Annotated in this window: 98 protein-coding genes and 1 tRNA gene (1 of these 99 running past the window's edge); 60 read left to right on the forward strand and 39 right to left on the reverse strand. The window is 53.0% G+C overall.

Going from position 1 to position 115,343, the window contains the following annotated elements:
* The 10 genes from NTX59_08605 to NTX59_08650 form a co-directional block, all read left to right on the forward strand.
* Positions 1 to 1,683, forward strand: a 1,683-nt coding sequence (locus NTX59_08605) for a caspase family protein (GenBank protein MCX5785738.1), incomplete at its 5' end; no start/stop codon positions are given.
* A 191-nt stretch (positions 1,684 to 1,874) separates the two neighbouring features.
* Positions 1,875 to 2,912, forward strand: a complete 1,038-nt coding sequence (locus tag NTX59_08610; protein MCX5785739.1) for a hypothetical protein — start codon at positions 1,875 to 1,877, stop codon at positions 2,910 to 2,912.
* A complete protein-coding gene (locus NTX59_08615) occupies positions 2,900 to 3,052 on the forward strand; it encodes a hypothetical protein (protein ID MCX5785740.1) in 153 nt (50 codons plus the stop codon). Before NTX59_08610 ends, NTX59_08615 begins: the two co-directional genes overlap by 13 nt.
* Before the next feature lie 242 nt (positions 3,053 to 3,294).
* Positions 3,295 to 3,564, forward strand: coding sequence for a hypothetical protein (locus tag NTX59_08620; protein MCX5785741.1), 270 nt, complete (start codon positions 3,295 to 3,297; stop codon positions 3,562 to 3,564).
* 388 nt (positions 3,565 to 3,952) lie between these two features.
* A complete protein-coding gene (locus tag NTX59_08625; protein ID MCX5785742.1) occupies positions 3,953 to 4,330 on the forward strand; it encodes a hypothetical protein in 378 nt (125 codons plus the stop codon).
* Between the two features lie 967 nt (positions 4,331 to 5,297).
* Entirely contained in the window at positions 5,298 to 6,368 is a 1,071-nt protein-coding gene (locus NTX59_08630; protein ID MCX5785743.1) for a hypothetical protein, read from the forward strand.
* A complete protein-coding gene (locus NTX59_08635) occupies positions 6,355 to 8,391 on the forward strand; it encodes a fused MFS/spermidine synthase (GenBank protein ID MCX5785744.1) in 2,037 nt (678 codons plus the stop codon). Before NTX59_08630 ends, NTX59_08635 begins: the two co-directional genes overlap by 14 nt.
* Positions 8,388 to 9,410, forward strand: a complete 1,023-nt coding sequence (locus NTX59_08640; GenBank protein ID MCX5785745.1) for a peptidoglycan bridge formation glycyltransferase FemA/FemB family protein — start codon at positions 8,388 to 8,390, stop codon at positions 9,408 to 9,410. Before NTX59_08635 ends, NTX59_08640 begins: the two co-directional genes overlap by 4 nt.
* The gene (locus tag NTX59_08645) at positions 9,407 to 10,255 is read left to right on the forward strand and encodes a hypothetical protein (GenBank protein MCX5785746.1); all 849 of its coding nucleotides are present in this window, start codon (positions 9,407 to 9,409) and stop codon (positions 10,253 to 10,255) included. The genes NTX59_08640 and NTX59_08645 overlap by 4 nt, the downstream gene beginning before the upstream one ends.
* Positions 10,256 to 10,267: 12 nt before the next feature.
* The gene (locus NTX59_08650) at positions 10,268 to 12,139 is read left to right on the forward strand and encodes an O-antigen ligase family protein (GenBank protein ID MCX5785747.1); all 1,872 of its coding nucleotides are present in this window, start codon (positions 10,268 to 10,270) and stop codon (positions 12,137 to 12,139) included.
* A 402-nt stretch (positions 12,140 to 12,541) separates the two neighbouring features.
* Here NTX59_08650 and NTX59_08655 read toward each other — a convergent pair whose 3' ends face one another.
* From NTX59_08655 to kdpA, 11 genes are all read right to left on the reverse strand, one after another.
* Positions 12,542 to 13,765 (reverse strand): NAD(P)/FAD-dependent oxidoreductase, encoded by a 1,224-nt coding sequence (locus tag NTX59_08655; protein ID MCX5785748.1) that lies wholly within the window; start codon positions 13,763 to 13,765, stop codon positions 12,542 to 12,544.
* Positions 13,762 to 14,742, reverse strand: coding sequence for a 4Fe-4S dicluster domain-containing protein (locus NTX59_08660; GenBank protein ID MCX5785749.1), 981 nt, complete (start codon positions 14,740 to 14,742; stop codon positions 13,762 to 13,764). The genes NTX59_08655 and NTX59_08660 overlap by 4 nt, the downstream gene beginning before the upstream one ends.
* A 115-nt stretch (positions 14,743 to 14,857) precedes the next feature.
* On the reverse strand, positions 14,858 to 16,411 hold the full coding sequence (locus NTX59_08665) for an FAD-binding oxidoreductase (protein ID MCX5785750.1): 1,554 nt from the start codon (positions 16,409 to 16,411) through the stop codon (positions 14,858 to 14,860).
* 218 nt (positions 16,412 to 16,629) lie between these two features.
* Positions 16,630 to 17,730, reverse strand: a complete 1,101-nt coding sequence (locus tag NTX59_08670; GenBank protein ID MCX5785751.1) for a ComEC/Rec2 family competence protein — start codon at positions 17,728 to 17,730, stop codon at positions 16,630 to 16,632.
* A 187-nt stretch (positions 17,731 to 17,917) separates the two neighbouring features.
* Positions 17,918 to 19,042: a metallophosphoesterase gene (locus NTX59_08675; protein MCX5785752.1), complete on the reverse strand. Its 1,125-nt coding sequence runs from the start codon at positions 19,040 to 19,042 to the stop codon at positions 17,918 to 17,920.
* 73 nt (positions 19,043 to 19,115) lie between these two features.
* Positions 19,116 to 19,772 (reverse strand): flavodoxin family protein, encoded by a 657-nt coding sequence (locus tag NTX59_08680; protein MCX5785753.1) that lies wholly within the window; start codon positions 19,770 to 19,772, stop codon positions 19,116 to 19,118.
* A gap of 133 nt (positions 19,773 to 19,905) precedes the next feature.
* A complete protein-coding gene (locus NTX59_08685) occupies positions 19,906 to 20,592 on the reverse strand; it encodes a response regulator transcription factor (GenBank protein ID MCX5785754.1) in 687 nt (228 codons plus the stop codon).
* Positions 20,589 to 23,264: a sensor histidine kinase KdpD gene (locus NTX59_08690; GenBank protein ID MCX5785755.1), complete on the reverse strand. Its 2,676-nt coding sequence runs from the start codon at positions 23,262 to 23,264 to the stop codon at positions 20,589 to 20,591. Before NTX59_08690 ends, NTX59_08685 begins: the two co-directional genes overlap by 4 nt.
* Entirely contained in the window at positions 23,261 to 23,830 is a 570-nt protein-coding gene (kdpC, locus tag NTX59_08695; GenBank protein ID MCX5785756.1) for a potassium-transporting ATPase subunit KdpC, read from the reverse strand. Before kdpC ends, NTX59_08690 begins: the two co-directional genes overlap by 4 nt.
* 129 nt (positions 23,831 to 23,959) lie before the next feature.
* Positions 23,960 to 26,050, reverse strand: a complete 2,091-nt coding sequence (gene kdpB, locus NTX59_08700; GenBank protein MCX5785757.1) for a potassium-transporting ATPase subunit KdpB — start codon at positions 26,048 to 26,050, stop codon at positions 23,960 to 23,962.
* Between the two features lie 10 nt (positions 26,051 to 26,060).
* Positions 26,061 to 27,758: a potassium-transporting ATPase subunit KdpA gene (kdpA, locus tag NTX59_08705; GenBank protein ID MCX5785758.1), complete on the reverse strand. Its 1,698-nt coding sequence runs from the start codon at positions 27,756 to 27,758 to the stop codon at positions 26,061 to 26,063.
* Between the two features lie 472 nt (positions 27,759 to 28,230).
* Here kdpA and NTX59_08710 point away from each other — a divergent pair, with 472 nt between their 5' ends.
* The 3 genes from NTX59_08710 (at position 28,231) to NTX59_08720 (ending at position 31,812) form a co-directional block, all read left to right on the forward strand.
* Positions 28,231 to 29,271 carry a C1 family peptidase gene (locus NTX59_08710; GenBank protein MCX5785759.1) on the forward strand — a complete coding sequence of 347 codons (1,041 nt, stop codon included), beginning with the start codon at positions 28,231 to 28,233 and terminating at the stop codon, positions 29,269 to 29,271.
* A 150-nt stretch (positions 29,272 to 29,421) separates the two neighbouring features.
* Positions 29,422 to 30,435, forward strand: a complete 1,014-nt coding sequence (locus NTX59_08715) for a C1 family peptidase (GenBank protein MCX5785760.1) — start codon at positions 29,422 to 29,424, stop codon at positions 30,433 to 30,435.
* Between the two features lie 339 nt (positions 30,436 to 30,774).
* Entirely contained in the window at positions 30,775 to 31,812 is a 1,038-nt protein-coding gene (locus NTX59_08720; protein ID MCX5785761.1) for a trypsin-like peptidase domain-containing protein, read from the forward strand.
* A 77-nt stretch (positions 31,813 to 31,889) separates the two neighbouring features.
* On the opposite strand, the gene NTX59_08725 is transcribed toward NTX59_08720, so the two are convergent.
* The gene (locus tag NTX59_08725) at positions 31,890 to 32,510 is read right to left on the reverse strand and encodes a nitroreductase family protein (GenBank protein ID MCX5785762.1); all 621 of its coding nucleotides are present in this window, start codon (positions 32,508 to 32,510) and stop codon (positions 31,890 to 31,892) included.
* A gap of 332 nt (positions 32,511 to 32,842) precedes the next feature.
* Here NTX59_08725 and NTX59_08730 point away from each other — a divergent pair, with 332 nt between their 5' ends.
* From NTX59_08730 to NTX59_08750, 5 genes are all read left to right on the forward strand, one after another.
* Positions 32,843 to 33,523: a hypothetical protein gene (locus NTX59_08730; GenBank protein MCX5785763.1), complete on the forward strand. Its 681-nt coding sequence runs from the start codon at positions 32,843 to 32,845 to the stop codon at positions 33,521 to 33,523.
* Positions 33,524 to 33,535: 12 nt separating this feature from the next.
* The gene (locus NTX59_08735) at positions 33,536 to 33,757 is read left to right on the forward strand and encodes a DUF2007 domain-containing protein (GenBank protein MCX5785764.1); all 222 of its coding nucleotides are present in this window, start codon (positions 33,536 to 33,538) and stop codon (positions 33,755 to 33,757) included.
* A gap of 81 nt (positions 33,758 to 33,838) precedes the next feature.
* Entirely contained in the window at positions 33,839 to 34,654 is an 816-nt protein-coding gene (locus tag NTX59_08740) for a hypothetical protein (protein ID MCX5785765.1), read from the forward strand.
* Positions 34,651 to 35,187, forward strand: a complete 537-nt coding sequence (locus NTX59_08745) for a hypothetical protein (GenBank protein ID MCX5785766.1) — start codon at positions 34,651 to 34,653, stop codon at positions 35,185 to 35,187. The genes NTX59_08740 and NTX59_08745 overlap by 4 nt, the downstream gene beginning before the upstream one ends.
* Positions 35,188 to 35,302: 115 nt before the next feature.
* On the forward strand, positions 35,303 to 35,836 hold the full coding sequence (locus NTX59_08750; protein MCX5785767.1) for a flavin reductase family protein: 534 nt from the start codon (positions 35,303 to 35,305) through the stop codon (positions 35,834 to 35,836).
* A gap of 5 nt (positions 35,837 to 35,841) precedes the next feature.
* Here NTX59_08750 and NTX59_08755 read toward each other — a convergent pair whose 3' ends face one another.
* From NTX59_08755 to NTX59_08775, 5 genes are read right to left on the reverse strand one after another with little or no spacing between them, the layout of a single operon-like run.
* Positions 35,842 to 36,516: an ABC transporter ATP-binding protein gene (locus tag NTX59_08755; GenBank protein ID MCX5785768.1), complete on the reverse strand. Its 675-nt coding sequence runs from the start codon at positions 36,514 to 36,516 to the stop codon at positions 35,842 to 35,844.
* Positions 36,513 to 37,703, reverse strand: a complete 1,191-nt coding sequence (locus tag NTX59_08760; protein MCX5785769.1) for an ABC transporter permease — start codon at positions 37,701 to 37,703, stop codon at positions 36,513 to 36,515. Before NTX59_08760 ends, NTX59_08755 begins: the two co-directional genes overlap by 4 nt.
* Positions 37,700 to 38,332: a hypothetical protein gene (locus NTX59_08765; protein ID MCX5785770.1), complete on the reverse strand. Its 633-nt coding sequence runs from the start codon at positions 38,330 to 38,332 to the stop codon at positions 37,700 to 37,702. Before NTX59_08765 ends, NTX59_08760 begins: the two co-directional genes overlap by 4 nt.
* Before the next feature lie 20 nt (positions 38,333 to 38,352).
* Positions 38,353 to 39,261, reverse strand: a complete 909-nt coding sequence (locus NTX59_08770) for a hypothetical protein (GenBank protein ID MCX5785771.1) — start codon at positions 39,259 to 39,261, stop codon at positions 38,353 to 38,355.
* A 55-nt stretch (positions 39,262 to 39,316) separates the two neighbouring features.
* Positions 39,317 to 39,763: a hypothetical protein gene (locus NTX59_08775; GenBank protein ID MCX5785772.1), complete on the reverse strand. Its 447-nt coding sequence runs from the start codon at positions 39,761 to 39,763 to the stop codon at positions 39,317 to 39,319.
* A 263-nt stretch (positions 39,764 to 40,026) separates the two neighbouring features.
* Between NTX59_08775 and NTX59_08780 the strand changes: the two genes are divergently transcribed.
* The 8 genes from NTX59_08780 to NTX59_08815 all read left to right on the forward strand — a co-directional run bounded on the left by NTX59_08780 (position 40,027) and on the right by NTX59_08815 (position 48,613).
* Complete coding sequence (locus NTX59_08780; protein MCX5785773.1) at positions 40,027 to 40,353, forward strand: PilZ domain-containing protein; 327 nt, start codon at positions 40,027 to 40,029, stop codon at positions 40,351 to 40,353.
* 542 nt (positions 40,354 to 40,895) lie between these two features.
* Positions 40,896 to 41,567, forward strand: a complete 672-nt coding sequence (locus NTX59_08785) for a Crp/Fnr family transcriptional regulator (GenBank protein ID MCX5785774.1) — start codon at positions 40,896 to 40,898, stop codon at positions 41,565 to 41,567.
* A complete protein-coding gene (gene hisS / locus NTX59_08790; GenBank protein ID MCX5785775.1) occupies positions 41,564 to 42,826 on the forward strand; it encodes a histidine--tRNA ligase in 1,263 nt (420 codons plus the stop codon). The genes NTX59_08785 and hisS overlap by 4 nt, the downstream gene beginning before the upstream one ends.
* A 29-nt stretch (positions 42,827 to 42,855) precedes the next feature.
* Positions 42,856 to 44,625, forward strand: coding sequence for an aspartate--tRNA ligase (aspS, locus tag NTX59_08795; GenBank protein ID MCX5785776.1), 1,770 nt, complete (start codon positions 42,856 to 42,858; stop codon positions 44,623 to 44,625).
* Positions 44,626 to 44,727: 102 nt separating this feature from the next.
* On the forward strand, positions 44,728 to 45,603 hold the full coding sequence (gene lipA, locus NTX59_08800; GenBank protein MCX5785777.1) for a lipoyl synthase: 876 nt from the start codon (positions 44,728 to 44,730) through the stop codon (positions 45,601 to 45,603).
* Positions 45,604 to 45,729: 126 nt separating this feature from the next.
* A complete protein-coding gene (locus NTX59_08805; GenBank protein ID MCX5785778.1) occupies positions 45,730 to 46,437 on the forward strand; it encodes a YciC family protein in 708 nt (235 codons plus the stop codon).
* Positions 46,418 to 47,641 carry a TIGR04013 family B12-binding domain/radical SAM domain-containing protein gene (locus tag NTX59_08810; protein MCX5785779.1) on the forward strand — a complete coding sequence of 408 codons (1,224 nt, stop codon included), beginning with the start codon at positions 46,418 to 46,420 and terminating at the stop codon, positions 47,639 to 47,641. Before NTX59_08805 ends, NTX59_08810 begins: the two co-directional genes overlap by 20 nt.
* A gap of 108 nt (positions 47,642 to 47,749) precedes the next feature.
* Positions 47,750 to 48,613: a hypothetical protein gene (locus tag NTX59_08815; protein ID MCX5785780.1), complete on the forward strand. Its 864-nt coding sequence runs from the start codon at positions 47,750 to 47,752 to the stop codon at positions 48,611 to 48,613.
* Between the two features lie 231 nt (positions 48,614 to 48,844).
* On the opposite strand, the gene NTX59_08820 is transcribed toward NTX59_08815, so the two are convergent.
* The 15 genes from NTX59_08820 to NTX59_08890 form a co-directional block, all read right to left on the reverse strand.
* Positions 48,845 to 49,399 (reverse strand): HDIG domain-containing protein, encoded by a 555-nt coding sequence (locus NTX59_08820; GenBank protein ID MCX5785781.1) that lies wholly within the window; start codon positions 49,397 to 49,399, stop codon positions 48,845 to 48,847.
* A 91-nt stretch (positions 49,400 to 49,490) separates the two neighbouring features.
* Positions 49,491 to 50,894, reverse strand: coding sequence for an asparagine--tRNA ligase (gene asnS, locus NTX59_08825; protein ID MCX5785782.1), 1,404 nt, complete (start codon positions 50,892 to 50,894; stop codon positions 49,491 to 49,493).
* 42 nt (positions 50,895 to 50,936) lie between these two features.
* A complete protein-coding gene (locus tag NTX59_08830) occupies positions 50,937 to 51,473 on the reverse strand; it encodes a hypothetical protein (GenBank protein ID MCX5785783.1) in 537 nt (178 codons plus the stop codon).
* A 141-nt stretch (positions 51,474 to 51,614) separates the two neighbouring features.
* Positions 51,615 to 51,690, reverse strand: a tRNA-Ala gene (locus tag NTX59_08835).
* Positions 51,691 to 51,778: 88 nt separating this feature from the next.
* Positions 51,779 to 52,726, reverse strand: a complete 948-nt coding sequence (gene mltG / locus NTX59_08840; protein MCX5785784.1) for an endolytic transglycosylase MltG — start codon at positions 52,724 to 52,726, stop codon at positions 51,779 to 51,781.
* Complete coding sequence (thpR, locus tag NTX59_08845; GenBank protein ID MCX5785785.1) at positions 52,713 to 53,285, reverse strand: RNA 2',3'-cyclic phosphodiesterase; 573 nt, start codon at positions 53,283 to 53,285, stop codon at positions 52,713 to 52,715. The genes mltG and thpR overlap by 14 nt, the downstream gene beginning before the upstream one ends.
* A gap of 5 nt (positions 53,286 to 53,290) precedes the next feature.
* Positions 53,291 to 54,193 carry a FecR family protein gene (locus NTX59_08850; protein MCX5785786.1) on the reverse strand — a complete coding sequence of 301 codons (903 nt, stop codon included), beginning with the start codon at positions 54,191 to 54,193 and terminating at the stop codon, positions 53,291 to 53,293.
* Between the two features lie 81 nt (positions 54,194 to 54,274).
* Positions 54,275 to 55,447 carry a tyrosine--tRNA ligase gene (tyrS, locus tag NTX59_08855; protein MCX5785787.1) on the reverse strand — a complete coding sequence of 391 codons (1,173 nt, stop codon included), beginning with the start codon at positions 55,445 to 55,447 and terminating at the stop codon, positions 54,275 to 54,277.
* 70 nt (positions 55,448 to 55,517) lie between these two features.
* The gene (gene priA, locus NTX59_08860; GenBank protein ID MCX5785788.1) at positions 55,518 to 57,596 is read right to left on the reverse strand and encodes a primosomal protein N'; all 2,079 of its coding nucleotides are present in this window, start codon (positions 57,594 to 57,596) and stop codon (positions 55,518 to 55,520) included.
* Positions 57,597 to 57,682: 86 nt separating this feature from the next.
* A complete protein-coding gene (locus NTX59_08865; GenBank protein ID MCX5785789.1) occupies positions 57,683 to 58,540 on the reverse strand; it encodes a uracil-DNA glycosylase in 858 nt (285 codons plus the stop codon).
* A gap of 133 nt (positions 58,541 to 58,673) precedes the next feature.
* Complete coding sequence (locus NTX59_08870; protein ID MCX5785790.1) at positions 58,674 to 58,991, reverse strand: hypothetical protein; 318 nt, start codon at positions 58,989 to 58,991, stop codon at positions 58,674 to 58,676.
* A 73-nt stretch (positions 58,992 to 59,064) separates the two neighbouring features.
* Positions 59,065 to 59,700 carry a guanylate kinase gene (gene gmk / locus NTX59_08875; protein MCX5785791.1) on the reverse strand — a complete coding sequence of 212 codons (636 nt, stop codon included), beginning with the start codon at positions 59,698 to 59,700 and terminating at the stop codon, positions 59,065 to 59,067.
* Between the two features lie 83 nt (positions 59,701 to 59,783).
* Positions 59,784 to 62,567: a pyruvate, phosphate dikinase gene (ppdK, locus tag NTX59_08880; protein ID MCX5785792.1), complete on the reverse strand. Its 2,784-nt coding sequence runs from the start codon at positions 62,565 to 62,567 to the stop codon at positions 59,784 to 59,786.
* A 109-nt stretch (positions 62,568 to 62,676) separates the two neighbouring features.
* Positions 62,677 to 64,791, reverse strand: a complete 2,115-nt coding sequence (locus tag NTX59_08885; protein ID MCX5785793.1) for a S9 family peptidase — start codon at positions 64,789 to 64,791, stop codon at positions 62,677 to 62,679.
* A gap of 259 nt (positions 64,792 to 65,050) precedes the next feature.
* On the reverse strand, positions 65,051 to 66,469 hold the full coding sequence (locus NTX59_08890) for a hypothetical protein (GenBank protein MCX5785794.1): 1,419 nt from the start codon (positions 66,467 to 66,469) through the stop codon (positions 65,051 to 65,053).
* Positions 66,470 to 66,639: 170 nt separating this feature from the next.
* Between NTX59_08890 and NTX59_08895 the strand changes: the two genes are divergently transcribed.
* The 3 genes from NTX59_08895 (at position 66,640) to NTX59_08905 (ending at position 69,751) form a co-directional block, all read left to right on the forward strand.
* Complete coding sequence (locus tag NTX59_08895) at positions 66,640 to 67,854, forward strand: nicotinamide-nucleotide amidohydrolase family protein (protein MCX5785795.1); 1,215 nt, start codon at positions 66,640 to 66,642, stop codon at positions 67,852 to 67,854.
* A gap of 130 nt (positions 67,855 to 67,984) precedes the next feature.
* Positions 67,985 to 68,554, forward strand: coding sequence for a TlpA family protein disulfide reductase (locus NTX59_08900; GenBank protein ID MCX5785796.1), 570 nt, complete (start codon positions 67,985 to 67,987; stop codon positions 68,552 to 68,554).
* An 84-nt stretch (positions 68,555 to 68,638) separates the two neighbouring features.
* Positions 68,639 to 69,751: a hypothetical protein gene (locus NTX59_08905; GenBank protein ID MCX5785797.1), complete on the forward strand. Its 1,113-nt coding sequence runs from the start codon at positions 68,639 to 68,641 to the stop codon at positions 69,749 to 69,751.
* Positions 69,752 to 69,876: 125 nt separating this feature from the next.
* On the opposite strand, the gene NTX59_08910 is transcribed toward NTX59_08905, so the two are convergent.
* On the reverse strand, positions 69,877 to 71,373 hold the full coding sequence (locus NTX59_08910) for a glutamine synthetase family protein (GenBank protein MCX5785798.1): 1,497 nt from the start codon (positions 71,371 to 71,373) through the stop codon (positions 69,877 to 69,879).
* Between the two features lie 381 nt (positions 71,374 to 71,754).
* On the opposite strand from NTX59_08910, the gene NTX59_08915 reads away from it, so the two are divergent.
* From NTX59_08915 to NTX59_08980, 14 genes are all read left to right on the forward strand, one after another.
* A complete protein-coding gene (locus tag NTX59_08915; GenBank protein ID MCX5785799.1) occupies positions 71,755 to 72,507 on the forward strand; it encodes a DEAD/DEAH box helicase family protein in 753 nt (250 codons plus the stop codon).
* Positions 72,437 to 74,521 (forward strand): Helicase associated domain protein, encoded by a 2,085-nt coding sequence (locus NTX59_08920; protein MCX5785800.1) that lies wholly within the window; start codon positions 72,437 to 72,439, stop codon positions 74,519 to 74,521. Before NTX59_08915 ends, NTX59_08920 begins: the two co-directional genes overlap by 71 nt.
* 12 nt (positions 74,522 to 74,533) lie before the next feature.
* Positions 74,534 to 75,436, forward strand: coding sequence for an FRG domain-containing protein (locus NTX59_08925; GenBank protein ID MCX5785801.1), 903 nt, complete (start codon positions 74,534 to 74,536; stop codon positions 75,434 to 75,436).
* A 717-nt stretch (positions 75,437 to 76,153) separates the two neighbouring features.
* On the forward strand, positions 76,154 to 76,693 hold the full coding sequence (locus NTX59_08930; protein ID MCX5785802.1) for an ORF6N domain-containing protein: 540 nt from the start codon (positions 76,154 to 76,156) through the stop codon (positions 76,691 to 76,693).
* A gap of 122 nt (positions 76,694 to 76,815) precedes the next feature.
* The gene (locus tag NTX59_08935) at positions 76,816 to 79,038 is read left to right on the forward strand and encodes a SulP family inorganic anion transporter (GenBank protein ID MCX5785803.1); all 2,223 of its coding nucleotides are present in this window, start codon (positions 76,816 to 76,818) and stop codon (positions 79,036 to 79,038) included.
* 246 nt (positions 79,039 to 79,284) lie between these two features.
* On the forward strand, positions 79,285 to 79,554 hold the full coding sequence (gene rpsO, locus NTX59_08940) for a 30S ribosomal protein S15 (GenBank protein MCX5785804.1): 270 nt from the start codon (positions 79,285 to 79,287) through the stop codon (positions 79,552 to 79,554).
* Between the two features lie 2 nt (positions 79,555 to 79,556).
* Positions 79,557 to 81,674 (forward strand): polyribonucleotide nucleotidyltransferase, encoded by a 2,118-nt coding sequence (pnp, locus tag NTX59_08945; protein MCX5785805.1) that lies wholly within the window; start codon positions 79,557 to 79,559, stop codon positions 81,672 to 81,674.
* A gap of 235 nt (positions 81,675 to 81,909) precedes the next feature.
* Complete coding sequence (gene accB / locus NTX59_08950; protein ID MCX5785806.1) at positions 81,910 to 82,404, forward strand: acetyl-CoA carboxylase biotin carboxyl carrier protein; 495 nt, start codon at positions 81,910 to 81,912, stop codon at positions 82,402 to 82,404.
* A gap of 196 nt (positions 82,405 to 82,600) precedes the next feature.
* Entirely contained in the window at positions 82,601 to 82,813 is a 213-nt protein-coding gene (locus NTX59_08955; protein ID MCX5785807.1) for a winged helix-turn-helix domain-containing protein, read from the forward strand.
* A gap of 20 nt (positions 82,814 to 82,833) precedes the next feature.
* Complete coding sequence (locus NTX59_08960) at positions 82,834 to 85,143, forward strand: DNA translocase FtsK 4TM domain-containing protein (GenBank protein ID MCX5785808.1); 2,310 nt, start codon at positions 82,834 to 82,836, stop codon at positions 85,141 to 85,143.
* Positions 85,140 to 85,910: an outer membrane lipoprotein carrier protein LolA gene (locus NTX59_08965; protein ID MCX5785809.1), complete on the forward strand. Its 771-nt coding sequence runs from the start codon at positions 85,140 to 85,142 to the stop codon at positions 85,908 to 85,910. The genes NTX59_08960 and NTX59_08965 overlap by 4 nt, the downstream gene beginning before the upstream one ends.
* Before the next feature lie 132 nt (positions 85,911 to 86,042).
* Positions 86,043 to 86,657, forward strand: a complete 615-nt coding sequence (gene pgsA, locus NTX59_08970; GenBank protein ID MCX5785810.1) for a CDP-diacylglycerol--glycerol-3-phosphate 3-phosphatidyltransferase — start codon at positions 86,043 to 86,045, stop codon at positions 86,655 to 86,657.
* Positions 86,658 to 86,763: 106 nt separating this feature from the next.
* Positions 86,764 to 87,249, forward strand: coding sequence for a phosphatidylglycerophosphatase A (locus NTX59_08975; GenBank protein MCX5785811.1), 486 nt, complete (start codon positions 86,764 to 86,766; stop codon positions 87,247 to 87,249).
* Positions 87,246 to 88,280 carry a hypothetical protein gene (locus tag NTX59_08980; GenBank protein MCX5785812.1) on the forward strand — a complete coding sequence of 345 codons (1,035 nt, stop codon included), beginning with the start codon at positions 87,246 to 87,248 and terminating at the stop codon, positions 88,278 to 88,280. The genes NTX59_08975 and NTX59_08980 overlap by 4 nt, the downstream gene beginning before the upstream one ends.
* A gap of 64 nt (positions 88,281 to 88,344) precedes the next feature.
* On the opposite strand, the gene NTX59_08985 is transcribed toward NTX59_08980, so the two are convergent.
* Entirely contained in the window at positions 88,345 to 90,435 is a 2,091-nt protein-coding gene (locus NTX59_08985; GenBank protein ID MCX5785813.1) for a DUF2723 domain-containing protein, read from the reverse strand.
* 552 nt (positions 90,436 to 90,987) lie between these two features.
* Between NTX59_08985 and NTX59_08990 the strand changes: the two genes are divergently transcribed.
* From NTX59_08990 to groL, 7 genes are all read left to right on the forward strand, one after another.
* Entirely contained in the window at positions 90,988 to 91,920 is a 933-nt protein-coding gene (locus NTX59_08990; GenBank protein MCX5785814.1) for a response regulator, read from the forward strand.
* On the forward strand, positions 91,920 to 93,986 hold the full coding sequence (locus tag NTX59_08995) for a serine/threonine-protein kinase (GenBank protein ID MCX5785815.1): 2,067 nt from the start codon (positions 91,920 to 91,922) through the stop codon (positions 93,984 to 93,986). The genes NTX59_08990 and NTX59_08995 overlap by 1 nt, the downstream gene beginning before the upstream one ends.
* A 107-nt stretch (positions 93,987 to 94,093) precedes the next feature.
* The gene (locus tag NTX59_09000) at positions 94,094 to 97,066 is read left to right on the forward strand and encodes a CHASE2 domain-containing protein (protein MCX5785816.1); all 2,973 of its coding nucleotides are present in this window, start codon (positions 94,094 to 94,096) and stop codon (positions 97,064 to 97,066) included.
* A 148-nt stretch (positions 97,067 to 97,214) separates the two neighbouring features.
* Positions 97,215 to 98,024 (forward strand): Stp1/IreP family PP2C-type Ser/Thr phosphatase, encoded by an 810-nt coding sequence (locus tag NTX59_09005; GenBank protein ID MCX5785817.1) that lies wholly within the window; start codon positions 97,215 to 97,217, stop codon positions 98,022 to 98,024.
* On the forward strand, positions 98,017 to 98,733 hold the full coding sequence (locus NTX59_09010; protein MCX5785818.1) for an FHA domain-containing protein: 717 nt from the start codon (positions 98,017 to 98,019) through the stop codon (positions 98,731 to 98,733). The genes NTX59_09005 and NTX59_09010 overlap by 8 nt, the downstream gene beginning before the upstream one ends.
* Before the next feature lie 221 nt (positions 98,734 to 98,954).
* The gene (groES, locus tag NTX59_09015) at positions 98,955 to 99,266 is read left to right on the forward strand and encodes a co-chaperone GroES (protein MCX5785819.1); all 312 of its coding nucleotides are present in this window, start codon (positions 98,955 to 98,957) and stop codon (positions 99,264 to 99,266) included.
* 24 nt (positions 99,267 to 99,290) lie between these two features.
* Positions 99,291 to 100,931, forward strand: coding sequence for a chaperonin GroEL (groL, locus tag NTX59_09020; GenBank protein ID MCX5785820.1), 1,641 nt, complete (start codon positions 99,291 to 99,293; stop codon positions 100,929 to 100,931).
* 727 nt (positions 100,932 to 101,658) lie between these two features.
* Here groL and NTX59_09025 read toward each other — a convergent pair.
* On the reverse strand, positions 101,659 to 102,909 hold the full coding sequence (locus NTX59_09025) for an MFS transporter (GenBank protein MCX5785821.1): 1,251 nt from the start codon (positions 102,907 to 102,909) through the stop codon (positions 101,659 to 101,661).
* A gap of 165 nt (positions 102,910 to 103,074) precedes the next feature.
* Between NTX59_09025 and NTX59_09030 the strand changes: the two genes are divergently transcribed.
* The 10 genes from NTX59_09030 to cysK all read left to right on the forward strand — a co-directional run bounded on the left by NTX59_09030 (position 103,075) and on the right by cysK (position 111,049).
* The gene (locus NTX59_09030) at positions 103,075 to 103,800 is read left to right on the forward strand and encodes a YggS family pyridoxal phosphate-dependent enzyme (GenBank protein MCX5785822.1); all 726 of its coding nucleotides are present in this window, start codon (positions 103,075 to 103,077) and stop codon (positions 103,798 to 103,800) included.
* Positions 103,801 to 103,897: 97 nt separating this feature from the next.
* Positions 103,898 to 104,161, forward strand: a complete 264-nt coding sequence (locus NTX59_09035; GenBank protein MCX5785823.1) for a DUF167 domain-containing protein — start codon at positions 103,898 to 103,900, stop codon at positions 104,159 to 104,161.
* A 102-nt stretch (positions 104,162 to 104,263) separates the two neighbouring features.
* Entirely contained in the window at positions 104,264 to 105,331 is a 1,068-nt protein-coding gene (mtnA, locus tag NTX59_09040; protein MCX5785824.1) for an S-methyl-5-thioribose-1-phosphate isomerase, read from the forward strand.
* 217 nt (positions 105,332 to 105,548) lie between these two features.
* Positions 105,549 to 106,589 carry a hypothetical protein gene (locus NTX59_09045; GenBank protein MCX5785825.1) on the forward strand — a complete coding sequence of 347 codons (1,041 nt, stop codon included), beginning with the start codon at positions 105,549 to 105,551 and terminating at the stop codon, positions 106,587 to 106,589.
* A gap of 93 nt (positions 106,590 to 106,682) precedes the next feature.
* The gene (locus NTX59_09050) at positions 106,683 to 107,312 is read left to right on the forward strand and encodes a MotA/TolQ/ExbB proton channel family protein (protein ID MCX5785826.1); all 630 of its coding nucleotides are present in this window, start codon (positions 106,683 to 106,685) and stop codon (positions 107,310 to 107,312) included.
* A gap of 6 nt (positions 107,313 to 107,318) precedes the next feature.
* The gene (locus tag NTX59_09055; GenBank protein MCX5785827.1) at positions 107,319 to 107,732 is read left to right on the forward strand and encodes a biopolymer transporter ExbD; all 414 of its coding nucleotides are present in this window, start codon (positions 107,319 to 107,321) and stop codon (positions 107,730 to 107,732) included.
* Between the two features lie 114 nt (positions 107,733 to 107,846).
* Positions 107,847 to 108,479, forward strand: coding sequence for a TonB family protein (locus NTX59_09060; protein ID MCX5785828.1), 633 nt, complete (start codon positions 107,847 to 107,849; stop codon positions 108,477 to 108,479).
* A gap of 198 nt (positions 108,480 to 108,677) precedes the next feature.
* The gene (locus NTX59_09065; protein MCX5785829.1) at positions 108,678 to 109,088 is read left to right on the forward strand and encodes a hypothetical protein; all 411 of its coding nucleotides are present in this window, start codon (positions 108,678 to 108,680) and stop codon (positions 109,086 to 109,088) included.
* 5 nt (positions 109,089 to 109,093) lie between these two features.
* Positions 109,094 to 110,044: an NAD-dependent epimerase/dehydratase family protein gene (locus tag NTX59_09070; protein ID MCX5785830.1), complete on the forward strand. Its 951-nt coding sequence runs from the start codon at positions 109,094 to 109,096 to the stop codon at positions 110,042 to 110,044.
* Positions 110,045 to 110,116: 72 nt separating this feature from the next.
* Positions 110,117 to 111,049 (forward strand): cysteine synthase A, encoded by a 933-nt coding sequence (gene cysK / locus NTX59_09075; GenBank protein MCX5785831.1) that lies wholly within the window; start codon positions 110,117 to 110,119, stop codon positions 111,047 to 111,049.
* 582 nt (positions 111,050 to 111,631) lie between these two features.
* Here the strand turns inward: cysK and NTX59_09080 are convergent.
* From NTX59_09080 to NTX59_09095, 4 genes are all read right to left on the reverse strand, one after another.
* Positions 111,632 to 112,003 carry a hypothetical protein gene (locus NTX59_09080; GenBank protein ID MCX5785832.1) on the reverse strand — a complete coding sequence of 124 codons (372 nt, stop codon included), beginning with the start codon at positions 112,001 to 112,003 and terminating at the stop codon, positions 111,632 to 111,634.
* A gap of 4 nt (positions 112,004 to 112,007) precedes the next feature.
* On the reverse strand, positions 112,008 to 112,667 hold the full coding sequence (locus NTX59_09085; protein MCX5785833.1) for a hypothetical protein: 660 nt from the start codon (positions 112,665 to 112,667) through the stop codon (positions 112,008 to 112,010).
* A gap of 59 nt (positions 112,668 to 112,726) precedes the next feature.
* Entirely contained in the window at positions 112,727 to 113,737 is a 1,011-nt protein-coding gene (locus tag NTX59_09090) for a CBASS cGAMP-activated phospholipase (protein MCX5785834.1), read from the reverse strand.
* 432 nt (positions 113,738 to 114,169) lie between these two features.
* Positions 114,170 to 115,343: the 3' portion of a nucleotidyltransferase gene (locus NTX59_09095; protein MCX5785835.1), read on the reverse strand. Its footprint extends 83 nt past the window's final position; the window shows 1,174 of its 1,257 coding nt (coding positions 84–1,257); its start codon lies off the right edge, out of view — the gene reads right to left on this strand; its stop codon occupies positions 114,170 to 114,172.

A 115,343-nucleotide genomic window follows, 5' to 3' on the forward strand; every position in this document is an offset into this window, starting at 1 on the left:
GTGACCAGCGTCGCTTTCTCTCCGGACGGCCAATACGCGCTGTCGGGAAGTTATGACAAGACCCTCAAGCTCTGGGACATAGCCACGGGCCAACTTGTGCGCACTTTCGAGGGGCATGGGAACAGTGTGACCAGCGTCGCTTTCTCTCCTGACGGCAAATACACGCTGTCGGGAAGCTATGAAAACACTCTAAAGCTCTGGTACGCCGCTCCAAACTACGCTTACGCGGTTGCAAGTGAACTGCGGGCAGACTATCCTGTCCCCGCCCTGCCCGGCAAAATGGAACAAGGCAGGTATGAAAGGAAGAGCTCTTTTGACGCCCGCGTGGAAAAAACGAAGGCTGATTATGAACGCGCCGTTAAGGCTTACAATGCCCGCCTACCGGCAGGCCCGTCAGCCGGCGAATTTGGCCGCGCCTTCGCCGCTTTCTACGGCAAGCCCCGGATAGCCTCAACAAGCTATGCCGCTGATACCGGCATATTTACCTTCAAGGTTTCAGCCAGCGGGGCGCAGGACAAGCGTGAATACGTTTTTGAACTCAAGCAGCCCGTGCCCAACGCCGAAGCCGAGAATTTTGAGCCCGCGCTCAAGTCCGCAAGGCCGGTTGTCTATTTCAGGCTGGCAAACGGGGCCATCTCGCCTTCTGGCGCGAAGGTGGAAGTGAACGGAAAAAAATACGACGCTATGCCCGCCGCCGAAACCGTGCAAGCCGCTCCCGAAGTGGCGGATTTGAGCGGACTTATAGGCACAACCATCAGGCCGGGACAGATTGAAATTTCCGCCATCGCCACCAATACGGACAATCCCAAACTTGCGGCAAAGGCGGCGGAGTTGGCAAAGCTCCGGAAGGAAAATGCGGACAAGGCTACAATAGCCGAGATGGAAGCAGAGATTTCCAAACTAAAAGACGAGGGAGTGCCCACTTATACTTCCGACGTGGACGCGGCCAATTTCAAAAACGCCGAGCGCGGGGAGGATTTTGCGCTGATCGTGGGAGTGGAGTCCTACGAGCAAAAGGATTTGCCAAAGGCCGATTATGCCGAGCGCGACGCCGAGGCTGTGAAGCAATACCTGCTTGCGTTGGGTCTGCCGGAGCGCAACATAAAGCTGCTCAAGGGCTCCGGGGCAACCTATGCCAAGCTAAGGAGCTATCTGGAATCATGGCTGCCTAAAAACGTGAAGGAAGACTCGCGCGTGTTCTTCTATTTTTCCGGCCACGGCGCGCCCGATGCCAAAACAGGCAGCGCGTACCTGTTGCCGTGGGACGGCAATCCCGAATTTCTGGAGACCAGCGCTTATCCGCTGAAGGAAGCTTATGAAAACCTCGGCAAGCTGAAAGCGCGCCAGGTGGTGGTGGCCTTGGACTCTTGTTTTTCAGGCGCAGGCGGGCGCTCAGTAATACAAAAAGGCGCGCGTCCGCTTGTTGTGGTGCGGAATATTAATGCTTTACCACAGAGCCTTACGCTACTTGCCGCCGCCAGCGGCGACGAGATAACCGGCGGACTGGAGGAGCAGGGGCACGGAATATTCACTTATCATCTGTTGAAAGGGATTTATTCCGGTATCGCTGATTCCAGCAAGCTGTGTAAATACTTTAAACCCAAAGTGCAGGACGCCGCCGCCCGCCAAAACCGCACGCAGACGCCTATATGCAAAGGCGCGGATGTGGATTTTCTGCGTTAACGGCTTATAGAACCCGCCCGGCTGGACGAAGACTTCAACCCGGCCAAGGGCCTTCTGAAAGCCAAATGGCGCTGAGCACTGGAGCGGTAGGGACTCATCATCTTCAAACCTTTTCGGTGTTTCCATCGTCTCATTTTGGTTGTTTTGTGTCCGATGAATGATTTGTCTTCAACCATGAAAGGTGAACTGACATGAACTACTGGCAGGTTTCTGCGGGGTCGTATCAACGGGACTACACAGCCGACTTCCTAAAGTACGGCATGGCTTTCGTGGGCGGGACGAAGCAGATCGACACCATGCCGCAGGTGAATCTTGGAGACCGGATGATTCTGAAACGAGGGAAGACCAATATTGTCGCAGCGGGCACGGTCGTGGAACGGAAAGGCAGGGTCAGGGGAAATGCGGAGATATCTGGTGAAGAAGATAAGCGATGGCTGCTGGACTATGATGGTTGGTACCTGCCTGCCTATTGCTATGTGGAATGGCATGTCCCACCGCAGCCGTTGGCAGTAAAGAGGCTGACTCGGTCGACTATCCAGCGCTGCAAGATACTTGGACTCAGACAAGAGGCAGACCAGATCATCGCGACATGGCCAGTCCGATCCCTTGCACCGGAACCAACCAGTGTTGCCGATCTAAGCGACGACGCGATATTGGAATTTCTCGTCAGTAAAGGGCGGTGCCCGTCAACCGTCGAATTGACGGAATCTCTGAAACGGATTCGACTTCTTGCCAAGCACTACTATCATGAACAGGGGTTCAGATGGAACGACGTTAGGGAGCACGAGACCCGTACGTTCCTCATCATTCCGTTCCTCCTCGCTCTCGGGTGGTCTGAAAAGCAGATTAAGATTGAGTTGCCAGTGACGGGCGGGAGGGTGGATATTGCCTGTTTCTCCCGTGTTTATCATCGCTGCAACGATGAGTGCGTCCTAGTCCTGGAAAGCAAAGGCTTCAGCCAAGGATTGGACTATGCTCACGGACAGGGCAAGCACTACGCCACCAAGTTTCCCAAGTGTCAGGTGGTCATCGCGTCCAACGGGTACTGCTACAAGGCGTACTGCCGTAAGCCCGATGGGACGGGTTTTGAGGAGTCGCCGTCGGCCTACCTAAATCTCATCCACCCTACGAAAATGTATCCGTTGGATCCCTCGATCGGTGGCGGGACTCACCTGCTCTCGTATCTTCTCCCCCCGGCTGTAAAGTTGCAGGCAATTTGGCAGATGTAAAGGGATTTGTTATTCAGCAGCGGTCTTACGGCATTAATGCCGGGGAGAAGTATCTCCTGAACAAGCTTAAGACCGCGCTGCCGGACGACAGCCTTATCTGGCACAACATAGACCTGCTGAATCATTATCGGCCGACATAGTGGCGTGCCTGCTGCGTTTTGGCGTTATTATCTTCGAGGTTAAGGGCTGGGAGAAAGGCACACTGGCCCGCATGTGAAGTGGAGTGTTGTTGTGTAGCCTATGGCGCAAAGCCATTTCGTCTGCTAGACTATACCTGTCGTTTGTTGCAAATGTTCTTTGACATTCTAATTCCTTAGTGATTCGGAGGAATCAATAAGGAAGATGAGTTTTGCGGCAATGAGCCGCAAAAAAGGAGGGTGCTATGTATAATAAAGCAGTTCGGGCCATGGCACACTCTAGGAAAGGCGTCGTGCGTAATAAAAATGATGCCCATGGCCCACCAAAGAAGCAAAGAGAGTTAAAGGTTCGTAACCAGAAAAATCGGAAAAAGGCTGCCAATAATACCTACATAAAAAAGCTCATAAAAAAACTTACAAATAAACTTATAAATACACTTGTAAACAAACTAACTAAAACTCTAATTATAAAAATATACTCAATCTTAATCTCATACTTAAACTTAAAGCCATAAAACCTCCACAAATAAAAAACATAAACCTTAAACTCTCGTGTTAAAGTGAAAGAAGTGTAGTTATAGCAGCCCCCGCAAAAAGCGGGGGCTGTTTTTATGAATGAGTAAATAGAACCCGCCCCGGCTGACGATTAAACCAACCATCCCGCCACTCTTAACTAGCCCGGACACCCGCCGGGTATGTTGGGACTTTTCAAAATTTCAGAAAAACACCCCTCTTTTTGGCCGTCTGCGGCACACCGTGCTTGTTACGGCACCTACGCAAGTATTGTATTATAGCGAGAGGGGAATATTTTTGCAAATTTTTTTAGGCGGCCAGAAGCTTTAGGTGTGAGGGGAACTAGCGATAAGTGCTCTTATATTTCCTACAGTCTAAAGGAGAAAATATATGATAAGTTATCAAAAATTAGTATGTGTTACTGCATTAGTAATATTAACTAGTTGCTCTAAATCTTATATAGGAAGGACTTATGTAAGTCAGACTTCACCTGAATATATTAGGTTTATTACTAAAGATACGATTGACTGGAATCATAAGGATGAAAAGTTATATTCATTTAGTGATGATTCATTCTCTATAATAGAATTAAAATATAGTATTGGAAAAATAGAAGGTAATATTAAAGTAAAAAATATAAATAAAACTGAAAAGTTTAGAGAAATTAGAGTTGTTTATACATCTTTAGTGGAGAAGACGATAGGATATATGTATATAAATGATGATAAATTAGTAAGAGATGATGAAATTTATTTATTACAAAAATAAGGAAAAGGTAGCGTCTACTTTTTTGCAACCCGCCGTTTGAATTCAACATATATTAAGAATGTTCGTTTACCACTGGGCGGGCCCCGCACTTTTTCCGAAGAGGGCCAAAGTGCGAGGCGGGTAAATATGGATGTGCCGATATTAAGGGTGGGGGAAATACACCTATTAAAGAAACGCCGGGGAATACGCCAGAGAAACGTAAGACGCGTTGGATTAATGGAGGGGAGGCGGCAGGTTTGTCTGAGGGGGTTTTCCGGAGGCCGACTTGGGGTTGCAGTCAAGGGAGGCCGAGGATAAGGGCCGACGCGCTGGAGAACCCGACCCCCTCAGACAAATCCGCCGATAGGACCCCGACTATGCTAACCTGCGGCGTGTTAACCAAAGCTATAGCCCGGCGTTACCTCGGCAGAGGGGACGTTGCGTCTTTTAGCAACTTATTATTTTTGGCTCGTTTTTAATAACTTCCCCTCTCCGATATAATTTACCTCCCCAGGAGAATTCAAACCGTTCCCCCGCCGTTACTTTAAAGAAATGGGGTCAGCCACCATTTAATATTGGCATAAGACTGGCTGCAACCACTGGGCGGGTGATTGAGATGTATCGTGACAAGGGCGGGGGAAATATACCTATTAAAGAAACGCCGGGGAATACGCCAGAGAAACGTAAGACGCGTTGGATTAATGGAGGGGAGGCGGCGGGTTTGTTTGAGGGGGTTTTCCGGAAGGCGACTTGGTCTTGCAGTCAGGGGAGCCTGAGGATAAGGGCGGCCGCGCTGGCCGACCCGACCCCCTCAGACAAACCCGCCGACAGGCCCCCGCACTTTTTCCAAGAGGCCAAAGTGCGGGACAAGCCCCGACTAGGCTATCCTGCGGTTCTAAACCCAAAGCTATAAGCATAAAACGAAAGCGCGGCGGCGGCGCAGCATTTGCGCTGCGGCGCGGTAATTTCTAGAATAGTTCTTAATACAATGGACAAACTTGACGACCTGCAAGTGGGCGACTGGGTGCGCTGGGGAGGATCCGACTGGGAAGTGACGGACAGGAATGTCTACACTAAATCCAGCGCCTACGATGAAGTGCACTGGAAGCTGGAACCGGACATGGGCCAGGAGCGGTACCTTGTCATGTCCAAAGAGGACAAAGGCTCCTCAGTGGAAGAGATATGTGTTTGCACCAGGGCAACGGGCATAGGCGGAGTGGAATACAGGACGCAGTCCGGCCAGTGGCAGGCCTTCAGGGAAACAGACTCGCTGAAAGAAGCCCCCGCGACGATCCGGTTTAAAAACCTGGAATTCGCCCTGGAGGGAGAAACAAGCGGGGAGGATGAAGACGACGACGGCAACACAGTAGTTACCCTGACCTGGGATTACTACGACACGCCGCGCTCCATCAACTTTGCCATAGAAATATGGAAAGAGGAGGACGCGGATTATTTTGACGCTTACTACGGGAATGTGACCAAACCGTCGGATTTTGAGCTGCTCCCGCACCGGGCTCCGTCGCTGGCTAAAAAAATAAAGGAGGGCGGTCAGGTCATCATCCTCTTCCTTTTTTCCTGCGTTTTTTTTCTGCCGCTGCTGGCGGGTATTCTGACCGCTTTTGACATAGGCGGCGAGTATGTTTTCGTGAGCGCCATACCCGTTTTGTTGATCCTTATAGCCGGGACTCTCACCGTTTCGATCGAACTGCTTGGCGCAGCGCTTATATCCGCCGTTATCGCGGCGGCGCTGCTGATAAAGTTCAGGGGGCTCGGCGCTTCCTACTGGGAATATTCCCTTTACGGCGCCATCGCGGGGCCGGCGCTGGTTTCGCTGCTGGGCAAACTGTTCCCCGGCGCCGGGCGCTGGGACAAGCCCCTGGCCGCGGCTAATGCCACAATGCTTAGCCTGTGGATAATCAGTTTTGCGCACTACATAACATCCGCCCCCCGGCCCCACGATCCGGGGGAACTGATCGTGGCCTGCGCGCTTCCTCTTGCGCCGGCCGCGCTGGTACTGGTACTTTATAGGATCAAAGAGACCGTAAATGGAAGATCATAGGCTTACTACGAGGGCAGTTCCGGGCGGGCTCGCCTTCTATATAGACGAGAACCTGCAATTTGACAGCCGCGACGAGGCCGTCTACCACGAGGCCCTGGCGCTGCCGCCTTTGCTTCTGGCGCGCCGGCGGCTGAAGCGTCCCCTGGACGCGCTAATACTCGGCGGAGGCGACGGCCTGGCGCTCAAGCGCCTGCTTGGAAGCCTCTGCCTGCGCTCCGCCGAACTTGTGGACTACGACAACAGCGTGCTGGCGCTCGCGCGCAAAGAGTTCCGGGAATTGAACGGAAACGCGCTTTACGACCCCAGGGCGCGCGTATACGCGCGGGACGCGCGGGAGCACCTGAAATCTTCACGCGGAATTTTCGACATTGTTTTAGCCGATTTCACTTTCCCCGAAGACCTGGCCGGAGGCTCGCTTTTCACCCGCTCCTTCTTCGCGGATGCGCGCGCAAGGCTGTCGCCAAAAGGCCTGTTCGCCATGAACGCGGTTTCTCCTGAGCGGTTCCCGGCCGCTTTCTGGTCCATATACAAAACCCTTATTGCCGCCAGGCTCTATCCAAGGCCGCTGCGCGTTCCCGTTCCCTCCTTCCGCTCCCATGGCTACGGGGACTGGGGAATGTTCCTGGCGTCCCCGCTCCCGCTCAAGGACGAAGAATTAAAATCACTGCGTTTTGCGCGCAGCAATTCCTGGCTTACCGGGGAAACTTTCCGGACGGCGCTGCGCCTGCGCGCGGCCGGTATTGAGCGCGGCCTGCCGCTGAGCAGAGTAATAAGGAAGCCCGGCGACATGCTGGCCCTGATAACCCTGCAGGAGCCCGACCCGGCCGGGGGACCCGCGCTGGCCGACTTTTCCGACTCCGCGGCCGTAAAAGAACTGCTCCGGGGCCTGCCGGGCGCTGAAAAGCTCTGGTGGCCGCAGCTCGCGGGCGAGTGGGAATGGCGCCTTAAGGAAACATTGAAGCGGCTTGACTGGGAGCTTTTCCTTGAGGAACTGGAGAAAAATGCCGGTTCTCTCTCGGATAAAGCGCTTGCGGAAATACGCGCCCTGCGCGAAAACCTGCCCGATTTTCTTGAAGGCGCCCTGCCGAGCACCGACCGCGCCTGGCAGGTATTCGCCCTGCTGATGACGCTGCTGGTTTTAGTTAATGTGGCCTATCCCGACAACGCCTACGCAAAAGGCTCGTATTACAGCGGCGGGTCCGGCGGCGGCGGCGACCTTGAGATAACTTTTTTTATGCAGCAAACCCGTTCACCGCTGCACAATCCCGTATTCCAGGGGGACGATGTCCTGTATACGCTCACCTCCGCCGGTAAGCTCCGCTCGGTGTCTTTCGTAAAGTACAGGGCCCCCGGGTCGGCCTACGCGATAGGCCGGCTGGTGGAGGACCGCCTGTTCTTCGCTCTCTCGGACGAGTCTTTTGTTTCAAAGAACGGCGACCTTTTTATAGCGCCGGGCCCGCAGAACTTCCTTATGAAAGCGCAGCCCGGCGGCTTCCTGTTGCTGGATAAAACCCAGCCCGAGCCTGTGTTCGAGTTTTACCCCGAGGATAACTCCCTGCAAAACGCGCGCGCAGCGATAGACTTGAACAGTAAGGCGGCGGATAAGGCGCTGGCCGACTATTCCAAATGGCTCGCCTGGGCCTCCCCCGCGGCCGCTGTTTCCAAAGAAATACGCGCGGAGGAGAATGAAACCCGGAATATTTCCGACATACGGGAAGCCCTTGAAAAAGCGCGCGCAAACCTGCAGACGGGCGCGCCGGGCCCCCGGCCGGAAATACCTCCGGACTGGTTCCGCCTTGCGCCCGGGCTTTACCTCGCGGGAAACGGAGCTATAACGCTTCTGCACAGTAACGGGGGAATATATTCATACCCTTTCAAGGACGTTTCTTCTTCCGCGTACACAGCGCTCCCCGAAAACGAATCCCTGGAAGTATTCATTGACGAAATGCTCAAGCTCCGGTGCGCGCAGACCGCGCCCAACGACCCGCGCAAGGCCGTGTTTGAAAAACTTATAAACAGATGAGAATAAAACCGCTTAAAAAAGAGCATTCATCCGCCTGGAACGGGCTCGTGCGCTCTTCGGAGTGTGCCGGTTTCATGCAGAGCTGGGAATGGAGCGAATTTAAAGAAGCGGAAGGGGCGCGGGTAGAACGGCTGGGTATTTTTGACGGCCCCTCGCTCACCGCGGGCGCCATAGTCTACAGGGTTGAAACCTCGCTCGGCGTATCCCCGCTTACAATTCCGCACGGCCCGGTGCTGCCATGGGGCGACAAAACAAAGGCCGCGGCCTGCTTCGCCCTGTTGAAAGAGCGCCTGAGCGCCTTGTCCGAAAGAACCGGCTCTCCCGTAGCCCGGATCGAGCCGTTCATCTGCTCGCAACCGGATTTCCTTCAGGGCCTTGTGCGCGCCCCGCTTGACCTGGTGCCCACGCCGACGCTTATGCTTGAGCTGGGGAAAGGCGACGCTGAACTGCTCGGGGCGATGACACAGAAGGGACGGTACAATGTCCGGCTGGCCCTGCGCAAAGGCGTGGAGGTAATATCCTCCGGCGTGAACGACCTCACCGGCGAATTCCACGAATTATTCGAGCTGACCTGCCACCGGCACGGCTTCGCGGGTGAGCCTGTCGGGTTTTTCAGGCGTCTCATTGACGCGCTGGGACCCGCCGGCATGGCGCGCGTTTACCTGGCCTCCCATATGGGTATAAAGACGGCGGCCGCGGTGGCGGTATTCTTCGGCAACAGGGCGACATATTTGTACGGCGGCACCTCCCCGTTCCTGCGTTCCAGCATGGCAAGCTACGCTATGCACTGGCGCATTATACGCGACGCCCGGGACATGGGCTTTAAGTTCTACGACCTATACGGCATAGCCCCTGGGGACAAGCCGTTCCACCCCTACGCCAGGTTTTCTTCTTTCAAGGCGCGTTTCGGCGGCGCGCAGGTGCGCACTATAGGCGCGCATGACCTTTATTTTTACCCGCAATTGGCCAAAACGCTGGTTTCCCGGATAGGGCTCGCGGTAAAAGGATCCACCATATGACAGAAATGCTGAACCATATTTTAAAATCCCTGGGCTACGGCCTGATGGCCATAGCCTTATGCTACCTGGCAAGACTTATATACAGGCTGAACCCCGCGCGGGGAAAACTGGACTGGCAGCTGCTGTCCTCTAAAAACCCGGCCGCGGCGATAGGCGCCGGCGGTTATTTCCTCGCCGTGATCATCTCGCTGGGCGGCCCCATTTCCTGGGTTTCAGAATCTTTCAGGCAGGGAGCGCTGGAGGTTATAGGTTTCGGGGCGCTGGCACTGGCGCTGCTGAACGCTTCAATGTGGATGGCGGACAGGACTTATCTTAAAAGCCTCCGCCTGGACGCAAGGATCAACAAAGGCTCCACGGGCGCCGGTCTGCTTAGGGCGGCCCATGAGATAGCGCTGGGTTTGGTGATACTCGGCGCGTCGTGGGGCGACGCGGGCGGCATATGGGTGATGGTTTCCTTCTGGGGGCTGGGACAACTGCTGCTTGCCGCCGCCATAAAGCTATATTTCACGCTGGCAAAACTGGATTTGGCGGCCCAGCTTGATAAAAACAATACGGCGGCGGCAATAAGCGCCGCCGGCATCATGATCGGCTTCGGTTTTATCGCCTGGGCGGCGCTCTCGGGCCCGTTCCTGGGCTGGATCCGCAGCACGGCGGAAACCGCCGCTTATTATGCGGCGGGAACGCTTGGATTGCTTATTTTCCGGGCCGCGGCGGACCTTGCCCTGCTCCCGGGCGCAACCTTCAGAGCGGAAGTTATGAAAGAGCCGGGCAACAGAGCGGTGGGCGTAATGGATGCCTCGCTGACCATAGGCATAGCCATACTGATGACTTGGTGCCTTATATAGTGAGAACAGCTTGTGAACTTTACTAAAAATATTTCCAGCGACGGACAGGGACCTGCCGCAGCCCCGGACGCGGCCGTTGACAAGAATCCTGCCGGGGAAAACTTTCCCTGGCGCACCGCGCTGCGTTCCATATTGCTGTTCCTCGCGGCAGTGCTGCCTGTGGCATTCTATCTGAGGACCTACGATTCCGTAACTGTTAAGACAACTATAATGCAGCTTGGGGTACTAGCCGCGGCAGCGGTATGGCTTATCGGAAGCCTGAACGACGGACGCATTGAAATATCTTCTAAAACCGCGCCGCTTATCCTGCCGGCGGCGCTTCTGCTTATATGGAACGGGCTTTCTTTTTTACATTCTCCTTACCGCCTTGCCTCGACGGACGGATTCATCAAGCAGGAGGCGTTCCTGCTTTCCTTCATCCTCACGCTGATCAGTTTCCCGCGGCGGGACGTCCGAAAGGCGGTACTGGTGATGCTGGCGGCCTGGGCGGCCATAGTTGTATACGGGTTCCTGCAATCCACAGGGGTGGACCCTTTCGTCTGGAAAGGCGCGTTCGGCGACCGGCTGTTCGCCACCCTGGCCAATCCCAACCTGTTCTCGGCATACCTGCTGCTCCTGTTCCCGCTGGGCCTGGCGCTGATGTGCGACGGCGGGGTGCCGGCCGGGCTTCGCTCCGCGGCGGGAGCGTTCTCACTGATCGGGGTATTTCTGGCAATAAAAACGGGCTCCTCTTCGGGGAAGACCGCCTCCATCATCGCAGCCGTCATCTTCATTATATCGGCCTGGAGGTCCATAAAAGAAGGACAGCGGGGCCGGACGCTGGTATTCGCCGGAATGTGCGCGATAATATTCCTTATCTCCTTTCCCTTCATGGCGCAGCAGAGCCGGCCTGACCGCGACCACGACTTCCGGCTGCAAACGCGGGAGGGCGCGGTTTCGCTGATAAAGAACCAGCCCTGGATGGGCTCCGGCCCCGGTTCGTTCTGGGTCAGATACCCGGCTTTCCGAAAACAACAGATCTTCTTCATCGAACAGAAACACAACAACGAAACGGACCACCCCGAAAACGAACTGCTGGAGCAGTGCGCGGACACCGGCCTGGTGGGGGCGTTCCTGTGGCTGTGGCTGTTCTGCATTGTGATATTCAGGGGCGGCAGCGCCCTGCTGAATGGCGACCGGGAGGATGACTCCATATACACCGCCGGACTTTTGGCCGCCACGCTCGCAAGCGTGCTGCTGGCGTTAAACGGCATCTCGACGCGTTTTGTAGCGCCGGGCTGGCTGATATACTTCAGCGCGGGACTTCTGGGAGCGGCCTCCTCCGGGAAACAGGGAGAGCCGGATTCCGTCCTGACATTTCCGCTGTCTTTCGGGGGAGTGGAACGAATACTTTTCATCCCGATACTGGCCGGGGCCGTTTACCTGGGCTATGGTTCGATAAAAATATTCCGATCTGACCTCTGCCACAACATCGGCATATTCTACGCGAAAGCGGGCAATTGGGATGAGGCCGCCAAAAATTTCGGGCAGGAATCCCAGGCGGCGCCCACTTATATAATGAGCCGATACTTCCTTGGCAACGCTTTCCAGGACCGTGGCGGCCCCGGGGACTATGAGCGCGCGCTGAAGGAATACCGTAATGTACGGAGCATGGCCCCGGACTATGTACAGGTGCATTTTCAGGAAGCGCGGGCACTGGAGAAATTAAACCGCATCCCCGAAGCGATAGAGCGCATGGAAAGGCAGGTCCGGCTGGACCCGGTCTGGGATACGGCTTGGCTTGAACTGGCCGGGCTTTACGGAAAAGCCGGCAATATAGAAAAAGCGCAGCAGGCCGCTAAACAGGCCGAAGCTGTAAAAGCCATGTGGACAGTCCGACATTAAGTCTCACGCAAAAACTCCGGTTTTTTAAAGAAAATTCCCCCGCGTATGTGGACGTTAGATATTTGCATAAGTCTGGCTGCGACCACTGGGCGGGTGATTAGGATGTATCGTGAAAAGGGTGGGGGGATATCACCTAATAATTTAAGAAGCGCCGGGTTAAGAGCTGGAGGAACGTAACCTAGTGAAGGGGTGGCACCGGGGTTTGTTCGCGGGGGTTTTCCGGAAGGCGACTTGGGCGTGCAGTCAATGGAGCCTGAGGATAAGGGCGGCCGCGCTGGCCGACCCGACCCCCGCGGACAAATTCCGGTGACAGGCCCCCGTGTGCAACTATACAACCCACCCGCCAAAGCCATAAACACGGCGTTACTGTATTGATCGGAGTTGTACGGAACTTGGAAAAGTTTACAGCCAGCGGTCGGGGGGGTAATAGCCGGAGAACTGCCGGCGGACAGCCTGCCAGAAGATCTGCCGCCCCCACTTCAGCGGAGCGTACAAGCGCATAAACGACAAAATATCGCGGATTATGGCGAGCCGGTCCGCGGGTTTGTGCTTTTTCAGCGCCCCGCGGAAATCGGCCTCGTGCGGACGGCCGAAAATTATCTTCAGCGGATTCCACTGGTCCGAACACCGCCTTACCTCCGAAGAAACCATTGACCTGTAAATTTTCTGTATATCCCCGTTGTACCTGAAAGCCTCGACCGCCGCTTCCCCGGCGATAGCGCCCGAATGCAGAGCCACGCTCATACCCTCGGCTATCATATTGAAAAAACCCGCCGCCTGCCCCGTTATTATCACCGAACCCCTGCCGAAAACATAGCGGTTTATAAGCGAAGGCCCGAAATTAGCAGTAACTATCTCGGGATCCTCGCCCGGCCCCAACTTCACATTATGTTTCTTCTCCAGATAATCCAGAACGCGCCGGTGCCGGGAGTCAAAATTATCGCCGCACAAAAAGCCCACTCCCACTATCTGCCTGCCGTCCCGCGCGTGGCTCCAGGTATAATGGCCGAGCTCCGGATGGAACCAGAAATGAAAATAGTCGTCGTCCAGCGGACAGTCAATGACCGCGTGAAATTTCTGCCCGACAATAAACCAGGGTATCTGTTTCGGATAATCCGGATATACGGCTTTTAAGACCGCAAGTCTCGGGCCGTCCGCGCCTATTACATAGCGCGCCTGATAACGCAGGACCTGCGAGTCTTTTTCGGCGGTCACTTCCACCCGCCCGCCTTTATCTTCAAGCCCGGTGAACTCCGTTCCGTCGTGCACTTCAGCTTTGCTTTGCTTTATAGCCCAGGCATCCGCCAGTTTCCTGTGGAGGTGCGGGGTAGGTCCCCCGTCAAAATCCATCACCACGGATTTCAGACATGGAAAATGAAAAGTAACACCCCGGCAGTAAGCGGGCTCGTGCAGTATTTCCTTCGGGAGGGGGCCGAAATTCTCGATCAGGAACCTGTGGCCACGCGGCGACAGAATGCCGCTGCACGCTTTATGGCGGGGAAGTTTTTTGCGCTCAAGGATAATTGTCTCGTAGCCTGAGTCTGTCAGGCGCTTTGCACACGCGGCCGCGGCCGGCCCGGAGCCGACTATTATCGCGTCCGTTCTTATGGTTTCAAGTTCCGTCACTGCAGTTCCGAGACATGAAGAACATTAACACTTGAGAGCTTTTTAAAAATCTCCATATCTTCAATAGATTCAAGCACGACCCGGCCAGCCTTGCGCCTGTCAAGTATCCAGCGGACCTGTTCGGCGCTGTCAATGCGGCTGGAGCCGCGGCGTTTTTGCGGCTCCGTGGCGCCCACTGGTATTGCCGCCCGCTGAAGGCTTGTGCTCATTGTGCAGCCGGTCTGAAGGCGCACGCGGTCGTAAAATTTAACCAGGCGTTTATGATCGGCGTGATAACCGCGGGGTTCTATCACATAAAGATCGTCCGGCGTCAAAGCCTTTAATATTTCAGGCCGGCGCAGCAGCGCTTCGCCAAGTCCGGCAACGGGTATTTTCGGGAACCAAGCCTTGAGATACCTGTGCAAAAAACCTTCGGCGGTTATAAATTCCGCCACGCCCGACATAGAGCTTATAAGGTTTTCAAGCCGTTCCGGCGGCGGCCCGCTCCCCGCGTCCATATCAGCGGCGATATCGGAAATATCATCGTCCTCGGACGGAAAGATATTATCGCGTTCAAGCAGCCGCGTCACGCGCTGGAAAATTTGCCCGTCTTTGCGCGCGGCCATGCCGGGAAAGAATATTTTTTTACCGGCAAATGTTTCCCGCGAAGCTTTATCGGACGCGGCGCGCTCCGGCCGGGGGGAACCGGTTTTTACAGCCAATTGCGCGCGGAGTTCCGTCGTAAGGCCCACTGTATCGAGCCCCGCCGGGCAGACCGTACCGCAGGCCCCGCACAACACGCACGCGTTAAGGGAATCGCGCATATCCTCAAGGGAGCCTCCCGTCTGAAGAGAGCGCATGCGCCCGCAGACCGTAAGCATTACGTCGCGGGTCTGACGCCAGACCGGGCAGGAAAGCAGGCAAACCCCGCAGCCGATGCAGGTGTCATATCGGGACTTAATATCAGAATTAACCGGGGTCATTTCGATCTTATTCATGTTTGTTAATATTCAGGCAGACAGAATTAAGAATCAGGTAATCTTTCTTGTCACTACTGTCCTCATTCTGACTCCTGACTTCTGACTACTGGCTACCTAAGTAGTTACCATCGCTTTAGAAAAGCACATCCGGGTTCAGTATCATGGCCGGATCGGCCGCGCGTTTCAGGGCCAGGTGCTTATCGACCACTTCGTCGCCGAACGCCCGCCGCACATAGCCCTTCATCATGCCGCCGAAACGGTAATAGCTGGTTTTCATATCCACGCCTATGTCGTATATTTCGTTCTTGAAGGACTGAAGATAATCCCGGCTGTACTCTGTGTCGCCAAGTATGGGCTCGAACTCGCACCCGTAGGCGAAGTCAACCGCGTCGGGTGGAACGCAGGAAAGCTCATAGCGCTCCCGCTTGCCGGAAAGTTTTATGCCGACGCAATACAGCGTGTAGTGCGGAAAATATTTTTTACACACCGCGTTCCCTCGCTCAATGGCCTCAACGTATTTTCCCGCGCTGACGGCAAGGTCCGGAATGACCATCTTCCGCCCGCCCCAGAACTTCCATACCGAGTTGCTGAAAACCACCGCCCTGTCCACTATCTTTCCTTTCTCCATGTGATGGCTCGGTTTAAACGCGGGTTCAAGCGCGACTTTGCGGCGCAGAAGGTAAAACGCCTCGCCGAGACGCCAGGGCCGCAGCGCGTAATACCAAGACATGCGCAGCGCAAAACCGAATTCCCCGTGCCCGCGGATGCGGTCCCTCCAGTCTTCAAAAAAGGCGCGCTCGCGTTCGTCGGAGTCAAAAGCCACCAGCAGGTTCACGGCTTTGTCGAGCACCGTAAGTATGCCGCAATAATCGGCCGCGTCGCCGCGCACAAGCATCTGCAGGTCTTCCATGGCCAGCCGCAGCGAACCATAATAAAAATAATGCATTGTTATAGGCGTAAATTTGCGTATGCGGAGCACAGCTTCCGTGATAATACCGAACTGCCCGTAACCAAGAAGTACCCGTTCAAAAAGCTCCTGATTAACGGCTTCGGAACATTCTTTTATTTCGCCGGTGGGCGTAACCACCTGCAGCCAGAGCGCCTGGTCGGCGCTGCAGCCAAGCCGGGGGGAGTTGATGTCTATCCCGCCCACGGAAAGCGTGCCGCCGACCGAAGCCGTCATGTTGAGCGGAGCGGATAAATAATCAAGCCCGTCCCTGCGCAGCGTTTCGGCCAGAGTATGCCAGTAAATTCCGGCCTGGGTCCGTACTGTCAGGTTTGCGGCGTCGATTAAAATAACGCGGTTCATGCCGCGCATGTCCAGCAGGAGGCCTCCGAAAGCCACGGATTCGCCTTCCGTGGTAAGCCCGCCGCCTTTAACCGTAACCGGCACCCGGTGCATCTGCGCCGCTTTAAGTATTTCCGATATCTGCTGCGCGGACTCGGCTATTGCCACACCGTGAGGCATGCCGCAGGCCAAGCCGCCGCTGTCCGTGGCATAGACAAGGCAGGTCGGGCGTTTTTCGCAAATTTCGATATTTTGGGAGCGCAACGAAGCGACAAAAGCGTTCCAGCCCTTGCCGTTCCATCTGGCCGGGTTGGTTTGTGCGCGCGGAATTCCTTTAAGCGAATCCTGCGCCATTGCATCGGGAGAAACATTTTTCAGAACCACGGCGGTGGTATTCAAGAAAACTCCTTTATCCGCTTTCGTAAAGTCTTCCGCAGTTGTTCCCGCGGCTTTTCGCGCGGCAGCTAAAATACTATACCCGAACCCGATTAGCATGTCAATAAAAAAATAAAAATACCAAAAAACAACGCGACACACCGTTGTCGCGTTGGTCTGCTATACTATTTTAAAGAAATCAGCGCCGGAGACGGAAATATAAGGAAAAGCTTATGCGCGAATTAATACTGGCTCCAGGAATAAGCGGCGGCTGCGGGCTGCGCGCTCAGCGGGCCTGTATAGGAGGCATTGCCGCCTATGGTGTATTCCTGCGTGCCGCCCTGGTCGGTGCGGTATATGGCGGCTCCCGCGGCCTGCAGGCGGGACAACGCCGCCTGTGTGGGGTGGCCGTATGAATTGTTCGCGCCCACTTCAATATACGCCGCTTTCGGCTGCACCTTGTTTAAGAAAGCCGCGCTGGATGCTCCCGCGCTGCCGTGGTGCCCCACCTTAATGACATCGGACTGGAGCTGGGCGCCGTATTTTTGCACCAGCTGCGCTTCCACATCGGACTGCATATCGCCGGTGTATAGAAGGGAGGTGTTCTGGTAGGTGACGCGGAGCACAATAGAGCAGTTGTTAAGCACGGTGCCGTTGCTGCTGGACCCGGGTGTGGAGCAGCTGTGCAGCACTTTCACCTGAACTTCGCCGGGGTCCCAGTTGAGGGTATCGCCCTCCGCGGGATAGGAAACGTTCACTCCCATGCTGCTGATTTTGGCGCGCAAAGTTTTTATGGTGGAGGAGCCGGTATTTTCCTCCTGGGTATCGTAAAAATTGCTTACCTGCAAATGGCTGAAAACATAATCAAGCCCGGTATAATGGTCGGAGTGCGGATGGGTCAACAGAACATAATCTATCTTTGTCACATTGTGCTGGCTGAGGAACTGCGCCACAAGCGGGTCGCCGGAGCCCGCGGGATTTGCGGGGCCGCCGTCTATAAGCACGTTCTTGCCGTTGGGCAGCTCTATATATTCTGAATCGCCCTGGCCCACATTGATAAAGTAGGCGTGTAAGGCGCCGGCGGAGGATAGAACAGCCGTCGGGGCCGGCACGGCCGGCATATCGCCCGTGTTTGCAACGGCGGTTTTAAGAGGGATATTACTCAGGCCGGCAAAAGGCTCCCGGCTTTTGAGGGTTTCAATGCTGTCCGCCGCGCAAAGGCGCGCCGTATTCAGGAGGAGAAGCGATGAGAGGATTGTAGCAGTGAGGAAGAACCTGTTGTTGCGTTCAATGTTGCTGACCATGGTAATCCACCTCTTATTCCGTGCCGGAATCTGCGCCATGGTGACTTCCGATTGGGGTCAGAAGGTGGATGCTCCCCGGCCAATTCCGAGGATTACATGTTGCAATGAGAGTATAGGTACAAGGGCTTATACGCGCATGGGCCTAAAGACCTATAGGTCAATAGGCCCAAAGACCTATAACAAAAAAGGCGCGGAAGGGGGCGGAACCGCCAGAACGACAGGTTATTTATTTAGCCGGGTGCAGGATAAATAAAGGAAGCTCTGAAGAAGTGAACAGCCGCAGCGGCGGGCCCCAGGTTCCGGCCCCTGAAGTCACATATATGGTGAAATCTCCCAGCCTGTAGAGGCCGTAAAAATATTTAAAGAGCGGCCTCTCCAACAGCCCGAACTGGAATAGCTGCCCCGCGTGAGTGTGTCCGCTGAGTATCAGGCCGGAGCCGGCTTTCATAACGGGGTCAAATCCCTCCGGCCGGTGCGAAAGAAAAACAACCGGTTTGGCAGTATCCAGCTCTGCGACAAGGGCGGCCAAGGGGCGCGCCGGCAAAGCGCCCCTGCGCGGATAATCCGTCCCCGCCACCTGCAGGCCGGCGGCAGGCTCATATTTTTCAGAGCGCAAAAGCTTCACCCCGCAGCCGGGATAGAAAGTATCGGCGGTTTCAGTGCCGGAAAAAAAATCGTGGTTGCCAAGCACGGCGGCCATTCCATATTTAGAGTGTATGGACCGGATAATGGAACTGACGGCCAGGCTGTCAGCGTTGCCCCGCTCGGTAAGGTCACCGGTGAAAACAACCAGGTCCGGTTCCAGCGCATTTATCCTTGCGGCTATTTTGCGAAAGCGCTCCGTGGTGATAATGCGCCCCAGATGCAGGTCGGATATCTGCACCACCTTAAAACCGTCAAGCCCCGGGGGGAGGTTCCTGAGCGTTATATCCAGCGTGACAACCTTAGGGATCGCGGCCCCCTGCCACAGCGCAAGCAGGATAAGCCCCGCAGCAAGCGTTAGCGAAACAATACCCAGCGTACGCTTGTGCGGCCGCGCGGCCCGGACGATACGCAGGAGCAAATAAAACAGATCGCAGAAAACGAGAACCGTAACCAGTATGGTCATCGCGCCGAGCCAGAAGAAACCGGCCCATATCACCGCGTCGGACAGACTTCCCCTTCCAAGTTTTTCACAATACTCGGCGGCGGGCAGGGCGAGCGCCAGCAGACATAGCCCCGGCTTAAAGACCCGTGACTGTTTAGGGGTAAGGATGAAATAGCGGCCCAGCCATAGGGCAAAATAGAAATGGAACGCCAGGTAGATAGAAATAAGGACAGGACCGAAAAAATGGAAATTGTAGGGTTTCATTGGCTGGAAGGATACAGCTTATAGCTTATGGCTTATGGCTTATGGCTTATGGCGCTTTGGGTTACGGCTTATGTTACAGCCAGCCTTTTTTCCGCCAGTACTGATACTCGCCCGCCCAGTCTTTTTTTCTGGCCTTGATTATCGCGCCGAAATATTTTTTGGCATTCTCAATGGCCTTCTTCTGGCCGGGATAGGCCTTTTTTTTGCGGATGTCCGAGGCCAGGGTTTTGCCCAGCTCAAAAGCTTCTTTCATTTTCTCATTGACCGTCATAGCGCGGGAGGATACTCCTCCGCAATATTGCGCGCCGCAGACATTGGCGTAATGCCCGACATAGTCCACAACCTCCGTGTCCCGGCCGCTGCCCGAAGAAACGGCGCCGGCTATATATTTATCCAGAAGACGCTTGCAGTGGATGAAATGGGAGGAACGGTCAAAAAGGGCTTTCATTGAGGCCGTGACCTGATTTATATAGTTGGGGGAAGCTATAATTATGCCGTCGGCCTTCAGCATTTTTTCCAGAATATTATTCGCGTCGTCCTTTATGGGGCAGCCCATTATCTTTTTATGGCATTTCCCGCATTCCGCGCAAAACTTTATTTTGAGGCCGGACAAATGGATAATTTCGGAAGTCACGTCCGGTCCGGCAGCGCCTTTCAGCACCTCTTTGGCCAGAAGAAAGGTATTGCTGTGTGCCATCCGGGGACTTGAAGAAATTAAAAGCAGTTTCATATTCAGCGCCTCCGTCATTTTGCGGTCCGATCAAACTATTTTCCGCCTTTGAACTTATTCCAATTATAATAAATTGCGCGGCCTCCGGACCGGTAAACGCCAATAGTACCGGTCCGCGGAAATTCACCGCAGTTCAGACCTGGATCCTATAGCCTACGCCGGGATCGGTGATTATAAAGCCGCGGAGTTCCGGACTTTTGTCTTCCAGTTTGCGGCGAAGTTGGCTTATATATATCCGCAGATAATGGGACTGCTCAACGGCGTGCGGGCCCCATATTTCGGACAACAGATGGGATTGCGTTACTATCTTTCCGGCATGGCTGACCAGAGCCTTAAGCAGGTTGAATTCAGTGGCTGTCAGATGGGCTTCTTCTCCGGAGATGAAAACTTTCCGTTTGCCAAAATCAATTTCCAGCGGGCCGTGCCTGAATGTCGTATCTTCCTGCAGGTTGATAGAGTGACGCAGCGCCACGCGTATTCTTGCCAGAAGTTCCGTCAGGCTGAAAGGCTTGAGCAAATAATCATCAGCGCCGGAATCCAGTAAAAGTTCCTTGTCCGAGTCGGCGCTTTTCACTGTCAGTATTATTACCGGCACCCTTGAAAATCCGCGTATTTCCTTCAGCACTGCAAGCCCGTCTTTATCCGGCAGGTTAAGGTCCAAGATCACCACATCCGGGTGATTTTCAGCCGCCGTTTTCACGCCTTCCTGGCCGGTTTTGGCGAGCATTACCTCATAGCCTTTAGCGGTAAGACTGGCGTCCATGAAACGCCGTATTGATTTTTCGTCGTCGACAACAAGAATTTTCGCGCCTGCTTTCATTTGGTTTCCAAATTCGGCTGCGGTTCCACCGGCAATGTTATTGTAAACTCCGCGCCGCCGTCAGGCCGGTTTGACGCGGCTATAGCGCCGTTATGCAGTTCAACGACAGTTTTCGCGATCGCAAGGCCGAGCCCCGTGCCGCCGGCCGGCGTACCCGGCACCCGGAAAAAGCGGTCAAACACCTTTCCCAGATATTCCTGCGGTATGCCCTGTCCGCTGTCCGTCACCCGTATCACTATCGTTTCGCCTTTTTGCAGCGCGCTCAATTCTATGCGGCTTCCGGGCCGGGTATAATTAAGGGCGTTGGACAAAATATTCACTAAAACCTGTTCCATAAGCGCATAATCCGCGTATAAAAAAGGCAGTTTATCTGGGACATGCAGCTCCAGCTTATGCGCGTCCAGCCTTTGGTGAAGTTTGGCGGCGCAGGACTCCGCCAAATCGCGCACATCGAACCATTCTTTTTTAAGGCTGAGCAGCCCCGATGAGAGACGGGACATGTCCAGAATATTAGTTACTTCCCTGTTGAGGCGCTCCGCCGCTTCTGAAAGCTCGCCTAATATCGGTTTCCGCGCCTGCGGGTCGGCCGCTATCTTTTCGTCTTCCAACGCGGAGACAAGCCCTATTATGGCCGTGATCGGTGTTTTTATTTCATGCGATACGCTGTTGAGTATGGTCTGATAAAGTTTTTCAGAGCGTTTCAGCTCTTCAGCGGATTGCGCCTCTTCCCGGTAAACTTCCTGCTCAAAATAGAACGCGATTTGTCCGCACAGGGCCAGCAGCAGGCTTCTGGCTTCTTCAGCAAGCGCTGTATCAGGTTTATTGGGCATGTAAGCCAATACTCCCGTAACTTTGCCGTGCGCTATAAGCGGTATGTATAATGCCTGGGACGAGCTTAAAGTGTCCGTGCTCCAACCCGCTTCTTTGCCGTTGTCCAATACCCACTTCGCTATAGCCCATTCCCGCGCATCCGAAAGCCAGCGCACCGGGGCGGCGGTCGTTATATCATAATCATGTCCGCCTTTTACGAATACCACTTCAAATGAAGCGTCGAAGAAACCGCGCATTTTGTTCATTACGGTCTGCAGGCATTCTTTGCGGTTGGATTGAAAAGCGAATTGCGCCATAATATCCAGCATAGCATCGCTTGATTTTTCCTTCGTCCGCAAAAGCTGCTGGTTGCGCATTATGCGGTGGCTTAGCAAACCTGTTATGGCGGCGACCAACAGGTATGTCAGGCACATCAGCGCGTCTTCCGTCCGCGTAATACCCAAGGTGTATTTTGGCGGGATGAAAAAGAAATTCCAGACCATGGCGCTTAACACGGAAGAGAACAATATCGGGCCGACGGTAAGAAAAGCTCCCGCCGCAAGCACCGCAAGCAGATATAAAAATCCGATCGACTGATAGCTTACGGCCGGAGCGAGCAACGCTCCTATAACGGTTATCGCTCCGATCAGAACAAGCGCGGACTGGTAAGGCCGTTTGCCGGCCACATGCGAAAACGGCAGATAAAATATTCTTTTTGAGCCGGCAGGCAACTGCTCGTCGTGCAGGACATGAATGTCAATATCCGTTTCCGTCAGCAGCCGGCCCAGCAATGAAGGGCTCAGCTTCGAAAAAAGAGTCCGGCGCGGCCTGCCTATAAGTATTTTAGTCACGCCATGCTGCTTACCGACTCTTGCGATGGCGGAAACCAGATCCGCGTCCGTGGTGGTGATAATTGCCGCGCCAAGACCGCGCGCAAATTCTATATTTTCGGAAAGCCTGTTTTTATCCTCCTGCACTAAAGCAACGCCGGTATCCACATGCAGCGCTATCCAGTCCGCCTCCGCCGAGAAAGCCATTTTTCTGGCCGCGCGTATAAGCCTGCGGGAATGCGGGCTGTGGCTGACAGCGACCAGCAGTTTCTCACGCGAGTATTTGGAAGACTGCCCCGCGGCGGATAGTTCCCGCAAATCGTTGCCCACCACATCACCCACGAACCTCAGCGCGATTTCGCGCAGGGCGGTAAGCTTGTCCTGCCGGAAAAAATTGTCAGCGGCCTGCGCCGCTTTTTCGCCCAGATATACTTTGCCCTCGGCAAGCCTTTCCAGCAGCGTTTCGGGGGGGATATCCACCAGCTCTATCTGTTCCGAGCGTTCTATAACGGAATCCGGCACGGTTTCCTGTATCGCAATGCCTGTAGCCAGTTCCACATCATCTTTGCGGCTTTCCACGTGCTGGATATTGAGCGTGGTGTAAACGTTGATGCCGTGGTCCAGAAGCTCGACAATATCCTGCCAGCGTTTTTCATGCCGCGAACCGGGGATATTGGTGTGCGCCAATTCGTCCACCAGGGCGAATTCAGGCTTGCGTTTAAGCAGAGCGTCTATATCCAGCTCGGCGAACTCTTTATCTCTGTAAGAGATCGGTTTTCTTGGAATTACCGGTATGTTTTCCAGCAGTTTTTGCGTTTCCGTCCGCCCGTGGGTCTCTATTATGCCGGCGATCACGTCGGAGCCGTCTTTTATCAGGGCATGCGCGGCTTCCAGCATGGCATAGGTCTTGCCCACGCCGGCCGACATGCCCAGAAATATTTTCAGTTTGCCGCCTTTCTCCCGCTCCTGAACTTTTTTAAGCGACTTCAAAAGTTCATCGGGGTCCGGTCGGATCGCGTCATTGTCTGTCATTTTAAATATTTCTCATCCAGTTCAAGATTGAGCCGCAAAACATTGACTCTCAACTCGCCTAAAAAGCCAACTTGCCTTTGTTCTGTTAGAGCGTCAACCAAGGATATAATATCAATTTCCGGCACGCCGCGTGCTTTCGCCACTCTTGCACACTGTATACGCGCCGCTTCCGAACTTATATGCGGGTCCACCCCGCTGCCTGATGCGAATACCATCTCGGGCGGGACCGGTTTGCCCGCGGCTTCGGGATTGGCTGCCAGGAAGGCTAGGGTATTGTCAGCGGCCTGTTTTTGGAGCGCCAGCGAAACAGGCGAGAGATTGCCGCCGCCGGACGGGAGAGGGTTGTAGCCGATGGCCGAAGGCCGCCCCCAAAAATAGCGGGGAGCCTTAAATTCCTGGCCTATAAGCTCCGAACCGGCGGTTTTACCGCCGCCGCCCACAAAACTGCCGCCGGCTTTTCCGGAGAAGAAAACCCGCGCGAAGCCGGTGACGACAAGGGGATAAGCCAGGCCGGTGATAAAAGTCAGGACCAGAAAAATTTTTACTGCGGGCCAGAATGTTTTCATAAATAGCTCCTGTTGGTACTGCTTAAAGAAGACAGAAGTCAGTAGTCAGAATCCAGAATATGGAAACCCTTTCTCTTTGCCGATGTCTGCATTCTGGCTACTTAATTCTGACTTCTGGCTACTCCTCAATCACACCAACCTTACCGCAGTTATCAGCATGTCTATCAGCTTTATGCCGATGAACGGCGCGACTATGCCTCCCGCGCCGTAAATGAGAATGTTGCGCCGCAGCACCGCGCCCGCGCTTTCCGGGCGGTAAGCCACACCCCTGAGCGCAAGCGGTATCAGCAGCACTATGATGATAGCGTTGAAGATAACAGCGCTCAAGATAGCGCTCTGGGGCGAATGCAGCCCCATTATATTCAGCGCTGAAAGCGCCCCGCCGTGCTTTGCGGTCATATAAAGCGTGGCGAACAATGCCGGGATGATGGCGAAGTACTTGGCCACGTCGTTGGCGATGCTGAAGGTGGTCCGGGCTCCCCGGGTCATCAGCAGCTGCTTGCCTATTTCCACTATTTCTATGAGTTTGGTGGGATTACTCTCCAAATCAACCATGTTGCCGGCTTCACGCGCTGCCTGCGTGCCGGTGTTCATGGTCACTCCCACGTCAGCCTGGGCGAGCGCAGGCGCGTCATTCGTGCCGTCGCCGGTCATGGCCACAAGATGGCCCATCTCCTGCTCCCGCCGTATCCTTGCCAGCTTGGATTCAGGCGTGGCCTGTGAGATAAAATCGTCCACCCCGGCCTCAGCGGCTATGGCGGCGGCGGTGAGCGGATTGTCGCCGGTTATCATCACCGTCCGTATGCCCATTTTGCGCAGTTCCGCGAAGCGCTCTTTTATGCCGCCTTTGACCATGTCTTTGAGATGTATAAGGCCGATAATTTTGCCGTTCTCGGCCACGCCCAGCGGAGTGCCGCCGCTTCTGGATATCTCTTTATGGGCGGCTTCCAGTCCCGCCGGAAATTCCAATCCCGCCTCGTCCGCCTGTTCTCTGATGGCGTCCACGGCGCCTTTTCTTATGGAGCGGACCACTTTTCCGTCGGGGCCTTTCATGTCTATGCCGCTCATCTGGGTGGCCGCCGAAAAAGGCACGAACGACGCTTCCGCCGGATGCAGCTCGCGGGCGCGCAGTTCAAAGCGTTTCTTGGCCAGCACAACTATGGACCTGCCCTCAGGAGTTTCGTCGGACAGCGAGGCCAGTTGGGAGGCCTCGGCCAGAATTTCTTCGGATATCCCCGGCGCCGGAATAAAAGCCGTGGCCATACGGTTGCCCAAAGTGATAGTGCCGGTCTTGTCCAAAAGCAGCACGCCTATGTCTCCCGCGGCTTCCACCGCGCGGCCGCTTTTGGCTATAACGTTGCGCCTTATAAGGCGGTCCATGCCCGCTATACCTATGGCGCTCAGAAGCCCGCCTATCGTGGTGGGTATCAGGCAGACCAGAAGCGACACAAGCACGGGGACCGTTATCAGTTTTCCAAGGTCCTGCCCCGCGGAAACGGCGGTGTAATCCGAGAAGAGCTTCAGCGTTGAGACGGCGAGCAGGAATATCAGCGTAAGTCCCGCAAGGACCATGACCAAAGCGATCTCGTTAGGCGTTTTCTGGCGTTTGGCTCCTTCTATCAGGGCTATCATGCGGTCTATGAAACTTTTGCCCGGTTCCGCGGTAACGCGTATCACCAGCTTGTCGCTGATAACCCGGGTGCCGCCCGTCACCGCGCTCCTGTCACCCCCGCTTTCCCTTATCACCGGCGCCGACTCCCCGGTTATGGCCGATTCGTCCACGCTGGCTATTCCTTTCACCACTTCTCCGTCCGCCGGTATTATGTCCCCGGCCTCGCAGACCACCATGTCGCCTTTAGTCACCTCTGAGGACGGCACTTTTCTTTCTTTGCCGTTCTCAAGCAGCCGCGCCATTACCTCTACCCGCGATTTTCTAAGGCTTTCAGCCTGGGCCTTACCTCGGCTTTCAGCCAGCGCTTCCGCGAAATTGGCGAAAAGCACAGTGAACCAGAGCCAGAGGCTTATCTGGAATTCAAAAAGCGGGAAGGGGCCGGAAGAGAGCGACTGGGCCATGGCCGCCGTGGTAAGAACCGCTCCGGTGAGCGTGACGAACATCACGGGGTTGCGCGCCTGAATGCGGGGGTCCAGTTTTTTAAAAGCTGCCACTGCGCTCTCCAGTATCAGTTTTTTGTCAAATGCGGGTTTTTTATCTGCGGCCATATAACGTCTCCTAGAAATTAAAGATGCCGTTTACCATCAGCATATGTTCAAGAACCGGCCCCAGCACCAGCGCCGGGACGAAAGTGAGCACGCCAACTATTATTATCACGCCGGTCAGCAGAAGCGCGAACAGGAAGCCGCCAGTGGAAAAAGTGCCGGCCGAGGGCGGGGCGGACTTCTTGCCCGCCAGAGAGCCCGCTATGGCAAGCGCCGGAAGCAGGCAGATAAAGCGCCCGGCAAGCATATTGAAGGCGAGAGTCAGATTATAAAAGTGCGTGTTGGCGTTCAAGCCCGCGAAAGCGCTGCCGTTATTGGCGGCCGCGGAGGTGTAGGCGTAAAGCATTTCGCTGAAGCCGTGCGGGCCTTTAGCCGAAAGGGAGGCGAGCCCGGCCGGAAGGACGCAGGCCGCCGCCGTACCTATAAGCATCAGCGCGCCGGGCCCGAGCATCCCTATCATGGCCATCTGCACCTCGCGCTTTTCTATCTTTTTCCCCAGGTATTCGGGCGTTCTGCCCACCATAAGCCCGGCCAGGAAAACCGTCATAAGCACAAAGAAAAGCATGCCGTACATCCCGGAGCCGACCCCGCCGAAAATTATCTCGCCCAGATGCATATTGAACATCGCCATTCCGCCGGCAAGCGGCGAGAGGCTTGAGTGCATGGCGTTGACGGAGCCGTTGGAAGCGACCGTGGTGGCCGTGGCCCAGAGCAAACTGTTAGTCACTCCGAAGCGCGTCTCTTTTCCTTCCATTAGCGGCCTGCCGTTAAACAGACGCACGGACGCATCATGCTCTGAATAGAGCGAAACACCGAGACCGCCTGCCCATATGGCTAACATTACGGCATACAGTACCCAGGCGTGCTTTTTGTCCTTTATCATGATCCCGTAAGTGTAGACCAGCGCGGCCGGGATCAGAAGTATGGCGAATGCCTCCAGAAAGTTGGAAAGGGGTGTGGGATTTTCAAAAGGGTGTGCGCTGTTGGCGTTGAAAAATCCGCCGCCGTTGGTTCCTAGTTGTTTTATGGCTATCTGCGAAGCCGCCGGTCCCATCGGTATCCCCTGTTTCGCACCTTCGAGCGTGGTTACCGTGCGGGTGGCCGAGAAATTCTGGACTACTCCCTGGCTGACAAGGACAAAAGCCAGAACCAGCGAGAGCGGCAAAAGCACATAAATAATGCAGCGGACCAGGTCGGCCCAGAAGTTGCCTATCAAGTCGGTGGTCTTTCTGGAGATCCCGCGCGCGAGAGCGAGGAAGACCCCTATGCCCGCGGCCGCGCTCAAAAAATTCTGGACGGCCAGGCCCAGCATCTGGGTGAAAAAGCTCATAGTCGTTTCGCCGGCGTACCCCTGCCAGTTGGTGTTGGTCATAAAACTGACAGCGGTATTCAGGGCGCTAGTCCATTCCACACTGCCTAAATGGTCGGGATTGAGCGGCAGGTAAGCCTGTAAGACCTGCATGAGGAATACTGCGGCAAGGCTGAGAGCGCTGAAAATGATTACCGCCTTGGAGTATTCCAGCCAGTTCATTTCTTTGGCAGGATCAACGCCGCCCAGCTTACAGATCAGCTTTTCCAGCGGGGACAGGATAGGCGAAAGTATGGTTCTTTCCCCCGCGAATACCCGGGCCATGTAAACCCCGAGCGGCGGAGTAAGTAGTATCAAAAGACCGGTATATACCGCTATCTGTATAATGTCAAACATGTTCATAAAATACCTCTGTCATTTACGTTTCCCTAATTAGTAAAAACACTATGACAAGCACTATTAATGTCCCAATAGATTCCATGATTTTTTCCTTTTTAGAATTTATCGGGATGGAGTATCGCGTAAACAAGATAGACCATCAATAAAAAAGAAACTGTTCCGGCAATAGTAAAATTCATAATTTCAAACCTCGCTATAAAACTTAATTCCTCTACTTATAGTCTACACCGCCTTCGGATTATTTCAAGTAAATAGATACGCCAAATGCGTAAAAAAAGCGTAAATTTCCGCGCATTTATCATTATTAGTCTGCGGAATGCAACCCGTTAGACCGCTAGCGTCCAGATTACATCCTGGATTCAAAGCAGCCCACTCCCCCCTGAGAGTATAGGACTTGAGGCCTATTGTCATATAGGTCTTATGCCCTTTGATAAATATCAAGTTATGCATAAAAATATCTAAATGCGGTTTATATATGAAAATAAATTTTCTTTTAACGGCACTGGCTGTAGTGGCTTTCGGCTCCGGCGCGGGAGCGCAGGATGTTTCTTTTGACTCGCTCTATAATGGCATGGCCATTAAAGCCGCCCCGGTGACCGAACCTGCGGCAGCTCCCGCGGCGACACTTAAGACTTCAACTGCCGTTCCGGTCAAACCCGAAAAGGCAAATCCGGAATTCTCTTATGAAAAGCTTATAACCGCCCCGGTGTGGAAATTTACCCGCCCCGACCCCGCCAGTGTGGATTTAAGAGACGGATTTTCCGCCGCCAAACATCAGGGCAGCCGTAATGTGTGCAATGTGTTCGCGGCGCTCGGCCTCGCTGAATACCTTGTGTGGAAAAACGAAGGCGCTAAGCCGGATTTTTCCGAAGAATTCCTTTATTACAACGCAAAGCTGAATTTTACCGGCAAACCGGAATTGGAGGCTTACAAAAAAGAACCGGGGCTTGCGGGTTATGTGGCGGTTGACGCTTTACGCGGCGGGGTGGTGGCGGAAAACGAATGGCCTTTCAAAGCTTCGCTGCCAGCGCACGATCCTGTCCCGCCCCTGACGGATCCCGACGTCGGCACGCCTCCCAGGGGAATTGAAGGAAAAATACTGGACTACCGGTTTTCGCCGCTGGCCGTGCGCCGAACGGAAATAAAGGAGTTTATAATTAAGGAACAACGGCCGGTGGTAATGAATCTGATGATTTATATGGAAAACATAGATAATGCTTCCGGCCGCATAAGCGACCCTTCCGGCGACCAGCGCGCGAAGTGTTTTGCTTCCGGCGATAATTGCGGCGGACACGTGGTGCTTTTAACCGGTTACGACCAGGACGCAAAAGAATTTATTTTCCGCAATTCGTGGGGCGCTAAATGGGGCGAGGGGGGGTTCGGCAGAATTTCAGAAAAATACCTGATGGAAAACTGCGAGGGCTGCCATTATCTGGATAAACTTGACTCTATGAGCGCCGCCTCGCGTTCCATGGAAGTGAACAGCGCCTACGGCTGGTCGGCGTCGCTGAAATAATTAAGCGGTTATCAGCCCCCCAAATCACGACTTGACATTTATCATGGGCCCTTGGGCCTATATTGGCATGGGCCCTTTGGCCTTGCGTATGATAGGTCTTTGGTCTTATACTCTGTGGGTAGTTGATTTACATCAATACGGAGGATATGAATGAAAAACAACAGGAAAAGTTTCGTTTCCGGGTTCGCGGCCTTTCTGTTGCTGCTGGCCGGCACCGCGCCGTCCTTCAGCCAGGAGAAGCTTTCCGGGAATCTGAAAGAGCAGCTAAACACTATCCAGACTCTCATCGACCAAAAAGGCGGTAAATGGGTAGCCGGGGAAACCTCCCTTTCCAATCTGTCAATGGATGAATGGATGATGCGCGTCGGTCTGAATTTCAAATCGCTCAACGCCCCGCCTCTCCCCGCTTTAGACGAGTCAAAGGTTCCCGCGAGCCTGGATTGGCGGGACAACAACGGCAATTATGTGACCCCTATCCGAAACCAGAAGAAATGCGGTTCTTGCTGGGCGTTCTCTCTTACGGGGGGACTGGAATCCTACGTGCTGGTGACCCAGAATCAACCCGGCAAGAATTTGGACCTTTCCGAACAGATAATGGTCTCCTGCAGCGGCGTGGGGTCATGCAACGGCGGCACTCTGGATGCCGATTATCTGCAAAGCACCGGCCTGCCTCTTGAAACCGTCTATCCCTATACCGCCACCGACGGAACCTGCTCCTCCGCCGCGCCCGGCTGGGAGAGCGCGACCTACAAGATCGGGGCCTGGGGTTCCGTCGCCAAGAAACTCGCCACCGTTAAGGCGGCCCTGGTTAAATACGGGCCTTTGCCTACCGCCTTTATGGTATACGAGGACTTTATGCATTATAAGTCGGGGATATACTCTTATACAACCGGCAAAAAATTAGGCGGGCATGCCGTCCTGCTGGTGGGGTATAACGACGCCGAGCAGTATTTCATCGTGAAAAACAGCTGGGATACCGGCTGGGGGGAAAACGGCTTCTTTAAGATCGCCTATTCCGAGATGAATACTGTCGTTAACTTCGGTTTGAGCACCATCGCCTATCAAACCAAGAGCGCGAAAGACCCCGCCGCCAGCTTCAGCGAAGACACGGCCTGGAAGCGGGCTGCTCCCCTGTTTGCGCCCCTGCTTCAGTGGCAGCAATAAGATAGTCCCGCACCACCTTAAAACGGCGTCCGCCTGCGGCGGACGCCGTTTTTGTTTCAGTTCAAGCAGAGCAAGCTCTGTCACTTAACCCGATGAGGAAAAAACCATATCAAGCGTAAAAATTATTTTTTATTCTCAGTCTCCATCCCTGCCCAAAAATTCAACTTAATTCCAGTTAATGTCAAGTCCACGCTTGCCCGAAAGGCCTATTCCGGCATAGGTCCTTTGACCCAAGTCCATATAGGTCTACTGGCTATTGACTATAATCAAGTTGTACTGTATAACATTATGGAAGTTGGCCGCTTTAAGATCAACGATTGAACACCGGACGGAGGAGTTATGAAAGGCGCGCTGAAAGCAATTTTGGGCTTAACGATTTTAACCTCGGCATTACCGCTTATGTCGTTTGCGGAAGACGGCAGCAGCAAGAGCATTTACGGAGAAGACAACAGGGTCGATTTTTTCTCCGCCTCAGCCGATATGCAGAAACTCTCCGATTCCGTGGTCTCTTTCTGGGACGCGAAAAAAGCGGTACTTGACGCAGCCTCAAAAACTTACACGCTTACAACCGAAAATTACGGCGACAAACTCAACCTCTGTCCCGAAGAAAAATTCCGCGACCAGACCATAGGCGCTTTCTGCTCCGGCTCGCTTGTGGGCGCGGACCTGGTAATTACCGCCGGGCACTGCATAACCGATCAGACCAAATGCAACAACACCAAACTGGTTTTCGGCTATGCCGTTAAAGAGGAGGGCGGACAGGCTCCCGCCAAAATAGCGGAAGGGGAAGTTTACAGTTGCAAGAAAATAGTGAAAAGATTCCAAGGTGCTGAACCCGCGGCCGGTTCCTCCGCCTCCGCCGGCGGACTCGGCCCCGACTACGCTCTTATCCAGCTTGACCGCAAGGTAAAAGGCCACACGCCGCTGACCGTCAACCGCAAACAAAACCTTAAAAAAGGGGACGGCATTTTTGTAATAGGCCACCCGGTAGGCCTGCCGCTCAAGATCAGCGACGGCGCGACTGTGCGCGACGCGGCGCCGGCCGGATATTTCGTAACCGACCTTGACACTTTCGGGGGTAATTCCGGCTCGCCGGTTTTTAACGCTAAGACCAAAGCGGTAGAGGGAATACTGGTGCGGGGGGACGAAGATTTCGTGCAGAGCCCGGCTGGCTGCACCACCATGGCGAAATACGACCAGAACGGCGGACGCGGCGAGGATGTTACTAAGATCTCGGAACTTCAGGCCTCCATTCCCAAACTTGCGTCTGAGAAAAAAGCCGCTGCCGTGGTGCAAGCCAACACCATTAAGGCCGTGGAAATAGGAGATATAGGAGCCCTGCGGGGCCTTGACGCCGAAGACATAAGCTTTAAGTAAAAAAACAGATCGGGCTAAGAGACAGCCCCGCCCCTCTTGAAACCGGGGGCGGGGCGCTTTTTTAGCCGCTTTTTTTCTCAGACAAATTGCACGAAGTCGTCAAGCCTGCGCCTGAACGCCCTGGGCAGAAGTTTCGTCCCGGGCTTCAGGTAGCCCACGCCGATAAGCAACGGCACTATCTTGTCCTCGCCTATGGAGAACGCCTTTTTCACGCCGGCCTCATCAAAGCCGTCCATAGGGTGGGTTTCAAGCCCAAGGCCGCGCGCGGCAAGCATAACGCTCATGGCGAAAAACGCCGTATTCTTCACCGCGAACAGCTTGCGTTTAAGACTTTCCGGCGTTCCATATGCGCCCGTTACCTTTTTATAACCTTCCGCCATCTCAGGCTTTAAATAACCCAGCTCCACAAAACTTTTAATGACCATTTCCTGGTTTCCCTCAACTGCCATGGGGTCGGCTATCACTATAAGCACGGCGGAGGCTTCCTCAACTTTGGGCTGGTTGAAGGCAAGGCCCCTCAGCATTTTTTTCTTTTCGGGGGACCGTACCGCGATAACCCTCCAGGGCTGAAGGTTTACCGAGGACGGCGACAGGTTCGCGAGCTCAAGCAATTCCCTGAGCTTGGCGTCGTCAAGGCCGCGCGCGGGGTCAAAAAAATTTATTGAACGCCTTCCTTTTACCGCTTCTAAAATCTCCATAATATACCTCCCTTTCGCTGGTCTGAAAATTTTAGCATAAAACATAAACTCCGCTTGCTCATCTGCGCCGTATTGACGCAAAACCGGGAAAGATGCCGCGATGCCGAATTATTACAACCAATAACCTCGTCCGGGGCCAACTCCGCCCGCGCAACAAAACCGCCCGACATTTTTTCTTCCGCTGTGTTCAACTTGGGCAAGTCCAAAAGCGGCCTGTGAGTAGGTCCAAAGGCCTTTGAATAATTCCGGGGAAGAACATACAATATCGTATGGGCGGCCATACTTGGCGGCCGCCGTTTGTAAGTATCACAGGACACCGCAACGGATACACCATGAAAAAAACAATTCAGACGTGGCTTGTAAGTTTTTTAATTCTGCTCGTCCCAGCGCTCGCTCCGGCCAAAGACAGCGGCCAAAATACAATCTTTAAATGCAAAATTTCCGAACTTCACCCGACACAGCTCGCCGTCGGCCTGCTGGAGGTAAAAGACAAAAAACACGACCTTAACAAGCTGAGCGGGCATGATCTGAAAAAATTTGAGGAAGAAAACCCCGAACCGACGGTGAAAGGTCCGAACGGCAGGCTTTATATTATCGATCATCACCACCTGGCCCTTGCGCTTTATGACATAGGGGAGAATAACACCTACTGCTCGCTTGAGGCCGACTACTCCAAATTGACCGTGAATGAATTTTGGGCCAGAATGAACCGGCAAAAATGGGTTTACCCTTATGATGAGAACGGCAGCGGGCCCCTTCCGTACTCCGCCCTGCCCTCAACGGTGGCCGCGTTAAAAGACGACCCGTACAGAAGCCTCGCAAGCGCGGTGCGGCACGCGGGCGGCTACAATAAAACCCCGGAACCGTTCGCGGAATTCCGGTGGGCTGATTTTTTCCGCCGCCGGATCGCTAAACATGACTTATCGGATAATTTTGACGATTCCGTAAAGAAAGGCGTTCATCTGGCGCATTCCGAAGAAGCCGTCGGCCTCCCCGGATATCAAAAACAATAAAGGGAAATACCTATGCCGGAAAAAGAATTTGCGGAAGTTTTTGTATCGCAGGATGGCGGAGAAGCGCGCCTGGTGCTTGAGATACTTAAATCCAGCGGACTTGACGCCGTGATGTTCGACTATTATGCAAGCGGCTCAGTGGGGGGGTTCGGACCGGCCATCCCGGCCAGGGTAGTAGTGCCCGCCGACCAGGAAAAAACCGCTCTTGAAGTAATAGCCGCCATGCAGAAATAACCTGCTGCCCTGGAACCGTTTCCCTGAAAATAATAAGCGTCGGCAGGCATTGTCGCACTATCCGTGGAAAAGCTATATAATATGCACATGAAGGTAAAATATGCGGTTTTTACGGCGCTGTTGTGCTGCCTGGCGGCGGGCACGCAAGTAGCCGCCGAACAGCCAACCACCGACGCTGTGGCCGTTTCCACGCAGCCGGCTGTGGAATCCGCCGGCACGGACCGGGACCCGCCCCTGATGGAAAAAGTGCGCGCCCTTAAGGAGCAAATGCGCAAGGAGTTCCGCAAAAAACGCGTTTCCACTCCCGAAGAAGCGCGTCTGTTCAGGACAAAAGCCGTAACCCTCTCCATAGAATACCACAACATGCTGCACAGGAAGTCTAAAATCCCGCTCATCGGCGCCCAGGACTTTGAAATTCACGAGCTCATTTACGCACATCCACGGATCGCCGCCCACATTTTTGCCTGCGAACTGGAAATATATAAGTCCACCGACGCATACGACCACAAGGCACAGGCCGAATCCATCTACGGCGACAGAGTTAAGGCCGAGGCCGACTGGACAGCCGCTATAGAGATGGCCCCGGAAACCGAACTGTTGCGCCATCGGGGATATCTGTATTTCACCCAGTACAAATATGACCAGGCCATAGCGGATTTTACCCGCGCGATAAAAGCCGGGGGAGTCGCTCCCCTCTACCATTCGCGGGCCATGGCTTATTACCGCAAGGACGACTATTCCGGCGCGGCCGACGACCTGGAACAATTTTTTAAGCTGAATACCGACAACGAGTATTCCAAATCCGTGTCCGGCTCCCGCATCTGCTCCGGCCTGCGCAAGCACGGCTTCGCCGTTGAAGGCTGCGCCGCGCCGGAAAACGGGGGGAAAAAGAAATGAGAAAGCTTTTTTTCGCCTGTTCGCTTGCGGTTTCGGCGGCCGCGCCGGCATTAGCCGACCAGGGGTGTATCGAGGTATCAACTACGACAGTGACTACTACGGTCTGCACCCAGTTCGATTGCATACAGCAGATGAACGGATCCTGTATGATGTGGTCCTGCAACAAAACGCAGACCAGCCGATATCTGGACACTAATTCCAGCGGTTGTTCCAGAATAGCCAACTGCGGCAGAAAAGCGGTCTTTACAGCGGGCGTGCCGGCCGAACCCGACACCGATTCCACCGAAGTTTGCGACTGGTATCCCTGCGTACAGGCCGACCCAGTTACCCAGGCCTGCCTGAGCTATATGTGCGTTTCAAAACGTATTTTTGAGACCGTCCACACCACCTATCCCGACGCGCGCTGCATTCCCGTCTCCGTGCGCGGGCTTCTGCCTCCCTCCTCAGAGAAAAAGCCGGATCCGTGGCGGCAGACAAAGATACAGCCTGTGCCGGTAATTGACGAGAATAACGCCTCGCCGCACCTTCGATAGTCAAGGAAACCCTAACACTATTTTTTCAATTAAAGAAACTGTATTTTTATTCAAAAACACGTTGGAAATGCGGAGCGGCGCTAACCGCAGGATTCTGCTTATGGAGGCCGAAACAATGAAAAGATCATTCCCGTTATCCAAAGTTTACAGCCTGTTGGAATCAGGGCCTGTTGTTATGGTCACTACCGCGGCCAAAGGGCGCAATAATATAATGACCATGTCCTGGCATACCATGATAGATTTTAATCCGCCGCTGGTGGGCTGTATAATAAGCGATAGGAACTATACTTTTAATATCCTGAAGAAGACCGGGGAATGCGTGATAAGCATCCCGACGCTGGAAATAGCGAAGAAGGCTGTGGCTTGCGGAAATGTTTCCGGCAAAACGATAGATAAATTTAAGGCTTTCGGCCTGACGCCGCGCTCCGCTTCATGCGTAAAAGCTCCGCTTATAGACGAATGCTACGCCAACCTTGAATGCAAAGTGGTGGATGGACGGATGGCCGGTAAATACAACCTTTTTATTCTGGAAGTGCTCAAAGCCTGGATAGATCCTTCACAGAAAAACCCGCGCACTATCCATCACCGTGGCAAGGGATCCTTCATTGTCGCCGGCAAACCGATAAAGATCGCGTCAAAAATGGCGTAAGCCCGTTAAAACACTTTGCCGTCGCGGAGCTCTATCACCCGGTCGGCCGCCTTGGCCAGTTCCAGGTTGTGCGTAACCATCACCACCGTCATCCCCTGCGCGGCAAGTTCCCGCAGAATTTCCTTGATCTCTCCGGTCCGTTTGCTGTCCAGGCTCCCGGTTGGCTCGTCCGCTAAAATCACTTTCGGGGAATTAATAAGCGCCCGCGCAATAGCCACCCGCTGCATCTCGCCGCCCGACAGCTCTCCCGGCAAATGTCCCGTCCTCTTATCAATGCCAAGCAGCTTCATCACATCTTCAGGGGATCTGCCCGCGGCGGAATTATTGTAAAAAGCCGACGGCAGCATAATATTCTCCCGCACCGTAAGCGTCGGAATAAGGTAGAACTTCTGAAAGATATAGCCGAATATTCTGCGCCTTATAAGCGTAAGTTCTTTCTCCGACAATTCTTTCCTGCCCCCAAAAATCTCTTCGCCCCCGACATGCAGAGAACCCGCGGTGGGGTTGTCCAGACAACCCATAATATTAAGCAGCGTGGTCTTGCCGGAGCCGGACGGCCCGATGACAGCCGCCATCTCGCCGGAGCGGGCCTCAAAGCTGACCCCGTCCAAAGCCCGCACTTCCTCGGAACCGCGGCGGTAGATCTTGGTCAGATCTTTCGCCGACATTACAATGCTCATTGCTCCCCCTCTATGCGTATAGCCTCAAGCGGCCGCACCCGCGCCGCCCGCCAGGCGGGATATATCCCGCTTAAAAGCCCGCCTATCACTATAAGCAGAAACGCGAACAGGCAGATGCGCCAGTCAAGCGCTATCAAACTGCCGTTGGGCGCGTAAGGCAGGAAATACCTGACCGCCGATTCGGAGGCGCGCGCCGTCAGGAAAGAAAGCAAAATACCGCCGGCTCCGCCCAACGAACACAACATGGCCGTTTCCGTCCATATCATTTTAAAAATGTCCAGCGGCATGGCTCCCATGCTTTTAATAATGCCTATTTCGGCGTAGCGCTCCATTACGGACATCAGAATTGTATTTATAACTCCGGCCATGGCAATTATGACCGCTATAATGGCTATGCCCATCACTATAACGCGGGCGCTGTTTACAAGGCTCATTATGGTAGTCTTAACCTGCGCCATAGACACCACCTGCACATCCGGCAGGTCATAAAGCTTGTTCTCAAAAGCCGCCATATCCGCGTCCTTTTTTACCTTAATGCCAAGCCCCGTAAGTTTGCCCTGCTTGCCGAAGATCTTCCGCACCGCGTCTATGGGCAGGAAAATGGTGCCGTCGTCCTGGGTGCCTGAACGCTTGAGTATGCCTTTTACTATAAGTTCCTTGTCCACTCCGGGAATAAGCAGTTTGTCGCCCACTTCGCGCTGTTCAAGTTCGGCCGCTTCAAAACCCATAACGGCCTCATAAGCGCTGTTGTCCGTGAACCAGCCGCCCTGCTTAAACTCCAGATAGCCCTTCATGGAAGGAAAAGTGGCCGCGTCCACCCCAAGATACGCCGCTATGGCGCCGTTCTCACCCTTGTTCGGGTCAAAGACGCCCTGCATCAGCATTGGCGTGACTTTCTCCACCTCGGGATTTAAGTAAACGGTTTTCACCACGCTCTCCGGCATATAGCGCAGCCCCGTGCCGCCCTTCAGCATCAGCGTGGCGGCTTCGTAGGGACAGCCCTTGGCCGTCAGCAGCACCTGAAAACCCATGTTGTCTATGTCGCGGTTGAGGCCGTTCTCATAACCGCGGTTGAAACCGAGCAGCGTGGCCAGTACCCAGGCTGATAAAGCTATGCCCCCGGCCGTAAGCGCGGCTCGCGTTTTTTTTCTAAGCAGATTCTTATATGCTACGGAATATATGTTCATTTTTCCCTTTTTGCGAAGACGAACTCGTCCATAAGAATAAGGTTTTTCTTTACCGCCCGCATAACGCTCAAAAAATCTTTCCCGGCTTTGGAGGAAACTTTTATTTTGGATACCGCCGAACTTTCGGAACTTTTGCCGGAAAGGGGGGCGTAATGTTCAAAGTCCTTCAGCGCCAACCCTTCGAACTGCGCTCCAAATTCCTTTGAACGCAGTTCTTTAGCCGCGCGGGAGGTTAACTTTTGTATGTAAAACGCCTTTATCACTCCCCGCGCGTCCAGCGCCAGAAAAACCTGTATGCCGCCGTATTCGCCCTTCTGGTTCACGCCATGTATATAGCCAAGCGTTTCAGTGCCCCTGAAGATATCATAGAGGGTATAGGGCACCTCGATATTTTCATAAAGTCCCCTGAATTTGTCTCCCAGGCGCTCCTCAACGCGGGCAAGCAGTTTGTCGCCGCCGGAAGTCTTCACGGAAAGATAGCGCGTTTTATAGCCGGTGGAAGAAGGAAAAAGGCGTGCCACATCGCGGTCCGGGTCGTTCAGGTCGCACCCCACGGCGGCAAAAGCGCGGGGGGAAAAGAGAAAGAGAAGGGGGAAAAAGAGTATTAAAGTAAAAGTATATTTTTTCATGCTTTTCTCACGACCTTTTTCTATAGGGGCAGATAATAGTAAAGCTGGGTGATTACGCGCTTGTCGCTTATCGCGTCTTCGTATTCAAACATGGCTCTCCAGGTCAGGTCAGGCGTCAGCGCGTAAGAGAAGCCCGAGGCCAGCGTCCAGGACTCCATGTCTTTCATGCCCGAATAAACGCCCTGCGCCTCAAGCCTAAGGCGGTTCTCCTCAAGCAGGTTAAGACCAAGGCGTCCGAGCCCGGCCAGATAAGTCATGCCGCGCTGCCTGCCGCCGCGCAGATCGGCCCGAAGTTCCCAGCGGTCCCAAAACAGTGAAAAATCAGTCCCGACCGCGCTGTAAGTTTTTTCTTCTCCGTCAATCAGGCGGTAACCTATTGTTTCGGGCACACGCCCGATAGATACATATAATCCGCTGGTATAGTTGTCCCGGCTGAGCGCGCCTTTTGCAACCCGTCCTGAAAGCAGATAATTGCCGGTCGTTCTTAAACGCATGCCGCTGCCGGAGGTCATAGAAATTGCCGCGTCACCCCAGTTAAAATCGCGCGAAGCTCCCAAGCCCCAATCCCGGTCAAAACCATAGCCGTACATCGGCAGAGCCTGTAAAAGCGCGGCATGAGTGTCAAAGTAGGATTCAAGCCCGGCCGCCGTCCTGTTATGGCCAACCCAGACATAAGCGCAGGGTGTTTTAAAGCGATAGTAGGCGTTATAAACCTGCGGCGCAAGGCGGTTATGCGCGTCGGGGTCCCAGGCCAGGCGCCCCTGCAGGGCCAGCGTACCGGTGTCGCCTGAGCCGGAAGAAAATTTTCGTATAAGGTCAAAACCCGCCGAAGAGCGCTGCATGGCCTCGTCCGCCGACATGGAATGATAAACGAGGCTTTTTGCCAGTGAGGAATAGCCGCCCACAGCCTGCGCTTCCAGATAAAACAATCCTTCCCCCGCTGCGACAGGAACTGCAAAGGCTAATATAGTTAATAAAAGGCCTTTAAACATTAAACCTGACCTTGCCGGCGTATATTTCCTTGCCGGCCTTTTTTACGCGTATAACCACTTCCCATTCTCCGGGCATTACAACATCCACCGGCAGAAGGTAGTCGCCCTTTTTGCTCAGCAGGAACTTTTTTACCCCTGAGTCGTGGTCCCGCATTGCGGGCATGCCGCACTCGCCGATTATCACATAAGATTTTTCCTGCTTTCCCTCTTTTGAAAAAACCTGCACTTTTATTATGAGCGTACCCAGTACGGGTTTTTTGTCAAATTTCCATGTGAACCAGCCGCCGCCGGGCAAAAGGTTCTTCTTTCCTTGCGGGGCAAGGTCCAGGGGAGCTGCCGGAACAGATTTTTTAGACTGGGAGGCGCGGCCTGAGGCCGCCGGCGTGGGTGAAGGAACGATAAGGATTAAAAATAACGGAACAGTCATCAAAACTTTCATACAGCCTCCTGTCGCGGGTTCCACAGCGGGCGCGAACATATTTTACCGCCGGTTTACAATTATATAATTAATTTTCCAGTCTTCGTACAAAACATAAAGCGCACCGAAAAGCCAGGATATCCGGCAGTTCAGGTGACTATTTTTTATTTGTATAATTTATATATATAGCCGGCTTTTTAAAAAAAGAAGGAATATAAACAAACCGCTATGAAGCCGGCTGGCGGGCAAACCGCCCCTAACGCGACGAGTGAACGGAGATTTCCATGAACGGGAAGGAAAAGCGGCGCGCGGCGCGCATAAAGCATAATACGGTGATCGATATTCTCGACATGGAGGGGGAGGTCGCCGTTTCCAGCCGCCTTATCGATGTTTCCGCTACAGGGGCTTCGTTCTCGATGGGAGACCCTCTTCCGATAGCGGGTAGGTTCGGCGCGCGGCTGAGGTTTATGGACAAGAGCGTGATAGAGGTTAAGGCACATGTGGTGTGGACCAGGAAAGAGAAGAATCTTTTGCGCTACGGCATAAAGTTCGACTCCCTGAGGCAGTTGCGCCCCCCGGAGAACCAGACGGCTTCGGTAATAAAATGGTAATCGCTTTGGGGTTAGGGCCGCAAGACAACAAAGTCACGGACACTTCCGCTGTATTCCTCCCCAAGCCCATCGAGAACGCTTACTTTCAGCGAATTTGAGGGCGTCCAGAGCTTAAAATGCGGGCGACCGGCTCACGATAAAGGTCTCATGTTTCCTACAGATTTAACATCTGCCATTCACGCAATCCCTTAGCGGGGATCCAATAACTTCTTATTTCCCAATGGATGCCCGTCTGCAGATTGCGGGGATGAAAGCAATTATGCCCCGCCGGTTTACCGCTGTTTGTTTGGAAAACAGTGCCGGTAATTCCCTTATATTTCCTGCAGATTTGCTTACTTAGAACACGGGAATCTGACGGTTTAGAGGCCGCTTTATTATTTGTATAATTTATATACATAGCGGCTTTTCAGAAAAATCAGGAAGCGAAAAAGACGCAAACGATGTCTGCCCCGCGGGCTGCCCAAGAGGGGAAAGCGATAAACCGGGGAAATGCTCCGAATGCGGGTATGGAACTGAAGCTTGTTAAAGAGAGAAAATAAACCATGCTTACAAAAATACTGACACAAGTGCCTTTTTTAAAGGGATTACACAAAAAAGAAATAAACCATATCCTTTCTATAGCCCGCGAACGCAAATGCAAAAGCGGGGAGATAATATTTTTAAAACAGGATATCGGCAATAACTTTTTTATAGTCAAGTCGGGCAGGGTAAAAATTTTCACCTCGATCGGGACTGAAAAGAAAAAGACTTTCGCCTTTCTCAAAAAAGGGGATTTTTTCGGCGAAATGTCCCTTTTGGGCGGCAAGATCCGTTCCGCCTCGGCCCAGGCGGTGGAACCCACCGAACTGCTGGTCATTTCAAGGCGCAATTTCCAAGATCTCATCCTTAAGAACGCCGACTTCACGCTGAAACTGCTGCATACACTGACGATCCGCCTGCACCGCGCGAATCAGGACGTGGAGTCGATGCTTTTCCATAATATCCTGGGGCGTCTTGCCGAGGCGGTGCTGGAACTTTCCAAAGACAAACACACAAACCCCGTGAAAATAACCATTGACCAGAATGAGCTGGCCCAGTATATGGGTACCACCCGTGTGCCGGTCTGCCGCGCCATAAGCACTCTCAAGCGCGGCAAGGTAATAGATTATAAACGCGGCCAGTTGATAGTACTTAACCCCGCGCGTCTGAAATCCATAGCCGGCAAAAGCATATGATCCGTTCTCTTCGGGGTTTTCGCGACATTCTGCCGCCCGACTCTGACCGGTTCACGGCCATAGAAGCGGCCGCGCGCGAAGTTTTCCATCTTTACGGCTACCGCGAGATACGCGTTCCAACGCTTGAGGCGCGCGAGCTTTTTGTTAAATCCACCGGCGACACCACCGATATAGTGCAGAAAGAAATGTACGCTTTTACCGATCAGGGCGGCCGGGAGATAGCGGCGCGCCCCGAAGGCACACCCGGAGTTGTGCGGGCCTACATTGAAAATAACCTGGCGCAAAGCGGCGGGAACGGTAAATTTTTTTACATCGGCAGCATGTTCCGCGCCGAAAGGCCTCAGGCCGGCCGCTACCGCGAATTTGAACAGATAGGCGCCGAGTGCATAGGCGCCCACAGCGCTTTTGCCGACGCGGAATCCATTTCCCTGCTCACGAAAATACTCATAAAAACCGGAGTATCCGGCTGCCTGGCTGAGCTGAATTCGCTTGGCTGCGCGGGGTGCAGGGCCGCTTACAGGGCCGAACTTTTGGCTTATCTTAGGGCAAATTCAGCCGCCCTCTGCGAGGCCTGTCAGGCCCGCCTTGAAAAGAACCCGTTGAGAGCGCTTGACTGCAAACTTGACGGCCCGCGGCTCGCCATTGAGGCTCCCGTCGTAAAACTCTGCCCCGCCTGTCAGGGGCATTTTTCGCAGGTGCAGGAATTGCTCTCCGCTTCGGACGTGCCTTTCAAAGTAAACAAAAGCCTGGTGCGCGGACTTGACTACTATACCCGGACTGTTTTTGAAGTAAAAGCCGGCGCTTTAGGCAGCCAGGACGCCGTGGCGGGCGGCGGCCGTTACGACGAGCTGGTAAAATCCATGGGCGGCCCGGATGCGCCCGCCGTGGGCTGGGCTTTTGGCGTTGACAGAGTGGCGCTGCTGCTTAAGGATTCAGTCCCCGCGCAGAAAACCGCAAATGTTTTTGTCGTCTGCGCCTGCCCGGAAGCCGCCGCCAAATCATTCTCTTTGCTGGGTCAACTGCGCTCAGCCGATATCAGCGCCGATTTTTCCGATTTCACCCTTAGCATTAAATCGCAGCTGCGCTCAGCCGACAAATCGGGAGCTTCTCTGGCTCTCATCCTGGGAGAAGAAGAAGTTAAAAATTCGGTTTACGCGCTTAAATTTCTGAAAGACAAAAAAGACCAGCAGACCGTGCCCGCCGCGGAAATAGTGCCGGTAATCAGAGCGGCGCTATCAGCGGGACAGCTGGGCAGCTAGCCATTGAGTTTCCAACAGGAAGCATTTATATGACGCCCACAAAAACATCCATGCGTACCCACACCTGCGGAAGCCTTACCGCCAAAGATATAGGCCAGACAGTCACTCTTTGCGGCTGGATGGATGTGAAACGCAATCATGGCGGGGTTATTTTTATCAATCTGCGCGACCTTTACGGCGTAACCCAGATAGTGGCCCGCCCGGAAAGTCCGGTTTTTAAACCGGCGGAAGAGCTTAAAAGCGAATACGTGCTGCAAATAACCGGCAAGGTTGTCCCAAGGCCCCCTGAAAGTCTGAACACAAAAATGGCCACCGGAGAAATTGAAGTGGAGGCCTCAAACCTGGAGATTTTAAACATCTCCCAGCCGCTCCCTTTTGACCTTGGCGAACACGCCGGAGTGCTTGAGGAAACACGCCTGAAATACCGTTACCTTGACCTCCGGCGCCAGAAGATGGCGCGCAACCTGGTGATCCGCAGCCGCGTGGCCAATGTGGCGCGCGCCTACCTGAGTTCGCTTGACTTCAACGAAATTGAAACGCCGCTGCTTACCCGTTCCACACCAGAGGGCGCCCGAGATTTTGTGGTCCCGTCGCGCACAAATCCCGGCAAATTCTACGCCCTGCCGCAGTCGCCGCAGGTTTTTAAACAGGTCCTGATGGCCTCGGGCCTTGACCGCTATTTCCAGCTGGCCCGCAATTTCCGCGACGAGGAACTGCGTTCCGACCGCCAGCCCGAACATACCCAGATAGACCTTGAAATGTCCTTTGTCACCGAAGCCGACATCGCGGTTGTGGTGGAGGGCATGATGAGCCGTATTTTCTCCTCAATAGGCGACATCATAGAAGCCCCTTTTCCGGAGATCGAATATTCCGACGCCATGGCGCGCTACGGCTCGGATAAACCGGACCTGCGCTACGGCCTTGAGATACGGGACTGCTCGCATATTTTCAAGGCTTGCGGATTCAAGGTGATAAAAGGCGCGCTTGAGTCCGGCGGAGCCGTGCGCGCAATAAAGGGCCCCGGCGGAGCCGGATTTTATTCCAGGGGGGAAATAGACAAACTTACCGAACTGGCAAAGAAGTCCGGCGCGAAAGGCTTGCTCTGGTTTAAATTCAAGGACGGCAAACTGGAATCGCCCGTACTGAAGTTTTTAAGCGCGGCGGAAACCGCGGCTGTAGCCGGGTTTTTCGCGCTCAGCGAGGGGGACATTTTATTCGCGGCGGCGGACACGCCCGCGGCCCTCGCCCCGCAGCTTGGCCTTGTGCGCAATGAGCTGATCGCTAAGTTAAAGCCTGAACCCCTGAAAAAATGGGCCTTTCTCTGGGTCAGGCACTTCCCGCTTCTGGAAAAAGATCCGCAAACCGGACGCTGGACTTTTACGCACAATCCTTTCACCGCCCCGCTTCCGGAAGAGACGGCTAAACTTGATACCGACCCCGGCAACGTACGCTCCTGTCAGTACGACCTGGTTTTGAACGGCGTGGAACTGGGCTCGGGCTCGGCCAGAAACCATACCCGCGCCATACAGGAAAAGATTTTCGGCCTGATGGGCTACTCGACGGCGGAAATTGCCGAAAAATTCGGCATGCTGGTAAATGCGCTTGACTTCGGCGCTCCTCCTCACGCGGGCATCGGCATAGGTTTTGACCGGCTGACGGGAATAATCTGCGGCACGGATTCCATACGCGATGTAATAGCTTTTCCAAAAACCACCAGCGGCGCATGCCCGCTCTCCGAGTCGCCTTCGCCGCTTGACGAAGCGCAGCTCAAGGAATTACATTTAAAAATAACGGAATAAGCGTTACCGTGTTGTTGGTTGCCGGTAGCTAGTTGTCAGCAGCAAAAGAGACTTCTTTTGTTGTCTCCAACCCGCTACGGACAACCGGCAGCCAGCAATTTTATGTTATATCCCGACTGGATCATCACCGAGGTAAAAAAGAATAAAAGCGGCCTGCGCGGCGGCGCGTCATTAAAAACGGCCGTGGAACTGGCCGAATATCGCCTGCATACAGTCTGCGATTCCGCCCTGTGCCCGAATAAAGGCAAATGTTTTTCCGAAGGCGAGGCTACTTTTCTTATTTTGGGCGATAGCTGCACCCGCGCCTGCTCTTTTTGCGCGGTCACAAAAAACACTCCGGCGCCGCCGGACCCCGGCGAGCCGCTGCGCGCGGCGGAGCTGTCAAAAAAATGGGCGCTGAAATATGCGGTTTTCACCTCGCCCACCCGCGATGATCTGCCGGACGGCGGGGCCGCTCATTTCGCCAAAACGGTCACAGAACTTAAACGGCTTAACCCCGGTCTGAAAACCGAACCGCTTATTCCGGATTTTAACGGTATTCTCTCATCGCTTGAAACCGTGCTTTGCGCCGGGCCCTCGGTGCTTGGCCACAACATTGAAACCGCCGCCGGTTTATACGCTAAAGTGCGCTCCGGGGCGGATTATGGGCGCTCCCTGAACCTTCTGGCTCATTCAAAAAAATTCCGCCCGGATATCCTCACAAAGTCCGGCATAATGCTGGGCCTTGGGGAAACTGACGCGCAAATAGAAACAACGCTTGAGGATCTGCTGGTCCATAGCTGCGACCTGCTGACCATCGGCCAGTACCTGGCTCCTTCGAGAAATCATTTTCCCGTAAAAAAATACTACACCCCGGAAGATTTTTCCCGCTGGGGCGAAAAAGCCCTGAAAATGGGTTTCAAGGCGGTCCTTTCAGGCCCGCTGGTCAGAAGCTCATACCGGGCAGCCCGGCTTTACCGCAAGGCAGGAGGGAAATGAGAAGGTTGTTTAGACTATAGGCAGTTAGGCTGTAGGTAAGAAGCAGAGACACAACAGCCTTCAGTCTTCAGCCTTCAGTCTTCAGTCTTCAGTCTTCAGCCTTCAGTCTTCAGCCTAGACACCAAAATGCCTCAATCCAAAACTGACTCAAGCCTTGCCTGGCTGCAAAGCGGCTGGGACGCGTATATGGATATGCTCCCGCCCCTGTTGCCTTTTTTGCTGGCGCTGGAAGCGTGCAAACTTCCCAGCCTCTGGCTGATACACCGCTTTCACACCTATATCTGGATGGTGCTTTATTCCCTGTTAATACTCACGCCGGTCAGCCTGGGGTTAACTCTGATTTACATAAAATTACACAGGCGTCAAAAAGCCGGGCCAAGAGATTTTCTGCGCGGCTTTTTTGTTTATCCCAGAGCACTTGCCGTTTCTCTCGCACTGGGCCTGCTTACCCTGGGGGGACTCCTCGCCTTTATCATCCCGGGGGTGATACTCTACCTCACTTATTGTTTCAGCGAATACGCCCTGGCCGATAAAAACACCGGGATCAAGGAGTCGTTCGCCTTAAGCGCCGCTTTGACCGTAAAAAGCCGCCGCGAGCTTGCGCCCATAATACTGCTTACTGTTTTAATAGAAATACTGACCCCTGAAATAGCGGGCATCTCCGGAGGCTTTAAAAGCCCCGCCCTCGCGTTTGACTTCAAGCCCTGGACGATTATCGGCCACGCGCTGAAGATTTTCGTATTTCTGCCGTGGCTCAGCATGTCTATGGCCGCCGCTTACAACGGTCTGCTGCGCGCCGCGTCCAGGCTGCAAGATGAAAAAGCTAAAGTCTGAAGCCCGCGGCATTGACCTTGTTTTTTACTGCCCTAAAGAAAACCATTACAGTTTCAACGCGCTTGCGGGCGCGCTTGAGAAGAACCCCGCCGGGGCCCCGCGCCTGCTATTTGCCGAAAATAAAGCCGAATTTTTAAAGACGGCGGGCGCTCTGCCCCGAAAAGGAAGGGCTGCGGTTCTGGCCTTCTCATTTTTTACCTCGCAAAAAAACGATATTCGCGTTCTGCTTGAAAAACTCCCTTCCCCAAAAAGCCGGAATTTTACGCTTATCGCGGGCGGAGCCCACCCGAGCGGGGCGCCCGGGGAAACGCTTGCGATGGGGTTTGATTATGTTTTCCAGGGCGAGGGGGAAATTTCCCTGCCGGAATTTCTGAAGTCTCTCTCCGAGGGAACGCCGCCAAAAGAAAAAATCATAAAAGGAAAGCCGCTTTCATGCCTTGATACGTACCCGCCTGTCTCGCTTAAATGGGGGAGATTCGGACCTCTTGAAATAACCAGGGGCTGTCCGTTTGCCTGCGCTTATTGCCAGACCTCTTTTTTATTCGGCGTCAAACCCCGCCACCGCGGCCTTGAGAACACGCTTCATTACGTGCGCCTGATGAACGGGAGGGGATTAAGATATGTCAGGTTTATAACCCCCGACGCTTTCGCCTACGGCTCTGCGGATGGCCGGAAAATAAATCTTGAGGCCGTAAAAGGCCTGCTTGAAGGGACGAGGGCTATAATAAAAGACAGGGGCGCCCTGTTTTTCGGCTCTTTCCCTTCCGAGGTGCGGCCCGAACACGTCACAAAAGAAACCCTTGCGCTGACCCGACGCTTTGCCGACAATAAACGCCTGGTAATAGGCGCGCAAAGCGCGAGTCCCCGCGTGCTTAAAGCCATACATCGCGGCCACAGCGCGGACGATATTTACAATGCCGTTGAGCTTTGCGCTAAATATGGTTTCGGGGCTGATGTGGACTTTATATTCGGCCTGCCGGGTGAAACAGAAAAGGACATTGAAGAAACCTTTTCTTTTATTTTACAAATACTTCCCTCAGGCGCGCGCATTCACGCGCATACTTTCATGCCGCTTCCCGGCACCCCCTTTGAGAATAAAAAACCCGCGCCCTTAACAAAAAAAACCGAAAAGTTTATAAGGGACCTCTCCGCCAGAGGACAAGCCTTCGGCCAATGGGAGAAGCAGCGTGCGGTGAACACGTAATCCTTATGGGCCTTTGTACCTACAGGCGCAGTAGGTCCTTTTGCCCTTACTTTTCAATGAAGAAATCAGGTAAAATATAAGTGGATTTAAAATCGCAGGAGGATATTAATGAAAAAAATAGCGCTGCTGTCAGCTGTAATGTTTTGTGTTTCCGCGGCAAAAGCGTCCGAACTACGGGACCTTTCCGTAAACGAGATAAAAACCTCAAAAATAGAACTTCCGCAGCCAAGCGCGGCGAAAAACGACGCCGTTAAATGCGGCTTTGTCACAGGCGAGCTGACCAAGCTTAATTTACTCGCCCAGACCTCAAAGAGCCTGCTTTTCACCTACGCCGATACAGAGGCGCTTTTTAAAGAATTCACCGACATGTGGAAACCCATACTTGAAAAATTCGGCCTCAAGCCTACGACCGCCGAATATAAGGATCAGTTCGGCGTGCTGAATTATGGATCCTCCGAAGGCCTGGTAGTGCGCGATTTCATGGCGGAGAAGCTGCACTATGACGCCCTGGACCCCGTCGCTATGAAAAAGCTCCAGCACGAGCTGATCGAGCCGCTTGAACGCGCCGGCATGACGCCTATAGCCTCCTTCAACATAAAGAACGAAATTTTCAGGCCGACCTTCAATATCTATTACCTGACTAAACCTGAAGAGAACATGGACCACGAAGTGCAGCTCCGCCAGCTGATGAACGGAGACGATATAGACTTTGACGTACTTCAGAACGCCGGCGTTAACATTGTCAAGAAGGACGCCTCCTTCTCGCTGGTCTATATCGGGAAACTTATCGGCTTCAAATCCAAGCTTGCCGTAAACGAGGCCGCAGCCGCCGCTAAGGTTGAGGACTACAAAAAGTTCCTGACCGAGAATAAAAAGGAATTCATAGGTTCGAAGATCGTTAAACTTGACGAACCTTTCGTTGTTGACACTACCACGTTCACATGCGCGGCCAACATGTATTTTTACCAGTAGGAAAATAGCGGATAGCCTATAGGGGATAGCGAATAGGGCAGGAATTTCCTTATAGGCAAATAAAAACCCCGTCCGGATTACGCGGACGGGGTTTTTATTTAATGGAAATACAAGAAAATCCCTTCTCTAATCCCTAGTCTCTATTCTTTATTCTACGCCATACATAAGGGACTCCTTCCCTATTCGCTATTTGCTATTCTCTATTCGCTGCTGTATGGCTGCTCGCTGCCGTTACAACCCCAATTCCGTCGCCACGCCGCGCATGGCCTCAACCGAGAGAGCGGCAAATTCCTCCAGCGGTATACCTATCTGCTCGCATTCCATAATGACGCTTCTGTCAATGGAAGCGGCAAAACGCTTATCTTTCATTCTTTTCACAACCGAAGAGGTCTTAACGCTTGAAAGTTTTTTATCGGGGTAAACCAGCGCGGTGGCGGTAACAAGGCCGGTAATTGTTTCACCGGCAGCCAAAGCTTTATGGAAAATTTCAGCCCTGGATTTACCGTGAGCGGTCTCATTATGCATTTTAACGGCTTCAATGATCTCCGGAGCGAGTCCGTTTTCTGTTAATATTTTTTCAGCTTCCAGCGTATGCCGTTTCAAATCGCCTCCGGTAAGTTCCACGTCTATGTCGTGCAGAAGGCCCGCCATAGCCCATATTTCCGCGTCCGCGCCAAGTCTCAGGGCCAGCGCCCGCATTACGGCCTCCGACGCAAGGCAGTGTTTCACCAGGTTTTCATTCTTAACATGCTTCTTAAGCAGTTCCAAAGCTTTTTCTCTTTCCATAGTATTCTCCATGCCGCTGAACGGCTTAGCAGCTTTTGGCGGAGTTCATTTTTCTTCCCTATTCGCTTTTCGCTAATCCCTATTCGCTGCCTTAGAACTCTGCCCAGCCGGGGACGCGGGGGTAGGCGGTAACATCCCTGATATTGGAAATCCCGGTAACAAGCATCATCATTCGTTCAAACCCGAGGCCAAAGCCTGAATGGGGCACCGAACCGAAGCGCCTCAGGTCAAGATACCACTGGTAGCTTTCGGTATCTATCTTAAAATCGGCCATTTTTTTCTCAAGCACATCCAGTCGGTTTTCGCGCTCGCTGCCGCCTATAAGTTCGCCTATGCGCGGCACCAGTAAGTCCATGCCACGCACCGTGCGCCCGTCGTCATTCAGCTTCATGTAAAAGGCTGCCGCGTCCTTTGGTTTGTTGTATAGAATTACCGGCTTCTTGAAATACTTTTCCGTCAAAAATCTTTCATGTTCCGAGGCCAGGTCGACGCCCCATGACACCTTGGTTTCAAATTTTGAATTATTCGGCTCCAGTATTTTCACCGCGTCGCTGTATGTCAGGCGCTCATAAGCGTTATCTGAGACATTTTTAAGCGTTTCCATAAGTGCCGGATCGACGAATTTAGCAAAAAGCTCAATGTCTTCGGCGCAATGCTCCAGTGTATGGCGGGTAATGCTTTTCACGAAATCTTCGGCCAGCGACATATCGTCTTCAAGCTCGTAGAACGCCATCTCCGGCTCTATCATCCAGAACTCGGCACAGTGGCGGTAAGTGTTTGAGTTCTCGGCTCTGAAAGTGGGGCCAAAAGTGTAAATTTTACCGAGGGCGAGGGCTAATGTTTCTCCCTCAAGCTGTCCTGAAACGGTGAGATAAGTTTTTTTTCCAAAAAAGTCCTTTGAAAAATCCAGCCCGCCTTTCTCGGTTTTAGGCAGGGCCGCAACATTTGAAAGGTCAAGGCTTGAAACCGAGAACATCTGGCCCGCGCCTTCGCAGTCGGAACCTGTGATAATGGGAGTATGAACGTAAAAAAAACCGTTATTCCTGAAATAATTGTGGATGGCAAAGGAGAGTTCCGCGCGCACGCGCAGCATGGAAGCGTACTTGTTGGTGCGGGGGCGCAGGTGGGCCACGGTGCGCATAAATTCGTCGGAGGTTTTTTTCTTCTGTATCGGGTATTTTTCGGGATCGCATTCGCCGTATAGCTCGACTTTTTTTACGCGCAGTTCCCACTTTTGCCTGGCGCCTTCAGGCGCGGCCACCAGGTCGCCCGTAACCGCGACGGCAGCGCCCGTAAGCAGGCGCGGCAGCACCAAAGAGAAGTCGCCGTTTTCAGCCGAAAAGATAAGTTGTAGATTTTCCCTGGCGGAACCGTCGTTTAATTCAGCGAAAGAGCAGGATTTGGAATCGCGCCTGGTCCGTATCCAGCCTTTAACCGTGATATCTTTAAGTTCCGAACCGCCGGCGAGGAGGGTTTTTACCGTGGGGGATGGCATGCTGGAATTCCTTCATTGCTAATTCGCGTTATTCGCGGGCCGCTATCTGGTCCTGGAGATTTTCTTTTTTTCTCCCGGAACTTTGGTTATCTCCGTCAGTTCCACTTCGCAGGTTTTATCCTCGCCCGTGTACTCTTCCAGAATGTAGCCAACGCCGGGGGCGTAATAGCGCACTGACTTGCCCGCATCTCCGCCGGCAAGCATGTTGACAATTTTCATGCATTTTTGGAATTTACCGGCTTTGATGGAAACTTTGTCGGAAAGGGAAACTATCTCATTTGAGTCCGGATTCTCATCCCATCTAAATCCCTCTTTTGGAGGCAGGGGGAATTCCCTTCTGCCGCCTACGATTACGCCGTCCGCCGTTGTAAGCCACTTGGCGTCCTTGGTTATGGTGTATTCGGTGGTATGAGAATCCCTCAGCTCAAAGATCATCCGGGCCTGGGCCACGGTTTTACCCGGCTTTTTGGCGACTTTAAGTATGTCAATGAAGATCTTAGCCACACCCTCAAACTCCGTGCTCTTGAATTTGTATTCGTAGCGGGTATTTTCTTTAAGCGGGAAATAATCTGCGGACATTTAACCTCCGGAAAGTAAGCTCAGGCATTAGCGAGTTCTGGAGTTATAGAGCTAAGAAGCTCAGAACTCGGCGACTTATCAAGCCTTACCAATCCTAAACTTCCAACTCTTAACTCTCAACTATTGACGTATCTTAAAATCTGGTGGACGTGACAGGGATCGAACCTGCGACCTCCTCGTTGCGAACGAGGCGCTCTCCCAACTGAGCTACACGCCCAAAACTGCAGCGAACAGTGCATAGCAAATAGCGAATAGTGGCATAAAAGATTTAGGTAACTCCTTCCCTATTCGCTACTCGCTATTTCCTATCTGCTGTTCCTTGCTTCATGTTCCACGCGCCGTTTGGCCTTCTTATGCTCCTCGAAATTGGCGTTAAAAATATGTTTCCCTCTTCGATCGGCCACAAAATAAAGGGCGTCGATCTCCGCCGGAGCGATAACCGCGGCCACGGATTCATAGCCCGGGTTGCATATCGGCCCCGGAGGCAACCCGCCCACAGCATAGGTATTGTACGGCGACTTAACACGCAAATCCGTGAGCGTAATGCCTTTTTTCCAATATCCTAAAGCGTATTGTACGGTAGGGTCGGCTTCAAGCGCCATTTTTTTGCGATAGCGGTTTAAATAAACCGCCGCGATCAACGGACGCTCCGCCGCGTCTACCGCTTCCCGCTCCACTATAGAAGCGATAACAAGGACCTTCTTTTCATCCAGCCCCTGCGGGAACCCTTTAGAGAACAAAGGCGCTATCTGTCTGTCAAATTCAGATTTTAGCAAATTAATCACTTCCCGCGCGGGCGTATTTTTTTTGAGGTAATAAGTTGAAGGGAAAAGCATTCCCTCAAGTTTTTCTTTTCTGACCAGCGCCAGGAACGGCTCCACCCTTGTAACGCCGTTCGCCTCAAGGCGCTCGGCTATCTGCTCGGCGCGCCAGCCCTCCGGGATGTTTACCTTGATTTGGCTGACATAGTTGTTATGAATAAGACGCCACAAGGCCTCTTCCGCGGACATTCCGCGCCTGAGGGAATAGTCGCCCGGCATTATTTTTTTCCCGGTGCCGGTTAACTTTACAAGCGCCCTGAACCAGGTGGCGCTTATTATAACGCCTTCGCGTTTCAGGATCTGGGCCGCCTGGGCCGCGCCGGCTCCCTCATTAATGGTAACTTTCAGCTCCTGGCCGGGCCAAAATAAATAAAGAGAAAGCGCTATTATTGCCGCAGCAAGAACTAACGCGATTGATTTAAGTTTTTTCATAAGCCCTAAGTTGCCTGCTGTACACCCGCCTGTATAACGGACCGTCCGGGGTGAGTACGCTTTCCATCACTTCCATCGAAGCCAGAGCCGATACCGCTTTTTTTGTTACGGCGTAGTCCGCCGCGCGCCTGAAAAAATTTCCAGGCAGAGTCTTCTTAACCCGGCCAAGGGTGATATGCGGCTCAAAACGGTTTTCAAACGCCAAACCGCGCCCGGAAAGCGCCTGCGACAGTTTTTCAGCTATTTCACGCAAAGCCGGGGCACCCTCATTAAATCCGAGCCACAGCACACGCGGATTACGCGGCGAGGGGAAAGCTCCGAGAGCGCCTGAGACCAGTGCAAAAGACTTGCGGCCTTCAATGGCGGCGTCCACACTTTTTATCGCCGCTGCGGCGCCGCTATCGGACACTTCCCCCAGAAAGGCATAGGTCAGGTGAAAATTAGCGCGTTCCACCCATTTTACAGTGTCACCGCCCGCATTCGCGCGCGCATAGGCCGTAATCTCCTCCAGGGTTTCAATAAACTGCGGCTCAAAGGAGGAGGCGATAAAAAGCCGCATCCGGGCTACTCCGGTTCCGTTTTCGGGCCCGGACGCTTGGCCTTGGTCTTGGCCTTGCGGCTGGCGCCTGCTTTCACGGCGTGTTTTTTAGCGCCGTTTTTAACCTTTATCTGTCGGCGTATGATATGGCGTTTCAGCGCCTGGTCGCGCAGAGCCGAGCGGTTAGCCTGCGAAGCGGGCAGCCAGGTTTTTTTAAGCGTTTTCATGCGCTGACGCATAAGGATCACACCGGCGCGGTAGCGGGTCATTTTTGCAAGCGGCATGGGCCTGAAATGTTTCTGCGAGGCTTTAAAAGTAAGTTCCGTATTTTTTTCCAGCAGATATTCCTGCCCCGGCTCTTCCTTTTCGTCAAGGGCGTTTACGGCTACTTTTCCCTCGTCATAAACCGCCACGCTGGTTTCCTTGCCAAGCTGAGAATATTCCACGGCAAATTCCGTGCCCCGCACGGAGCAGACGGCGGATGGCGTTTTCACCTGCATTTTAAATTTCTCGTTCAGAAAATGCTGTATTTTTGCCGCTATCGAGCCTGCTTTAAGCGTAAAGCTGGATTCCGTCTTTTCAACAGAGACAAACTCCAGTTCGGTGTTTCTACCCAGCGTCATGGAGCCCTTGTCATCAAGATAAATTTCAGCGGTGCCGTCGGAGCTGGTTTTCACCGAGTCTCCCTTTTCAAGGGGCATGGCTCCCTCTATTTTTGACCACTCATCTGCGCCTTCGGGCTTTACAGAAACTTCGCCGGAAACGCGTTTCAGGCGCGCGTCCCAGCTTTCCGAATTTCCCTGGCCGTACTTGCCGGACTTCATAGCGTCTTCCATAATCTGTTTGTAGTCCGGAGAGTCAGAGCCCGGCTGCTGCGCCCGGGCCGCCGTCCAACACGCCAGAATCGCCAGAACTAATATTTTTTTCATAAATCCCTTATGAGCCGCGCACTCAGTGGGCCGCTGGCTTAACCGTTCAATGAATTGTGAGCTTCGCTCACCCGGCAGCCCCTATTTCACCAATTTTCTGAACTGTCGCTTCCCTACCTGAAGCACGCAATCTTTCGGCTCAAAAATCATGTCTTCCGACACTTTTCCGCCGTCAAGGCGCACAGCCCCCTGCGCTATAAGGCGCCGGGCCTCGTTGGTCCCGCCGCACACGCCGCAGGCCGCCATAAGCTGCGAAAGTTTACCCGGCTTTTCAACCTTAAAGATCTCCATTTCCGCCGGTAATTCATTTTTTGAAAAAACTTTCTCAAACTGCTCCCTGGCTAGCGCGGCCTCTTCGCGGCCGTGATACTTTTCAATTAAAAACCCCGCCAGGCGTTTTTTTGCCTCCATGGGATGAAGCTTTTTTATTTCCGCCGGGTCCAAGCCGGTAAGCAGACCGTAATAGTCAAACATCAGACCGTCCGAGACCGACATAAGTTTACCGAACATTTCACCGGGAGGATCGTTCAAGGCCACATAGTTACCGTACGATTTTGACATTTTTTTAACGCCGTCCGTGCCTAAAAGAAGCGGCATCGTCATTACAACCTGCGGTTCCTGGGAGTAAAGCTTTTGCAGATCGCGGCCTACCAGCAGATTGAATATCTGGTCCTGCCCGCCAAGTTCTATGTCGGCTTTCACGGCCACGGAGTCGTATCCCTGGAACACCGGATAAAGTATTTCAAGCAGGCTTACGGGGCTTCCGGCTTTCATGCGGGTTTTAAAATCATCCCGCTCAAGCAGGCGGGAAACGGTTATGTTCTTCGCCACCCCTATCAGGCCGGATACACCCGCCGAGGCGTCGGCTACAAAGGGCTTAAGCCATTCGCCGTTAAAGCTTATCTCGGTTTTAGCTTTATCAAGCACCTTGAAAGCCTGCTGTGTGTAAGTTTCCGCGTTTTGTTGCACCGTTTTCTGGTCTATTACCGGGCGGGTGGAATCGCGGCCGGAAGGATCGCCGACCTGGGCGGTAAAATCGCCTATAATGAGCACGGCGGTGTGGCCGAGATCCTGAAATTGCCGCAGCTTGCCAAGAACAACGCTGTGGCCAAGGTGCAAATCGCGGCTGGTGGGGTCGACTCCGAGTTTGATCCTGAGTTTTTTGCCGGAGGAAAGTTTTTTGGCAAGTTCCTCCCGGCTTACTATATCGCTGCACCCCCGCGTTATTTCCTTTAAAATTTCTTCGTTGGTCATACTATCAACTATTTTATTATTTTTTTACGGCCTGTTCCCACTTATTTACATCCGGTTACAGGCTTTCGGCTTATCTGAGCCCGTAAGGATCCGCGATCACCGTCATTTTCACTTTTTTAGGGGGTGCAAGCGAGCGCAGCTTTTCAAGACAGAGGGCCGAGATCTTTTCATCCGCGGCCTTTACCAGGTAGTACTGGGAGAAGAATTTACGTTTTTTGGGATCTGCGGCTCCCACAGGGCCGAGAATTTCACTGCCCGACTCTTCGCGGCCCGCTTCGCCCAAAAAGTCGAGCGCTTTCAAAAAAACCGCGGCGAAATCCTCCAGGGCTTTCAAATCAAAAGAAGCGAAAGTTACTTTTACCAGAAAAGAAAAAGGCGGGTAATAAAAGTCTTTTCTGATCGCAAGCTCGCTGTTTAAAAATTTCTTATAGTCCATCTCCTTCAAAAGCGAAAGCACGTAATGCCCCGGCTCTCTCGTCTGAATCGCCAGTTCCGCTCCCGGCGCCTTGAGAGAGTGATACGCCTCGTAAAAAAGCTGGAAGGCTTTTTCCGAGGCCCGGAAGTCGGTGCTTGAAATTTCAGTGTCGGCGTCAAGCATAGCCACGAGTCCCAGGGTTTCAAGCCCGCGGTCCCGGGCCGCTATGCGGGTGCCGACCAAAATTTCCGTGCCGCCTTTAAGAAAGCCCTCAAGCGTTTCCCTGGCATTCTTGATCGATTTGCGCACCACATCCCCGTCAAACCGGGCCGTGCGCGCGAACGGAAAAAGCTTTTTAACAGCTTCCTCGGCTTTTTGCGTGCCAAGGCCCGAGCGCCGGAACAGTGTTCCGGCGCACCTTGGGCAGACTTCGCTGTAAGGATCCTTTCTGCCGCAGCGCCGGCAAAGGAACTCTTCCACGCCCGCAGTCTCCTCTTTCACTACGCTCATGGGCACGCGGCAGCGCGCGCAGCGCCTGGTCCAGCCGCATTTAACGCAGAATATAAACCCTGTATAGCCTTTGCGGCCGGTAAGCAGCAATACTTTCCGGCCGCGCTCAAGAGTGAGTTTTATTTTATCCGCCAGCGGTTCGGCTATAAGGCCGGCGTAATTGTTCATATCAAGCACTGTGACACTGGCCTGTTCCGCCTTAGGCGGACTGTCCGCGACTGTGACGCCGGGCGCTTCCGCTTGAAACGGACTGCTCATAACCCCTGCCGCCTGCGCAATAAGCTCAAACTCGCCCGAAACCGCGCGGCCGTATGTTTCCAGCGATGGGCACGGGCTTGCGAGTACCACGCAGGTTCCGTGAAAGCGGGCCCGCCTAAGCAGGAGTTCCCTCGCGTGGAAATGAAGCTTCGCTTTTTCTTCTTCCTGCTTGTAAATATTCTCCTGCTCCGAATCCACGATGGCAAGCGCCAGTTTCTGAAATGGCAGAAAAGCCGCTGAACGCGTGCCCGCTATTAAGCGCAGACGGCCGCTTAAAATTCCCGTCCAGGTATCTTTTCGCTGCTTGGGTGTCAGGCGGCTGTGCCAGAGCGCGAGGTTTTGCTCTCCGAAAATCTCAGAAAGGGTTTTGGCATAAGGCGCTATTGCGTTCAGGTCGGGCGCCATTAAAAGGGCCTGTCCGCCCGCGGCCATGGCCTTGGCGCACAAAGCTATAAATATTTCCTCCCGCACGATTTCCGGGGGGGTTTCAAGTAAAAACACTTTCGGGAAAGGGGGGGGATCTCCGCCTATGGCATTACTGATACGCGTCACGGCCTCGGCGGCAAAACCCGACAGCGCAGGGATATTAACCGCGGCCTGTTTTTCCGCCGCACGGGAGGCGTCCTCAAAAGTATAAGGGTCCGCAAGCCGTCCGCCAAAAAAAGCCTCGAGGGAAAGCCCAACGGGAGAATTCCAGCGGTCGCGTATCCAGAACGCCAGTTCCACTATATCGTCTTTAAAAACCGGGCTCACATCCAGCAGTTTTATGACGCTTTTAACTTCCTTAAAACCGGAAAGATCCGCCTCCGAATCTTTAAGCAGCTTTACTATAACTCCGGCGGCCTGCCTGAAGCCGAAAGGGACAAGCGCCCGGAGTCCCGGCGCGGCGGAGACTTCCAGCGCGGACGGCACGCGATAGTAAAAGGTGCGGTGGAGAGGTATAGGGAAAGCTATTTCGGCGATCATATAATAGGGACAGCGAATAGCAAATAGCAAGAAACAGCAGATGAAGACGGCAATATTAAGGAACTCCTTCCCTATTCGCTACTTCGCTATTCGCTATTTGCTATCTTACTATTCGCTAAAAATATTTTTAACATCTTCATGTCTTCCCAGGTGTCGCGCTTCAGGTTGGGGTTGCGAAGCAGCGCCGCGGGGTGATAGGTCGGCAGCACTTTAAGCGCCTGGGAGCCGAAAAGCCCGTTTGGATAATCATACCACTTGCCGCGCAATAGCGAGATGCCCCGGGTTTCACCCAGGATCAATTTCGCCGCCACTGAGCCAAGCGTCACAACGCACTTGGGCTTTATGAGCGCCAATTGTTTTTCAAGATAGGGACGACAGGCGGAAATTTCTTCCGGAGAGGGGGGGCGATCGTTTCCCATGGAGTCCGGATGCTCGGGATCCTTCATGGGATGGCATTTTACTATGTTCGCTATGTAAACCTGGCCACGCGACAGGCCAAGCACTGTTTCAAGTATTTTATCCAAAAGCTTCCCTGAGCGGCCCACAAAAGGCTCGCCGCGGTGATCTTCTTCGTAGCCCGGCCCCTCACCCACAAAAACCACTTCAGCCTCGAGCGAACCAACCCCGAAAACCGCATTAAGCCGTGCGTGCCCAAGAGGGCATTTGCGGCAGGCTTTCACTTCGGCCGAAAGCTCTTCCATTGCGGCTTTAGCCTGTTCCGTAACGGCAGGCAGAGACCGGAGGGCAGCAGGCGGAAGGATATCTGATTTCTGACTTCTGGCTTCTGACTTCTCGCTCAAGCCTCCATCCGCTGTTTTCCCGGCCTCGGCCTTCGGCACGAGCGCGCATTTTCCGGAAATATGCGGCGTCATGACCGTATCTTCATCCAAAGTTTTTAAATGTCCGGCCAGATCGGCCGCCAGCGCGCGCAGTTCTTTTTTCATAAGACGCTACCACTCAGCCAGATAGAATTCAGGAGTCGGAATTTAGAATATTCCGACTCCTGAATTATGACAATCCTCACTAGGTGCCGTACCAAGGCCTATGGCTATCAAACGGCCTCCCGGCTGCAGTTGCTTATTTTTTGCCTTTGGCGGTTTCTTTTTTGGGCTTTTGAGCCGGTTCCTCGCGTTTGACGGACAGGTTGTCATCGATCTCCTGGTCTTTGCGGCAAGCTTCTTCGATTTCCTCGCGGGGGACTTTTCCACTGATCGCGTCAAGCATCGCCTTTTCTATAAGCTCGGCCATGGGCACATGGCGGAATTCCTCCTGCCGGCGCAAATGGCCGGCCCACTGCATTGCCCACACGATATCGGTGTACTTGGACGGACCGTAGTTACATATGAGTTTCTCAAGGATGTCAGCGTCGCTTTCAAGTTTAACCTGCGTCTTCATGAAACCTCCTGGGATAGGCTATTAAATACCAGAACGATCGAATTCTGAACAGACAAAGAGCGAACGGCTGCTCTTAAATCTTGAATTGCCTTGTGTTCCGTCCGTCACGGGCAGCCGAAGCCGAAAGTTGCCGGCCGAAAGCCGACACCTTTTCAAGATTGCGCCTGACCTTCAATATCTCAAGGCCGGCTATCGCCGCCACTTCTCTTACCGCCTCGTTTAACTTGTCGTTTATTACCAGGTAATCGTAACAGGACGCCACTTTTATCTCTTTACGCGCGGTGGCCAGCCGAAGCGCGATATTTTCCGGAGCCTCGCCTCTTTTTTTCAGGCGCTGGACCAGGGTTTTAAGGTCCGGCGGCAAAAGAAATACGCTGACCGTTTCCGGAAATATCTTTTTAACCGACCGGGCCCCTTTGACATCAATGGTCATTACGGGAATCAGGCCTTTCGCAAGCAGGTCCCGCACGGACTTTACCGGCGTGCCATAAAGGTTGCCGTGAACGCTGGCCCACTCAAGGAGACGTCCGCTGATCCTTCGGCGCTCAAATTCGCGCGCGGAAACAAAGTAATAGTCGCGCCCTTCCTTCTCACCCGGGCGCTTTGGCCTGGTAGTACAGGTGACGCTAAAGGCAAAACGCTTGTCCAGTTTCAGCAGGCCGCTGCGCACGGCGGACTTCCCGCCCCCCGAGGGGGCGGAGATCACCATAGGGAAATATCTGCTTTTCGTCTGCTTCACTATAATTGGCTGCAAGTGAGACTAAGCTGACTTGCGGCACGCTGTGCCGCCGCTTACTTGCTCTTTCTCGGCCTGCTTATCTGGGCCTGCGCCGCAGAGAGAATGGCTATTGGTACCCTGAAAGGGGAACAGGAAACATAGTTGAGGCCTGAGTTATGGCAGAAATCCACGCTGGCCGGATCGCCGCCCTGCTCGCCGCAGATGCCTATTTTAAGTTCCTTGCGTGTTTTCCGGCCGCGCTCCACGGTCATTTTTATAAGCTCGCCGACCCCGGTCTGGTCTATGGTCTGGAACGGATCCACAGGAATAATTTTCTGATCCACATATTCCTTAAGGAAGTAGCCCGAGTCGTCGCGGGAATAGCCGAAGGTCATTTGGGTAAGATCGTTGGTGCCGAAAGAGAAGAACTGCATGGTCTCGGCCAATTTCCCGGCTATCAGGCAGGCGCGCGGTATTTCTATCATGGTGCCCACCATATAAACAAGCTTCACGCCTTTCTGCTTTGAAACTTCGGAGTAAACCCTGTGGATAATGGCGGCCTGGTGCGTCACCTCTTTTTCCAGCGATACCACGGGTATCATTATGTCCGGGTAAACCTTCACCCCTTCCTTGTGCAGCTCAGCCGCGGCCTCAAAAATAGCACGGGCCTGCATTTCGGTTATCTCGGGATAGGTTATACCCAGCCGCACGCCGCGATGGCCCATCATTGGATTTGATTCGCGCAAAGCTGTGGCGCGGGTTTCAAGTTCCTCGTAGGAGATCCCCAGCGACTTGCCCAGTTGCTCCAGTTTTTCCTTCTGATGCGGCACGAACTCGTGCAGGGGGGGGTCCATCAGGCGGATGGTGACATGCAGCCCTTCCATCACTTTCAGGGTTTTCTTGATGTCGTTCTTCATGTGAGGAAAAAGATCGTTAAGAGCGAGCTTCCTTTCCTCAAGAGTTTTGGACATTATCATTTTGCGCAGATTGAAGAGCGCCTCGTCCGAACCCTTGCCGTAGAACATATGCTCTATACGGAACAAGCCTATGCCCTCGGCGCCGAACTTGCGGGCCGTGGCGGCATCATCCGGAGTGTCGGCATTGGTCCATACCTTAAGCGCGCGCACTGCGTTGCAAAGCTTAAGAAAGTCGCTAAGCATTTCATTGGACTCACTGGCATCCAGCATGTCCATCTTCCCTTTATACACCAGGCCCTTTGAACCGTTAAGGGAAAGCCATTCGCCTTCCTTAAGCACTTCGCCGCCCAGATTGAGGGTTTTGGCCGAAAGATCTATTTCCACGCCGGCGCAGCCTACCACGCAGCATTTGCCCCAGCCGCGGGCCACCAGGGCCGCGTGAGAGGTCATACCGCCGCGGGCGGTAAGAATGGCCTGCGCGGCGCGCATCCCCTCAACATCCTCGGGGTTGGTTTCTTCACGGACCAGAATTACATCTTTGCCTTCTTTGGCCCATTTTACCGCTTCAGCCGCGGTGAAAACTATCATGCCTCTGGCGCCGCCGGGGCCCGCAGGCAGGCCCTTGCCCAAAGGTTTGGTTTTTAATTCCGCTTTCGGGTCTATTATGGGGTGCAGGAGCTCGTCAAGCTGGGAAGGGGTAACGCGCATTACAACTTCTTCCCTTGTGGCGAGCTTTTCCTTGTTCATATCTATGGCCATGCGCACAGCCGCCGGACCGTTGCGCTTTCCCACGCGGCATTGCAGCATGTAAAGGCGGTCTTTTTCAATGGTGAATTCGATGTCCAGCATGTCGCGGTAATGCTTTTCAAGCTTACGGCGTATGGCGGCCAGTTCTTTGTAGGTTTCCGGCATCAGCTGCTCAAGGCTTTTCATGGTCCTGGACTGCTCGCTGCGGCTATCCTCGTTAATAGGGTTCGGGGTGCGGATGCCGGCCACTACATCTTCGCCCTGGGCGTTTACCAGGAACTCGCCGTAAAAGACATTTTCACCGGTGCCGGGATTGCGGGTAAAACCCACTCCGGTGGCGCAATCATCGCCCATGTTCCCGAAAACCATGGTCTGCACGGTTACGGCTGTGCCCCACTCTTCGGGTATGCCTTCAATGCGGCGGTAAGAAATGGCCCGCTTGCCCATCCACGAAGCGAACACCGCTCCGATGGAACCCCAAAGCTGTTCCATTGGTTCGTCGGGAAATTCTTTGCCCAGAACTTCTTTCACCCTTACCTTGAACTGAGCGGCAAGCGCCTTAAGGTCGTCGGCGGAAAGTTCGGTGTCCTGCTTGACGCCGCGCTTTTCCTTCATTTCTCCCATAAGGCGGTCAAGCTGTTTGCGTATGCCCATATCGTCGGAGGGCTCGATACCGGCGGCCTTCTCCATTACGACATCGGAATACATCATTATGAGACGGCGGTAGGCGTCGTAGACGAAACGCGGGTTATTGGTAAGTTTTATCAGGCCGGGAATAGTGGCCTCGGTAAGGCCCACGTTCAAAATGGTTTCCATCATGCCGGGCATGGACTTACGCGCGCCTGAGCGCACGGACACCAGAAGGGGGTTTTCGTTGTCGCCGAATTTTTTTCCCATCAGTTCTTCAATACGGCGCAGATTTTTCTCCACATCCTGGGTGAGGCCTTTCGGGTAGGAGCGCTTGTTGCCCCAGTAATAGGTGCAAAGCTCCGTGGTAAGAGTGAAACCGGGGGGAACGGGCAGGCGCAGGTCGGGATGGCCGGCCATTTCGGCGAGGTTCGCGCCCTTGCCTCCCAGCAGGTTTTTCATTGATTCTTTGCCGTCGGCCTTGCCGCCGCCGAAGAAATAAATAACTTTTTTGGAAATTTTAACGGTCTTTGAAGCCGCTTTGGATTTAACAGCCGTCTTGGGCATAATACAGAGTCCTCCTGATGGATGTGGCCTGGCAATCCGGGGAAAGGCTTGGACGCCTGTCTATCATGATACTAAATACCTGCGAGTGGTGACAATAAAAAAGAAGTTGCTATTCCTTTATTCCTTCCAGATCCAGGAAGAAAGCGTATTCAAGCGCTGCAAGCCTGAGCGATTCAAAGCGGCCCGATTTGCCGCCGTGGCCCACATCCAGGTCGGTACGCAGCAGCACCAGGTTTTTATCCGTTTTCATTGCGCGCAGTTTGGCCGCCCACTTGGCCGGTTCCCAATACTGCACCTGTGAATCGTTAAGGCCCGTAGTTATCAGGATATTCGGATATGCTTTTGCCCCCACATTATCGTAGGGGGAGTAGGAAAGCATATAGTCGTAGAATTCTTTTTTGTTGGGGTTGCCCCATTCGTCATACTCGCCGGTGGTCAGCGGGATGTCCGGGTCAAGCATGGTTGTGACCACATCCACGAACGGCACCTCGGCAAGCACCCCTTTGTAAAGTTCCGGCGCCATATTTAAAACCGCGCCCATCAAAAGGCCGCCGGCGGAACCGCCTTCCGCGTAAACATGTCCGGCAGCCGCGTATTTTTGTTCTATAAGGTATTTAGTGGCGTCTATAAAATCATAGAACGTGTTCTTCTTTTTCATCTGGCGCCCGTCCTCATACCAGCGCCGGCCCATCTCCGAGCCGCCGCGTATGTGCGGTATCGCGTAAACGAACCCCCGGTCCAAAAGGCTGAGCCGGACCGAGCTGAAATCCGGGTCGGTGTTGTAACCGTAGGAACCGTAAGAATAAATATAGGCGGGATGCGTGCCGTCGTTTTTAAAGCCTTTTTTATAGACAAGGGACATGGGCACTTTTTCACCGTCCCGCGCCGTAACCCAAACCCTTTCCGAAATATAATCCTCCGGTTTAAAACCGCCAAGCACAACCTGCCGCTTCATCAGTTTTCTTTCTTTGGAAGCCATGTGATAGTCATAAACGGATAAAGGCGTGGTAAGGGAATTATATGTAAAGCGCAGCCAATCGGCGTCATACTCGAAATTATCACCGAAATCCGTCACATAGGCGGGGTCGTCGAATTTTACCAGGTGGGCGTCAGAGGTGGCGCGGTTTATCACGCGCAGCCGGGGCAGGGCGTCTTCCCGCTCTTTTATCACCAGCCAGTTTCTAAAAACTTCCAGCGACTCGACCAGCACGGAATCACGGTGGGCCAGCAGGTCGCTCCAGTTCTCGCGGGAGGTTTTATCGTTGGGACAGACCGAAACCTTGAAATTTTTGGCGTCGCCGTTATTTAAAATATAAAAAATCCCGCCTCCGTCCTCCACATCGTACTCAAGCTTTTCCTGCCGGGGATAAAAAACCTTCAGCCCGTCCTCAGGCGCGTCCGCGCTGAGATAGCGGTATTCCGTGGACAGGGTGGCGCCTGTGCGCATGAAGATATATTTGTCGGTCCGGGATTTTGAAATACCTATTTCAAAGGTCTCGTCTTTTTCAAAATAAATCTCCGCGTCTTCCTTTCCGCCCAGGGTATGTTTAAGCATACGCTCCCAGCGCAATGTTTCCGGGTTCTGCTTCACGTAAAAAAGCGTTTTATTGTCATTGGCCCATTCCATATTGCCGGAAGCGCTTGAAATATATTCATCGTAAACCCTGCCGGTTTCCAGATCTTTGAAGTATATATTATAGAACCGGCGCCCGCCCGTATCCACGGCGAAGGCTATCATTTTGTGGTCGGGCCGGATGGAGGGGAAATTTACCTTGAAATAAGCCTTTCCCTTGCCCAGCTCGTTGGCGTTTAGGATTATTTCTTCCGCCGCCTCAGGGGAACCCTTCCTGCGTGCGTAAATAGGGTATTCAAAGCCCTGCTCATAGCGTTTATAATAATAATATTCCCCATATTTGAACGGAACGGAGGAATCGTCCTCCTTTATGCGCGCCTTGATCTCGCTGAAAAGCTTTTCTTTGAGCGGTTCCGTATGTTTTAAAACCGCTTCGGTATAGGAATTTTCGGCTTTCAGATATTGGAGTACTTCGGGGTTGCTCCTTTCCTTAAGCCAGTAATAATCATCCACCCTTATGCCGCCGAGGTTTTCAAGTTTGTGGGGGTTCTTTTTTGCCACCGGCGGCTGCTGCGCAAGGGCTTGCGAAGCCATGCACGCCGCTATCCCTATAACAGAAAGAAAGCTTAAATAGTTTGAATGCTCTATCATATAATCTCCTTTCATAAACCCAGACTTATGTTACATAAAAACCGGGACAATCACAAAAATTCAGATACTTTAGTCACCCCGCCGCCTGAATATCTGCCGCACTGATGTGCTTCAATTTGCTGCCGAGCGCGGCAAAACAAAAAGGATTAAAACCGGAAAATTTAATACCTGTGCACGCCATGCGGTGTTCCTTAAGGAGTTGGGAAGGGGCCGTCTACCAATGATGGCGCTTATCAGACGGCCGACAGGATTTTCCGGGTCAGGGTCGCGCCGGCGTTGAATTTTTCAGGAAAAGCCGGCCGCAGCCGGCATAGCTGTAGTTCCGGCGCGACCAGTCCCTCACTCCGGCCGGTAAAGTATTGAAATAGGCGCCCCAGATAAGCCCTTTGCAGCGGGTATCCGCCAACGCCAGCCCTATATCTTTTTCAAGGCGGCCCGGATCGAGCATGACGCGCACTTCGTCATGCAGCATCCAGAAATAGTAAGCGTGCTGGCGGTAAAACGACTCACCCGTCCAGACGTCGAACACCCTGTCTTCCGGAGCGGTCCGGCTCATCACGCACGCAATTCCCTCTACCTGTGACTCGTTGGTATCCCGCAGCGAAAGGAGTTGGGTGCGGAAAGACAAAGCCAGGAAAACACACAGGCCGAGGGCCAGCGCGGAACGCGCTGCGCGGCTGCGGGTTTTGTCTGACAGCCAACCCAGAGCTCCCGCCGCGAAAAAACAAATAAGCGGGGCCATCAGCAGGTAGTACTGCGCGTAAACGACCGGCAACAGGACCACACCGACGGCGGCCGCACTGAGCATGCAAACTTTCACGGTTTCCTTCCTGTATATCAGCGCCCCGAACAAACCTAATGACCAAACCGCGGCATTTTCCCTGTAGGAGGGAAGCCAGACAACCGTAAAAGGGAAGCTGGCGCGAAACCGATGGTTGAAAGTATAGAAACATTCGTAAAAAGCCCGGCCGCCGTCTTTTGCGATGAAATAAAGCGCCAGCCCGGTGAAAGGAATCGCCGCCCCGGCAAAAAAACAGGCCCACCGCCGCAGGAGGTCCTTCCAGCCGGACCCCGGCGCGGCCATATCGCTTATGAACCAGCCGATGACAAGCCCCGCGGCCGGATACGCTATTTTCGGCGTAAAGAAGAAAGCAAGGCCCAGGCTGAACCCGGCTGCCAGCCGCAATCTTAAAGAGGAAGTGTCGCCGGACGCCAGCAGCAGGGTTAAACTCAGCAGCGCCATAGCGGGGACATCGGGCCGGACTTCGAGGGATTTGTTCGCGAACGTCGTGAACGAACACAACAGTAAAATCGGCAGCGCGCGCGTCAAAAGACCGCGGCCCGGCGCCGTCATACTCCACAGGACACGTATCGTTGCCGCCGTCAGCGCGAGCATCAACAGACGCGCGGCCCATATGGCGCGGATAGGATCATGAATAAATGCCGTCAGAGGGGCGAGCAGGAAAGGGAAAAGGGGGCCATGAATCTCAAAGAAATCCCGGAATGGGACCTGCCCGTGCGCGACCAGCCAGGCGGCATGTAGATGCTCAAGTTCGTCCGTATCAAAACTGCGGTAGCGGATCAGAAAAAGGCGGAGGAGAAGGTAGGCGGCCCCGAAAAGCAGCAGCCCCGCCGCGATCCGGCGTTCAGTGGAATTGTCAGATTTAATGATTTTCATAAAAGCTATCGCGCTCTGGTCGCGCTCGCGGCGCGGTCGTAACGCGAATATGAGTATACCAACAAAATCCCGGCCATTATTATAATATTAAAAGCGGGCCGGTTTTATGAAATTTTGAATTTCCCAGAGATCTTTTGCGCCGGGACTATGATTTTTGATACTTTGTATCCATGCGGAACTTTAAAGCTGAGATTATCTGCACCGGCTCGGAACTGCTATCGGGGAAGTTGAACCTGTACGTGCCGCTGTTTTACGAAAAACTTTTCCCGCTGGGCTTTGAAATAACGCGGGAACAATCCTCAGGCGACTCCCTTCGGGGAATCGCCGATTGTATACAAGGGGCGCTCAAAGCGACGGACCTGGTTCTGGTCTGCGGAGGCCTCGGCCCCACTTTTGACGACCTCACCCGCCAGGCGGCGGCCGCCGCTCTTAAAAAGAAAATAGTTTATTCCAAAACGCTGGCCGCCGGGCTCAAAAAAAAATACGGCCTAAAAAAGCTGCCGCCCAATTTACGCGACCAGTGCCTTAAACTTGACGGAGCAAAAGCCATAGAAAATCGCAACGGCACAGCCGCCGGGCAGGAAATCAGGCTGAAAAATAAAATGGTCGTTTTATTGCCGGGGCCGCTAAAAGAATGGGAACCTATGTTTGAGGACGCCCTGAACGCGGACCTAAAAACTTTCTTCTCACTGAAGAACGCCGCTCCCAAAAGGATAAAACTTAAAATTTCAGGTATGGGCGAGGCCGCCGCGGCAAACCTGCTCAGGCCCGTTATGGAACGCTTTAAAGAAGCTCGCTACACCATTCTTGCCGGGCCTTGGACGGCGGAATTTATAATAACGGCAAATTCGCGAATAACTGAAATTGAAAAAGCCTGCCGCGGAATAATGGACGATAAAATATACGGAATAAATGACGATACGCTTGAAGGTGCGGCGGGCGCTCTGCTGACCAAAGCGGGGCTTACGCTCTCGTGCGCCGAATCCTGCACCGGCGGACTGCTCTCAAGTCTGATTACGGATATTTCAGGCAGCTCGGCCTATTTCAAGGGTTCGGCTCTAACCTATTCGAACACGGCCAAAACGCGCCTGCTTAAAGTGCGCCCTGAAACCTTGAAAAAACACGGCGCGGTATCGGAACCCTGCGCGAGGGAAATGGCTCTGGGGGCAAAAAAACTTTTTTCATCCGATTACGCCGTGGCCGTAACCGGTACAGCCGGCCCCGCAGGAGGCACTCAGCAAAAACCCGTCGGCACGGTGTGTTTCGCTCTGGCAGGACCGGAGAAAACCACGACTTTTACCAAACATTTTCTAGGCGCCAGAACATTTATCAAAAGGTGCGCGGCGAATTTTGCTTTGGATGAACTGCGAAAAATAATAGAATGAATAAGCAACAACGCCTTAGGCCATATGCCATAGGCCATAAGTTATAAGGAAACTCCTAAAAGAGCATATGGCATACGGCTTAAAGCCTATGGCCGCTGATAGCGGGCGCGGCGACCTTACGGAGACAACCATGAAAAATGTAAAACTTTTCAGCTTTCTGATCCTGGCGGCTGCGGTGGCCGGTTTTGCCTGCAAAAAAAAAGAGGCTCCGGCCCCGGATGCGCAAAAAAGCCCGGAAGCCGCGATAACAGCCACCGTTAAGGCCGACAAAATTGATCCCGGCTACATCAGGAAAGCCCATTATTTCAAGCTCCCCGCCGCCAATGGCGGCGAGATAGATCTGGCCGCCTATGCGGGCAAAACGGTTATGGTGATGTTTTTCACTGAAAGCTGCCCGTATTGCAGAAAGGCCGCGCCGTTCCTTGAAAAGGTATATAAAACTTATTCCTCCAAGGGCCTGAACATAATCGGCATCTGCATACAGGAAAACGCGGACGCCCCGAAAGCCTTCGCGCATGACCTTGGGTTAACTTTCCCGCTTGCCTACAAGGGCGGTCCTATTTATAGAAAATACGAGGCGCAGGGCGTGCCTTTCATTTATCTGCTTGACAAGAGCCACGAAGTTTACGAGGTTTGGCAGGGCTATTCTCCGGAGTATGATGCCGAAATAATCAAGAATGTGGAAAGAGCCTTAAAGTAGGGGATAGGGGCTAGCGTAGAGGGGTTTAGGGAAGGAGTTCCTTAATCTTCTACCCTAACCCCTCGCCCCTGACCCCTGTCACTTATGACCATACAAAAAGGCAGTATCCTTATCTACCGCGTCTTTGACGTTGGCGGCGAGATCTTACTTTCGGAAGCGGAAAAAATACTCAGCCAAAGCTCCCCCGGCTTCCGTCTCAAACTTGCCACCGACACCCGCAAAGCCATAATAATAAAAGACTCCCCGCTTAACGCGGACCTGGGCGAAGACACTCTTAAACTTCCAAGGGGAGAGTTTAAGGTAAAGGCGCGGGCCCGCCTGTGGAACTACGGGGTCATTTCCATTACAATGGAACTTGACATACCGCCCGGCTGCGACTGGGAGGGGCTGGTTAAACTTGCGGCCGCCATTGAAAGCTCGGAAACCACGGAAGAAACGGCGAAACGGCACAAGGACGACATCAAAAAAAAGATCCTGCCGGCCATAAAAAATCCGGCCGAATGGGATGTGTTTGAAGACTACATCACCTATATAATCGAAAAAGCCGACGGCGCGGGGGAACCGCGGGAATTTATAAAAAAAGTGGATGTGGCCTCGCTCATTATGGCGGAAGACAAAGAATTTTTAAGCGAAGAGTCAGAAGCCTTCATTACCGAGAACGCCATGCAATACGCCAAAACAGACCTGGCGGTAATCGACTGGAACTCCGCCCTCCTTATAGAACCCGACGGCCAGCGGGATGTGGCCGACGTGATCGAATTTTCTCTTACGCATTTGCTTGAATTCCGTTACTACGACGAAATGCTCAACCGCAAACTGGACGAACTCTACGACACTATAGAGGAAAAACGCGAAAACGTAGTGAATATTTTCCGCAATCAGTACGCCGATATCGCCGAAGATTCCAGCCGCAAATACATGGAGTTTTCCGAATTTTTGGGCAGGGTTGAAAATTCGCTGAAAACCGTGGGCGACCCATACCTGGCTATTATTTTCAGAGCTTCGGCACATGAATTCCACTTTGACGACTGGCGCAAAAGCATCTCGCGCAAGATGGAAACACTGGCGCAGATAACGCAGATTTTGCAGGGCGAGGTAAACACAAAACGCAGCCACTGGCTGGAAATAATCGTGATAGCGCTCATCGCGCTGGAGCTGGTCCCGCTGTTTTTGAGCCTTTGGCACTACCTGCATTAGGGAAGAATAGAAGTCAGAATCCAGTAGCCAGAATTCAGAATAGCCTATGAAGAGGTCTCCGACAACTTACAGACGTCTTCATTCTGACTTCTGAATTCTGTCTTCTGTCTACTTACGCAGCATCCTCAACAATACAGATACTCCGCCACCAGTTTTTTGATTTCCTCTTCTTTGCCGTAAAGCCGCTCGCTCAGGTTGCGGTCGTCGTAGCCTTTCAGACCCTTTATCACGCCGTCTATCACAGCGGGGGGGAAAACCCCCAGGGCTTCGTAGGTCTGCCTGTCTTTTTCCAATTCCTGTGCGGATTCGCGGCAGGAGGCGGGAAGTTTCGGGAACCGTTCATGAAGATTTTTATTTTCGGCGTGGAAGATGTTGCCTTCCACAAAATGGTCATCCGCGTACTTAATTGAATCTTTCATTTCAAAACCCAGACGGGCGGCGCAGCAAAGGCCGGCCAAAAACAGGTGCAGATTGGCGGAACCGTCGGCCGAGCGGAATTCCACAGTCTGGCTTGATTCGACCGCGTTGATTTCCCGCGCCGAGCCGGGGTTGGCGTCCTTTATCATGCCCGCGGCCTTCTGCCAGCCGAGGGGAACGCGCACCAAAGCCGAGCGGTTGCGGTAACCCCAGCAAACGCTTATCGGCGCTTCCTGATGCGGCACCAGCCGGAAATAGGACGTGGGCACGGTATTGCCGAAAGCCGTAAGCGACCGGGCGAGCTTTAGATACCCGGCGATGGCTTTTTTGGCTTCAGGCGAAAGGCCGCTGCCTGAAAGCATGGCGTTTTTGCCGTTTTTAAGCAGGCAGGTATGGAAGTGCAGGCCAGAGCCGGCGTGGCCTATGGATATTTTCGGGGCGAAGGTGACGGCAACGCCGTATTTGCGGCCTATGCCGGAAACTATCCATTTGGCCACGGCAAGCTGGTCGGCCGCCGAGGAACAGTCCACCGGCAAAAACTCTATTTCCTGCTGCGTCATTTCCGCGTCTTCAGTGCGGATAAAGCCCACCTCGGCGTGGCCGTATTTTATCCTTCCTCCGGCTTCGGCTATGGCGTTCATGGCTTCGCAGCGAAGGCTCTCCCATTTGGAGAACGGGAAAGCTTCGTGATAGCCCTTCTGGGCGCCGGTAGGGTAAAGCGGGTCTTTGGGGGAAATCACATAGTATTCAAGCTCCCCCAAAGCGTGAAAGTCAAAGCCGGTTTTTTTATTAAACTCGCCGCGGGCGCGTTTTAAAACATTTTCGGGAGCACTGGCAAAGGGTGTACCGTCCGGGTTGTAAAAAGAGCACAGCACGTCCACCGCAGGCACTTCAGAAAAAGGGTTCACAAAAGCCGTGCGGTAACGCGGCAGCACATAAAGGTCGCTTGAGGAGGCGTCTATATTTTTAAACAGACTTGAGCCGTCCACCCGCTCGCCGGCTGAAAGCACGCGGTCCAGATATTTTTCGTCATTAATTACGAAGTTAAGCGTTTTCAGGCGGTTGTCGCCGGCCACATACCGGAAATTCAGCATGCGCACGCCGTTCTCGCGGATGTAGCGCATAAGGTCCTTCTTCGTGAAAAGGGCGGGCTCTTTATTAAGGTAAGAAGCTATCCTGTTCTGCATTATTCTCTTGGCGGGCATAAAACACCTCACAGTTTTCGAATGAAATTTATAAAATGATAACAAATTTTTAATTGCCTTTGGACGCTACCGAGCACGTTAACACAGTCGGGGTCCTGGCGGCGAATTTGTCTGAGGGGGTCGGGTCCTCCAGTGCGTCGGCCCTTATCCTCGGCCTCCCCTGACTGCAAGCCCAAGTCGGCCTCCGGAAAACCCCCTCAGACAAACCCGCCACCACCCCTTCGATTTTCATGTTTCTTTGGCGTATTTTCCGGCGCTTCTTTAAATTATTGGTAATAGCCCCGCCCTTTTCACGATACATCACACTAACCCACCCGGTGGTCGCAGCCAGCTCAAGGTAAAGTGTTATAATTTAAAAAGGGATTTTTGTTTGGGATAAACATGGCAAAACATTTGCAGTCAGTAAAATTTACGGCTACAGGGATCTTTAACGGGCTGAAAAGTTTTAGCGAACTTGAGGCCAGGATTTCCGCTCTGCCATCTGAAAAAGAGCGGGGGGATGCTTTTGAAGTTTTTGCCGAGGCTTACCTTGCCACGCAGCCTATATGCCAGGCAAAAGAAGTCTGGCCACAGACCAGCGCTCCCAGCACTTTGTTAAAAAAACTTGGCCTGCCGGTTTCCCACGACATGGGGACGGATGGGCTTGTTGAACTGAAAGACGGTCGCGTAGCTTCATACCAGGCTAAATTTTATACCGGCCGCCCAAGCCTTAACTGGAGTTTGCTTTCCACCTTTTTTGCCATTTCCGATCGGGTTTCGCACACAATAATTTTTACAAATTCCAATAGCTTTGCTTCCACCATAGAGCAAAGGCAAAACTTTAGCGCTATCCGGGGAATGGATCTAGATCGGCTTGCTCCTGCCGACTTTTCGGTTATTGAAGACTGGCTGAAAGGCGAGCCGGTAGTCAGAAAAAAACTAAAACCGCTCCCGCATCAGGAGAAGGCATTAAGTGATTTGCTGCCGGCTTTGGAATCCTCAAACAGGGCCACTGTAATAATGGCCTGCGGCACGGGCAAAACCCTTCTATCGCTGTGGGCGGCTGAATGCGAAAAATGTTTTAGTGCTGGTGCCTTCGCTCGCGCTTATACAGCAAACCCTGCACCGCTGGCTTGCCGCCACCGACTGGGATAACCTGGTTTACCTTTGTGTCTGCTCCGACCCCACCGTAACTGCCGGCGAAGATGAACTGGTCGTGAAAAAATCAGATCTTGATTTTGAGGTAACAACCACTCCCGCGGATGTTAAACGTTTTCTTGAAACAGAGTTTGCCGGGGTAAAAGTTGTTTTCTCAACATATATGTCCGCCAGCGTAGTGGGCGAGGCGGTTAAAGGGCGGGACATCTTTGACCTGGGAATATTTGACGAGGCGCATAAAACCACCGGCAGAGAAGGAAAGACATCCGCTTTTGCCCTCTCCGATAACAATCTCCCGCTAAAAAAACGCGTCTTCATGACCGCCACTCCCAGGCATTACAATGTTTTGAAGCGGGATAAAGAAGGCGACGCAAAACTGGTGTATTCAATGGATGTCCCGGAGTCTTATGGCTCCGTAGTCCATAAACTCCCTTTTGCCAAGGCGGCCCGGGCTGGAATTATATGCCGCTACAAAGTGGTAATTTCAGTTGTAACTTCCGAGATGGTTAGGCAGGAATTTTTAAGGCGGGGCAAAGTTCTTGTGGCGGGCGATGAAATCCACGCCCAGCAGGTAGCAAACCAACTGGCACTCGCCGCCGCAGTAGAAAAGCACGGTGTCGGGAAAATAATAACCTTTCATAAAAACATCAAATCCGCGCAGTCCTTCACCGCCGAAGGTTCGGAAGGCATAGCTAACCATCTTAAGGGTTTTTCCGTCTTTCATGTAAACGGCTCAATGCCGTCCGCGGAACGAGAAAAGCTGATGGGGGAATTTAAAAACTCCAATCACGGCCTTGTCTCCAACGCCAAATGCCTGACCGAGGGCGTAGATGTCCCGGCGGTGGATATGGTCGCTTTCTTAAGTCCAAAGCGCAGCACGGTAGACATAGTGCAGGCAACGGGCCGCGCCATGCGTAAAGCCCCCAAGAAAGAATTCGGCTATATTCTGGTCCCGCTATACCTTGAAATCAAAAAAAGCGAAACCATAGAAGAAGCCGTTCGCCGAGGCAAATTTGAAGAAGTCTGGGATGTCCTCGCCGCCCTCCAAGAGCAAGACGAAGTCCTGGCCGACATCATCCGGGAAATGCGCCAAGAGAAAGGCCGCACCAAAGGTTACAGGCCTGACCTTCCAGACCCCATTGAAATACTCGGGCCAAACATTTTACTAGAAGATTTAAAAAAATCAATAACAGTTTCTTGTCTTGAAAAACTTGGTGATACTTGGGACGAACGCTTCGGCGAACTTGGTGCTTTTAAAAACCGCTTAGGACATTGTAATGTACCAAGTATATACCCTGAGAATCCCAGATTGGGGATATGGGTTGCGAATCAGCGACATCGCAGAGGAAATTTATCCAAGGAAAATTTGCGGCGTCTAGATGAAATTGGTTTTGATTGGAGCCCGTTTTCATCCGCTTGGGAAGAAGGCTTCCGCTTACTTCAAGAATATAAATGCAAACATGGTGATTGTCGTGTTCGCATTAGCAAGAATGAAAATTCCGTGTTGGCACGTTGGGTCAGAAAACAGCGTAGTCTAAGAGGAAAACCCCCCAAGGAATACATCCGGCGGCTAAAGGAGATTGGTTTTGAGTGGGACCCTTTTACCGCAGCTTGGGAGAATGAGTTCGAGTCCCTCAAAAAATATAAAACCAAATATGGTAACTGCCGTGTCCCATTTGAATGGCCGAAAAATTCAAAATTAGCGTCATGGGTCAGCACTCAACGTAAAATTATGGGTAAGCTTTCCAAGGAGCAAATTAATCGCCTTAACGAAATCGGTTTTGAATGGGACCCTCTATCTTCGGTATGGGAAGAAAATTTTAAACTTCTTAAAAACTATAAGGCTCAACACGGGAACTGTAATGTCCCCGCAAGGTGGTCGGAGAATCCAAAATTGGGGGCGTGGGTTAGTACTCAAAGGATTTTTTATAAACAGGGGAAGATGTCGCAAGAACACATGCCAAGATTAAAGGCAATTGGTTTTGTTTGGGATGCCAAAGCCTCACAATGACAAGGGGAATTCATGAACGACGAGGAAGCTAAAAGTTTCCGCACAAGTGATGCCGGTTTCGCTAAAGACTATCTGGAAGGTGATATTGTGTTAAAGCGAGTTCATTCATGGAATGAATTCAGACAACAAATTATAAAGCTCAATGACTTTTATACTTTTTTGAATTCCAAAACCGGTTTAGACCAAGAAGCGTACGAACCGATATTTCGTGGCCATGCGAATGCTAAGTGGAGACTTGAAAGCACACTTGAGCGGGAGTCGCCAAAGAACTTTAGTATCACTGGATACTACCTATTGCTCCTTAAGATTCATGAACAATTGAAGAGTTGTGGCTTGAAAAATGTCCCCTATTTTTTAAAAGACCATGCTGAACTTGAAAAAATAAAAGATGCGCAATTTCTCCCACACGCTGAATTCCTAACGTTTGTGCGGCATTTCGGTTTCCCTTCTCCGCTTGTAGACTGGTCGTGTTCCCCCTATATAGCATCTTTTTTTGCCTTTAATTGCGCTGAGGAAAACGAAGATGTTTCAATTTATTCGCTTTTTCAAAAACAATTGCAATCATTACCATCAAATCCCGCTGCCCCATCCCAATCAATGAGTATTGATTTCATTGGTGAATATTTAGCCTCTCATAAAAGGCATTTCCTTCAACAAAGCAATTATACTGTGTGTCTTACCAAAGAATATCCTGGAAAGATTCAGGATTTCTGCTCCCACAAGGAATGCATCTCTGCATTCTCTGATGAAATATTTCCTCAGGCGATAATTTTCAAATTTATTTTACCAGGAAGCGAGAAAAAAGTGGCCCTTAAAGAGTTGGACAAAATGAATATAAATAAATATTCATTGTTTGGGGACGAAGAGAGTCTCCTTAATACTTTATTTAATCGCGAGGCATTGTTCAAGAATTAGGGGCACAACAGAATTCGGTGACATAATATTTAATTCCCAGTTACTACCAAAAGGAAAAGGCAGCAGGAGCCTTTTTAAACTCAATATTTCCTATCTTTGACTTATGACTGAAAACCCGCAAGAAATGATCGCCGTTATAAAGACTGGAACGCCGGCCGAGGTCAAACAGGCCCAAAAGGAATTTGAGAAATATTGGGACGGACTCAATGTAAAAAGGTAGCGTCTACCTTTTTACATACCTTTTTACAACCAACCGTTCCCACTCAACGCATATTAAGGATATTTGTTTACCACCGGGCGGGTAAATATGGATGTACCGATGTTGCGGGCGGGTAAATATTGTTTTAAGGGGGCGCCGGCGGATTTTCTGCGCGCTCCTTTTAGGGTTTTAAGCCCGCGGTCTGGAGCGAATTCCTCCGGAACGGCGAGGATGTTTGAGGCAAAAAACTTTGTTTTTTTGCCGAGTTCCGGAGCCGGCGGAAGACCCCGGGATTCTTCCCCATAAAACCCGGTCTTGGCCGTCTGAGGGACACCGTCCTTGATACGGCACCTACGCAAGTATTGGAGCGCGCAGGAAACCCGTCGGCGACCACAGTTTTGCTGTCCTGCTGCTCTTCTTTCATGAACACAGCATAAAAATCACAAAAAACGACTTTTCCAACACGACACGCCTTTGTCGGGGTGGTCTGCTATGCTATTTACAGAAACGGAGGATATATGTCCAAAGAAATCATTCTGCAGGAGGCGCTCGCGTTAAAAATTCTCTTGGTCCGGGGGTGCAAGGTTATATTTGACGCGACCCTGGCAGAAATATACGGCATCACGACAAAAAGATTAAATGAGCAGGTTCGGCGCAACATAGAAAGATTCCCCGGGGATTTCATGTTTCGTTTGACTAGGAATGAAACTCAAGCTTTGAGGTCGCATTTTGCGGCCTCAAAAGGCAGGGGCGGGCGCCGCTATCTGCCATATGTCTTTACCGAGTACGGGGCGATACAGGCCGCCAATGTAGTTAATTCCAAAACAGCCATACAAGCGGGCATATCAGTTGTCCGCGCATTCGCAAGGCTGCGGGAAATGGTTTCAGCGCATAAAGAGCTTGCTGCCAAACTGGCGGAGCTGGAGCGCAGGTTGTCCGGGCATGACGCTGAAATAAAAGCCATTGTGGATATAATTCGCCAACTAATGAACGGCATGAACCAGCCTCAGAACGATGAAGGCACATGCCCAAAAAAGCTAATCGGTTTTAAGCCATAATAATGCGGTATAAGTAAATTCGTGATGGATGGGCCGGCCCTTGATTTTACCGGGGTCTTTTTGTTTAGTATAGTTGAAATGTATTTGGAAACAAACAGAATAAAAATATTACTATTCAGCCTATGACAACGGACGGCGTTATTTCAGCATCCCCGAAAATCGAGTGGGCGGATGCGTGGGGCGGGATGGCGGCAATGCTGGTGGCGCTGCCCTCCGCCATCGCATTCGGCGTGGCGGTGTATGCCCCGCTCGGGCCCGGGTTTGCCGGCGCGGGCGCGCTTACGGGAATTATCGGGACCGTGGCCATGGGGCTGCTGGCACCTGCGCTGGGCGGCGCTCCGCGCCTGATTTCCGCTCCCTGCGCGCCGGCGGCGGCTGTTATGGCGGCGCTGTGCGTCCGGCTGATGGATAGCGGCGCATCGGCTGAACTCATTATCGTCTCACTTGCCGTGGTCGGACTGTTTTCAGGCGTCCTGCAAGCGGTTTATGGCGCTCTCGGCGGCGGACGCCTTATCAAATACATTCCTTATCCCGTGGTGACGGGATATATGAGCGGTGTCGGTTTACTGATAATATTGAAGCAGATCGGTCCTTTTCTCGGACTTGCGAAGGGCGCCGCCCCGCTTGCGGGCCTGTTTTCCCCCGAAGCATGGCAATGGCCCGCGGTTTGCGTGGCTCTTTTCACCGCCGTGGCGATGATGGCGGCTCCGCGTCTGACAAAACGGATTCCGGCGGCCATAATAGGCCTGGCGGCGGGGATCGGTGCGCACCTTGCGGCGGGGCTGGTCCGGCCTCAACTGTTGGCGCTGACCGACAACCCGCTGATTATCGGCGCCATCTCCACCGATCCGGGCGTTATTTTTAAAGGCATTGTTTCTAATTTCAGCGCATTGCATTTTATGAATGCTCATGAGATATACATGCTTGTCGGCCCGGCGCTGACACTGTCGATTCTTCTTTCTATCGATACGCTCAAAACCTGCGTGGTTACCGATTCCATTGTCCGCTCCCGCCACAATTCCAACAGGGAACTGACGGGGCAGGGCGCGGGAAACATCGCCTCAGCTCTGCTCGGCGGCATGCCTGGCGCAGGCACCATGGGGGCCACTATGGTAAGCCTGGCAAGCGGCGGCAAAACCCGCCGCGCGGGCTTGTTTGAAGGCGCGTTCGCCCTTATAGCGGCGCTTGCGCTGGGCAGCGCCATCGGGCATATTCCGCTTGCGGCGCTGGCGGGAATATTGACGGTGGTCGGAGCGCGCATGGTAGACCGCTCCAGCGTGCGGCTGGCGCTGCGGGGCAGCACCATGCTGGATTTCGCCGTTATCGTCTCGGTAGCCGGCACGGCGCTTGCGGTGGACCTTATCGCGGCCGCCGGCGTGGGAATAGCCCTCTCCATTCTGCTTTTTATCCGCGAGCAGATGCGCAGCAGCGTGGTCCGGCGAAAAGCTACGGGCGCGGAAATCTCCTCGACACAAAAGCGCCTGCCGGGGGAGCGCGCGGCGCTGGCCGAGCGGGGCGCCGAAACGCTTGTAGTCGAGCTCCAAGGCAGCCTGTTTTTCGGCACCACCGACCAGCTCTTTTCGGAGATAGAAAGCGACATGCGTTCCTGCCGGCGACTCATTCTGGACATGCGCCGCGTGACCTCGGTGGATTTCACAGCCGTGCACATGCTTGAGCAGGTGGGCGCAATGCTGGAAGAGCGCGGCGGCTCGCTTGTTTTTTCTCATCTGCCGCCGAGTTTGCCCACCGGGCAGGACCTGCGCGCATATTTCGAACATCTGGGGCTGACGCACCAAGAAGGGGGCGGGCGCGTCTTTGAAACACTTCATGACGCGCTTGAGTGGGCGGAAGACTGCGCTTTAGAAGAGGCGGGCCTTGAACTCCCGGCCGCCGGGAAATTGCTGGATCTTTCCCAGATAGATTTTTTGCGGGAAATAGACCCCGCCTCTTTGGAGGGGCTGCGTGCGGCCTTCGCGGAACGCCGCGTGGAGGCCGGTAAACCGATATTCCTCCGTAAGGGCCAAAGTGACGAGCTTTTCCTGATCCGCCGCGGGCGTGTGCGCATAGTATTGCCGCTGAAAGATACGCATCGCCAGCATCATCTTGCCGTCTTCGGACCGGGAGATTTCTTCGGGGAAGCGGGTTTTTTGGCCCGTATGCCGCGTACAGCCGACGCCATCGCCCTGAGCGACACGGACCTTTACGTCATAAGCCGGGACACTTTTGACGCGATATCCCGCCGGGATCCCGCCGTCAGCGCGGCGTTCTTTCAGCGCCTTGCAAGCGTTGAGGCGCTGCGTTTGCGGGACGCCGACCGCGAACTGCGCCGCCTTCAGGACAGCTGACCCGAAAATTGCGGTTGAATTCGTCCGCCTTAGACGGATGTCCATAGCAATTTTAGGAAGGATGAAAGATGAGGGATGAGGCACAAAGCACATCAAAAGCAAGGATTGTTTTTTACCCCTCAACCCTCATCCTTAATCCCTCAGCCTTCCCGGAAAATTCCTGAATTTTCCGAATGTTTGACTTTTCCGGCCCACAATTAATATAATAGTCAAAAGAACAAAAACTAAACCAAAGAGAGTGAAAAAATGCCATTAACCAAGACAAAAACCAAAGAAATTGTGGACAAATTCTCCAAAAAGCCCAATGATACCGGGGCAATTTCAGTGCAGATAGCCCTTCTCACCGAAAGAATTCAGTATCTTTCAAAGCATATCACCGCAAATCCGAAGGATCATTCCTCCGCGCGCGGTCTTTCCTTGCTGGTAGTCCAAAGAAAAAACTCGCTCAGCTACCTGAACAAACACAACAGGGAAGAATACAAAAACCTCATTAAACAATTAGGTTTAAGGAAATAATAATGACCAATAATAACTTAACCCGCCTTGAAGTAAAGGTGGGAGACGATGTAATTTCATTTGAAACCGGGCTGCTAGCAAAACAGGCCGGCGGCGCCGTGCTGGTGCGCCTGGGCGACAACGTGGTGCTTTCAACCTGCGTGCAGGCGAAAAAGCCCAAAGACAATCCGCCTGAATTCGTACCGCTCAGCTGCGACTATAAGGAAAAGACCTACGCCGCGGGCAAAATACCCGGCGGCTTCTTCAAGCGGGAAGGGAAAGCCCGCGAGAAAGAGGTGCTGGGCTCGCGTCTTACCGACCGCTCGGTACGCCCGCTGTTCCCCAAATATTTCAACACCGAAACGCAGGTGGTTTCCTCCGTGGTTTCAAGCGACTGCGCCAAAGACGCCGACGTGCTCTCTATAAACGGCGCTTCGGCCGCGCTTATGATCTCGGATATTCCCTTCAACGGCCCCGTGGCCGCGGTGCGGATAGGCAAATTTGAAGGCAAATTTGTGCTTAATCCCACCTTTGAACAGCGGGAAACGATTGATATGGAGCTGGTTATTTCAGGCACCCTGAAAGGCATACTGATGGTTGAAGGCGGGGGAAAAGAAATCCCCAACGAAGAACTAATAACCGCCATGGAAACCGCCAAGCCGGAAATTGAAAAGCTCTGCAAACTCCAGGTTGAGCTTCAGAAAAAATGCGGCAAGGCCAAAACCGAAGTCCCGGCCCCGGTAATAAGGCCGGAAATTAAAGCCGCCGTTGAACAAAAAGGCCGTCCCGCCATAGAAAAACTGCTTAATACGCACCCCACCAAGGAAGTTCTTGAAGCCACCATGAGCGAAGTGAAAGACGCCCTGGTGAAGGAAATGACGGAGAAGTACCCCGAAGAAAAAACCGCCGCCTATCAGGTAAAAACCCTGATGGAAGACGTCATATACGAGGTTTCCCGCAAGCTGGTGCTGGCGACCAAAATACGCACCGACGGCCGCAAAACCGACGAGATCCGCGCTATTTCCATGCAGGCCGGTTTTCTGCCGCGCACTCACGGCTCGGCTCTGTTTACCCGGGGCCAGACGCAGACGCTCGCCACAGTGACGCTCGGCACCTCCGACGATAAACAGATACTGGACGATCTGGAAGGCCGGTTCCTTGACCGCTTCATGCTGCATTATAACTTCCCGAGCTTTTCCACCGGAGAGGTAAAACCCGACCGGGGCCCCGGCCGCCGCGAAATAGGCCACGGCCACCTGGCAAAGCGCGCCCTGAAGCCGTTGCTGCCGAGCGCGGAAATATTCCCCTACACCATACGCATTGTTTCAGACATCCTGGAATCGAACGGCTCCTCTTCAATGGCCACCGTATGCGGCGGGTCGCTCGCGCTTTTTGACGCGGGCGTACCCATGAAGGCCGCCTGCTCGGGAATCGCCATGGGCCTTATTACCGACGGCTCAGACCACGCCGTGCTTTCCGATATAGCGGGACATGAAGACCATTTCGGCGACATGGACTTTAAGATGACCGGCACGGCCCAGGGAGTTACCGCCTTCCAGATGGATGTAAAGCTGGCTTCCGGCATACCCATGAATATCCTGAAAGAAGCTATAGAGCAGGCCACCAAAGGCCGGCATCACATACTTGGGCTTATGCAGGAACACCTGTCCGCTCCAAGGGCCGACATTTCCGAATTCGCGCCCAGGATAGTAAAACTCCAGCTGCCCAAAGACAAGATAGGCGCTTTTATAGGCCCCGGCGGAAAGAACATCCGCGCCATCATAGAGAAAACCGGCGCCGATATTGAAGTGGAAGACGACGGTTCGGTGTTCATCTCCTGCGCTGACAGGAAAGGCCTTGAAGAAGCCAAGACCATGGTGCAGTACTACACCGTGGACGTGGAAGTGGGCCAGATCTACACCGGGCATGTGGTTTCCATACTCGCCTTCGGCGCTTTCGTGGAAATTCTGCCGGGCAAGGAAGGCCTGCTGCATATTTCCGAAGTGGACACCAAACGCATAAACCGCGTGGAAGATGTTTTAAAAGTCGGCCAGGAAGTGCAGGTAAAAGTAGTGGACATGGATAATATGGGCAAGTTCCGGCTCTCAAGAAGAGTGCTGCTGCAGGCAGAAAGGAAATAGAGAAGTTTGCTTCCACCCCGCGTGCAGTGGATAAACCCGCGCGAAGACCTTCGTTAGTGAGCGCGGGTACCCTATAGAAGGGGTTCAGTGAGCGGGCCGCCAAAGGCGGCAGAGCAAACGACGAAGGGGAGCTTAGCTCCCCTCGTAGAGCACCGGCCGCCACAGCTTAAAGGCCGGCGGCTAATCCGTCCCGCGCGCTGTGCAGTGCGGCGCGGGATGCGACAAGGGAGCTTCCATGAAGAAAACGAAGCAGGAAAAAAACCAGAGCGGCCTTAGCACCGCTTTTGACCAGGTGCAGAAATTCTACCGGTTCATGAACACCAATAAGCTGGAGGCGATAGAATTCGCGAAGAACGCCACCTACATAAAGTTGGTCCGGAAACACACTCAAACGGTTCAGCCTATTCCGGTGTTCTCCACCGCCCCCCAGCATGCCGGGGGGGCGCAGGCTACGGCCTCCAAGCCGCAGCCCGCGGCGCCAGCGGAGACGGCGGGGGAAACCATAAAGGCCCCGATGTCCGGCATCTTTTACAGGGCTCCCAGTCCCTCAAGCCCGCCCTACGCGCGGGAGGGAGACCAGGTAAAAGAAGGTCAGGTGCTCTGCGTAATCGAAGCCATGAAGGTCTTCAACGAAATAAAAGCCGAGTTCAACTGTGTAATTAAGAAAGTGCTGGTTGAGAACGGCAAACCGCTGGAGCTCAATCAGGACATTTTCCTGATACAAAGGTAATTCTTATACGCGGGAAACGATCGCTCAGCCGGCTTTTAAAAAAGCCGGCTGTTTGCGTAAAAGCACAACGACAGCGAATCGCGAATAGTTAAGTAGAGGATAAAAACAGAAAAGCTATAAAGGGTCCGTATTCCTCGTTTCACTATTTGCTATTCGCTTTCATTAACCCCTATTCGCTACCCTTTGGAGAACTGTTATGGAAGAAACCGCAAAATTCGCCGACACTGTGGCGCAGAACGCAGCCAATGTTCTTGATTTGCTCAAAGCCGGCGAAAACACTTCCTGGGATATCAAGCTGAAACTTCATCTTTCAAGCTCAGCGCTCTACCTGGCGCTCGGCTGGCTGGCGGCCCAGGGGAAGGTGGCCCTCTACCCCCAGGATCTGAATTTCAAGGTAAAGATTCTCTGATACGGGCGGCGCGCTTAAAAATGCGGAAACTGACAAAGTATAACTTCGCCTCCTCGCAGGCGAAAAAAAAGACCTCCACCCTCTCCTACGCGATCTATTGGCTCCTGGCGCTGGCCTTCAGCATATGGCTTATCTGGATAGCTTTCGCCGGATCGCGGGGGGGCATAGTCGGCGGCAAAGTCCACGAAGGCCTCTACAATTTCTTCGGCTTCTCTTCCTATTTATTCCCTTTCTTGCTTTTATACGGGCTGGCGGCTATACTCGTAAATATAAACAAACCCCATAAAGGCATCCTTACGCTGGCGACAGGCATAGTGCTGATACTCGGAGCCATTTCCGCTGAACTCGGGCTTATCTCCATGGTAAGCGGGAACCCGGCTTTTGACGGCGGCTGGCTCGGCTATGCCCTGGAGGGACTGCTTTCAAAGATCTTCGGCAATTTCGGGGTCGGTTTGTTCTCAGTGGTATTGTTAATCGCCGGGGTACAGCTGCTCTTTAAAATTTCCTGGCGCAAAGCGCTGAAGAAGATCACCGCCGCGCTAGCGGACGATTACCGCAATTGGACGGCAGCCCGCAAAGAGATGAAGGCCAAATTAAGCCTTGTGACCGAAAAAGAAAAAAAAGAAGGGCCTTCTTATGACGCCAAACCTATAAGCGAAGCCCCCGCAAAGAGTGCCGCGTCCGCGCCGGAACGCGCGGAACCGCAGATAGTGCGCGCGAAAGCGGAACCGCCGGCCGGAGCCGCCGCGGCCGTAAAGTCCAGGACTGAAAGCCCGGCCAGGGCCGCTCAGGCGGAAGGCTCAAAAACAGCCTCAAGCCCCAAAGACTCTTATTTCCAAAATTTCAAGTGCCCGCCCGCCGGGCTTTTGGACGCCCCCTCCGAACAGGGTTTTATAGGCCCGACCAACGGAGAGATAAACGACTCAAAACTTCTGCTTGAAGCCACTTTCAAAAGCTTTGACGTGGCGGCGCACGTGTCCGGCGTATATCCCGGCCCCGTGATCACCCGCTATGAAGTGACCCCCGCTTCCGGCGTTAAAATAAGTTCCATAGTCTCGCTTTCGAACGACGTGGCGCTGGCCATGAAATCACCCGGCGGAATAAGGGTGATCGCTCCCATACCGGGCAAGTCGGCCATCGGTTTTGAAATACCCAATGCGCGCCGGGCTAAAGTTTTGCTGCGCGAAGTGCTTGAAAGCTCGGCCTTTAACGAAAGGCGAGAGCCGCTCGCTTTCGGCATCGGCCGCCACGCCGAAGGCTCAATTGCCACCGCTAATCTTGAAACCATGCCCCATTTACTTGTGGCTGGCGCGACCAATTCCGGCAAAAGCGTTTTTTTGCAGTCCCTGATACTTTCGCTTATCTACCGCAACACCCCCGACGAGGTCAAGTTCCTTTTCATCGACCCGAAGCGCCTTGAACTGACTTTCTACGAGGATATACCCTATCTTTACGACCCAACGGAAACCCCCGACCGCGTGTCAGTGATCACCAACCCCAAGGACGCGGCAAAAGCGCTTGTGGCCTTAACGCGCGTAATGGAAAAGCGCTATATCAGGTTTGAGCGGGCCAGAGTAAAAAACATAGCTTCCTACAATAAGTGGGCGCTCGCGAACGGCCAGCCCACGGAACACTATATAGTGGTGGTAATTGATGAGCTGGCGGACCTCATCCTGCAGATGAAAAACGTGGTGGAAGACGCCATCCAGCGCCTGGCCCAGATGGCCCGCGCGGTGGGCATACATCTGGTGCTCGCCACCCAGCGGCCTTCGGTGGATATTATTACCGGCGTCATAAAAGCCAACCTCCCCTCAAGGGTAGCACTGCAGGTAACCTCAAGGACCGACTCACAGGTTATTTTAGACACCCCCGGCGCCGAATCCCTTATCGGCCGCGGCGACCTGCTTTACCTTGCCATAGACGCGCAAAAGCCGGCCAGGATACAGGGCGCCTATGTTTCTGAAGAGGAAATAAAAAAAGTAGCCGATTTCATAAGAGCGCAGGGCCGGCCGCATTATCAGCCGCTGGTTGAAGAAGAGGCGAGCGCCGCCTCCGGCAAGGGCGGCAGTTCTGAAGAGCTGTTGACGGCCCTTCGCCTGATAAATGAACGGAAGCGCGTTTCGCAGGATCTGCTTAAAGCCCATTTCGGCTCATCATCGCGCGCCACCAATATTTTAAGCATACTTGAAGTTAACGGCTTTATTCACAAACCGGAAGGCTCAAACCGCTGGGAGATATTTTTTGACAAGATCGAAAAGCATCTGAACGACAATGCGGCCCCCGCTCAAAGCCCCGAAAGTCCCGTCGGCGACAAGGAGGAAGTTAAATGAGAATTATTTTAAGCGGGGTACTCGCTTTAACGCTGTGTTCGGCGGCTTTCGCGCAGCCGAAGAAGAAGACTGTCCCCGCCAAAAAGGCAAAAAAAGAAGCCGCCGCTGTCGTTTCAACGGCGGCGGTAAAAGCCGTTTCGCCGCTGCCGGCCAAAAACTTTAAAAAAGACCTGTCCACTTCCACCGCGGTTATTGACGGACTAAAGGATTGGGACGTTAAACTTGAAACTTTAAGCGCCAAATTCACGCAGGAAGTGAATTTTTCCGAAGCGGGCCTGAAACAGACCGTGGAAGGAGAGCTGAAATATTCAAAGCCCAATCTGCTCAGGATCGAGCACTTTAAGCCGGCCCGCCAGCTGGTGGTAACCGACAAGCATGACATCTGGATTTACAAGCCGGAAGACGCCCAAGTCGTTAAAACCTCATGGGAGGCCTGGCGCAGGACGCAAAGCGACAATTTCTCAGGCATACTTGACTTCGGCAATTACTCGGCGCTGACAGAAAAGAACGATACCGCTGTCTCCGGGCAAACTCCGGAGCATCCCTATGTCACAGTGGTTTTTACGCCCAAAGTGAATCCGGAGCAATACCGTCTTTCTCTCACCCTTTCAGCCACTGATTATTTCCCGATAGAGGCGGAGCTGACCGTTGACAAAACCACCATCAAAACCACGCTTTCCGGCGCCGAAATAAATAAGACGCTGGCTCCGGAACTATTCAAATTCAGCCCGCCCAAAGGCACGCAGATTCTGGAATTTAAGAACTAGTGTAGAGTGGATATTGTAGAGTGGATAGTGTAGGGTGTAGAGCGGATAGTGTGTAGTGTGAAGAGGACTCTCTTTGAATCTCTGCACTATTTACTCTCCGCTATCTACTCTAAACTTTCCCTGTAACCTACTATGACTCTAGCCAACCGAATAACGATGAGCCGGATCCTTCTGAGCCTGTTTATTTTCCTGTTGATAATTTCTCGTTCCCTTTGGTCGGAGTTGGGCGCCCTGGCGCTTCTTACCGTGGCAAGCATCTCAGATTATTTTGACGGAGTGATAGCGCGGCGCACTCACACCATGACGCCATTCGGCGCCATAGCCGACCCCTTCGCCGACAAAATACTTGTAATGGCTGTTTTTCTGGCTTTCGCTTCGCTCAGAGAGCTTACCGTTCCGATTTGGGCCGTATTTCTCATACTCATGCGTGAACTGACCATTTCCACCCTTCGCGTGCTCGCGGCGCTTCGCGGGGAGGTAATGAAAGCGGAAAAGACAGGGAAAGTAAAAACCGTTATACAAATGACTTCCGCCTTTATCATATTAACCCTCCTGGTGCTTAAAATATGGGGCAAAAAGTACGGTTTACCGGCGGTATTTCTAGCCGAGACTGCCGGCCGGACCGGGCGAATTGCCTACTGGCTCACGGTATTCACAGCCCTGATAACGGTTTTAAGCGGCGCGGTTTACCTTTACAACCACCGGGACCTGCTCATAAAATCCTGGAGCGAGAAAGAAAACAGCTAGACAGCCTGACGTCCAGGCAGCTGGACCGCTAGACGGCCTTTTTAAAGACTCTTCAGACCATATGGCGGTTTTTAGCTGCCCGGCAGTCTATCCGTCCGGCGTTTTTATGACTAATTTCAAAAATAAAGCCGCAAGATTTTTAGCCAGCGGATTTTATATAAGCTATATCCCGGCCGCGCTCACCGGGTTCAGGAAATTCACCGGCTCCGGCCTGTTCGGCACAGCGCTGGGTTTGCTGCTCGTGCCGCTGCTGCCGGCGGAAAACCGGGACTTTCTCCTTTTCCTTACTTTGTTTTTTTTCTTTGCCGTCTGGGTGGCTGGCCTCGCAGAAGCGTCCTTCGGCGTACACGATGACCCGCGCATAGTTATAGATGAGATCCTGGGTTATTGGGTGGCGGTCGCTTTCCTTGATAAAACCATCTTTAACCTGGCGGCGGCTTTTGTATTATTCCGGATCCTCGACACCCTGAAGCCCTGGCCCATAAAGAAGATAGACCAAACGGTGGGCGGGGGTTTTGGTATAATTATAGACGATGTTTTGGCCGCCGTTGCGGCGAATCTGATGGTAAGATTTTTAAATTTCGCGCTATGAACCTTTTAATTTATATTTCTTTGGCCTTGATGGCTGCCGCGCCGGCAGGCGCGCAGCCGATACCGACAATGCCTGTCACGGGCCCCGCCGCTTTTACCGGCGGCGCAACTACGTCTCCGGTCCCGTTCATCCCCGCTTTTACCCCTGCTAAGGAGACCTCTCCCCAGATTTCTGTCTCTTCAGCAGCCGTTATTACCTCGTCCACTGAAGCGGCGGCCTCCCAACCCTACCAGCCGCCCTCGCAGCCCTATCAGCCTCCCTCGCAGCCCTCGCAACCCTCTCAACCGGCCAAATACAAGGATGCAAGTATCCCTTTAAGCGGAATCGTGCTTATGCCCACAGCCTACCGCGGACGGGATAAAAATACCATAGGCCTAGGGCTGGATATTAACGCCTCTTACTTCATAGGCCGCCTTTACGGCAAAAACTCATTCTCCTGGACGCGTACAAAAACCAATTATCTGGACCGCGTAGGCCTCTGGCTGCTTACCGCCGACGCCAAGATGCTCATTCAGACCGAGGGGCGCTGGCGCCCCGCCGTGGCTTCGGGTGTGCAGGGTATTTTCAAGTTCCGCGACGCGCCCCAGCCCGCTTTAAACCAGACTGTCACCCTCACGGTTAAAGCAACAGGCAAGACAACCGATACTTATGCCAACGCCTATCTGGTCATGACAAAGCGCCTGCACCCTAAATTTCTCATAAGCGCCGGATACTCCGACGGAGACATGCCTAAAGTGCTCTACCAGATGTCCGAATTCCTTTCAAAAGACGCGTTAACCCTGAACGGACGCGCCAAGCAGAATGTTCCGCCCGGCATGCTTTTTGGCGGTTTCATGTGGCTGCCGAAAACCGACTCCACCATAGGGGCCGAGTTTATAATTCCGCAAGGGGCTCCGCAAAGCCCGAAACTCATAAATTTCCACCTTGGGACCCTTCTCAAACTGAATTTTGAAGTATCGTATCTCTCCTTCAAAGGCGGCTGGGATTTGCTCGGCATGTTCCAGTTCCGCTACAACTACTTCCCAAGATAACAAAGAGCGAGTAGCGAATAGCAAATAGCGAATAGTGGGTAAGGAACTCCTTATTTACTATTCGCTATTTGCTATTTGCTATTCCCTGCGTCATCCGCTTGAGGTAATACGCGGCTTCTTTATGGGCGGGGTTGAGTTTAAGGGTTTCAACAAGCTCCGAATAGACCCTGTTCGGATCCTTGTTCCAGTAGAGGATGGCTATATTGTAATGCGCCTGGGCCATGCCGGGGTCGGCCGCGAGCGCCCGCCGGTAAGCGTCTTCAGCCTGGACCGGATTGCCGGTTTTTTCAAGAGCCACTCCGTAGTTAAGCCACGCGTACGCGCTTGAAGCCGCAAGGCCGTTTTTAAGCGAGTCAAGCGAATAATATTCGGAGCTTAAATCCATTAAACGTCCGTAAATTTCAGCCGACGCCCTGAAGTTTTCGCCGGCACGGCGCCAATCGCCCTTTGAAGAATAATAAAAGCCGGCCTGCAGCGGCGCATCCGGTATGTCGGGGTCAAAGCGCCCTGAAAGCGCCAGCCCCTGCAGCGCCTCAGGATCAAGCGCTGAAGAACCGTTTAAAAACGCCGCCCTCGTCACCAGGCTTTGCGCGTATGAAGTGCCTATATCCCTGTCAAAAAAATCGCGGTAAGGATGCTCAAGAAAGCGGAAACTATAAAGCGAAAACGGGTAGAAAATATCAGCGGAAGCGGAAGGGTAAAGGGCGTTTACAAGTCCCGCCGGCACGGTTGCGACTTTCGCCGGCAGTTCCGCGTCAAGCGTGGAGTAAAACCCGCCGCGGTTGGCCGATCTGAAAGAGCGCCAGTCCTCTTCCGAACCTGAATTCAGGTTAAAAAGGACAAGGTCCGGGCTGTAAAGGCGTTTCGTGTTCCTGTACCAGGGCGAAGCGCTGAGTCCCTGCGCCACAACCGCGATATCGGGCCTTGTTTTTTTTATCGTCTGCGCATACCATAAAGAAAAAAGCTGAACATCTTTTTTCACGGCAAGCAGGCCGCCGGGAGGCACGGACCGAAGGACGTCGGACGCGTAATCTTCAGCCGCGAAAAGCTCCCGTCTGTCGGCGTGCGGAAAATTTATAAAAAAAGCCCAAAGGGCGGCCGCCGCGGCCGCCAGAACGATCAGCGGGAAAAACCTTCTGTATCTTTCGCCGATATGAAACAGCCCCGCCGCGGTCCAAAAAAGAACCGCCAGGTCCGGCAGCAGATAGTAGGGTTCCACCACGGCCAGCGCGTGGGGGTTTGGCGGCATATTACCCATAAAAAGAAAAACCGGTCCGGCCAGGAGAAAAAGCGCGGCCATGGCCGTGAACCGTCTTTTGGAAAAGCGGAATTCCGAATAAAGCCCGGCGCAGGCGGCAAAAAGGGCGAGGTTGAAATTCCCTATCAAATGCAGCGCGTAATATTTGAGATTTGGAAAAAACAGCGCGCCCGCGGCATAATTTTTGGATATCAGGTCCAGAGTGGAGCCATAGCTTTTGCGTGTAATTACGGCGATCAACGAGGCAAAATCCGCCGGATGGCTCCAGTCAAAAAGCGGATTTGAGCCGGAACGGACAAGCAGATAAAGATACAGCGAGAATCCGAGCGCAAATAAGCCGGAGGCTTTCAATAAATTCGCGGCCCAGGCGCCGCGCCATGTATTTTTAAGCGCCGGGAAGATCAAAATAACCGCGGTCGGAAAAACAAAAACTATATCCATGCGGTTGGTCATGGAAAGCCCGGCGAGGTATGCAAGCAGAAAGAGCTTGTTTTTTGAGCAGGCGGCGGCGGAATCAAAAGCCAGGAACAAAATCAGGCAGGCAAGCAGGGTGTTAAGCGCGTACATTTCCGAAACGCTTGAAACAGTCCAGAAAGTAAAATTGAGCCCGAGCAAAAGCGCGGCGGCGACCGCGCTTAAGGGAGAAAACAAGACGCTTAAAAGCTCATAAAGGACCATTATAGCGCCAAGGCCGGCGGCCGCGGAGAACAGGTTCAGAGCCCAGGCAAAATTACCGGGCATAAGCATTGAAAAAACCCGGGCGGTCACCGCGTAAAGCGGATAACCGGGCTGATGCGGCACGCCAAGGCTGTACGCGTCGCAGGCCATTTCGCCGGCGTCGCGATAGGGGGCAAGGCCGGGCGGCAGGCAATAAATATAAAGCAGCGTGAAAAGCACAAACAAAAAGGCTCCGCAGGCAAGTTTAGGGGGATATGAGGTTGGTTTTAAAACGGGCTTAGAATCCATTATGGTAGATCTTGTAACTGTTCAGGTGGTTAGGTTCACGGTTGTCTTTTGCATGATCTTCATGCTTTTTCAAGGCTATGCCAGTGCCGTATCAGAGGCCATGCCTATCAGACGGCCAACCGTTGAACCATTAAACCGCTGAACCGTGAACCTGTGTAGTAACTAGATTTTAGTAAATTCGGACAAAAAAAGGCAGGGCTGCCTTTTTGGGGGGTAGGGTGAGGGAGGCAGCCCTGACATATTGATTTTAGCACCGATACTGACCTTTGTCAAGTGCAGCAGCCTTTTGTGATTTTTACGGCTTTTGGTGTATTTGCGGTGCAGCGTTTTTTGCGCTTTTTTAAGCCTTTTCGCGGCACCGCAGGCCTTTTTAGGGGAAAATTGATTTACCGCTATATATTATTTATAATATACGCGTAACGCGCAACGCCGTGTTCGTCACGGCACGCAGTTTCAGACCGCTTACAGCGCGGGGGGAATATTTTGCCCGATAAGACCATACTGGTTGTGGACGATGATCCCAACGTGGGACTGCTTATTTCCGCCGTGCTCAAAAAGTACGACTACACCGTGGTCGCGCTTTACAGCGGCGCCGAGGTGCTGGATTTTTTACAAAATAAAAAACCGGACCTGATACTGCTTGACCTGCGTATGCCGGGCCTTGACGGTTACGCCCTCTGTAAGCGTGTAAGGGAAAATCCCGACACCCGGAATATTCCAATAATCATATTAAGCGGGGTAAGCGAGGTGGACGCCAAGGTAAGCACAATAGAGCTTGGGGCCGACGACTTCATTACCAAACCTTTTGACGTGCGCGAACTGCGCGCGCGCATTAACCGTATTATAAACCGCAAAACCGCCGACACCGCTCTTAACCCGCTCACACACCTGCCCGGCAGCCCCGCCATTGAGGAAGAAGTGCACAAGCGCCTTGACGCGGGCGAAACCTTCGCGTTCCTCTATATTGACGCCGACAATTTCAAATCCTACAACGATGTTTACGGCTACGCTAAAGGCGACGAGGTTATAAAACACATTTCCGCGCTGCTCGCCGCGAAAGCCCGGCAATACTCTCCGAAAAATCATTTTATAGGTCACATCGGCGGCGATGATTTTGTGCTTATCCTCGGCGCCCCCGAGGCGGAACGAACGGCCAAAGCCGTGGCCGAGGAATTTGACCGCACGATCCCGTCTTTTTACACGGAAGCCGACAGAAAGCGGGGTTTTATAATCACCTCCGACAGAAAAAACAAAACCACTAATTTCCAGATAATGTCCCTTACGGTGGCCGTGATCATTCCCAAGGGGATCAGGCATTACGGCAAGATAGTTCAGACGGCGGCGGAACTGAAGCATTACGCCAAAACCATGCCCAATCGCCAGGGCAGCGTCTATATAAAGGACAGAAGGCTATAATGGACATCACGGGCGATCTTACCAATACTGTCTTCGCCGGCTGCAGGCTGATCAAAAAAATCGGCCAGGGCGGCATGGGCACTGTTTATACGGCGCGCCATGAAACCCTCGACAAGGTAGTCTGCGTAAAACTCCTTGCGCCGGAGCTGGCGCGCGACCAGCGCAATATAGATTTTTTCCTGAGGGAAGCCCGCTCCGCTGCCAAGCTTGACCACCCGAACATCGTCCAGGTGTATAATTTCGGCCAGGAAAACAACTCTTATTTTATCGTAATGTCATACGTGGAGGGGCGGACCCTTTCGGAAATCGTAACTGAAAAAGGCCCGCTTGCCGTTCCGGAAGCGACCGAGATGATACTGGGCGTTTTGGAGGGGCTGGCTCACGCTCACTCAAAAAGCATCATCCACCGCGATATCAAGCCCTCCAATATTCTGGTAGGACTCGACGGAGTGCCCCGGATAGCGGACTTTGGACTTGCCAGGAGTATAAACGAAGAGAAACAGCTCACCATAGCCGGTGAAATGGTGGGTACCGCTTATTTCATGTCTCCCGAGCAGGGACTTGCGGGAAGCGTGGACGCCCGCTCCGATCTGTATTGCACGGGGGCCACATATTTCTATATCCTCACCGGACGATTCCCTTTTGAAGGCAAGAATTCGATAGAGGTCATACATAAGCATATAAGCGAACCGTTCCCGAACATCATACTTATAAAACCTGATATACCGCTTTGGGTGTCGCGCATTCTGGAAAAGGCAATGCGAAAAAAACCCGACGACAGATACCAGAGCGCGCGGGAACTGATCGCCGACCTGAAAAAATGTAAAGACACCGTTGAACAGAACTCCTCCTCCTGGGAAAATTCGTTCGACATCCCGGAAATAACATCCCGCATGAACGTGCCGCCGCCTCCGTCGCATTCGGCCTCGCTTGAAAGGGCGGATCCGCGGGTTTCTGACCGGAGCGGCAGGGCTGCTGCGGCGCCCGAACCGGTAACCGCCCCAAGGCAGCAGGGCGGCAAACCCGCCGCAGCAAAAAAAACAAAGTTCCAGTTGTCCGCCCTGTACAACGCGGTTCAAATACTGCTGCACAGCGCTCTTGCGCTGGCGGCCACCGGCTGTTTTATCATTTCAGGAGCCTCAGGCAGGGTAACCGGCAGCCTGTATTCTCCTTTTATTGACAACCCCGTAACCGCCGGTTTTTTCGCGGTTTTGGGCGCGGCGCTTTTCGCGTGGACCGTATCGCTAAAACCCTTGAAATTCACTTTTCAGCACGCTTTTCTGCTTGCCGCGGCCGCCGTTGCCGCTTACGCCGGCGGCGCCTATATTCCCGCGCCTGAAACCGTCGACACCGTGGCTAAGGCTTTTTTCGCGCTCAAAATAAGCCTTGAGAACGCTTTTTCCTCCGCCAACATTCTTATTTACGCCCTCTTCCTGTATCTGGCTGCTTCAAAGGTCATATTCCGCGACAACTGGATATTAAAAACGGCGGCAATCGCGGCCTATTTATTTTCCATGTTTCTGACTTACACATATTTCAAGGGCGGCCTTGCGCCGGAACAGACTTATATGGCCGCGGCGGTAATCCTGGCGCTTGCGGGCATAGTCACGGGCGCTACCGTTAAGGAGTTCTCTCTGTTTTATAATCCGCCGGTGCTTTTTTTGGCCGCCAACGCTCTGGTGTTCGTGATGTTTACAAACCCGATGGTATCGGCCATAACAGACGAAAAAGTCAGGGCTGCGGCCCTGCAAGTCAGCCAGGAAAACCGTATGGCTATGGTTCAATACCACCTGGCGGTCATGTCCGCCGAAAGCGAGCCGCAGTATGATCTGGAAGGACGCCCTATTGAAAAAAAACTCCCGCCCCAGCCGCAGGAAATACAGCCGCCTGCACGAGGGGAACTTTCCAACGCGGCCAGGGCGCAATATTACGCGCAGCTTGAGCATAAAATCGGCCGCAGCCTGGCAGACTCGGCCGGCATAATATTTATAGCGCTTTTCCTCATGCTCATGGCGGATGTCTGCTTTGCGGAAGAACTGCTGGCGGTTTATATGCAGGAAACCTAGCGTTGCTACGCACCGCTAGGTGCAAGTCTCATGTCTCAGGTCTCAAGTAAAGCATGAGAGTTTGCCTGAGACTTGTGACTTGAGACTAACTTTAACGGAGAACACCGGTGAAAAAAATTATTTTCTCAAATCTGCTGTGGGGGTCGGCGCTCCTTTCGGTAACGCTGTTTTTTTATTTTACCGGCACCGGCCTTGAAACCGCGGAGCTGAAATTTTACGATTTCCGCGCCAAAATGAGCGCCGCCTCTTCCGCGAAAAATGAAATAGCGATCATAGAGATAAACGACGACACCATTTCAAAAATAGGCCGCTGGCCGTGGCCGCGCTCAGAAGTGGCCGACATGCTTCTCTGGCTTTCAAGCTCCACGGCGCGCCCCTCGGTTATAGGCTTGAACATACTTTTTTCGGAACCGGAAAAAAACTCGGAATTGGAGCTTGGCGACTATCTGAAAAGCAGATACCTCGCCCTTGTGGCCGATAAAAAGATAAAGGAAACGACAAAAGACTCCGACTTTTCAAAAATCATAGATGAGGCCCAAGCTGGCTTCGACAACGACCCCAAACTGGCGGCCGCCGTGGCCGACGCCGGCAATGTGGTGCTTCCCATGTTGATAAAAACCGGGGAATCGTCCTCAAAGCCGGAGCCCGAACCCCAATGGCTGAAAAAATTCTCGCCCGCCATAGGGCATTCGGCGGCGCAAGCCGATATCGCGGCGGAAGGTTCGCAGATTACCGTTCCGCTTGAAGTTATGGGCTCCAGCGCCGCCGGGGTGGGTTATGTGAATGTTTTCGCGGACTCGGACGGCACGCTGCGCCGGGAATATCCGTTCAGCCCCTACGACCGGAGTTTTTATCCTTCTTTCGCCTCAGAGATAGTGCGCGTGCGCCTGAAACTGACGCCGCAGGAGGTTATATTTTCACCGGGCGCCCTGGCGGCGTTCGGACACAATAAAATACCGCTTGATCAAAGCTCTTCCGTGCTGGTGGCTTTTAACAAAAACAAGTCTTCTTTCAAGCACTACTCTTTTTATGATGTAATGAGCGGAAAAATAGTGCCGGAAACTTTCAAAAACAAGATAGTGCTCATAGGCTTTACCGCACAGGGTATGGGCGCGCCTTATGCGACTCCCGTGGAAAGCAATTTACAGGCGGTGGAATTTACCGCGAACGTGATAGGCGACATTCTTGAAGGCCGTTTTATTTCAAGGCCTGAGTGGGCCTCCCAGGCCGAGCTCGGTCTTATTGTTTTTGCCGGCCTTCTTGTTATCTTCCTCCTGCCCCGCCTGAACGCCGGTCTGGGCGCCGGCCTTACGGTTCTGCTGTCAGGCTCTTTGGTGGGCTGGGGTATTTTCCTGTTCACCTCAAAAAGCATGTGGCTTAAAACTCTTTATCCCTCTTGTCTGCTCGTGGCCGGCTATATTCTCATCGTCATCAAACGCTTTTTCAGCGCGGAAAAGAAAAAAGAGTTCATGGAAGTTTCCGCCACGGAAACCAACAAGATGCTCGGGCTCTATTTGCAGGGACAGGGCATGCTTGATCTGGCCTTTGAAAAATTCCTCCTTTGCCCTGGTGACGGAACCATGAAAGACCTTCTTTATAACCTGGCGTTGGATTTTGAGCGAAAACTTCAGTTCAGCAAGGCGGTGGCTGTTTACGGCCATATTTCGCTTAACGACCCCGCTTATAAAGATATAAAAGACAAGATGGAAATGCTTACCAAGGCCTCCAACGAAGCCGTTGTCGGCGGCGGGCCGGGAGAAAAGCCCGTGAGTGATGCCGCCATGCCGGTTGAGGAGTCCTCAACCAGTTCCTCCGCTATTTCCAAGCTCGGCCGTTATGAAATCACCAAGGAACTCGGAAAGGGCGAGATGGGTATGGTTTACCTGGGCAGAGACCCCAAAATAAACAGGCTGGTAGCCCTAAAAACCATGAGTTTTGAGGAAGGCGCAGACGAAAAAACCATGAAGGAGCTCAAAGAGCGTTTCTTCCGAGAGGCGCAGGCCGCGGGCAAGCTTTCCCACCCGAACATTGTTAAGATCTTTGATACCGGAGAAGAAAAGAAAACAGCCTACATAGCCATGGAACCGCTCAAAGGCGACAGCCTGAAAAAACGGACAGCCAAAGGTTCGCTTTTACCCGTGGACAAAGTCCTTGAATATATTGAGAAGTCGTCCGAGGCGCTGGACTATGCGCATAAAAACGGCATTATACACCGCGACATCAGACCGCCCAATATCATGCTTCTTGAAGACGGCACGGTGCGAGTGACTAACTTCGGTACAGCCGGCGCGCAGGAATCTGCCGAAGCCGCCACCGCCGCCGTTACGGACTCGTCCTATTATATCAGCCCCGAGCAGATAGCCGGCCAGAAAGCGGACGGCCGGGCGGATATTTTTTCGCTTGGCGTTACCATGTTTGAACTGCTTACCGGCGCGCGTCCCTGGAACGACGCCCTGGGCACGCTTTTCTTCCAGATAACCGCCGACCCCTGCCCTGACCCGATGGTTCGCAACCCCGCGCTTTCAAAGGACATCGTCGCGGTTATAGACAGGGCCCTGAAAAAGAAACCCAATGAAAGATACCAGACGGCGGGCCAAATGGCGGAAGATATAAAGAATATTCTCCGCAAAAAGCCGCTTCCGGCGGAAAGCCCAAAAGCGGCCGCCTACCCCGCTAAACCGTCCGGGTGGGCGCCGGAGCAAAAAAAACCGGTTATTGCTCCGCAAGTCAAACCCGCTCCCGCACAAGCCGCGGCAGGGCCACAGTCGTCGGGAGGCAGACTGGCGGCAACCGCTTCGCAAGCGCCTATAGCCAAACCCCAGCCGCAAAAACCCGCGCCCAGGGGAACGGGCGGGAACCGCGATGTCGAAGCCTTCGTCCCAACGCCGCAGCCAAAACCTGAAGCGGCAAAACCGGAGGATCAGGCCCAAGCGCCAGCCCCTAATTCCAAAGCCGCCGGTTCGCTGGTGGCGGGTTTCGCGAAGCCCACGAGCGGGTGGGATTTTGAAAAAATCCGGTCGCTTATTTACACTGAAGAGGAAAACAAAAGCAAAGAGGAAAATAAAAACAAAAACAAATGACACCATCGTCCGACCATTCGCCGCTGGCGAATAACAATTTTATCTTCAGGACTTTTTACGGAAGCAGGCTCCGCTGCTTCCGGCTGTCGGACATGTACTCAAGTAATTTAAAATTTAAGGCGGCCTTTGACCGCAGGCAGGTGATGGAATGACCTTTAAAATTAAATTCGCCTGGCAATCCGACACGGGTAAGCTCAGAAAAAACAATGAAGACAGCGCGCTTGTGGACCAGGATTTAGGCCTTGCCATAGTTGCCGACGGCATGGGAGGACACAGCTCAGGCGAAGTGGCGAGTTCCATGGCGGTTAAAGTCACCCGCGACAAATATGATTCCATGCGGCGCACCAACATCAAACCTTCCCCTTTTAATGAGAAATTCATGCTTGAAACCAACCAGTTGGGTTTCGCCGTACAGATGGCTAATTCAGTTATTTACGAAACGGGCAATTCAAGCCCCGACAACAAGGGGATGGGAACCACGCTGACGTCCGCGCTCTTGAACGGCAACCGCCTTTGCACCGCGCATATAGGCGACTCGCGCCTTTATATTTTCCGCTCCGGCGCCCTTCAACAGATAACCGAAGACCACTCGCTTGTAATGGAGCATGTGCGCAAAGGCCTGCTTACCAAGGAACAGGCGGAAAAATCCCCGCTGCAGAATATCCTTACCCGCGCCCTGGGCTCGCAAAAGAATCCTCTCATAGACCTCATAGAAACGGTTGTCAAGGACGGAGACCGCCTGCTGCTGTGCACAGACGGACTTTTCAAGGCCGTTTCGGAAGAAAAAACCGCGGAAATCCTGAAAACCAACCCTGATGACCGCAAAGCTTGTGAGCTGCTGGTGGAAACTGCTAACATGAACGGGGGCCCCGATAACGTGACCGTCATAGCAGGCACCGTCAGTAAAAAAAATCTGAAAGAAACATTCACGGATATGTTCAAGAAATCGTATGCCTAAACTTCTGCTTAAACTTGAAGCGGCAGTCATAAAAGAGATAACGCTGGATAAGCCGGTTTTTACCATAGGCAGAAAGCCGGATAACGATATCGCGCTCGACCACGCCACTGTTTCAGGCCACCACTGCAAAATTTATTCGGCCGGCGGTTCCTGGTTTGTTGAAGACTTGAACTCCACCAACGGCATCTTCGTCAACGGCAAGCGCGCGCTTAAGGCCGGTTTGCGTCAAAATGACGCTATAGCCATAGCTAAATATTCGCTGATTTTCTCCGACGACGGCGGCCCCGAGGCGCAAAGCGCACAGCAGACCGGGGCCCCGGCGGCGCAATGCGCCCAGCGGACCGGGGTTCCGGCGGCGCCGCAACCCAGGCAGGAGCTGCCTCAGCAGAAAACCATTCCGAAAGCCGCCTTGGAAGTTCTTGAAAATCCGGCCGGCGACAAGAAAGAATTTGAGCTGACCGCCTCCTCCTCTTATATAGGAAAATCCTCCCAGGCCAATATTCCCTACAAGGCGGGGGGGTTGTTCGGCAGCGGCCCTGACATGGCCGCCGTCATTACCAGGCGACCGGAGGGATACTTCCTCAGTCCTGTAAAGGAAGGCTACACCAAGCACAACGGCGACCCCCTTAATGCCAAGATACCCCTTAAGGACGACGACATCATTGCAGTGGGCTCCACCAAATTCAGATTCTTCATTAAGAAGACGTAACCCAAAAATTGCAGGTAGACAGGAGTCAGAAGCCAGAATTCAGAATTCTGACTCCTGAATTCTGACTACTGGCTACCTGAATAGCTATTCTTTATTAGCAATCAAACACAAAGAGTGCTATTGACACTTAAAACCGCTTTTGCTAAAATTAGCAATTGTAGGGTTCAAGTGCTAAAAATCATTTTCAAAAAAACCAGGCACTTTAAAAAGGAGACAATAACATGTCAGAAACAGCGACTAAAATAAAAATCCAGCCGCTCGGCGACAGGGTAATTATAAAGGCCCTTGAGCCGAAAGAAGTTAGAAAGGGCGGCATCATAATTCCGGACACCGCCAAAGAAAAACCGCAGGAAGGCGAAGTGATGGCCGTGGGCAAAGGCAAAATTGCCGAAGACGGCAAGCTTATCGCCATGGAAGTAAAAACCGGCGACCGCGTGCTTTACGGAAAATATTCCGGCACCGAAATCAAGATAAACGACGAAGAGTATCTCATTATGCGCGAGGAAGACGTCCTTGGCATAGTGCGGCTATAATATAAGAAAAGGAGAAAAATTAACATGGCAAAGCAGATAATTTATTCGGAAGAGGGGCGCATGCTCCTTAAAGCCGGCGTGGACAAGCTGGCCAACGCCGTAAAAGTGACCCTCGGCCCCAAAGGCAAAACGGTCATACTCTCAAAGAAATACGGCTCCCCCACCATCATTGACGACGGCGTGACCATCGCCAAGGAAATAGAGCTGGAAAACAACTTTGAGGACATGGGCGCCCAGCTGGCGCGCGAGGCCGCCTCAAAAACCAACGATATCGCCGGCGACGGGACCACCACCGCCACCGTGCTCGTACAGGCGATTTTCACCGAGGGCCTTAAAAACATCACCGCCGGCGCCGACGGCATTCACGTGAAACGCGGCATAGACAAGGCTGTGCAGGCCATAGTCGAGGATCTCAAAAAAATGGCCAAGCCCGTGAAAACCAAAGAAGAGAAGGCCCAGATAGCCACCATTTCCGCCAACGACAAGGTAATAGGCGACCTGATCGCCCAGGCCATGGAAAAGGTCGGGCATGAAGGCGTTATCACCGTTGAAGAGGGAAAGTCATCCGAGACCGAACTGGACGTGGTTGAAGGGATGCAGTTTGACCGCGGCTATATATCGCCCTACTTCGTCACCGATCCGGAAAGGATGGAATGCGTGCTTGAAGACGCCCTTATCCTTATAACCGACAAGAAGATATCCGCCATGAGCGACCTTTTGCCGACACTGGAAAAAATAGTCCAGACGGGCAAACAGTTCCTTATAATAGCGGAAGATATTGAAGGCGAAGCCCTGGCGACCCTTGTGGTCAACAAACTGCGCGGAACCCTTAAAGGCTGCGCCGTTAAAGCGCCGGGCTTCGGCGACAGGCGCAAGGAAATGCTTGAAGACATAGCCATCCTCACCGGCGGCGAAGTCATCAGCGAAGACCGCGGGATGAAGCTTGACAAAGCCACGCTGGAACAGCTGGGCAAAGCCAAGCGCGTGGTTATCGACAAAGAGAACGCGACCATAGTCGACGGCGCCGGCGACAAGGCGGAAATAAAGAAGCGCACCGGACAGGTCCGCAAACAGATCGAAGACACCACCTCCGACTACGATAAGGAAAAGCTTGAGGAAAGGCTTGCCAAGCTCTCCGGCGGAGTAGCCGTGATACGCGTGGGTGCGGCCACCGAAACCGAGATGAAGGCCAAGAAATCAAAGATCGAAGACGCCAGGAACGCCACCAAGGCGGGCGTTGAGGAAGGCATCATCCAGGGCGGCGGCGTAGCCCTTATACGCGCGGTCAAAGCGCTTGAAAGGGTGAAGTTTGATAATGAAGACGAAAAAACCGGCATCAACATCGTGCGCAAGGCCGTATACGCGCCTTTGAGAATTATAGCCGAGAACGCGGGGATGGACGGTTCCATCGTCATAGAGAAGATAAAGAACTCTTCCACCGAGATCGGCTTTGACGCCGAAACCCTGACCTATGTGGACGTAATGAAAGCCGGCATCGTGGACCCGTTAAAGGTAACACGCACCGCGCTTGAAAACGCGGCTTCCATAGCCAGCACGCTGCTTACCACCGAGGCTCTTGTGGCGGATCTGCCCGAGAAAAAGGACAAAATGCCCGCGATGGGCGGAGGAATGGGCGGAATGGGCGGCGGCGGAGATATGTACTAACAGCAGCGAATAGCGGCTAGCAAATAGCGAATAGTTGCTGACAAAAAACCCCGGGTCCAAAAGGCCCGGGGGTTTTATTTATAAAAAAAAAGGGGGAAGGGTTCGAGGGTAAATTCCCTGTGCGCTCCAAGACCGGGTTTGGCTGATAAGCCCGGGGTCTTACGCCGGCGTGCGAACTCGCCTCGCACACAGTGCTCGGCTCAAACATTCACCGCCGTCGCTAATGATAGCGATACGCTCCAGACCCCGGGGTTAAACCCTTTAAGGAGCGCACAGGGAATTTACCCTCTCCCTTGCACTGGCATATATATCTCTTTAAGTAAAATATCCCCACCCCGCAGATACATCTAAACCCGCAAAGAGAATAATTTTTGGGGGCGGGTAATTCGGCTGTATCAAAATTTGGGCGGGGGAACATATATGTAAAAATCACTTCCGCCGAAAATATAAGATGTGAAATATAATTTACGGAGGGGTGCCGCCGGGTTTATTTGCGGGGGTTTTCCTTAAAACAATTTCCTTTAAGGGCCAGGCATGGGGTTGCTCTGGAGCCACATAGCGGATGGGGGGCCCCGTTTCGGGGGGAAACCACGGGAGGGTTTCCTACGTGGCGGAATGGGCAACCCCATGACTAGCCTGCTCCCCGACCCGACCCCCGCAAACAAACCCGGCGGCAGGACCCCGACTTCACATCTTGCTGATACTTATAGTTCCTTAATGTTAGGAATTACGCTGTTTCGGGGAATTCTATGGGGGAGGCGGGGGCTTCGGGGTTGCGAAGGCCGTCCTGCTCTGACGACAGCCTGCGCCCGAGACTTAAGAACCCAAACGAAGAAACAACCGCCACAAAAGCCACAATGAACCAGGGACCCTGCTGGAAAACCGGACTTATGGCTCCTATCGCGTTCGAGCCCACAAGAATGCCCGCCGAACTGCCTACCTGCTGAAAAACCCCCTGCACACCAAGATAACGCCCCTTTTCACCCCGCGGCGCCATATTCGCCCCCAGCGCCTGCAGCCCCGGCGAAACCGCCATCTCACCCAGCGTCACCACCGCTATGGCCGCCCCGGCCACCCAGAAAGCGGGGGCAAAACCAAAAGCGAGATATCCCGCCCCATACAAAACCGCCCCCGCGGCAAGCCCCGCTGTTATACGGCGGCGTTCAAGCACGCGCGTCATTAAGTACTGAAACGCCACAACCATCAGGCCGTTTATGGAAAAAAGCAGGCCTATCTCCGCTTCGGAAAACCCCAGGTACTTCTTTGAATAGAGCGAACTTGAAACCACAAGCTGGCTCATAACTGCACAAATGGTGAAAGTAAAAACACAGAAGCGCAGGAACTGCCCGTTTTTCAACGCAACAACAGCCGACCCAATACGCGGAGGAATGAATTTCCCGCTGGCCGCACCCGGCGCGTCTTTAATAGAAAAAGTCACGATAACAGTACAAACCGCGTAAACCCCGGCCGTCACAAAAAACATAAGCGCATAGGAGCCTTCCGCCAGAAATCCGCCCAGCGCCGGCCCCAGCGCCCAGCCCGCGTTGTTGCCCATGCGCAGGAACCCGTACGCTTTCAGCCTGCGCGCCGGGCTGACAAAATCAGCCACCCAGGATCTTGAGGCGGGATGAAAAAAAGAGCCGATAAACATTCCCAGCGGATGAAAAACAAAAATAGCCCATAACCCCGCCCCGCTGTAAACTATCCAGGCAATAACCGCTATAAGAACCGAACGCAGCGCCAGTGAAAACACCATAACCTTGCGCCGCCCTATGGCGTCCGAAATCTCGCCTCCTATAAACTGGGCCGCCGATGCGACCAGCATTGAAAGGGAAAGGAATACGCCCACCCAGGCCATGGGCACGCCGCGCTGAGAACTGAGATAAATCGCCAGAAAAGGGAAAGAAATAGCATAGCCGGCCGTCATAACGCCTTCAGCCGCCACCAAAAGCCAGAAACCGGCGGGATGCTTTTCCATAAAATAAATAATAGCATTTGGGGCAGAGGCGAGGGGTTAGCGGCAAGGGGTTAAGAAATCCCATTTCTTCCACGCTCCACCCTCTATCCGCTATCCTCTAATCCCCGCTTTTTCCCATTTCCCCCTATGAAAAATACTTTTTTTTTGGTAAAATGATATTACGACATGTTACCCACGGAAACAGGAAGAAAAGAGAAGCTGCTGGGGAATTTAACAAACATAACCGAAAGGATAAAATCCGCCTGCGAAAAGGCCTCACGAAACGCGGCGGAAGTGGAGCTTTTGGCGGTAACAAAATACGCCTCGGTTGAAGACACCCGCCTGCTTGTGGAAACCGGCAAAATAAAGCTTGCCGGTGAAAGCAAGGTGCAGGACGCCGAAAAAAAATGGATAAACGGCCCGCTTGCGGACCTGCGCCCCTCGGTGGAACTGCATTTTATCGGCCACCTGCAAACCAATAAGGCGGCGCTCGCGGTGGATTTTTTTGACAGCGTGGATTGCGTTGACAGCATGAAACTTGCCCTTGCGTTAAATGTCCATGCAGCCAAAGCCGGCAAACGGCTTCCCATACTTATTCAGCTAAAACTTACCGATTCGCCCTCACAGCACGGAGTCACACCGGAGGACGCCCCGGGTTTGCTTGAGGACATAAGGGAACTTTCAAACCTGAGCCCCGAGGGTTACATGGCCATAGCCCCGGTATCGCGCGAGCCGGAGACCCTAAGGCCGCTTTTTGCTTCTGTAAAAAAAATTTTTGACAGGGACTTTCCGGCGGGGGTAAACAATGACGGGCGCAGGAACCGGCTGTCGCTCGGCATGAGCGGGGATTTTGAGCAAGCCGTGGCTGAGGGGGCTAATCTTCCCCGCCTGGGAAGTCTGTTGTTCACATAAAACAGCTTGCTACTCAGGGAGCCAGAATTCAGAATGGATTGGAGGTGTGACGGGCAATTTCGCATTAAACGGTAAACGCAACTTAGAGAGGTGTGCAATGATCGTAAAAGTCAGAGTCATACCTAATTGTGAAGATAACGAAGTGGTTTCAAGGATAGGCAGTGTTCTGCGCGTAAAGATCTGCGCGCCTTCGGCCGACTTGCAGATAAATCCCCTGCTTAAGGATTATCTTTCGGAATTTTTTGAAGTTCCGCTTCGGATGGTAAATATAATACGCGGCGCCAAGGGCCGGGAAAAAACCGTGGAAATCACCGGCAAAACCGAAGAAGAGTTAAAGAACGCTCTGGATTCAATACCATAACAGCAGCGAATAGAGATTAGCGGATAGGGATTATAGGGTAGGAGTTCCTTATTTCCGCACCCCAGGCCCTAACCGCTAGCCCCTAACCTCTGCCCTTTACCAATGATCCCTCCACGCCTGATATACTCACCGGGCCGGCTGAAAATACTTGACCAGCGGCTTCTTCCGCATAAAATCGCGTATATAACCGCGCGCAGCGCGTCAGAAACCGCCGCCGCCATAAAGAATATGGTCCTAAGGGGCGCGCCCCTTATAGGCTGCGCGGCCGCCTACGGCATGGTTCTGGAGTTTGAATGCAAAAAGCCATCCTCCTCCACTGCGGCTAAAAAAACGCTTGAAACAGCGGGCATTACGCTGAAGGCCGCGCGTCCGACCGCCGTGGCGCTTTTTTACGCCGCGGACCGGATGCTGGCAAAAGCGGGTTCATTATTTGACGCGCAGCCGTTTGATCACGCGCGCTTTTTAACGGCGCTCCGCGCCGAAGCCGGTCTTATAACCTCCGAGGATAAAGCCGCCTGCGCGCGCATGGGCGGTTTTGGCGCCGGACTTTTAAGAAAAAACTCCGTAGTCCTCACCCATTGCAACGCCGGGGCTCTGGCCACCATGGGTATCGGCACTGCGCTTGGCGTAATTACCAGAGCGCACGCGCTTAAAAAAATAAAACACGCCTATTCCTCGGAAACCCGCCCTTATCTGCAGGGAGCGAGACTGACCATTTGGGAACTTCACCGTGGCGGGGTGCCCTCCGAACTTATAACCGACAGCATGGCCGCCCATATAATGACAACCTGCGGCGTGAACGCCGTAATAGTGGGCGCCGACCGCATAGCCGCGAACGGCGACACGGCAAATAAAATAGGCACCTACGGCCTTGCGGTGCTGGCCCGTTACCACGGCATTCCGTTTTACGTTATAGCACCTACTCCTACCATAGACCTCAAGCTGAAAAGCGGCTCCCTTATAAAGATAGAAGAGCGCTCCTCGGACGAAGTCACCTTCATCAACGGTCGCCGGAACGCCCCTAATGGTGTGAAAGCTCGCCATCCCGCCTTTGACGTGACCCCCGCCGGCCTTATAACCGCCCTGGTCACGGAAAGGGGGGTAATTCACCCGGTCAACAGAAAGAATATCGAAAAACAATTAGGCAAGCGATTAGCGCATAGGGGTTAGCGAATAGGGAAGGAGTTTCTTTACTTCTCTGCCGCTATTCACTAGTCACTATTCGCCATTCGCTGTCTTTATCCACGCAATCACTTTGTAACAATGGTTTACTATCATTATGAAGAGATTACAGTGATGCCAGATGACGATTACGGCTATGCCGCATAAAAAGAAATCACTCTGATCCCTGTTGTATCGCTGTAATTTTTTTCAGGAGTCACGCTTTATGCCGGAAAATCCGTCGCGCCGTTACTACGCCTACACAAAAAAAAGCGTCAGGGGGCCTTTTGCGCCGTGCGATATAGCCCAGCTTCCTGGGTTTTCAAAAAACACTTTAGTCTGCCCCGAAAACGCTCTTGGACAATGGCGCGAAGCGGCGCTTGAAACACCCTTCCAGAGCTATCTTGACGCCTTCACGGGAGGAGCGGTTCCCCAGGTAAAACCAAGGCCTCCTCTTAACGCCGCCCAGGCGGAAGACAGGGCCTCGCGCTCACTTCTTGAAAAGGCCATCTCCAAAAACGCCTCCCTTGAAAATGAAGTCAAGACCATGCGGCGCGAATACACTCAGGAGAAAAAACATTTTGAAGAAGAAACCCGCAAGAAAGACGCGGAGATAAAAAATCTCTCGGAAAAACTCAAGCGCTCGGCTGAAATCGCGCGCGGCATGGCCACCGAGCATCCTTCATGGGAAACGCTTTATAAAACGCTTAAAAAGCGCGCCGAGGAAAAACTCTTTGAAGCCACGCAGGCGCTGTCCGAAAAAATAGGCGAAATTATCCGCCTTAAAAACCAGATGCAGTCCATGGTCGACACCTATGAGGCGGCTAAGCGGAACAATTTCGAAAACGCCGCAAAAAAAATGAACGCCGTTGAGGAACAGATCAAGGATTTAAAAAACGAGCTGGAAGAAAAAGAAATGGCCGTGCGTACCATAAACGACAATATGAGCTCGCTCCTGGGCAAAAACGAGGAATTCCAGCATATTCTGCTGGATGAAAGGCGCGATTATGAAGAACAAAGCAAAAAATTCTGCGAAGAAATAGGCGAGCTCAGAAGCGAACTTAAATGGAAAGACCAGGAAACCGCGAAGATCCGCGGGGAGCTGGCCGAAACGCTCAGCCGCCTGAAAGAATTTGAGGCGGTAGAACATCTTAAAGTCAGCGAACAGGAAGAACTCTACAGCGTCCTCCATTCAAAAATAAAGCTTTTGAGCGGCTACTTTGAAAACCTGGAATCCAGAATAAAATACGTTTTTAAAAAAGCGTAAAATCCCGCTAACCGGCAACCGCCTCCAACCCCATCCCGGCGTACTCCAAATTGCTATAATTAGACAAATATAAAATAGCATCGGAGCTTTATAATGACCATAACCTTTAAACAGCTTATCTCCGCGGGCGGCCCCATACTTTTCGCGCTCATGGGGCTTTCTATCTATTCCATCGCCCTCATTTGGGAACGCTGGAGCACTTATAATAAAACCTTCAGCGGCATGAACGACCTTTTGCGGAAAATCCATATCCTGTTGAAAAGCGGCGAAATAAAACAGATAACAGAACTTTGCGCCAGGACGAAAACCCCGGCAGGCGATATAATCTACAAGGTCGTCACCCATTACGGCAGCCCGCTTGAAAAGCGGGAATTGGCCGAAAAAGCGGTGGAATGGCAGACCTCGCGCCTTAATAAAAGTCTGGCGGCGCTGGCTACAATAGGCAGCATCAGCCCCTTTGTGGGGCTTTTCGGCACGGTGCTGGGAGTAATACGGGCTTTCAGGGACCTGTCCGTGTACGCGGGCGCGGGCCCCTCTGTGGTGGCAAGCGGCATAGCCGAGGCCCTTGTAAACACGGCGGCGGGCCTTTTCGTGGCCATCCCCGCGGTGGTGGCATATAATTATTTCACGCACAAAGCGAACGACTTCGCCAGCGAACTGAACTGGGCGACGGAGCAGATAATAGACAGATCCGCTTCCAGAAATTTCAGCGATGTAGCTTAACCTGCAATGCGCATACATAATCTTAAAAGAGGCGTAATGGCGGACATCAACATGATTCCGCTGATAGACGTTTCCCTTATCTTGCTGATCATCTTTATGGTCATCACGCCTTTCCTGGTGCAATCGCAGATACAGGTCAACCTTCCCAAGGCGTCAGCGGGGACAAAAGGCGGCGAAGACAACACGCTTAAAGTGCAGCTGGCGGCCGACGGCTCAGTAACGGTTGAAGGCAAGCCCGTAAAATACCAGCGCCTGGAAAAAGAGCTCATTTTACGCCTGTCAAGGTCCTACAAAAAAACCGTGCTGGTAGAGGCGGACAGAACCGTGGCGGTGGAAAGAGTGGTATTCGTGCTGGATACGGCAAAAAAGCTGGGCGCCGGCAAAATAGGCATAGCCGTTAAGCCAGATGACGGGAAGTAAGGAAAACAACGCCATAAGTTTTAAGCCATAGGCCATAGGCTTATAAGGGAATTCTTAAAAACTTATGGCCTAAAGCATACGGCATATGGCGCGGCTGGAACAGCCGCATAGTTTATGCGCCAATATCTGCTTTATTCATCCTCCACACACTTCGCGCTGCTCGCCTGCTTTCTATTCCTTACCCGCACCCCGTTTTCGGTTAAAAACCCCGAACCCTACTACATAGATTTTATAGGCGGTTCACAAGTGGTGACCATGGAAAAAGCGGCCCTGAAACAGGGCGCGCAAAAAACGCCGCCTTCCGTGCGTGAAAAGCCCAGATCCGAGGACGCCGAGGATTTTTCCTCATCGGGCAAAGCGCTGCAAAAGCCCAGCGTTTTAACCGGCTCCGACAAACTTTTTGAAGAAGCGGGCAAGCCCGGCCCCGAGGGGGAAACCGGCTCTACGCTGATCACGGACACCAACAATTTCCCTTACCCCTGGTTCATAACTCAGGTGCGCGAGGCTTTATGGAACGCCTGGTCGGCTAAAATGCCTTCCGGCGGAGCTCTTAAATGCACCGTAAAATTTGACATTCTCCGCGGCGGCGCGGCAAAAAGCATTACGGTTGAAAAATCCTCCGGGAACCGCCTCTTTGACTATGCCGCCCAAAGTTCGGTGGAAAGCGCGGCTCCGTTCCCTCCGCTGCCGGAGGATTTTTACGAGGAGCGCCTGAGCGTGCACGTGGAGTTCAAAGCCCTGCGTTAGCCCGAAAGTTGCAGTTGACTGCAACTTTCGCCCCAGACGGGCCGCCCTTTTCCGATGGTGGGTTACGCCGGTGCAAGCAAAATGCGGAACGAACAAAAATACGCATTCAATAATTGCACTATGGCCGTAAAAGGGCGGGGCAACGGGCCAAAATAGCGGGAGAAGACAATTTTCGGAAAGGGTAAAGGATAAAAACTTATGACGATGAAATTAGTCTTTATAGTGCTCGCGCACATTGCTTTCCTGATAGCTTACCCGCATACGGGCCCCATGGGCGGGTATTATTTGTTGATTTCAGCTTTGATCTGGTGCGGCTTTTGTATGTTTCTCAGCGCGAATGTGCTGTTTGCCAGCATGGCGGGAGCCATTTTCGGGCAACTGGTGACAATTGTTTTTTTTGCGGCGCTCTTTTTGACCCTTGCTTCCACCATGCCTCAAAGCGATAATCTCTCGATACTCGGAAAATTGGACAAAGGCATTTATCCGGACAGGAACTCCCTTTACGATGGCCTGCTTCGCGTGGGAATTCAGTACGACGGTCTGCTGAAAAAAAGCTCAAATGATTTTGACGCGGGAGTAAAACAAACCATTAAAGCAATGAAAAGATAAGGGCCATGAAAACACTGGCGATAACGGGGGGAACGGGGTTTGTGGGGGGAACTCTGGCAAAAGCCGCTCTCGCGCGCGGCTATACCCCGCGGATCCTTACCAGAAGCAAGCCGGCACGGCCGCTTGAGGGCGCCCAATACCGCATAGTAGATTTCGCGGACCCACAGACCCTTGCCGACGCGCTTGAAGGCGCGCATTACGCCATCCACCTTGCGGCGGCCCTGTTCTGCCGCTCACAAGAAGAATTTGAGAGCGCCAACACTTCAGGCACGGCAAATATGGTTTTGGCCTGCGCCAAAACACTTACGCTTAAAAAATTAATTTATCTCTCAAGCCTGGCCGCAGGCGGCCCGTCACAAGACCCGTCAAAACCCCGTTTGGAATCGGATGGTGAAGCCCCCGTTTCCTTTTACGGCAAAAGCAAACTGGGGGGGGAAATTGCCGTTAAAACACTGCGGGATATCCCTTATGTCATACTGCGCCCGCCCATCATTTACGGTAAACACGGCTCGAGCACTTCGTCGATAGCCGCCTGGGTAAAAAAAGGCTTTATGGCAAACGCCGGTTCAGGGGACGCCTTGTTCAGCTTTATTTACATTGACGATCTGATAAGCGCGCTTTTGAAAGCCCTTGAAACCGAGACCCTGCACGGCAAAACCTACTATGTCTGCGAGAATAGAACTTACCCCTGGAAACAATTCATAACCTTGCTTGCCGAAGCCATGGGGGTTAAAATGCCGCTGATGATCACCCTGCCGCCAAAAGCCATGTACGGCGCCGGCTGGCTTTACGAGATCATTACAAAATTAACCGGAGCCGAACCCGTTTTCAACCGCGACAAAGCGCGCGAAGGCTCCGCCCCGAATTGGACCGCCTCCAGCGCCGCCTGGGAGAGAGACGCCGCGTGGCAGGGCTGGACCTCCCTTGAGGAAGGCATGAAAAAAACTTTTAATTAAAGTTCGACCTTACAACGAAATCAGGCTGCGGAGCATTGCTTTTTTAAATCTGGGAATAAAAGGAAGCCTTTTATGGGCCAAGTTTACACTGACATCAGCCGAACCACGGGCCGTACGCCCCTGGTCCGGATCAACCGGCTGGGCATCGGGCCGGGCGCGGACATCCTGGCGAAGGTGGAAGCCTTCAACCCGCTTTCCAGCGTAAAGGACCGCATAGGTGTGGCTATTATTGACGACGCCGAGAAACGGGGTTTGATAAAGAAGGGCACCACCATCATCGAGCCCACCAGCGGCAATACGGGCGTGGCGCTGGCTTTTGTGTGCGCGGCGCGGAAGTACCGCCTGGTACTGACCATGCCTGAAACCATGAGCGTTGAACGGCGCCAGATCCTTAAAATACTGGGCGCCGAACTGGTGCTGACCGACGGCGCCAGGGGCATGAAAGGGGCCATGGAAAAAGCCGGGGAACTCCATAAAACTATTCCCGACAGTATCATCGCGGGACAGTTCTCCAACCCCGCCAACCCCGAAATACACCGCCGCACCACTGCGGAGGAAATATGGGCGGACACGGGGGGCAAGGTGGATTACTTCGTGGCGGGTGTGGGCACGGGAGGAACTATCACCGGCGTGGGCGAAGTTTTAAAGTCCCGCAACCCAGCCGTAAAGATCGTCGCCGTGGAGCCGGCGGATTCGCCGGTGCTTTCCGGCGGCAAGCCGGGACCCCATAAGATCCAGGGCATCGGAGCGGGGTTCATCCCCGATGTGCTCAACCGTAAGATCATCGACGAGGTTATAGCCGTGTCCAGCCAAGACGCGGGAGAAACCGCCCGGCAATTAGCCAGGGAGGAGGGGCTTTTCGTCGGCATCTCCAGCGGGGCGGCCCTGTGGGCGGCCTTGAACGTGGCCAAACGGCCGGAGGCCAGGGGAAAAACCATCGTCACGGTTCTGCCCGACACGGGGGAACGGTACCTCTCCACGTGGCTGTTTGAGAACGTGAAATAAAGGGTTCACCGGAACGCCGTTGTCAGGCGTAATTATGGGCGGACGCTATTAGAGCTTTACTCAAAAAGAAAAAGACAGCAATTGGCTGTCTTTTCTTATTAAAAAGTAAAAACGGAGTTTTCAGGATAAAGTTCGAAACTACTATGCGCAACATCCTGAAGATTCTGTATAAATACCTTTTTCGCTCCTGTTTCCCTGTCCGCTGACTGCGCGATGTCGTCGCGGGCGTGGCCACGATGCGCGGCCCCGCTCCAAGATCAAAACTGCGCCAGAATTATTATATAAGATTTTGCCCGCGCCGCCCGCAAATTTTGGCAAGTTATGACCAAAATTTGCCCCGGCACGGCCCTGTTTTTGTTAATGTGCAACAGCATTTAAGCCGGTGGCCACAGGTTGAATAAAACACCACCCCGGCGTCCGCTACGCGGCCGCCACGGTGGTCTTTTCTGTTAATGTTACATCGCCACCGGCCAGAGGCAGAAACGGCAACAGCAAGGAAGCTAAGGCCGGGACAGCCCGGACAAGCCGTGCAGACCCGGCCTTAGCCGCCTTATTTATCGCCGTTTATCCAAGATAGATTACTCACACAATTTTCGTGAGAATGTCGCCAACAAGTTTAGCCCCACTTGTCACCCTGGAAGCAAGATACTTTGCCCGCTCCACGGCATCCGTGTGCTCTCGAATTACGCGCGCTGTTTCTTGATTGTGTTCATTAATTTCTTTTAACAACGGAGCCAATTGAACTGAATTAAAAGAGGTTTTTTGAGCAGCAATCTCAAAGGATATGACCTTGCTTTCAAGGAACACAATGTCTTTCCCGATTTTGCTGATTTGGACATCAAGTTCATCCATCTTTTCAATATCAGTTTCAGCCTTAAACGCCGTCTGTAAGTTAGCGTAATCTGTCTTTAAACTCTTCAGCAGAACTTTCGATGAATCAATAATATTTTCCATTAGACTACTCCTTAACCGCATTAAACGCGGTTTCCCAAGTTTTAAGTTTTCCGGTAATTCCATCCATTTTTGATTGGAACAATTTAGTCTTCTCGTCTACCTTCTTGGCTATTGCTTTACTTTCAATCAGGTTAAACATAAAAGCCTCTGTCGGGGTTTTAGCGTCTGATTGAACAAATTTATCCAACTCTAATTGTGCAGTAGCCAAGGAGTGTACCATATCCCTTATCGTGCTGACCGCTTCAGTGCATTTTCCTCGCTCTGCTTCAATTTCGATTTGTAGCCTAGCCATGTCGGTTTGGATCGTGGTCGTCTGCTCTATCAAGGCTTGCATTGCCTCTGCCTCCTTTTGAGCAGTTTTTTCCGGAGCCTTTTCCTTAAATGCCTGTGCTCGCCCCACAGCGTCGACAAAATTCTGTTTGATTCTGTCCTGTATTTCCGCACCTTGCTTTTTCACCGTCGCTTCCATCTCGGTGGCGGTCTTAAATGAGGCGTTGCAGTTTTTCGCCAAATCTTGCTCCCCGAAACTACGATCAAGGGTTGACAGTAATTCCGCTTGTCTGGATGAAGCGCTTTTTATACTGCCAGGGATATGCGTACATCCCGCGAGAGTGCCAAGAATTGCTAGAGTCGCAAATTTCTTGTAAAAATAATATCGTTTCATTTATCCTCCTGTTCTGCTATTTAGCCGCATGATGCTAATCCGGATAGTGGCGGTAATTATTAAGACTTCCGCCCCGGTTCCTCGCTATCGGGCATGATGGACTTCATCCGGTCATTTTCAGCGTTAATGCCGGTATGTATTGGGGAAAATGTGTCCGCTTGTTTAGTAAAAAAAACAGGCTGAAGACGTGGCTTCACTTTTCTAGCCTCACTGTGACCCAATCCGCGCAATGAGTCAATCTCTTTGATCCCGTCCAAAGAGAACCTGTTTTCAGGTGCAGGAGGATTATATCGGAATAGCTGATTGTTAGGATCCGGGCATAGAACACTAGCCGTCCCACAAGAACCCGATGATTGCGAACTCATAAAAAGGTCTGCAAGTTTAAAAGCCCAATAGAGACGGCCACAGCTTTTATCACGTGCTTTCTCGATATTAAGCGGCGTATAAGTACACCCTACACTTAAAACTCTAAGTTCTGACCGTTCCCAACCCAATACACCTATGCCTTCGACAACAGCCAAACCTACCGGATTATTGGCCCATATCCCGCCATCAACCAGAGGGGTTCCCATTTCAGAGCGATGGGTTGGGAAGTATGTGGGGGCAGCTCCAGTTGCCAGAGCAATCTCAACCACTGATTTTCGCCAATCAGTGGTTAGCCGGGGGTGGTGAGAAGTCTTGTAGATGTAGACCTCCCCATTTTCGAGGTTAACCGAGGGAATAACGAGCCGTGTCTTGGATTCCCCAAGAACTCTTGCCCCAAATTTTTCCCTTAGAATACTCTCTAACGGTTTAGGAGAATATTTACTCCATCCAATGTGCTTCAGAAATTTAATCCAGCCGCCAGAGGCGAAAACCTTCGGTCCAAGTTGAAGATAGAAATTCAACATATCCTGGGCACTATAACCAAGCCCCAATCCCAAAGCGATAATCCCGCCTGTAGACGTCCCCGCAATCAAATCAAAATAGCGGCCGATAGGAACTCCCAGATCTTCTTCAAGCGCTGCTAGGAATGCCACGGCAAAAGTGCCCTTAATACCGCCGCCGTCGAGGGTTAAAATGCGCTTCATTTTTGTTTATTCGGGGTCAGGCCAGAACAGGGCATGACGCCGCCTCCTTTCCAAGTTCCCGTGGCATGCCAGATTTCGTAGTAGTAAAGCCACAAAGAGGCCCATGGAATTATTGTATGGCTAAGCATTTTAGTCGGATGCCATTCTCCAATCCCAGGAAGGTAAAGGCAAAGCCGATTCCCCGGATATACATGTGGAATTGGGTCTCCATTTTGATGCGCCTCTAATTTTGGTGTAAGGACGCGCACCTTGGGGTGGTCATTTAGCTTGTACGAAATTATAACTTCATACTTGTTACATATCGCAAGCGGTTGTAAGTGTCCCTTCCATATCACTTCCGATGGGCTCCAGTGGTGTCGCGTAAATTGTGGCCACAACGCTTCCATTCCAGTTACTTGTTGCCCCAGCGTGAGCGATTTAATTTTTTGAAAGCTATGCGCCATGAAATGTGTTCCGTTGAATAGGGATGCCCTTCATAGACCCTATAGCGCCAATCAGGCCTGAACCGCTTTGCACTTGGAGATGACCTGCGTTGCGTTCAAGCTGCATACCCTCGGCACGTTCCGCTATGACAGTTTTCGCCAGTTCTTCTCCGAAGAGGTGTTCAAGGGTCTTGGTAATCGCAGGAATGCCGGTAGCGGAACAGAGAGGGGTCCATATGTTGCTAAATCCCTGGACTCCTTGCGTAAATGAGGTATAGAGGCTTGGGGTCGTTCGCCACTTTTCGCTAAGGACTTCATCCGGATTTGCGGGATTGCGCACCTCTAAAAAATGGCCTTCAGACCGAGTTTGTGCGACAATGCGCTGTAAAATGCCGGATAGCCCAGCACTTATGGAGGTTTCGCCTGTGTAGTGCTGGCCAGCTAGTGTGGTGAGAACAATGGAGATGGGGGCTTGATCCATGATGTTGGCGTAGGCGACATCGCGCCAGCGCTTTATCAGTTGGATTATTTGTTTAAGGGGTGCCTTTTCTTGAGCTGTTTCATGGTCAGGCAACGGTTCAATATGTGCCTCCCGCTTCATTATGTGTGAATAAGCGCGCCGTTCTATCCACTCGGCATAACCCTTGGGATTGCTCGGTTTCCAGCCTTGAATTTGCCGATCTGGTACAAGGAGGCACCCGTTGCCCTTGTCGATATCCGGGCAAGCCGGCAGAATGTCTAGATGAAACGAGTTGGCATAGTTAACACGGATGCACCGCTTTTTCCGTTCAATAACACCTTTGTAGGCATCATTTTGCTGAAGGCGCGCTTCCACCATGTCTAAGAGCGTTATCGGGTTAGGCATCAGCCTGGGATTAATAAAGAACTCGCAGACCAAGTCCAGGTCGAATTCTTGCCGTCCCAACGGCTTTACAGTGGTTCCAATTCTTAGTGAGCCTTGGGGGTAAATTTGTGGGCGCCAAGCTGTTAAGGGGCTTTGCTTATCCCCAAGCCACTTCCCAATTGCGAGATAATGCCCCTCCGCAGAGGTATATTGGGTAGGTGTTATCTGCAGTTTCGTGCAGATTCGTTCGAGTAGGTCATCAAGCGGGGCTTGAAAATTTTGAATGGTAGGCATGCATAGCTCCTTGTGTGGCTGTCGGATATTTTGCAGAATATCCTTT

The organism is Elusimicrobiota bacterium, assembly GCA_026388155.1.
Taxonomy (GTDB): domain Bacteria; phylum Elusimicrobiota; class Elusimicrobia; order Elusimicrobiales; family UBA9959; genus UBA9634.

Coding starts and splice junctions, on each gene's coding strand:
- NTX59_08640 (MCX5785745.1), top strand. CDS start 8,388: ATGAGAATAAAACCGCTTAAAAAAGAGCATTCATCCGCCTGGAACGGG.
- aspS (MCX5785776.1), top strand. CDS start 42,856: ATGACGCCCACAAAAACATCCATGCGTACCCACACCTGCGGAAGCCTT.
- NTX59_09065 (MCX5785829.1), top strand. CDS start 108,678: ATGACGATGAAATTAGTCTTTATAGTGCTCGCGCACATTGCTTTCCTG.
- NTX59_09070 (MCX5785830.1), top strand. CDS start 109,094: ATGAAAACACTGGCGATAACGGGGGGAACGGGGTTTGTGGGGGGAACT.
- mtnA (MCX5785824.1), top strand. CDS start 104,264: ATGATCCCTCCACGCCTGATATACTCACCGGGCCGGCTGAAAATACTT.
- NTX59_09045 (MCX5785825.1), top strand. CDS start 105,549: ATGCCGGAAAATCCGTCGCGCCGTTACTACGCCTACACAAAAAAAAGC.
- NTX59_08625 (MCX5785742.1), top strand. CDS start 3,953: ATGATAAGTTATCAAAAATTAGTATGTGTTACTGCATTAGTAATATTA.
- NTX59_08815 (MCX5785780.1), top strand. CDS start 47,750: ATGAAAAAAATAGCGCTGCTGTCAGCTGTAATGTTTTGTGTTTCCGCG.
- kdpA (MCX5785758.1), bottom strand. CDS start 27,758: ATGAACATGTTTGACATTATACAGATAGCGGTATATACCGGTCTTTTG.
- hisS (MCX5785775.1), top strand. CDS start 41,564: ATGATCCGTTCTCTTCGGGGTTTTCGCGACATTCTGCCGCCCGACTCT.
- NTX59_08755 (MCX5785768.1), bottom strand. CDS start 36,516: ATGAGCATTGTAATGTCGGCGAAAGATCTGACCAAGATCTACCGCCGC.
- NTX59_08785 (MCX5785774.1), top strand. CDS start 40,896: ATGCTTACAAAAATACTGACACAAGTGCCTTTTTTAAAGGGATTACAC.
- NTX59_08890 (MCX5785794.1), bottom strand. CDS start 66,469: ATGAAAATCATTAAATCTGACAATTCCACTGAACGCCGGATCGCGGCG.
- NTX59_09055 (MCX5785827.1), top strand. CDS start 107,319: ATGCGCATACATAATCTTAAAAGAGGCGTAATGGCGGACATCAACATG.
- NTX59_08710 (MCX5785759.1), top strand. CDS start 28,231: ATGAAAATAAATTTTCTTTTAACGGCACTGGCTGTAGTGGCTTTCGGC.
- NTX59_08630 (MCX5785743.1), top strand. CDS start 5,298: ATGGACAAACTTGACGACCTGCAAGTGGGCGACTGGGTGCGCTGGGGA.
- NTX59_08915 (MCX5785799.1), top strand. CDS start 71,755: ATGGCAAAACATTTGCAGTCAGTAAAATTTACGGCTACAGGGATCTTT.
- cysK (MCX5785831.1), top strand. CDS start 110,117: ATGGGCCAAGTTTACACTGACATCAGCCGAACCACGGGCCGTACGCCC.
- NTX59_08900 (MCX5785796.1), top strand. CDS start 67,985: ATGAAAAATGTAAAACTTTTCAGCTTTCTGATCCTGGCGGCTGCGGTG.
- NTX59_08680 (MCX5785753.1), bottom strand. CDS start 19,772: ATGAAACTGCTTTTAATTTCTTCAAGTCCCCGGATGGCACACAGCAAT.
- NTX59_09090 (MCX5785834.1), bottom strand. CDS start 113,737: ATGAAGCGCATTTTAACCCTCGACGGCGGCGGTATTAAGGGCACTTTT.
- NTX59_08750 (MCX5785767.1), top strand. CDS start 35,303: ATGAAAAGATCATTCCCGTTATCCAAAGTTTACAGCCTGTTGGAATCA.
- lipA (MCX5785777.1), top strand. CDS start 44,728: ATGTTATATCCCGACTGGATCATCACCGAGGTAAAAAAGAATAAAAGC.
- NTX59_09005 (MCX5785817.1), top strand. CDS start 97,215: ATGACCTTTAAAATTAAATTCGCCTGGCAATCCGACACGGGTAAGCTC.
- pgsA (MCX5785810.1), top strand. CDS start 86,043: ATGACTCTAGCCAACCGAATAACGATGAGCCGGATCCTTCTGAGCCTG.
- mltG (MCX5785784.1), bottom strand. CDS start 52,726: ATGAAAAAACTTAAATCAATCGCGTTAGTTCTTGCTGCGGCAATAATA.
- kdpB (MCX5785757.1), bottom strand. CDS start 26,050: ATGGCCGCAGATAAAAAACCCGCATTTGACAAAAAACTGATACTGGAG.
- thpR (MCX5785785.1), bottom strand. CDS start 53,285: ATGCGGCTTTTTATCGCCTCCTCCTTTGAGCCGCAGTTTATTGAAACC.
- NTX59_08980 (MCX5785812.1), top strand. CDS start 87,246: ATGAACCTTTTAATTTATATTTCTTTGGCCTTGATGGCTGCCGCGCCG.
- NTX59_08775 (MCX5785772.1), bottom strand. CDS start 39,763: ATGAAAGTTTTGATGACTGTTCCGTTATTTTTAATCCTTATCGTTCCT.
- NTX59_08820 (MCX5785781.1), bottom strand. CDS start 49,399: ATGGAAAGAGAAAAAGCTTTGGAACTGCTTAAGAAGCATGTTAAGAAT.
- NTX59_08850 (MCX5785786.1), bottom strand. CDS start 54,193: ATGAAAAAAATATTAGTTCTGGCGATTCTGGCGTGTTGGACGGCGGCC.
- groL (MCX5785820.1), top strand. CDS start 99,291: ATGGCAAAGCAGATAATTTATTCGGAAGAGGGGCGCATGCTCCTTAAA.
- gmk (MCX5785791.1), bottom strand. CDS start 59,700: ATGGTGATCTCCGCCCCCTCGGGGGGCGGGAAGTCCGCCGTGCGCAGC.
- NTX59_09060 (MCX5785828.1), top strand. CDS start 107,847: ATGCGCCAATATCTGCTTTATTCATCCTCCACACACTTCGCGCTGCTC.
- ppdK (MCX5785792.1), bottom strand. CDS start 62,567: ATGCCCAAGACGGCTGTTAAATCCAAAGCGGCTTCAAAGACCGTTAAA.
- NTX59_08610 (MCX5785739.1), top strand. CDS start 1,875: ATGAACTACTGGCAGGTTTCTGCGGGGTCGTATCAACGGGACTACACA.
- NTX59_08660 (MCX5785749.1), bottom strand. CDS start 14,742: ATGAATAAGATCGAAATGACCCCGGTTAATTCTGATATTAAGTCCCGA.
- NTX59_08765 (MCX5785770.1), bottom strand. CDS start 38,332: ATGAAAAAATATACTTTTACTTTAATACTCTTTTTCCCCCTTCTCTTT.
- NTX59_08675 (MCX5785752.1), bottom strand. CDS start 19,042: ATGAAACCCTACAATTTCCATTTTTTCGGTCCTGTCCTTATTTCTATC.
- NTX59_08830 (MCX5785783.1), bottom strand. CDS start 51,473: ATGTCCGCAGATTATTTCCCGCTTAAAGAAAATACCCGCTACGAATAC.
- NTX59_08805 (MCX5785778.1), top strand. CDS start 45,730: ATGCCTCAATCCAAAACTGACTCAAGCCTTGCCTGGCTGCAAAGCGGC.
- NTX59_08965 (MCX5785809.1), top strand. CDS start 85,140: ATGAGAATTATTTTAAGCGGGGTACTCGCTTTAACGCTGTGTTCGGCG.
- NTX59_09050 (MCX5785826.1), top strand. CDS start 106,683: ATGACCATAACCTTTAAACAGCTTATCTCCGCGGGCGGCCCCATACTT.
- NTX59_09030 (MCX5785822.1), top strand. CDS start 103,075: ATGTTACCCACGGAAACAGGAAGAAAAGAGAAGCTGCTGGGGAATTTA.
- NTX59_08895 (MCX5785795.1), top strand. CDS start 66,640: ATGCGGAACTTTAAAGCTGAGATTATCTGCACCGGCTCGGAACTGCTA.
- NTX59_08870 (MCX5785790.1), bottom strand. CDS start 58,991: ATGAAGACGCAGGTTAAACTTGAAAGCGACGCTGACATCCTTGAGAAA.
- NTX59_08735 (MCX5785764.1), top strand. CDS start 33,536: ATGCCGGAAAAAGAATTTGCGGAAGTTTTTGTATCGCAGGATGGCGGA.
- NTX59_08780 (MCX5785773.1), top strand. CDS start 40,027: ATGAACGGGAAGGAAAAGCGGCGCGCGGCGCGCATAAAGCATAATACG.
- NTX59_08925 (MCX5785801.1), top strand. CDS start 74,534: ATGAACGACGAGGAAGCTAAAAGTTTCCGCACAAGTGATGCCGGTTTC.
- groES (MCX5785819.1), top strand. CDS start 98,955: ATGTCAGAAACAGCGACTAAAATAAAAATCCAGCCGCTCGGCGACAGG.
- accB (MCX5785806.1), top strand. CDS start 81,910: ATGAAGAAAACGAAGCAGGAAAAAAACCAGAGCGGCCTTAGCACCGCT.
- NTX59_08740 (MCX5785765.1), top strand. CDS start 33,839: ATGCACATGAAGGTAAAATATGCGGTTTTTACGGCGCTGTTGTGCTGC.
- rpsO (MCX5785804.1), top strand. CDS start 79,285: ATGCCATTAACCAAGACAAAAACCAAAGAAATTGTGGACAAATTCTCC.
- kdpC (MCX5785756.1), bottom strand. CDS start 23,830: ATGAAAACATTCTGGCCCGCAGTAAAAATTTTTCTGGTCCTGACTTTT.
- NTX59_08725 (MCX5785762.1), bottom strand. CDS start 32,510: ATGGAGATTTTAGAAGCGGTAAAAGGAAGGCGTTCAATAAATTTTTTT.
- NTX59_08645 (MCX5785746.1), top strand. CDS start 9,407: ATGACAGAAATGCTGAACCATATTTTAAAATCCCTGGGCTACGGCCTG.
- NTX59_08670 (MCX5785751.1), bottom strand. CDS start 17,730: ATGGCGCAGATTCCGGCACGGAATAAGAGGTGGATTACCATGGTCAGC.
- NTX59_08685 (MCX5785754.1), bottom strand. CDS start 20,592: ATGAAAGCAGGCGCGAAAATTCTTGTTGTCGACGACGAAAAATCAATA.
- NTX59_08635 (MCX5785744.1), top strand. CDS start 6,355: ATGGAAGATCATAGGCTTACTACGAGGGCAGTTCCGGGCGGGCTCGCC.
- NTX59_08905 (MCX5785797.1), top strand. CDS start 68,639: ATGACCATACAAAAAGGCAGTATCCTTATCTACCGCGTCTTTGACGTT.
- NTX59_08745 (MCX5785766.1), top strand. CDS start 34,651: ATGAGAAAGCTTTTTTTCGCCTGTTCGCTTGCGGTTTCGGCGGCCGCG.
- tyrS (MCX5785787.1), bottom strand. CDS start 55,447: ATGACCAACGAAGAAATTTTAAAGGAAATAACGCGGGGGTGCAGCGAT.
- NTX59_08810 (MCX5785779.1), top strand. CDS start 46,418: ATGAAAAAGCTAAAGTCTGAAGCCCGCGGCATTGACCTTGTTTTTTAC.
- NTX59_08930 (MCX5785802.1), top strand. CDS start 76,154: ATGTCCAAAGAAATCATTCTGCAGGAGGCGCTCGCGTTAAAAATTCTC.
- NTX59_09085 (MCX5785833.1), bottom strand. CDS start 112,667: ATGAAACGATATTATTTTTACAAGAAATTTGCGACTCTAGCAATTCTT.
- NTX59_08865 (MCX5785789.1), bottom strand. CDS start 58,540: ATGAAAAAAGAACTGCGCGCGCTGGCGGCCGATCTGGCCGGACATTTA.
- NTX59_08935 (MCX5785803.1), top strand. CDS start 76,816: ATGACAACGGACGGCGTTATTTCAGCATCCCCGAAAATCGAGTGGGCG.
- pnp (MCX5785805.1), top strand. CDS start 79,557: ATGACCAATAATAACTTAACCCGCCTTGAAGTAAAGGTGGGAGACGAT.
- NTX59_08975 (MCX5785811.1), top strand. CDS start 86,764: ATGACTAATTTCAAAAATAAAGCCGCAAGATTTTTAGCCAGCGGATTT.
- NTX59_08715 (MCX5785760.1), top strand. CDS start 29,422: ATGAAAAACAACAGGAAAAGTTTCGTTTCCGGGTTCGCGGCCTTTCTG.
- NTX59_08955 (MCX5785807.1), top strand. CDS start 82,601: ATGGAAGAAACCGCAAAATTCGCCGACACTGTGGCGCAGAACGCAGCC.
- NTX59_09025 (MCX5785821.1), bottom strand. CDS start 102,909: ATGGAAAAGCATCCCGCCGGTTTCTGGCTTTTGGTGGCGGCTGAAGGC.
- NTX59_09010 (MCX5785818.1), top strand. CDS start 98,017: ATGCCTAAACTTCTGCTTAAACTTGAAGCGGCAGTCATAAAAGAGATA.
- NTX59_08730 (MCX5785763.1), top strand. CDS start 32,843: ATGAAAAAAACAATTCAGACGTGGCTTGTAAGTTTTTTAATTCTGCTC.
- NTX59_08885 (MCX5785793.1), bottom strand. CDS start 64,791: ATGATAGAGCATTCAAACTATTTAAGCTTTCTTTCTGTTATAGGGATA.
- NTX59_08910 (MCX5785798.1), bottom strand. CDS start 71,373: ATGCCCGCCAAGAGAATAATGCAGAACAGGATAGCTTCTTACCTTAAT.
- NTX59_08690 (MCX5785755.1), bottom strand. CDS start 23,264: ATGACAGACAATGACGCGATCCGACCGGACCCCGATGAACTTTTGAAG.
- NTX59_08760 (MCX5785769.1), bottom strand. CDS start 37,703: ATGAACATATATTCCGTAGCATATAAGAATCTGCTTAGAAAAAAAACG.
- NTX59_08620 (MCX5785741.1), top strand. CDS start 3,295: ATGTATAATAAAGCAGTTCGGGCCATGGCACACTCTAGGAAAGGCGTC.
- NTX59_08960 (MCX5785808.1), top strand. CDS start 82,834: ATGCGGAAACTGACAAAGTATAACTTCGCCTCCTCGCAGGCGAAAAAA.
- priA (MCX5785788.1), bottom strand. CDS start 57,596: ATGATCGCCGAAATAGCTTTCCCTATACCTCTCCACCGCACCTTTTAC.
- NTX59_09080 (MCX5785832.1), bottom strand. CDS start 112,003: ATGGAAAATATTATTGATTCATCGAAAGTTCTGCTGAAGAGTTTAAAG.
- NTX59_08995 (MCX5785815.1), top strand. CDS start 91,920: ATGGACATCACGGGCGATCTTACCAATACTGTCTTCGCCGGCTGCAGG.
- NTX59_08720 (MCX5785761.1), top strand. CDS start 30,775: ATGAAAGGCGCGCTGAAAGCAATTTTGGGCTTAACGATTTTAACCTCG.
- asnS (MCX5785782.1), bottom strand. CDS start 50,894: ATGCCATCCCCCACGGTAAAAACCCTCCTCGCCGGCGGTTCGGAACTT.
- NTX59_09035 (MCX5785823.1), top strand. CDS start 103,898: ATGATCGTAAAAGTCAGAGTCATACCTAATTGTGAAGATAACGAAGTG.